Source organism: Streptococcus sp. KHUD_017, from assembly GCF_054861245.1.
Window position 1 is genome coordinate 79,672 of record NZ_CM142175.1, and the last position, 115,343, is coordinate 195,014.

The following is a 115,343-nucleotide window of genomic DNA, read 5'->3' on the forward strand; positions in this document are numbered from 1 at the left end:
AGCCAGTGATTTTGCTGGGGGCTTGCGAATGCCTCTCGTTAAAGAAAAAGTAGCAGAGTCAGATCTGATGGAGGCCTATTCCTTTTCTCAGTTTATTACCTATATTTCTGCTATTGGTGGCCAAGCTTTCGGTGTTTGGCTATTAGGGGTATCGACGCAGAACTTTTCGCTCGTAGCAGGAATCAATGCCATATTTTTCCTAGTGTCAGCTCTCATTCTCTTTTTAGGAAGGGCTGAATTAAGCTTATCAACTCCACTTGTTGACAGTAAATCACTGAAAAATGAGAAGCTTTCTATCAAAGAGCAGTTCCTAACAATTTACCGAAATTTACGTCTTGTTTTTCTTCAAAGTGGACAGAAAAACTTTGGTTTTATGCTCTTTGCTATCTTGCTTATCAATGCTTTGGGTGGTGCCTTAGGTGGTATCTATAACATCTTCCTTTTAAATCATTCCTTACTGAATTTTTCCTACAAGGATGCATTGTTTATCTTACAATTGATTACCTTATTAGCAGTTATCATCAGTAGTCTTACGGGAAATGACTATTTTGGGAAGCAATCTTTGCCTAGATTGATGATGTGGGTTACATTAGGAGCTAGTCTAGTTGGTCTATCTAATTTGTTAAACCAAGTCTTGTTTGGGATGCTTTTCGTCTTTTTTACCATGTATATCTCTGGTAAAATTTCCCCTAAAATTAGTGCTTTGCTCATGAAAAATCTTGCTCCAGAGGTTCTCTCTCGTACCAGTAATTTTTTAGGTTTGTTGTTTACTCTATCTATACCAGTGGGGACGGCCTGTTTTTCACTGGTGGCGGTATGGGATATACAGTTGACTTGGATACTTTTCGTAGGTCTTTCTCTGATAGCTATTCTTCTGACAAGTCTCAATCTCAAAAATGAAATTTAGGTGTTCGTCTTCTTTTCAGACTGTCCCAATCCTTTCATTTATGGTAAAATAGGACTATTAAGTTAGAAAGAGGATTCCCTATGAAATTACAAAAACCAAAAGGAACGCAGGATATCTTACCTGCTGAGTCTGCCAAGTGGCAGTACGTTGAAGGCTTTGCGCGTGAAATCTTCAAACGCTACAACTACGCAGAAGTACGTACCCCTATTTTTGAGCACTACGAAGTCATCAGTCGTTCTGTTGGAGACACAACTGATATCGTAACCAAGGAAATGTACGATTTTTACGACAAGGGAGACCGTCATATTACCCTCCGTCCAGAAGGAACTGCTCCAGTCGTTCGTTCTTATGTGGAAAATAAACTCTTCGCACCAGAAGTGCAAAAGCCAAGTAAGTTCTACTACATGGGTCCAATGTTCCGCTATGAGCGTCCACAAGCAGGTCGCTTGCGTCAATTCCACCAGATTGGTGTGGAGTGTTTTGGCTCTAGCAATCCAGCTACTGATGTGGAAACGATCGCTATGGCAGCCCACTTCTTGAAAGCAATCGGTGTTCAGGGTGTCAAACTGCATCTAAATACTCTTGGAAATCCTGAAAGTCGTGCAGCCTACCGTCAAGCCTTGATTGACTACTTGACACCTATGAAAGATAGCTTGTCTAAGGATAGTCAACGTCGTTTGGAAGAAAATCCTCTTCGTGTCTTGGACTCTAAGGAAAAAGAAGACAAGGCAGCTGTGGAGAATGCACCATCTATCTTGGATTACCTTGACGAAGAAAGCCAAGCCCACTTTGATGCTGTGCGTCAGATGCTGGAAAATCTTGGAGTAGACTATATCATCGATACCAACATGGTGCGTGGTTTGGACTACTACAACCACACGATTTTTGAGTTTATCACTGAAATCGAGGGTAATGAATTAACAGTCTGCGCAGGTGGTCGCTATGATGGCTTGATTGCTTACTTTGGTGGTCCTGAGACTGCTGGTTTTGGGTTTGGACTTGGTGTAGAACGTCTCCTTTTAGTTCTTGAAAAGCAAGGTGTGGCCCTACCTATCGAAAACGCCCTAGATGTTTATATTGCTGTCCTTGGTGAAGGAGCAAATATCAAGGCTTTAGAGTTGGTACAAGCTCTTCGTCAACAAGGTTTCAAGGCAGAACGAGATTACCTTAACCGCAAACTCAAAGCTCAGTTTAAGTCGGCTGATATCTTTAGAGCTAAGACACTTATCACTCTAGGAGAGAGTGAAGTCGAAAGCGGTCAAGTGCAGGTCAAGAACAACCAAACTCGAGAAGAAGTAGAAGTTTCTCTTGAAGCTATTAGTAAAAATTTCTCAGAAGTATTTGAAAAATTAGGCTCTTAATAGTAAAGTAATGAACCAGGGTTTTATTCCTGGTTTTTATTTAATAAAAAATCCGACCATTGAAGACTATTTTTATATAAAAAGTTGGGAAAACTGAACATTTTTGGAAGGAAAAGTGGAATATTATAATAAATAGCTTGTAAACGAATTCAAAAAATGCTATGATATATTTGATTAATCAAAAGGAGTCAACCATGAATTATTTTAAAAAGAACACGATGCGCGTGTTTGCATTTTTGGGTATAATCGTGTTATCTTTGACGGTACTGACAACAGTATTTGCAGCTGATGTTACAGACTATACCAATAAAACATCAATCACTGTTGATGGTCAACCATTGACATCGGACACTCAAATCGGAACAGGTAAAGTTTTGGAAGCAACCAATACCATTTCTTTCCCGGATACTCAACAAATTAACGAAGGCGATGTACTGGTACTTGACCTTCCGAAAGAGTTGGGCTTGATTACTAAACTAGAATTTCCAATTACCCATAGTAGTGGTGAAGTGATTGGGAATGCAGTAACAGACCCAAGTACTCAAAAAGTAACGATTACCTTTACCGATTATTTCTCTAAGAATTACAAAGATAAAGTAATGTCTTTGAAATATTCAGTGCGTCCAAACGTAACCAACTTACCAGAATCAGGTAACTATACTTTCCAATTCGGGACAGAAAAATATACCCTCAATTACAATAAAACAGACGGTGAAGCTGGTGACTATGAAATGAAATATGGTTACCAAGATTCAGAAAATCCTAACCGCATCAAGTGGCGTGTTGTTTTGAACGCTGTTCAGGATAAATTGAACAACATGGTCATCAAGGATGACTTTAGCGATAGTGGACAAGTATTGGTAGAAAGCTCTTTCCGTGCAGTTCGTTATGCGACTCAACCAGAAAAAATTCCAAATGAAGCAGCACTTCTTAAATTGGAACCAATCGATAACTTTAGCAAAAAAGCTGAATTCACTCGAAATGCGGATGGTAAAATCACAGGATTCACCATTAACTTTGGTGACAACTGGAATTGGGCGATGTACATTGAGTACACAACAGAGTTGACTTCGGAACTTCCAAAAGATACTCAAGTTGCCAATGTTTTGGAATGGACAGCAAGCAACTTCGAAAAGCGTACTCCAATTAAGGCCTTGACCCGTTTAGAAACAGGTTCAGGTGAGGGTAGTGGAGATAAGACTACTACAACTACAACTACGACCACAACAACCACAACGACAACTTCTACAACTACAACGACAGAAGAACCAACGACAACTTCTACAACTACAACGACAGAAGAACCAACGACAACTTCTACAACTACAACGACAGAAGGTCCAACGACAACTTCTACAACTACAACGACAGAAGAACCAACGACAACTTCTACAACTACAACGACAGAAGGTCCAACGACAACTTCTACAACTACAACGACAGAAGAACCAACGACAACTTCTACAACTACAACGACAGAAGAACCAACGACAACTTCTACAACTACAACGACAGAAGGTCCAGCGACAACTTCTACAACTACAACGACAGAAGGTCCAGCGACAACTTCTACAACTACAACAACAGAAGAACCGGCGACAACTTCTACAACTACAACGACAGAAGGTCCAGCGACAACTTCTACAACTACAACGACAGAAGGTCCAGCGACAACTTCTACAACTACAACAACAGAAGAACCAGCGACAACTTCTACAACTACAACAACAGAAGAGCCAAAAACTACTTCAACAACAGAAGGATCAACGACAACTTCAACGACCGCATCAACAGAAGGGCCAACAACCACTTCAACAACAGAAGGATCAACGACTACAACAGATGAGAAACCAAAACTTCCTAAAACTGGAGAAGCCGTAGGAACTGGCTTGGTATTTGCAGGAATCGTCATCTTATCAGGCACAGTTGTATTGAAACGTAAATATTCTAATAAGTAATAGTTGAGTTTCTTTAGATAGGGGAGAGCATGGCTCTCTCCCTTTTTTAAAAAAGTAGATATTATGGAGTATTTAGATGAAACTATCAATTCTTATCACTCTTTTAAATGAAGAATTAGTTCTCGCTCAAACGCATAAAGCCATCTCTGAGCAGTTAGAGAGTATGATTTTATCGGAAGAACTGTCTGACTACGAAATTCTCTATGTGGATGACGGCAGTAGCGATAGCACACTAGAATTAATCGATGCTATTGCCAATGAAAACCCACGGGTCAAGTATATCAGCTTTAGTAGAAACTTTGGACGCGAGAGTGGAATTCTTGCTGGTTTTAAGTATGCGACTGGTGATGCAGTTATGGTGATGGATGGTGATTTGCAACATCCGCCCTACCTTATCCCTCTCTTTGTAGAAGCTTATAAAGAAGGATATGACATTGTCAGCGGTCAGAGAACTCGAGAAGGGGAGTCATTTGTAGGAAGCTTCTTTGCTCGTAGTTTTTATAAATTCTCGAATCACTCCATGGACGTTAAATTGACAGATGGAAAATCCGAGTTACGTCTCCTCAGTAAGAGAGCTGTGGATGTATTTGTTTCACTGCCGGAGTACAATCGATTTAACAAAGGGCTTTATGAGTGGATCGGTTTTAAAGAGAAGGTTATTCCTTATCAAAATGAAGTTCGTAAGGCAGGAAAAAGTAAATTTGGCTTTAAGAAGTCTATGAACTATGCTTTCCAGGGGATTATCTCATTTAATGACCGACCGCTTAGAATTTGTATCCAATTTGGATTTGTCAGTATGGCTCTGTCTCTTCTCTATATTGTTTATGAATTTTGTAAATTTATCTTTTCTTCCGACTATACAAGTGGCTATTTCACGACAATAGCAGCTATCATCTTGTTTAGTAGTGTGCAACTCATTTTCATAGGAGTACTTGGAGAGTATATTGGAAAGATTTATTACGAGGTGAAGCAGCGTCCTCACTTTATCGTCGCGAAAAGCAATATTGACCAAGCTGAAAAAGATAAGATTGGTTAAGAAGACATAGGAGAAAACAAACATGGATAAGTGGTTAACGCGTTGGCAAGAGTTAAAAGGGAAACACCCTAAAGCCTTGCTTTATACGATAAGTGCCTTACTACCGATGACCATCATGCTGGTTGTTTGGTTCTTCATGGGTAGCTATCCCTTTGGGAATAAAAGTCTGATGGCAGTTGACTTTGGTCAGCAGTATATCAGCTTTTTTGGCTTACTTAAACATGCGGTACTTACTGGTGATTTGAGTAGCCTGACTTACTCTTTTACTAAATCTCTCGGTGGAGACATGATAGGGGTTTTGGGCTATTACTTGATGAGTCCCTTTAATATTTTTTATATTATTATACCCTTCAAACACTATGGTTTAGCAGTTTTCCTGACTATTTGGCTTAGATATGGAGCAATCGGATTATCTTTCTCTCATTTCCTGATTAAGCGCTATAAGGGAGCAGAATCTCGTGTGTGGTTGGTGCCTTTGTTTGCAACAGCCTATGCTCTTTCAGGGATGCTCGTTTCCTATCAGATGAACGTCATTTTCTATGATGCCATGATTATGCTACCGCTCGTTATCGTTTATCTGGAAGAGCTCTTGGATGGAGGAAGACCCTATCGTTATGCCTTTATTTTAGGGCTAACAGTCTTTCTGCAGTTCTATATGGGCTATATGATTTCGATTTTTATCGTCCTATACTCTTGCTATTATGTTTCACCACGCCTCTCTATCCAGGGAACTCTGAAACAGAAGCTGAAACACTTCTTGAGTCCTTTGGTAAAAACATTTGCCTTCTCTGTCATTGGGGTTGCTACGGCATCGGTTTTGATTGTGCCAGTTTTCTATAATCTCCTTGAGAGTAAGGGGCAGGTTGGAGATGCTATGAAGTTCTCCTTCGCCTTTCAGATCAATCCTGTGGATATCCTGTCGAAGTTAGCTATCGGTGGTTTTGATACTGCCTCAGGCTGGTCGGCTGGACCTAACCTTCCAAATATCTACATTGGTGCTTTAGGATTTCTAGGTTTTATCCTCTACTTTACATCGAAGCAGGTAGCCAAGGAAAAACGTTGGGCTGCAGGTGCGGTCACCCTTGTCTTCTTCATTTCCTTTGTCAATGAATTTGTAAGTAAAATCTGGCATATGGGACAAAACCCAGCTGGATTCTTCTTCCGTTTCTCATGGTTATTCTCGTTCTTTATGCTCGTTTTAGCCTATCAGGTAGTTAAGGGACAAGTAGAAATTTCTCGCAGAGGGAAGTTGCTTTCAGTGGTGTTGCTCGTTTTATCAGCAATTTATCTCTATACAAAGAAATTCACCTATCTTCCAAAAACCCAGCCAGAAGCTTTGACTCAATTTCTATCAAAGAATGTTCTTGTGTTTTGGGTTTTACTAATAGCTATCACTGCAGCTTGCTCTTATCTCTATTGGAGTCGTTCTCGTAAAGCTCCTCAAGTGAAAAAAATGGTGCTATTGATAGCTGGTGCTGTCGTCCTTCTTTTAGGAATTCTTCTCCAAACAGGTTATTTCTTATCTCAGGTTGTATTAACCTTGTTGGTCTATTTGGCAGTTATCTTCTTATTGCGCACAAGAATGACCAGACTAGCCATTCTTGCCGTGTCTGCCCTAACAATCTTTGAGTTAGGCTATAATGCCTATCTTTCTCAAGTGACCTTTGGGTATGCAGATGTAGACAAGTTTGTAGATGCAACGGTATCTGTAAAACAAGTGACAGATGATGTTCAAAAACAAGCAGACCAACCATTCTATCGAATCGCCTCAACCTTTGCCTATTCAAAAACAGTGCCATCGCTTGTTTCCTACCCAGGTTTAAGTACCTTTAGTTCTAGCTTAGAGCGTACGACCATGGATCAATTCGCCTACATGGGTGATCAAGGGATTAATGCGGCGACAGAGTATGAAAATGGGACCCTCTTAACAGATGCCCTATACGGTGTTCGTTACTATATGGATGTCAAGGATCTGGATCCTACAGAGAAAGAAGCTCATCCTGAGAGAATGTATTTCACTCGTTTTGCAAGTCGTTTTGATATGCAACGTTATTTCACGCGTAAGGTATATGAAGATGAGCGTTATATTGTGTACGAAAACCCAAATTCTTTCCCATTAGCCTATGGAACAAATGATTTAGTAAGAAACATCAACTTTGGTAGAAATAACGCTATCCAAAATCAAAATATCATCCTTAACTCTATGGAAGGTGTGAAAAAAGGCGAAGAGAATTATCTCGACTACTTCAAGCCCCTAGCCTACGGAGATGTCGAAACAGAAAATCTTACTGAGGAAAATGTCGACAAAGAAAAAGGAACCGCAATTTACAAGCGGGTGGACTCTTCTAAGGATGCAGTGGTTCGCTACCGAATTACTCCGCGAACAGACTTGACTTATTACTTCTTCGTACCTGCAGGTCTAAATACAGAGAAAGATTACTCCGTTCTTTTGAATGGCAAGTGGTTTACTCATTCTAAGAGAAATACGCAACGTCAACTCTGGCAAATTGCAGATAATGCAGAGAATCAAGAATCTGTACTGGAATTCCGCTTTAAAACAGATAAGGTTGACCTTTCAAACGCAGGGGTTTATCGAGCAGAAATCAGTCAAATTCAAAGTGCTTTAGAAAAAAGGAAGGCACAAGGTCTACAAGTTGAGAAATTCTCGAATACTCATATCGTCGGTTCAGTGAATATTACTGACGACAGTAAATATATGATGACTTCTATCCCTTATAGCGAGGGGTGGAAGGTGAAAGTAGATGGTAAGGATGTACCTGTGACAAAAGCATGGAACAGCTTTATTTCATTCCCGATTACTTCTGGACAACACAAAGTAGAATTTGTCTTCTCACAAAAAGGAAGGGTTACAGGTGCTGTATTGACTCTCATCAGTCTAACAACACTTTATATTGTCAGAAGAGATTACAAAAAGGATGATAAAAACCAGCTGAAAGAAAGTCAAGACGCTCCATCAGCTGACTAAGCAATCTTTTATCAACTATAAAAAATACGGTCAGGATACCATTCCTGACCGTTTTCTTTTACAAAATGACAAAAATCTTAAACTTTTTGACAAATATGCTTGTCAAAAATAAAAAGATGTGTTACAATAAAATCAAGTTAAGAACAAAGGAGAAAAAAGACATGCTAAAAAATCGTCTAAAAGAGCTTCGGGCTCGCGATGGCCTGAATCAAACCGAGCTGGCCAAACTAGCTGGCGTGTCCAGGCAAACCATCAGTTTGCTAGAGCGGGATGAGTATACCCCATCCATCGTCATCGCCCTGAAGATTGCTCAAATTTTCCATGAACCAGTCGAGTCGGTCTTTCGCTTAGAGGAGGATGAGTGATGAACAGGTATAAAGTGATTTATTATCTATCTATAGTCGTGTTTATCGTAAATCTTTTGGCTATGATTGGAAGCCTATTTGGTTGGTTTACGATCGTCGAAAGTAAGTACCTCTTCTGGATTAATATAGTGCTACTATTAGTCTTTAGATGGGTAGAGAAAAAAATAAAGTTTAAAGAGATCCTAAAAGGGGAAAAGTTATGAAAGAATTTTTAGCAGGTTTTCAAGTTGATACTGAGAACAAAGCACTTGCAGGTGTTTGTGCAGGTTTAGGAAACTATTTTAACATTCAAGCCAACATTGTTCGTTTGGTGACAGTCTTGTTGTTTCTCTCTTCTACGGAGATTGGGATTATAACAGTTACAGCCTATGCTTATCTAGCAGGTTGGCTTGGCAATGAACCTTTGGGAGATGGAGCGAAGAAAGCAAGAAACCAAGCTATTCTCTTACTTGTTGTTTGTTTGCTTTTGGTATCACTTGGAGCAGAAGGCTTGACCGCTATTTTTGAATCAGGAAAAGCTTTTGGTCAATGGTTGTCTGGCTTGTTTTAGAAAGAGGTTAAAAGATGGAAAAGAAACATATCATTTTTGCACTGAAGATTTTTCTTGCAAGTGTTTTATTAGGAATATTTGCTGGTTTCCTTGGTCTTAATCCTTTAGGTATCAGCCAAGAGCAAGTAATTATTGCCTCGTACTCAATTTTTCTTGGTCTGGGGCTGATTACGGCAATCCTAACATTTTATTTCACTAGAAAAAGTCATCAGGCTTATCAGAAGTATCAAAGAGAGGAAGAGGATGAAGGAAATGAGCAAGACTACCTTGCTACGTATCGCTTCTTAGATTATGCTACAGTAGCTTGGAATGTTTGCCAAATTAGTATGCTATCCTGCCTACTTTTAGATTTAGGAGGTTTAGGCAAATCAGTAGCACCCATACTTTTGATGGTTGTAGGTATCTGGTCGGGTGTATACTGTCTCAAAATCACTAGCAAGGTTCGTAACTATAAACTTTCAATTATGGCGACTCCAAAGGAAGTTTTGGAATACCTGGATACTTATGATGAGGGAGAAAAACAGGCTGAGATGGAAGAAGCTTACTTGATCTTATTCAAGGTCAATCAGCTCCTCATTCCTGCTATCTATGTTGTCTTAGTCGTGTTATCTCTAGTATTGGGACAAGTACAGTTGGTTGCTCTGCTGGTGGCAGTGGTCATCCATTTGTACACGAATGTTGCACAGTTGCGCAAAACAAAACGTTATTTCAAATAGGAGAATATTATGAAAACACTTAAAAATATTGGCTGGTTTGCCCTTGCTTTCTTATCATTTATTATGATTTATACTTTCATTCAGGGTGTAGGTGTGGCAGCGATGAAGTTGGGAGCACCTGACTACGTTTTTGTCCCTGTTTATGTCTTATTAGCAGGAATCTTCACCTTCGTTACCTACAAGTGGTATAAGACAGGAACTGTTACGATTGAAAAAACAGCCCTTAACAAATACATCTGGTTACCTGCCTTAGTATTGGCCCTTGTCATTGTTGCTCAATTCTTTTTGCCAAATGATCAGTCAGTCAATCAACAGACGGCAGAACAATTGACTCATAATCAACCTCTCTTTTCTTTCTTTATGGTAGTTGTATTTGCGCCACTTACAGAAGAGTTAACCTTTAGAGGGATGCTAGCTCGCTATGTCTTCCCTCAACAGGATAATGTCAAGCAAACAGTTCTCTTTCTTCTTGTAAGTAGTATCATCTTTGCCCTCGTTCATTTCCCTGGCACTCCACAACAATTCCTAGTTTATGCTTCACTTGGATTTAGCTTGGGCTTGGCTTATATCAGTAAAGGTGGTCTAGCTTATAGTATTGCCCTACATGCTTTGAATAATTTAATCGCATTTTTAATGATAGTCATGCTATAATAGACTCAGGAGGAAGTCATGAAACGAGTAATATTATTAGCAGTAGTTCAGGCAGTTGTTCTTTTCTTTATCATTGGAGCGCTTGCCTATGCTTTAAAAGGGGATTTCTTTTATAACTATTTAGCAGTGATCTTTGCACCAATCGCAGGAATTATGCGATTTGCGACGGCTTATGCAACGGAGATTGTTCTCCCTAAGAAGGCAGCAGAGATTGCAGAAAAGCGTAAAAAATAAAGAAATACTAAATCCAGCGAATGACTTTGCTGGATTTTTTCATTTATGAGAGGAATCTCTCAACTTTTCTGATGATTTTCATGAAGAGCCTGCGCTTTTATGGTAAAATAGTAACAGAATAAAAGAGGAGAGAAAACATGAAACGTAGTATGTATGCTGGTCGTGTTCGTGAGGAGCACATCGGACAAGAAATTACCTTGAAAGGATGGGTTGCTCGCCGTCGTGACCTAGGAGGTCTGATCTTTATCGACCTTCGTGACCGTGAAGGAATCATGCAGTTGGTTATCAATCCTGAGAAAGTTTCTGCGGAAGTGATGGCAACGGCTGAAAGCCTTCGTAGTGAGTTTGTCATTGAGGTTACTGGGCATGTTGTAGCACGTGAGCAGGCAAATGATAAACTGGCGACTGGAGCGGTTGAACTGAATGTAACAGCTCTTACTGTACTCAATACAGCTAAAACAACACCATTCGAAATCAAGGATGGCATTGAGGCGAACGATGATACACGTCTACGTTATCGTTACCTTGACCTTCGTCGCCCAGAAATGTTGGAAAATCTTAAACTTCGCGCCAAGGTAACGCATTCGATCCGTAACTACTTGGATGAGTTGGAATTTACCGATGTGGAAACACCATTCCTTTCTAAGTCAACACCAGAAGGAGCGCGTGACTATTTGGTGCCATCTCGTGTCAATAAAGGGCATTTTTACGCTCTTCCTCAAAGTCCGCAGATCACAAAACAGTTGTTGATGAATGCGGGATTTGACCGTTACTACCAAATCGTCAAATGTTTCCGTGACGAAGACTTGCGCGGTGACCGCCAACCTGAATTTACCCAGGTCGACTTGGAAACTTCTTTCCTAACTGAGCAAGAAATCCAGGATATCACAGAAGGCTTGATTGCGCGCGTGATGAAGGAGACAAAAGGGATCGAAGTAACGCTTCCATTCCCTCGTATGAAGTACGATGATGCTATGGCCCTTTATGGCTCTGACAAGCCTGATACTCGTTTTGAGATGTTGCTTCAGGACTTGACAGCAGTAGTCAAAGGTGTTGATTTCAAAGTCTTCTCAGAAGCTCCTGCAGTTAAAGCCATTGTGGTCAAAGGTGCTGCAGATAACTACTCACGTAAAGACATCGACAAAATGACAGAAGTAGCCAAACAGTATGGTGCCAAAGGTCTTGCTTGGGTTAAGGTTGTTGATGGGGAATTAAACGGACCAGTTGCGAAGTTCTTGACTGCCATTCAAGGAGATTTAACAAGTGCGCTTGGTCTTGAAGACAAAGACTTGGTTCTCTTTGTGGCTGATACGCTTGAAGTAGCTAATGCAACACTGGGTGCCCTTCGTGGACGTATTGCCAAAGAGCTTGGCTTGATTGATAACGATAAGTTTAACTTCCTTTGGGTTGTTGACTGGCCAATGTTTGAATGGTCTGAAGAAGAAGGCCGTTATATGAGCGCTCACCATCCATTTACGCTTCCTCAGGCAGAGACTGCTCATGAACTCGAAGGGAATTTGGCTAAGGTTCGTGCTATTGCCTATGACATCGTCTTGAACGGTTATGAACTTGGTGGTGGTAGCCTTCGTATCAATCAAAAAGACCTTCAAGAACGTATGTTCAAGGCTCTTGGCTTCTCGGCTGAAGAAGCCAATGACCAATTTGGTTTCCTTTTGGAAGCTATGGACTATGGATTCCCACCACACGGGGGCTTGGCTATCGGACTTGACCGTTTTGTAATGCTCTTAGCAGGAGAAGAAAATATTCGTGAAGTCATTGCCTTTCCGAAGAACAACAAAGCGACTGATCCGATGACGCAGGCGCCATCAACAGTAGCTCTTAAACAACTAGAAGAACTCAATCTACAAGTAGAACAAGATGAAACAAACGGAACAAACTAAGAAGTGGCACTATTATTTGCGTCGCTTTGCTCATCGCGTAAAAATCTTACGTGTCTTACAAGGAATTTCTAAAGAAAAATACGATGAAAAAATCTCAGCTTCTCTGGTATATGGTTTTTTATCAGCTGTAGCCGTCAATTTCTTTTTCCAACCAGGACACGTTTATTCAAGTGGTGCAACAGGTTTAGCACAGATTATCTCAAGCCTTAGTAACTACTGGTTTCATTTCCACATCCCGATCTCTGTCGCATTCTATTGTATCAATATTCCACTCATGATATTAGCTTGGCGCCAGATAGGGCATAAGTTCACGATTTTTACTTTTATCACGGTATCCATGAGCTCGCTCTTTATCCAGTTTATACCAGTGGTAGTCTTGACAGAAGATCCTATCATCAATGCCCTGTTTGGGGGAGTCGTCATGGGGCTAGGAATCGGATTTGCTTTACGCCATAACATTTCCAGCGGTGGAACGGATATTGTCAGTCTTACTATTCGTAAGAAAACAGGTCGTAATGTCGGAAGCATCTCTTTCTTGGTAAATGGTACAATCATGCTGATTGCAGGATTGACCTTTGGATGGAAATATGCTCTCTATTCTATGATTACGATTTTTGTTTCAAGCCGTGTAACAGATGCAGTTTTCACCAAACAAAAACGCATGCAGGCTATGATAGTCACTAGCAATCCAGATGCAGTCATTGAGAAAATCCATAACAAATTGCACCGTGGTGCGACTATGATTCATGATGCTGAAGGGACTTATAACCACGAGCGTAAGGCGATTTTGATTACCGTTATCACTCGTGCGGAGTTCAATGATTTTAAACAGATTATGAAGCAAGTTGATCCAACAGCCTTTGTGTCTGTCTCGGAGAATGTCCATATTCTAGGACGATTTGTCGAGGTTGAAAACTAGCTGTTCAGATAAATAGAATACAAAAAAACCAACTCGAAAAAGAGAGTTGGTTTTTTATTTTTCAACGATTTTGTGCGCAATCACTTGTCTATAGCAGATTTGACGATTTTCTTTGACATCATTGATGATTTGAAGAATGGTTTCAAATGAAGTTCGGCCAAGAGCAAGGCTATTGATATCAACATAGGCAGCTAGATTCAATCTTGGATTCACCGAATCAAAGCTTAGAACAGGAACATCAAGCTGGTGTTCGTTGAGGTAGTTACAGACACCTTCAGCTAAGAGACTATCTGTTGTAATAATAGCATCGGTCTGAGGGTCGTGTTTAAAGAGTTGTTTACTAAAGTTATAGCCCTTTTCTTCTAGAAACTCGTCTGCAAAGAAGGTACGTTGACTATCAAGAGGTAGATCGTGTTCTTGAAGTGCTTGCTCGTAACCTGTCAGACGGTCCTGGGTAACGAAGAGCTTCTTGGGACCACCGATAAAGGCAATTCGACTGCATCCTTTTTTGATGAAATATTCGGTCGCATCAAATCCGGCTTGGATGTTATCATTATCAACAAGCGGAATGAAAGGAGAAAGTGATTTTCCAAGAATGAGGAAGGGAAATTGCTCATCGACAACTAATTGCACCAAGGGATCATTTTCTTGAGCATACAAGAAGATAAGCCCATCTACACGTTTTCCATAGACCATTTGTGAAATGGCGTTTAAACGCTCTTTCTCATCCTTACCAGTCGCAATCTGAATGGCATAGTGATTTTCCGAGGCAACCTGTGCAATCCCTCTAAGAACAGAAGGGAAGAAAGGGTTTTGGTAGAAAACGTCTGAGTCATCCGGAAGAACCAAGCCAATGACTTGCGTATAACTGCTAACGAGACTTCGAGCATTTAGATTAGGATGATAATTGAGTTCTTTCATTGCTTTTCGAACTCGTTTTTTGGTTTCGTCACTAATCGTTGATTTGTTTTGAATAACACGGGTTACGGTTGAAGGTGAAACTCCTGCAGCCTTGGCCACGTCTTTAATCGTAACAGGCATAATAATCTCCTACTTTTGGTAGTCTGGATCACGATAATGAGTCTTATAAAAGATAGTGACCAGGTATAGAACAAATAAAATGTTTTGAACAGTAATCAAAGTTGCCATATTCTGTCCCAAAAGACCTAGAATCAGGGTAATTAAAGTTGGTAATCCTAAACAGTTCAAAATAAAATGATAGCACTCTTTATAGGTCTTAAATGAGAAGAGACGAGATTTTTTCGTGAAGTAGAGCAAAAGGCTCGCACCTAAAGCTACAATGAAAAAATTAAGTCCAAAGAGGAAACTAGCACCTAAGACCAGGAAGAGGCTGATATAGACACGGTTCTGTTGATACCAGTCTTTAGAAATGGCCTGAGTCAAGCTCTCCTTGTTTTGAAAACTTTCAGTCGTGATAGCGTGATAGCGAATGCTGGTTAGTTCTTTTCCTTGCTTACTGATGACGAGATTCTCGGGTTCAAAGCTAAGGAGCAATTCCTCAGGGAAACTTGAACTAGAAGTATCTCCAATTTGAACAGAAGCTTGATGAGGAGTTGAACCCGTATAGCTTAGTTTACCATCTACAATCTGAGCATTCTTAGCTAGATCCTGAACGACTTCGTCCGTCAATGGAGCATAGACATCATCGATGAACGTCTCTAAAGGATAGGTTTCCTGAGAACTGTTCTGGATAGCAATAGGCACCATGGATAAGCTAATCAAGAAAATACTGGTAAAAATCAGTTGAAACCAGTTTAGACCAAAACGATGAGAGAGGGGCTTACGAAATCCCCAAATACTATTAAAATAAGAAAACGGATATGGTAACATAAATCTCTTTCTATAGGCATTTTCTATACGAGTATTATATAGAGAAATGTTTTTTATTTCAAGCGGGGATAGTAGAATCCTTGGTAAAAGTGAATGTTTGTTATGATTCATCCATTAACTAACAAGGAAATCTCAGCAAGCTCATGTTTCTCACCAGACAATCGATGTACAAGTTCAAAAATGAAAAAGGGTGGCGAGGGTATATTACCCCTTGTCGCCACCGCTTGTAAGTCCTGAAACGAAGTTCTTTTGCAAGAAGAAGAAAAGTGTACAGATTGGAAGAGCGATGAGGATGGCACCTGCTGAGAAGTAGGCAATCTTCAAGTTCTTCGCATTATTGACGAAGGTTTGTAGACCAACGGCAACTGTAAAGTATTCTTTTTCACGAAGCAAGAAACTAGAGAGGATATAGTCTCCAAAAGGTCCCATGAAAGCCCAGAGTGCTTGTACAGCCACCATTGGGCGAACAAGAGGGAGAACGATTTGCCAGAAGCGGCGGAAGTGTCCTGCACCATCTAGTTTTGCAGACTCATCAAGAGACATTGGCACGGTGTCAAAGTAACCTTTCATCAACCAAGCATTCATAGGGATACCACCACCGACGTAGAGGAAGATGAGGAACCAGCTATGGTTAAGGGCATTCAACATGAGGGCCATAACGAAGAAGGCAGTCAAAGCGGCCATGGTTGGCACCATTTGGATAATCAAGAAGAAGACCAAACTTTGCTTACGAGCCAAGAAGTTGTAACGGCTATAGGCATAACCAGCAAGTACGATAATACTTGTCTGAACGACCATAGTGACCAAAGCGATGATCAAGGTATTAAGGTACCATGTGCCGTACAAGGTTTCTGTAAAGAGCCCTTTGAAGTTATCAAGACTAAAGTTGACATTGCCGTCGAGTTTAAAGGCCACAACGTTACCAGCCTTGAAGGCTGACATAATCGTGATTAAAAGTGGATAGATAATGACGATTGAAAGTCCAATCAAGTAGAGGTAAGTGAGGGTTTGAGTCAGTCTACGTTTGAGTTTGATTGAGTTATTCATCTTAGACGTCCTCCATATCAAATGCGTGTAGTTTCTTGAATGCAATCATAGAAATAGAGATGACAATGATTGAAATAATCAAGGTAACGGCAGCTGCCATAGAGTATTGAGGAGCTGTACCAGTTGTCAAACGGTAGATCCATGAGATCAAGATATCGGTTGAACCAGCTCCACCACCGACACTACCAGGACCACCACCATTGAAGAGGTACATGATAGAGAAGTTGTTAAAGTTGAAGGTGTATTGGCTGATCAAAGTAGGTGCCGCAACAGCCAAAATCATTGGGAAAGTAATGTTGCGGAATTTTTGCCAAGCGTTTGCACCATCGATATAAGCTGCTTCGTACAAGTCGTTTGGAATAGACTGTAGGATACCGAGAGTCAAGACATAGATATAAGGGAATCCAAGCCAACCTTGCATCATAATCAAGGCAACCTTAGTCCAAGTTGGGTTTGTCTTCCAAGGGATAAGTGCTCCATCTAGGAAAGGAAGAACCTTAGCAAAGAGAGGGATAACTTGAGTATTGATAGCTCCGACACTATCGTTGAACATGTTTGAGAATGTCAAGATAGTGATGAAGGCTGGAACAGCCCAAGGGAGAAGGAAGATAACACCAAAGATACGTTTTCCTTTGATGAATGGTTGGTTAGCAATAATAGCTGTAAAGATACCGAGTACGATTTGCAAAGTAGATGCAGATAAAGCCCAGATAATAGTCCAAGAAAGAACAGAACCGAAGGCTGAACGGAAGGTACTCAAGCTCCAGATGTTTGTGAAATTAGTCAATCCAACCCAGTCCAAGAGTTTGTTTGGTGGTAAGTGTTGGAAATCATAGTTGGTAAAGGCAATCATCAAGGTTACAATAACTGGGAAGATGATCGCAAATGTCATGGCAACGTAAGATGGAATGATAAGCAAGTAAGGAAACCCATTTTCATAGATTCCTTTAATCATATCCTTCAATGTCAATGGGACAGGAATGCCATTATTAATACGTTTTGCAATAGTGTGAGCGTCTTTAATATTGAGAATATAAAAGGCTAGGTAAACAATTACAAAAATAGAGTGGAATGCACCACGAATCAACATGAAAAGAGAGTTGTCACGGCCAGGTTTTTCACCGAGCGTGATTAAGTTGCTCAATTCTGGTGCTGCAAGTACTATAAAATAGAGGACAAAAGCCAATGTTACAGCAAGGAAGATAAAACCTTTAGCTTTTTGTTTGTTGTAGATTTGTCCCAACCCAGGAATCAATGAAAGCAAGGCTGCTTTTTTTGGTTGTTGTTCCATGAGTGCTCCTTTCATAAGATACGAGCTCTGGGCTCGATGCTAATCAGCAAGTTTGTTGAAAACATTGTCAGTGTATCTAAAAATCAAGGGAGATGTTTAAATTATCTCCCTTGAATCAATCAATTAGTTACCAAATTTTTGTTGGATTGTTTCTTTGATCAATGTTACAGCATCATTAGCAGCTGTTTTAGCATCTTTCTTACCGCTTACAGCGTCAAAGAGCATTGTTTTAGCTGGGTCCCAAACTGTTGACATTTGAGAGATGTTTGGCATTGGTTGAGCGTTTTGGAACTGTTTGATAACAGCTGTAGTCAACTCATCGTTTTTACCTTCAGCGTAAGCACGAGCTTCAGTGTTAGCTGGGATTTCGTTAGTAGCATCGTAGAATGCTTTTTGTTGGTCAGTTGAAACAAGGAAGTCTACAAATTTTTGAGCGCCTTCAAGGTTCTTAGTGCTTGATGGGATAATCCAAGCTTTACCACCACCAAAGGCTGCATAGTTTTTGCCGTTTGGAAGAGTTGGGATAGTTGCAACACCGTAGTTTACTTTAGCGTCTTTGAATGCTTGAGCTTTCCAAGGACCGTCGATGATTGCAGCTGTTTTACCTTCTTGGAATTGAGTTTGGATCAAGTTTCCAGCACCTTCAGTATCTTGCATACCTTTAGGCCATTTGTCGTACCAAGTCTTAGCGTATTCGATACCTGCGATAGCACCATCGTTAGCAAGACCGATATCTTTAGGATTTTTACCGTTGTCGCCAAATACGTAAGCACCGTTACCTGCAAGAAGTCCGTATGCATAGTAGAAGTTAGTCCAGTCAGCTAGGAAAGCAGTAGTTTTTCCGTCTTCACCAGCGAAAGCGTATTTGCTATCTTTAGCAAGGTTTTCTAAGTCAGCAAATGTTTTTGGAGCTTCTTTAATCAAATCTTTGTTGTAGTACATAACAAGTGATTCGATAACGGCTGGAGCACCGTAAACTTTACCACCCACAGTTACAAGAGATTTAGTAGTGTCGTCAGTTTTAGCACCATCGCTCAAAGTAACTTCTGAAAGTTGTCCGTCAGTACCAAGGCTACCTACACGGTCGTATGGCGCCATCATGACATCAGCAGCTTTACCTGATTGGTTATCAAGTGAAAGATTGTCAAGTCCACCTAATTGGTCACCAGTTTTAATAGTAACTTTTACACCAGATTCTTTTTCGTAAGCTTTTGCAGCTGATTCAGCGAAGGCTTTATATTGATCTTCAACGTAGAAAGTGATTTCTTGACTTCCTGATGCAGATGAATCAGCAGCTTTATCTGCAGTTTTACTTCCGCAAGCTACCAAAAGCAAGCTAGCAAGAGTAGCAGTACCAAGTACAGCTGCGCTCTTCATGAATTTAGTTGACATAGTGTATTCCTCCTAAAGAATAACAAATTTTAATTTCGAGGAAACGCAAACGTTTTCCCTTATGACCCTAGTATAGCACAAACAGAAAACGGTTGCAAGCGTTTTTTTGAAAAAATTTTAAAAAGCTTAAAATTAAGAGAAACCGAAAACTGTCGATATAATAGGAAGAAAAAGTAAATAATTAAGAAAAAATTGTTCGGAAATGGACAAATGGAAACGATTGCGCAATTTTTTTGAAAAAATTATCAAGTTAAGAAAATAGGATATAGTAAATTTTATTTTTAATAATATAAATAAATCAAAAAAAGTTTTCTAAAAACGCTTGCATTTCTTTTTGAAATGGGTTATACTTTAATTAGCGCAAACGTTTGCGCAAAAATTGAAGTAATTAACAAAATAAACACTTGAGGTGCTAATATGAAAAAACGTCAAAGCGGTGTGTTGATGCACATCTCATCACTTCCAGGAGCATACGGAATCGGATCATTTGGTCAAAGCGCCTATGATTTCGTTGACTTCTTGGTTCGTACTAAGCAACGCTACTGGCAAATCCTTCCTTTGGGAACAACTAGCTATGGAGATTCTCCTTACCAATCATTCTCAGCCTTTGCTGGAAACACTCATTTTATCGACCTTGATATTTTAGTGGAGCAAGGTTTGTTGGAAGCAAGTGATCTTGAAGGTGTGGACTTTGGTAGCAACCCAACTGAAGTTGACTACGCTAAAATCTACTATGCACGTCGTCCGCTTTTAGAGAAAGCTGTCAAACGTTTCCTTGAAGTTGGAGCTGTCAAAGACTTCGAAAAATTTGCTCAAGAAAATCAATCATGGCTTGAACTCTTTGCTGAGTATATGGCTATCAAAGAGCATTTTGACAATCTTGCTTGGACTGAATGGCCAGATGCTGATGCTCGTGCTCGCAAAGCTTCAACTCTTGAAAGTTACCGTGAGAAATTAGCTGACAAGCTTGTTTACCACCGTGTAACCCAATACCTTTTCTTCCAACAATGGTTGAAATTGAAAGCATACGCCAACGATAACCACATTGAAATTGTTGGAGACATGCCTATCTATGTGGCTGAGGACTCAAGCGATATGTGGGCAAATCCACATCTCTTCAAAACAGATGAAAACGGAAAAGCAACACACATTGCAGGATGCCCTCCTGATGAGTTCTCTGCAGACGGTCAGCTTTGGGGCAACCCAATCTATGACTGGGAAGCAATGGACAAAGATGGCTACAAATGGTGGATTGAACGCTTGCGTGAAAGCTTTAAAATCTACGATATCGTTCGTATCGACCACTTCCGTGGATTTGAGTCTTACTGGGAAATCCCTGCTGGTTCTAAAACAGCGGCACCTGGTAAATGGGTGAAAGGACCTGACTACAAACTCTTTGCAGCTGTTAAAGAAGAGCTTGGTGACTTGAACATCATCGCAGAAGACCTTGGATTCATGACTGATGAAGTTATCGAGCTTCGTGAGCGTACTGGATTCCCAGGAATGAAAGTCCTTCAATTTGCCTTCAACCCAGAGCATGAAAGCATCGACAGCCCACACTTGGCACCAGCCAACTCAGTTATGTACACAGGAACACACGATAACAACACTGTTCTTGGTTGGTACCGTGATGAGATTGATGATCCAACACGTGAGTACATGGCACGCTATACAAATCGCAAGGAATACGAAACAGTAGTACATGCTATGCTTCGTACAGCCTTTTCATCAGTAAGCTTTATGGCTATTGCTACTATGCAAGACTTGCTAGAGTTGGATGGTTCAGCTCGTATGAATTTCCCATCTACTCTTGGTGGAAACTGGTCATGGCGTATGACAGAGGATCAATTGACTCCTGCTGTCGAAGAAACTTTGCTTGACTTGACTACAATTTATCGCCGAATTAATGAAAATTTGGTAGAATTAAAGAAATAAGACAATATCAGGAGACACAAAAATGTTACCATTAAAAGAATTTGTACAAAATCGTTACAATAAATCTATCGCAGAATGTAGTAACGAAGAGCTTTACCTTGCTCTTCTTAACTACAGCAAACTTGCTAGCAGCCAAAAACCAGTCAACACTGGTAAGAAAAAAGTTTACTACATCTCAGCTGAGTTCTTGATTGGTAAACTCTTGTCAAACAACTTGATTAACCTTGGTCTTTATGACGAAGTTAAAAAAGAACTTGCTGATGCAGGTAAAGAGTTAATCGAAATCGAAGAAGTAGAATTGGAACCATCACTTGGTAATGGTGGTTTGGGACGTTTGGCAGCTTGCTTTATCGACTCAATCGCTACACTTGGTTTGAACGGTGACGGTGTTGGTTTGAACTACCACTTCGGTTTGTTCCAACAAGTTCTTAAAAACAACCAACAAGAAACGATTCCTAACGCTTGGTTGACTGACCAAAACTGGTTGGTTCGTTCAAGCCGTAGCTACCAAGTGCCATTTGCACACTTTACATTGACATCTACTCTTTACGATATCGATGTTCCTGGTTACAAAACAGCTACGAAAAACCGTTTGCGTTTGTTTGACTTGGATTCAGTTGATTCTTCAATTATCAAAGATGGTATCAACTTTGACAAGACAGACATCGCTCGTAACTTGACTCTTTTCCTTTACCCAGACGATAGTGATAAACAAGGTGAATTGCTCCGTATCTTCCAACAATACTTCATGGTTTCAAACGGTGCACAATTGATCATTGATGAAGCAATCGAAAAAGGAAGCAACTTGCACGACCTTGCTGACTACGCAGTTGTACAAATCAACGATACTCACCCATCAATGGTAATCCCTGAATTGATTCGTCTTTTGACTGAACGTGGTATCGAACTTGATGAAGCCATCTCTATCGTTCGTAGCATGACTGCCTACACAAACCACACAATCCTTGCTGAAGCCCTTGAAAAATGGCCTCTTGAATTCTTGGAAGAAGTGGTTCCTCACTTGGTACCAATCATCAAAGAATTGGATCGCCGTGTTAAAGCAGAATACAAAGACCCAGCTGTTCAAATCATCGATGAGAGCGGACGTGTTCATATGGCTCACATGGATATCCACTACGGATACAGCGTAAACGGGGTTGCAGCTCTTCACACTGAAATCTTGAAGAACTCAGAGTTGAAAGCTTTCTACGACATCTACCCAGAAAAATTCAACAACAAAACAAACGGTATCACATTCCGTCGTTGGCTCATGCATGCTAACCCAAGCTTGTCTCACTACTTGGATGAGATTCTTGGACGCGAATGGCACCATGAAGCTTCTAAATTGGAAGACCTTCTTTCATACGAAGACAAGGCTGCTGTCAAAGAAAAATTGGAAAGCATCAAAGCTCACAACAAACGTAAATTGGCTCGTCACTTGAAAGAGCACCAAGGTGTGGAAATCAATACAAACTCTATCTTTGATATCCAAATCAAACGTCTTCACGAGTACAAACGTCAACAAATGAACGCTTTGTATGTCATCCACAAATATTTGGACATCAAGGCTGGTAACATCCCTGCTCGTCCAATCACAGTATTCTTTGGTGGTAAAGCAGCTCCTGCCTACACAATCGCTCAAGATATCATCCACTTGATCCTTTGCTTGTCAGAAGTAATTGCAAACGACCCAGCAGTAGCTCCACACTTGCAAGTTGTCATGGTTGAAAACTACAACGTGACTGCAGCAAGCTTCTTGATCCCAGCATGTGACATCTCAGAACAAATCTCACTTGCTTCTAAAGAGGCTTCAGGTACTGGTAACATGAAATTCATGTTGAACGGAGCTTTGACTCTTGGTACTATGGACGGAGCTAACGTTGAAATCGCTGAATTGGTTGGAGATGAAAACATCTACATCTTCGGTGAAGATTCAGAAACTGTTATCGACCTTTATGCGAAATCAGCCTACAAATCAAGCGAATTCTACGCTCGTAAAGCGATCAAACCATTGGTTGACTTCATCGTAAGCGATGCTGTTCTTGCAGTCGGTAAGAAAGAGCGCTTGGAACGTCTTTACAACGAATTGATCAACAAAGACTGGTTCATGACTCTTCTTGACTTGGAAGACTACATCAAGGTTAAAGAGCAAATGCTTGCTGACTACGAAGACCGTGACGCATGGTTGGATAAAGTCATCGTCAACATTGCGAAAGCAGGATTCTTCTCATCTGACCGTACAATCGCTCAGTACAACGAAGATATCTGGCACTTGAACTAAGATTAAACAAAAACGCATCTTTAATAGATGCGTTTTTTGATTTTAGATTCATTCACAGTACTTTCCCAATAAGAATCTCTGCTTCGATGGTAATCTCTGTCAGTTGGCTCCAGTCAATCTTGCTTTGATCGACGTGAAAGAGTAGGGGCGTCATGCTAAGCAGGGCTTGGCGTTGCTCTGCGGTGATGGGTTTGGTCAGAGAAGCTATCTGACTCGATTGGATGCTGAAGTGTTCTTGAAAATGTTCCTTGATATCTTGGTTGGAATAGTCCTTCTTTGTCAGCTGGTCTTGTACCATTTGGCGGATTTCCTTGAGGTGATTTTTAGTTGGGATGACCTTGATTAAGATACCATTTTGAGATAAAACGCGGCGAAATTCACCGTAGTTGGCAGGCGAAAAGATATCAAGCAGGATATCCATGCTGGCGTCTTTTATAGGAAGGCGAGCCAGGTCACCGACAAACCAGTTGACTACCCAGTTGGGTTCACTCTTGGCAGCGATTTGGACTGAGTCTTTCGAGATATCAAAAGAATAGAAGGTCTTGTCAGGATGTGCTTCTTGGAGTTTACGAGAGTAGAAGCCTTCGCCACAGCCAATGTCCAAGATGGTTTTTGCGGATGGGTTAGTGGTTAGTATGCCCGAGATACCTTCTAAGATAGCCTGATAAAAGCCAGCTTCTAGGATTTGCTGGCGATTTTGAAAGTTTTCCTTGTCGTAGTTGGCGGATTGCTTGATTTGAGGAGCCAGATTGACATAGCCAAATTTTGCCAGGTCAAAAGAATGACGATTGCTACACTTGAGACTGCCCTCTACCAAGGTCAGATTTTCTTGGCAGATGGGGCAGGCAAAGGCACTAGCAGAAGCAAAACGCTGGAGTTTAGGTTTGAGGTTTGTATTCATAGTTTTAGTCTAGCAAAAAAAGAACTGGATGGCAAATGCCTCCAGTTTGTTTTTTAGTATGTTAGAACGAAGTATTTTTTCTTACCACGGCGGATAACAGTGAGTTCGTTCTCTAACTTATCAGCATCACTCAAGACATAGTCAAGGTCTTGGATACGTTCGCCGTTGACGTAGATAGCTCCGTTTTGAACATCTTCGCGGGCTTGGCGTTTTGAGTTGACTACGCCAGAAGATACGAGCAATTCTACGATATTGTGGTTTTCGTCTGCTTGTACTTGGTAGTTTGGTACACCACGAAGTCCTTGTTTGAGTTCTTTGACAGAAAGGTTTTTGATATTTCCTGCAAAGAGTTGTTCAGTGATGTTAAGGGCTTCTTCGTAGGCTTCTTCACCGTGGACAAGTGTTACGACTTCACGAGCCAGGACTTTTTGAGCCAAGCGTTCGTGTGGAGCAGCTTCAAACTGTTTACGGATGTCTTCGATCTCGTCAAGTGACAAGAAAGTAAAGATTTTCAAGAAGCGAACAGCGTCAGCGTCCATGACATTCATCCAGAATTGGTACATTTCGTATGGAGAAGTCTTTTCAGGGTTGAGCCAAACGGCGTTCCCTTCAGATTTACCAAATTTCTTACCAGTTGCGTCTGTAATGAGTGGAACAGTGATAACGTGACCAGTCTTGTCAGCCTTACGGCGAAGCAATTCGGTACCAGCAGTCATATTTCCCCACTGGTCAGAACCACCGATTTGAAGGGTTACATTGTGCTCTTGATTAAGAACGAAGAAGTCATAACCTTGCATGATTTGGTAGGCAAACTCAGTGTAAGAAATCCCTGTTTCAATACGTTTCTTCACAGACTCCTTGCTCATCATGTAGTTGACAGTGAAGTATTTTCCGATATCTCGGAGGAAGTCAATGAAGCTGATGCTGCCAAACCAGTCGTAGTTGTTGACCATGACAGCTTTATTTTCACCATTTTCAAAGTCAAGAAAGCGAGAAAGTTGTCCTTGGATAGACTTGACCCAGCCACCCACTGTGTCTTTTGTTTGGAGACTACGCTCAGCATCTTTGAAGGACGGATCTCCGATGAGACCTGTAGCACCGCCAACGAGCGCATAAGGTTTGTGACCTGCTAACTGCAAACGACGACTTGTCAAGATTGCGACAAGGTGACCTAGGTGAAGGCTGTCAGCAGTTGGATCGTAGCCAGTATAATAAGAAACTTGACCTTCTTCTAGGGCTTTGCGCAAAGCTTCTTCATCAGTCGTTTGAAAAATCAAACCACGCTCTTTTAGCTCATCAAAAATGTGCATGTGTCTTTTCTCCTTTTTAAAATATTGTTTCTACCTATTTTACCACAAACTTGGCAAATAACCTAGTAAAATCGGGAAGAAAGTTGCTGCTTGGACTTTTTTGGAAACGAGTGAAATATGGTATAATAGCACTAGCATATTTTCAGAGAAATAGATAAAAATAGTTAAGAAAGGGGCTGAAAGATGTCTCATATTATTGAATTGCCAGAAGTCTTGGCCAATCAAATCGCAGCAGGAGAAGTGATCGAACGTCCTGCCAGTGTAGTTAAAGAGTTGGTTGAAAATGCTATCGACGCTGGCTCAAGCCAGATTATCGTTGAGATTGAGGAAGCTGGTCTTAAGAAAATCCAAATCACCGATAATGGTCACGGGATTGCCCACGATGAGGTGGAGTTGGCTCTCCGCCGTCATGCAACCAGTAAGATTAAGAATCAAGCGGATCTTTTTCGGATTCGAACCCTCGGTTTTCGTGGTGAAGCTCTGCCTTCTATCGCATCTGTTAGTGTACTGACTCTTTTGACAGCAGTGGATGGAGCAAGTCACGGGACCAAGCTAGTGGCTCGTGGGGGAGAAGTAGAAGAAGTTGTGCCTGCGACCAGTCCTGTTGGGACCAAGGTTTGTGTGGAGGATCTCTTTTTCAACACACCAGCCCGTCTCAAGTATATGAAGAGTCAGCAGGCAGAGTTATCTCATATCATCGATATCGTCAATCGTCTAGGTTTAGCCCATCCTGAGATTTCCTTTAGCCTGATTAGCGATGGCAAGGAAATGACACGGACAGCTGGTACGGGTCAACTGCGTCAAGCCATTGCTGGAATTTATGGTTTAGCCAGTGCCAAAAAGATGGTTGAGATTGAGAATTCGGACCTAGATTTTGAAATTTCAGGCTTTGTCTCATTGCCTGAATTGACGCGGGCTAATCGCAATTATATCAGTCTTTTTATCAATGGTCGTTATATCAAAAACTTCTTGCTCAATCGTGCTATTTTAGATGGTTACGGGAGCAAGCTCATGGTGGGGCGTTTTCCGCTGGCCGTTATTCACATTCATATCGATCCTTATCTAGCAGATGTCAATGTGCATCCAACCAAGCAAGAGGTACGAATTTCCAAAGAAAGAGAATTGATGGCGCTAGTTTCAGAAGCTATCGCAAAGAGTCTCAAGGAACAGACCTTGATTCCAGACGCCTTGGAAAATCTTGCCAAATCTACCATTCGCAATCGTGAAAAAGTAGAGCAAACCATTCTCCCACTTAAAGAAAGCAATTTCTACTACGAGCAAACGGAAGCAACAATCTCAATTCCAGCTGAGGTTTCAGACAGTCAAGTAGACTTGACTGAAGAGAAACAGGATTTAAATCTGTTTGCTAAGGAAACCTTAGACCAGATAACCAAACCAGCCAAACTGCATTTTGCAGAGAGAAAACTTATCAGCTACGACCAACTGGATCATCCAGAGTTAGATATGGCTAGTTTGGATAAGGCTTATGATAAGCTAGAGCGAGAAGAGTCTTCGAGCTTCCCAGAGTTGGAATTTTTCGGTCAGATGCACGGCACCTATCTCTTTGCCCAAGGTCGAGATGGGCTTTACATCATAGACCAACACGCAGCCCAGGAGCGGGTTAAGTATGAGGAGTATCGCGAAAGTATTGGCAATGTTGACCAGAGCCAACAGCAACTCCTAGTACCTTATATCTTCGAATTTCCAGCGGATGATGCCCTTCGTCTCAAGGAAAGAATGCCTCTCTTAGAGGAAGTCGGCGTCTTTCTAGCAGAGTACGGGGAGAACCAATTTATCCTAAGGGAACATCCTATTTGGATGGCAGAAGAGGAAATCGAGTCAGGTATCTATGAGATGTGTGATATGCTCCTCTTGACCAAGGAAGTTTCTATCAAGAAATACCGAGCAGAGCTGGCCATTATGATGTCCTGCAAGCGGTCTATCAAGGCCAACCATCGTATCGATGACCACTCAGCCAGACAGCTCCTTTATCAACTCTCTCAATGCGACAATCCTTATAACTGTCCTCATGGACGTCCTGTTTTGGTGCATTTTACCAAGTCAGATATGGAAAAGATGTTCCGTCGCATTCAAGAAAATCACACGAGCTTACGAGAACTAGGCAAATACTAATACTCTTCGAAAATCTCTTTAAACTGCGTCAGCCTTACCTTGCCTAACTCAAGTTATGCCTACGGTTAGCTTCCTAGTTTACTCTTTGATTTTCATTGAGTATAAATTGAAGGGAAAATTATGTACGAATATCTAAAGGGTATTATTACCAAAATTACTGCTAAATACATTGTTCTAGAAGCAAACGGAATCGGCTATATCCTACACGTAGCAAATCCCTATGCTTACTCGGGACAAGTCAATCAAGAAGCGCAAATCTATGTGCATCAAGTTGTTCGCGAAGACGCTCATCTCCTTTACGGTTTCCGTTCAGAAGACGAGAAAAAACTCTTTCTCAGCTTGATTTCGGTGTCGGGCATTGGCCCTGTTTCTGCTCTTGCCATCATCGCAGCGGATGACAATGCTGGCTTGGTTCAAGCCATCGAGACTAAGAACATCACCTACTTGACCAAGTTTCCGAAGATTGGTAAGAAAACAGCCCAACAGATGGTGTTGGACTTGGAAGGTAAGGTGGTTGTGGCCAGTGACGATCTCCCTGCTAAGGCTACAGTTCCATCTAGCAGTGACAACCAAGAATTGGAAGAAGCTATGGAAGCCATGTTGGCTTTGGGCTACAAGGCAACTGAGCTCAAGAAAATTAAGAAATTCTTTGAAGGAACTTCGGATACAGCAGAGAATTACATTAAATCTGCTCTCAAGATGTTGGTGAAATAGGAGAAGTCTATGCCAAAACGTTGTGGTTGGGTTAAAATGGCCAACCCTCTTTATATAGCCTACCATGATGAAGAGTGGGGCCAACCCCTACATGACGACCGAGCGCTTTTTGAGTTGCTCTGCATGGAGACTTATCAGGCGGGCCTATCCTGGGAAACGGTGCTCAATAAACGCCAGGCCTTCCGTCAAGTTTTTAATGGTTACCAAATTCAAGCTGTTGCAGACATGACGGATGAAGAGCTAGAAGTTTTGATGAATAATCCAGTAATTATCCGCAATCGTGCCAAGATATTTGCGACGCGAGCTAATGCCCAGGCCTTTCTACAAGTTCAGAAAGAGTATGGCTCTTTTGATGCTTATCTCTGGTCTTTTGTAGATGGGAAGACCATTGTTAATGATATCCCGGACTACAGTCAAGCACCAGCCAAAACGCCTTTGTCTGAAAAAATATCCAAGGATCTCAAAAAACGTGGTTTTAAGTTCACTGGACCAGTCGCTGTCTTGTCCTATCTGCAGGCTGCAGGTCTGGTTGATGACCATGAGAATGCTTGTGAATGGAAAAGCGGTAAGTAGTGAGTACAGATAGCGAAAGTATTTGAGAATATAGAAAAAGCTGAGAAATTCATCTCAGCTTTCTTTGTTATAGTCAAAGCGAATGACTTGCTCCGTTGCATCTACATACGCGTGGACTCCAAAGGGCACAATTGCTCTTGGTGTGGCATGGCCAACGTTTAGATTATAGATAATCGGGATATTGTTGTCAATGATATCCAATAGTGCTTCCTTATAGTCGTCATAGAAGATTTCATCCATAGGTTTTCCGACCAAGAGTCCACTGATGACTTCAAATATCCCAGTGTTCTTTAAAGTCCGCAACATCTTTTTGAATTCTTCAGGTTCAGGCTTTTCTTCGCTTGTTTCTAGCAAGAGGATTTTTCCTTCCCAGTCTGACAAGTCAGGGAAAAGCTTGTATTTTTGGCAGAGGTCTGTGCTATCTGCATATCGAGAGTTGTCAAAGATATCGTAGAGGGATTCGAGGCAACCGCCGAGGATTTCCCCCTCGAACTGTGCAGTTCCTTGTAACAAGTCAAAACCTGTATTTGTATGGCTGACACGAGGTGTTCCCAGAGCCTTGGGACTAAAATCAGTCCGTTCCTCATACCAAAGGTCGCTAGGGCGGATTTCTGAGATTTTTCCAGTCTCAATCAATTCTTTAAAGTAGTGGAGGCTATATGGCAACATTTCTTTGTCTAACTCACAAATGTCTGCTAAAAAGGATTGACCATAAAAAGTCTTGACCCCTAGCTTATGCAACATGAGGTGGTTCATGGTTGTATCCGAGAAACCGAGAAAAATCTTTGGTTTGATAACCTTCTGTAGTTGGTCATTTTCAAAGAGGTAGGGTAGCAAGCGATAGGTATCGTCTCCACCAATGGCGCATAGGATCATGTCGATGCTATCATAAGAAAAGGCCTGAATCAAATCCTCTGCACGAGCTTCAGGATGTTCTTTGATAAAATCTAAGCCTTTTAGCGAATGAGGTAAAAAGATAGGATTGAGTCCTAGGTCCTTGAGACGTTGAACGCCCAAGTCCACTTCGTGTTTGACAATATCTTCACCGATAATTCCACTAGATAAGCTCACAATACCAATAGTAGAAGTCATATATTATCCTCCTAAAAATAAATTGATGCTATTGTATCACAAAAGATGAAGGGAAACAACAAGAATTAGAGTCAGAAGAAGACTTTTAGATCGAGAAAATAGTAAAAAAGCAACCAATCGTGTGGTTGCTTTTTATAGTAGTTGCATTCTTATAGAGCAGTAAGGAAGGTCAGTCCGCCAAGGATAACCCCAGCCGAGTTTGGAATGATTAGAATCCAGTCTTTCTTAGGCTCTTTTGTCCATCCATAAATGACCCAGATTAAGCAAGAGACTGCTGCTGATAAAGGTTGGAATGGTTGAGCTTTATTTCCTTGTAAATTGGCAAAAATTTGGGGGATGTAGGCTATAAATACAATAATCCCGATAAAGGCACCAATTGAACCGACAATTTGATTAATTCTCTGTTTAGTCATATATATTTCTCCTTATTACTTTATTATCATAACAGAAAAACAACTTGAATTCAAGGATAAAACCTAGGGATTTTAAGGGGAGCCGTTACATTAGAACGTTTTTAGAAAATGTAGCTACTTTTCTTTGGAGAATCAAAAAATGCTTTGGAGCCATAATAAAAGTAGTCTGTCTGTAAAACACACTACTTTTTTTGTTTATCTTAATATCTAGCTGGTCCAGCACTTGCGCTCTTGATGTTGAAACGTTTTTTGAGGTAGAAACGTAGGGCAAGGAGAGCTCCTCCAATGACCAACAAAACAAGAGGTGGTAAGCTGATGTTGATGGCTTGTGGAAGGAAGTTACTCAAGAAGAGGATGAAGACCCAGGCAAACATGGTTGCTAACATAACCAAAAGTGATTTCCAGAATGGAGGGCGTTGGCTGCGGTCAGTATCTGGTCCGTAGTAGCGGTAGATGAAGTGGTAGAGCAGGTAAAAGGCAACTCCACCAAAGGCTCCTACACTGATAAGTGTTACCAATCCGTAGGCCACAGGTTGGTTTGAGAAGAAGCTCATCAAGGCGCTAACTACTGCAAATAATCCTGTGATGAAAAGGGCTGAATCCAACATCATCAATTTTGGATCGTCGTTTTCTTTTGGATGTTCTTTTTCGTATTGCTCTTTTTCGCTGAAACTATGAGCCCAGTGAGTTGGTGCTCCGTAGATAGAACGAGCTGTCACTCCTTTTGGTTGCTCCTCAAGGATATGAGGAATGACTTCTTCAAGGATAGCCTTGATTTCGGCATCGGTTTTCCCGTCCTTGAGAAATTGCTGGGTTGCAATATGGATAAATTCCTGGTTTTTCTTTGTTAATTCTTTTAAATCAATCTGTGACATAATAACTCCTGTTTAGAACCATTTTTTATGGATGAGGTAAAGAGTGAGAGAAACACTCATAGCAAAGGCGATAAAGACGATGAGCCAGAAAGCATGCGGTTCTCCGTTTAAAGGGATTTCATTGTCCTTAAAGTTCATTCCGTAAGCTGAGAAAATCATAGTCGGGATAGACATAACGATGGTCACGAGGGCCAAGGTTTTCATGATATTGTTCTGGTTGTTTGAAATGATAGAGGCAAAGGTCTCTGTCATAGAGTGAAGGACGTTTCCATAGATATCCGCCATCTCGATGGCCTGTTGCGTTTCAATCAATGTGTCTTCAAGTAGATCTTCGTCTTCAAGGTATTTCTTAATATTGCTAGTTGCGCTGGTCAATTTTTTAATCACGCGCTCGTTTGTCTTAAGAGAGGCCTTGAAGTAGACGATGGTCTTTTCCAACTCCATGAGTTCAATCAATTCTTCGTTTCGAGTAGACTTGTGAAGTTGACTCTCAATCTGCTCACTCTTACGTTCAATCGAACGGAGGGCAGTTAGGTAAATCTCCGCATTGCGGTAGAGGATTTGGAAGATGAAGCGCGACCGCATGAAGGTATAGAAATTCCGAAGTCTACGATTGATAAAGACATCAAGAAGTGGTAGAGGCTCCAAGCAGGTAGTGATGATAGCCTCTTCTGTGATGATAATCCCCAAGGGAATAGTCACGTAGTAGGTCTGGTTATTTCTTTCCTCTGTGATTGGGACGTCTACGATGATCAAAGTGTACTCATCTTCGATGGTGATACGAGACATTTCTTCCGCATCGAGCGGTGCACGGAGGTCAGCAATATCAATATCAAAGGCCGAGGCGATTTCCATCGATTCGCTTTGAGTAGGATTGACGAGATTGATCCAAGTGCCCGGCTGGAGCGTATCAATCTCTTTAAATTCAGTTGTAGTTGAGAGAAAGACTTGCTTCATATCTCCTATCCTTTCCTAATCTAATCCGTGTTACAGTGATTTTTGACACCGTACTATTATACTACAAAATCGGCTTTTTTGGTAATAGAATTTCACTTTTTTTGGTATAATGGAAAGCAACAATGGACTAGAAAGAAGTAACATGCAAGATAAGATTGTCATCCATGGGGCACGCGCCCATAATTTAAAAAATATAGATGTGGAAATTCCACGTGATAAGCTAGTTGTGGTGACGGGGCTGTCGGGTTCGGGCAAGTCGAGTCTTGCCTTTGATACCCTGTATGCAGAAGGGCAACGTCGCTACGTTGAAAGTCTGTCAGCCTATGCTCGTCAGTTTTTGGGCAATGTGGAAAAACCAGATGTGGACTCTATCGATGGTCTCAGCCCTGCTATTTCCATTGACCAGAAAACGACTAGTAAAAACCCTCGCTCAACGGTTGGAACTACGACGGAAATCAACGACTACCTACGTCTCCTCTATGCTCGTGTAGGAACACCCTACTGTATAAATGGACATGGGGCTATCAAGGCTTCGTCTGTCGAACAGATCGTAGACAAGGTCTTGGAATTGCCAGAGCGCCAGCGTCTGCAGATTTTGGCTCCTGTTATTCGTAAGAAAAAAGGGCAACACAAGACTCTGATTGAAAAAATTCAAAAGGATGGCTATGTTCGTGTCCGTGTCGATGGGGTTGTCTATGATGTGACCGAAGTTCCTGAACTTGAAAAGAATAAACAACATACCATCGATGTGGTGGTAGACCGTATTATCATTAAAGAAGGCATCCGTAGTCGTCTCTTTGATTCCATCGAAGCAGCCCTTCGTATCGCAGAAGGTTATGTGGTTATCGATACTATGGATGATTCGGAGTTACTCTTTTCAGAACATTATGCTTGTCCAGTTTGCGGCTTTACAGTTCCGGAACTAGAACCTCGTCTCTTCTCCTTCAATGCTCCGTTTGGTTCTTGTAGTGAGTGTGATGGTTTGGGGATCAAGCTAGAGGTTGATACGGACTTAGTCGTACCAGATGCTAGCAAGACACTTCGTGAGGGAGCCTTAGCACCTTGGAATCCCATCTCTTCTAACTATTATCCAAATATGCTAGAACAAGCCATGACAGCCTTTGGAGTGGATATGGATACTCCTTTTGAGGACTTGTCTGAGGAGGAGAAACATCTCATTTTCTATGGTTCAGATGGTAAGGAATTCCATTTCCACTATGAAAATGAATTCGGTGGAGTTCGCGACATCAACATTCCTTTTGAAGGTGTTATAGGGAATATCAAGCGTCGCTATCATGAAACCAATAGCGACTATACCCGCACACAAATGCGTCTTTATATGAATGAGCTAACTTGTGGCACGTGTCATGGTTATCGCCTCAACGATCAGGCCTTATCCGTTCGTGTAGGAGGAGAGGAAGGACCTCATATCGGAGAAATTTCTGACCTCTCCATCGCAGACCACTTAGAAGCTATTGAACAGTTGACCCTATCAAATAACGAAGCCACCATCGCTCGTCCGATTCTTAAGGAAATAAAGGACCGCTTGACCTTCCTCAATAATGTTGGTCTCAACTATCTGACCCTTTCTCGTTCTGCAGGAACATTATCAGGTGGGGAGAGCCAACGTATTCGCTTAGCGACCCAGATTGGTTCCAATCTCTCAGGAGTCCTCTATATCTTAGATGAGCCGTCAATCGGTCTCCACCAGAGGGACAATGACCGTCTGATTGCCAGTCTGAAAAAGATGCGGGATTTGGGTAATACTCTTATCGTGGTAGAACACGATGAAGACACCATGCGAGAAGCCGATTATCTGATAGACGTCGGCCCTGGTGCAGGGGTCTTTGGTGGAGAGATTGTAGCAGCAGGAACGCCTAAGCAGGTAGCTCGAAACAGTAAGTCAATTACAGGACAGTATCTGTCAGGGAAACGTGCGATTCCAGTACCGACGGAACGCCGTATAGGCAATGGTCGCTTTATCGAGGTGACTGGGGCGCGTGAGAACAACCTACAAAATATCACCGCTCGCTTCCCACTCGGGAAATTCATTGCGGTGACAGGGGTCTCTGGCTCAGGGAAGTCGACACTTATTAACAGCATCCTCAAAAAAGCCATTGCTCAAAAACTCAATCGAAATTCAGACAAGCCTGGAAAGTTTAAGACTATCTCAGGGATTGAGCATATCGATCGTCTGATTGATATTGACCAGAGTCCTATTGGAAGAACACCAAGGTCCAATCCTGCGACCTATACAGGTGTCTTTGATGACATTCGAGACCTCTTTGCTCAGACAAATGAAGCCAAGATTCGAGGTTACAAAAAGGGTCGTTTCAGTTTCAATGTTAAGGGTGGTCGCTGTGAAGCCTGCTCAGGTGACGGGATTATCAAGATCGAGATGCACTTCTTGCCAGATGTTTATGTGGCTTGTGAGGTCTGCCACGGAACCCGCTACAATAGTGAAACCCTAGAAGTTCACTACAAGGAAAAGAATATCTCGCAAGTTTTAGATATGACCGTCAACGATGCGGTGGAATTTTTCAAACACATTCCAAAAATTCAACGCAAACTCCAGACTATCAAAGATGTTGGTCTAGGCTATGTGACCTTAGGGCAACCAGCCACGACACTTTCTGGTGGAGAAGCGCAACGTATGAAGCTGGCTAGCGAGCTCCATAAACGCTCGACCGGTAAATCCTTCTACATTCTAGATGAACCGACAACTGGTCTTCATACCGAGGATATCGCGCGTCTACTAAAGGTCTTGTCTCGCTTTGTAGATGATGGCAATACAGTTCTCGTGATTGAGCACAATCTAGATGTCATCAAAACAGCAGACCATATTATCGACCTAGGCCCAGAAGGCGGTGTCGGTGGTGGTACCATCATTGCAACAGGAACTCCAGAGGAAGTAGCTGCCAATGAAGCAAGCTATACAGGACAGTATTTGAAAGGAAAGTTACATCATGAATAAACGTGTACAAGCATTTCTCAATAAAATGCAAGAAAAAGAACTAGATGGAATCATTATCAATAACCTTAAAAATGTCTACTATTTGACAGGATTTTGGGGTTCAAATGGTACGGTCTTTATCAGTCGTGACCGTCAAATTTTGGTGACGGATGCCCGCTATATCATCGCTGCTAAGCAGGAAGTTACTGGTTTTGAGATTTTTGCAGAACGTGACGAGTTGGCTACTATCGCAAAAATTGCGAAAGACATGGGTCTTTCTCGTATTGGGTTTGAAGATGAAATCTCGGTTTCTTATTATCATCGCATGAAAGCCGCTTTTGAAGGTTTGGAATTAATTCCTCAGACACAGTTTGTTAAAGCGCTTCGCATGATTAAGGATGAAACAGAGATTGCGACTATTCGCAAGGCTTGTTCAATATCAGACCAAGCTTTCCACGATGCCCTTGAATTTATCAAGCCAGGTAAGACTGAAATTGAAATTGCCAACTTCCTTGATTTCCGCATGCGTGAGCTGGGAGCGGCAGGTTTGTCTTTTGACACAATCTTAGCGAGTGGCATCAACTCTTCTAAACCCCATGCTCACCCAATGCACAAGCCAGTAGAACTAGGCGAAGCTATCACTATGGACTTTGGGTGCCTTTACGAGCATTATGTCAGTGATATGACACGTACCGTCTACCTAGGCCATGTCAGCGACGAACAAGCAGAAATCTACAACACTGTTTTAAAGGCTAACCAAGCATTGATTGACCAAGCTAAGGCTGGCTTAGGTTTCCGTGACTTTGATAAAATCCCTCGTGATATCATTGTGGAAGCAGGCTATGGGCAATACTTTACACACGGTATCGGACACGGTATCGGACTTGATATCCACGAAGAGCCATACTTTAGCCAAACTTCCAAAGAAGTTATCAAAACTGGTATGGTCTTGACTGATGAACCGGGTATTTATATCGAAGGTAAATATGGAGTTCGTATCGAAGATGATATCCTGATCACAGATACCGGTTGCGAGTTATTAACCCTTGCTCCAAAAGAATTAATCGTAATCTAAGAAAAATGAGATAAATCGTTGACTTTTACTAGTTAAAGGTTTATACTGAAAGGCGAAAACGGTAGGTGAGGCTACCATAGGGATACGGATGACTACCGCAAAGCAGTGGAGACACTACTCGTTGGTCAACAGTCCTGGTCGCGAAGGTCAAGACTAAGCTCATTACATCGCCCTATGGAGTTAAAGCTTGAACGAAAACAGATCATAAGTTTTTTAGTCCTGCCATTTTATGGCAGGATTTTCTGCTGTTTTAAAACAAAGAAAGGAGACAAACGATGCAAATTGACGATCATCCAGAACCGCACATACACAGCCAATCGCTGATTTGTGTCGTTCTGTCCCTATAAAGTGATTGGTCTCTGTGTATGATACTCTTCGAAAATCAAATTCAAACCACGTCAACGTCGCCTTGCCGTACTCAAGTACAGCCTGTGGCTAGTTTCCTAGTTTGCTCTTTGATTTTCATTGAGTATGAAATCACCATTCATACAGATAGGAGAAACCAATGAAAACTACCAAAGAAAGACTAGCAGCAGCTATTCAAACTCCATTTAAAGATAGTCTAGCTTTTTACCATACAAGTCTAAAAGGCTTAGACCAAGAACAAGTCGAAGAAAACCGTGACTTATATGGTGAAAACACCATTACCAAGGGTCAAGAGGATTCCATTTTTAAAAAGATTTATGAGTCCATTATCAATCCTTTCACAATCATTTTGCTTGTGATTGCCTTTATTTCTCTCGTTACAAACGTTTGGCTTGCCAAACCTGGCCAAGAGGACCCTACGACCTCTATTATTATCGTTGTCTTGATTTTGATTTCAGGAGGCATCCGTTTTGTCCAAGAGTTGCGGAGCGACAAGGCGACAACCAATCTTTCAAAAATGATTGTCAACACTGCAACTGTTATTCGCGATGGTCTTGAACAAGAGTTGCCAATCGATGAGTTGGTTGTGGGAGACCTCGTGAAATTGAGCGCTGGAGACATGATTCCGGCAGATGTTATCTTATTCGAATCCCGCGACTTTTTCGTTCAACAGTCAGGTTTGACTGGAGAAAGTGATGCAGTTGAAAAGCTAGCTTTAAATAAAGCCACTGGTCAAAATGTAGATAGCCTCTTAGAAGCAGAATCTTTGGCCTTCATGGGGACAAACGTTATCTCAGGAAGTGCTACGGCTATGGTTCTAGCGGTTGGTGATGACACCATGATGGGAGCCATCGAACAAACTCTCAACACCTATGATGAGCCAACTTCTTTTGAACGTGAAATGAACAGCATTTCCTGGCTCTTGATCCGCTTGATGCTTGTCATGGTTCCAATTGTGTTTTTCGCAAATGGATTGACCGACGGAGACTGGTTAGAGGCTGGAGTATTTGCCTTGAGCGTGGGTGTCGGACTGACACCAGAAATGCTGCCAATGATTATTACAGCCAGCTTAGCAAAAGGTTCCATTATCATGGCCAAGGAAAAGGTAGTCATCAAAAAACTCAATGCTATTCAGGACTTAGGAGCAATCGATATCCTATGTACGGATAAAACTGGAACTCTAACGCAAGATGAGATTGTCTTAGAATACCCTTTGGATATCCATGGTGATTTGGATATGGCGGTTTTAAGAAGGGCTTATCTAAACTCACATTTTCAAACAGGTTTGAAAAACTTGATGGACCGTGCCATCATCAGTAGAACTGAAAAAGAATCCAAGGAACATGTTATCCTACAAAATCTAGACACCAGCTTCCAAAAAATCGACGAACTACCATTTGATTTTGAACGTAGACGCATGAGTGTTATCGTCAAAGATGATAGCAATGTTGTTAGTATGGTGACCAAAGGCGCTTTAGAAGAAATGTTGACCATTTCGACACATGTGGAATATCGTGGAGAAATAATCCCTATTACGGAAGGTATTCGCCAAGAAGTACTGGCAGAAGTTGGTCAATTAAACCGTCAAGGGTTGCGTGTCTTAGGTGTTGGTTACAAGTCGGATCTACGTGAAGACTATGCCTATGCTGTGACTGATGAAAGTGACATGATCCTTACAGGTTACCTTGCCTTCTTGGATCCACCAAAACCATCTGCAGCACCCGCTATCCAAGCTTTGCTTGAGCATGGTGTTAGAACAAAGATTTTAACTGGGGATAATGAAAAAGTAACCCAAGCCATCTGTGAAAAGGTTGGTTTGGATGTTGAGCGGATGCTTTTGGGAGCGGATATCGACCAAATGACAGACCAAGAATTGGAAGAAGCGGTTGAAAGTGTAACAGTCTTTGCCAAATTGTCTCCTGACCAAAAAGCTCGAATTATTCTACAATTGAAGAAAAATGGTCATGTCGTTGGTTATATGGGTGACGGTATTAATGATGCCCCGTCTATGAAGGTGGCTGATGTTGGAATTTCTGTAGATACAGCAGTTGATATCGCCAAGGAAACTGCGGATGTTATTTTGCTAGACAAGGATCTCATGGTCCTTGAAACTGGTATCGTTGAGGGCCGCAAGGTCTACGCCAACATGACCAAGTACATCAATATGACCGTTAGTTCAAACTTTGGGAATATCTTCTCACTCCTTGTTGCGAGTATCTTCTTACCATTTTTACCAATGGCTCCTGTTCATCTTATTGTCCTAAACCTTGTCTATGATTTGTCTTGTGTGGCATTGCCATTTGATAATGTGGATCAAGACTTCCTTAAACAACCCCATACATGGGAAGCAAAATCTATTACTAGATTTATGGTTTGGATGGGCCCAATCTCATCTGTCTTTGATATTTTGACCTTTATTTTCCTCTACTTTATTATTGTTCCTTTGGTGACAGGCCACCATTATGTTCATGGGTCAGAATCTGCCCTTCAGTTTATTATCTTATTCCAAACAGGATGGTTCATTGAATCTATGTGGTCTCAAACCATGGTTATCCATATGCTTCGTACGGCAAAAGTTCCTTTTGTACAAAGCAGACCAGCTTGGCTTGTAATCTTGACAACCTTGGTTGCCGCAATTTTCGTAACTAGTCTGCCTTATGGACCGCTAGTAAATATTCTTCGTTTAGCTCCATTAGGACTTCCTTATTTCTTGTTCCTAACCTGTATTATTTTCTTGTACATGTTTAGCGTCACAGTTATTAAGAAATTTTACATTAGGAAGTACAAAGAATGGTTATAGTTCGGTTTTTGTCAAGAAAAAAGATAGAAAACTGGAGAAAAAGTTAAATTTTTTTAAAAATAGGTCGCAAGTCGGATGTTTTTTATGGTATAATAGAATAAACTGATAGTAACATGTAGCGAAAGGGGTAGGTACATGATCAAAATTTATACAGTCTCAAGTTGTACTAGCTGTAAAAAAGCTAAGACCTGGCTCAATGCCCACCAGTTAAGTTATAAAGAACAAAACCTCGGTAAAGAGGGGATTTCTAGAGAAGAATTATTAGATATTCTAACAAAAACAGACAATGGAATTGCGAGCATTGTATCATCAAAGAATCGCTACGCTAAAGCTCTCGGAGTTGATATCGAAGATTTGAGTGTCAATGAAGTGCTTAATTTAATCATGGAAACACCACGCATCCTAAAAAGTCCAATTCTTGTTGACGAGAAACGTTTACAAGTTGGCTATAAAGAAGATGACATTCGTGCCTTCTTGCCACGCTCTGTCCGCAATGTAGAAAATGCAGAAGCACGTTTACGTGCAGCACTATAAAACATAAAGGCTGGGAGTGACTCCTAGCCTTATTTGATAGATAAATAAGGAAAAATAAATATGAAGAAGATAGTTATCGGTACAGTTGCGCTCCTATTTTTACTAGCTGGCTGTGGACAGAAAAAAGAGTCTGCGGAACCTTCTAAAGATACAACGACAGAAGCTCTTCAATCAACTTTGCCTGTTCTAGAAAATGCCAATAACAATACAGTTGTAACCAAGACACTTGTTCTACCTGCTGACGAAAATGGGGTTCAACAAACCCAGACCATTACCTATAAGGGCAAACAGTTCTTGACCTTAACGATTCAGCAAAAACGACAAGTTTCAGAAGACCTCAAAAGCTTTATTGCAGAACATGGATTAGAGGAAGCAAAAAAGGCCTTGAAAGAAGGAGAAGACAAGGATGAATCGGTCCAAGAAGCACGGAAAATTCCTGGATTTAACCTTGAAACCAATCTTTTAAGTGAAACCGAGATTGAAACAAAAACAAGTTATGATTTTCAAGTTCTAGACGTTAAAAAGGCAAGTGAAAGCGAATATTTAAAAAATGTGGGATTGGAAAATCTACTAAAAAACGAACCAGAAGAATATATTGAAAATCGAGTTGCAAGTGGCGCGACTGTCCAGTAAGGAAGTCACAGAAAATCAGCAAAATCAGGCTGTGTCATTTGTAGAATGGCTGTGAATGTGCTATAATAGTACTATTCTAAGGAAAGAGGGTGTTAGAATGGGATTTACTGAAGAAACCGTACGTTTTAAATTGGATGATTCCAATAAAAAAGAAATTAGTGAAACATTGACAGAAGTCTATGCTTCATTGAATGAGAAGGGGTATAACCCTATTAATCAGATTGTGGGCTATGTTCTCAGTGGAGACCCAGCTTACGTTCCTCGTTACAATAACGCAAGAAATCAAATCCGTAAATACGAACGCGATGAGATTGTTGAAGAATTGGTCCGCTACTACCTTAAGGGACAAGGAGTCGATCTATAACCAATGAGAATTATGGGGTTGGACGTTGGTTCCAAAACAGTAGGAGTAGCGATTAGCGATCCGTTAGGGTTTACAGCACAAGGGCTTGAAATCATCCAAATCAATGAAGATCAAGGAGAGTTCGGCTTTGAACGACTCAAGGAATTGGTTGACACCTATAAGGTGGAGCGCTTTGTTGTTGGTTTACCTAAAAATATGAACAATACCAGTGGACCTCGGGTGGAAGCGAGTCAAGCCTATGGAGCAAAACTGGAAGAACTCTTTAGTTTGCCAGTGGAGTACCAGGATGAGCGCCTAACCACGGTTGCTGCTGAGCGCATGTTGATTGAGCAAGCAGACATTAGTCGCAATAAGCGTAAAAAAGTTATTGATAAATTGGCAGCTCAGTTGATTTTGCAAAATTATTTAGATAGAAAATTTTAAGACAGAGGAGAAACTATGTCACACGATCACAACCACGATCACGAAGAACGTGAACTTATTACACTTGTAGATGAGCAAGGAAACGAAACTTTATTTGAAATCCTTTTGACTATCGACGGAAAAGAAGAATTTGGTAAAAACTATGTTCTTCTTGTACCAGTTAATGCAGAAGAAGATGAAAACGGTGAAGTTGAAATCCAAGCATACTCATTCATCGAAAATGAAGATGGAACTGAAGGTGAATTGCAACCAATCCCTGAAGATTCAGAAGATGAATGGAACATGATTGAAGAAGTCTTCAACAGCTTTATGGAGGAGTAAAAACGTTCGGGGAACGTTTTTAGCCCTGCGCTAGAAAATAGAAACGCAGGTAGTCTGGTAGACTGTATCAGCCCAGTTCCTCGAAATAAGAGAGAACTGGTAAGTTCGGGGAACGTTTTTAGCCCTGCGCCAGAAATTAGAAACGCAGGAACGTCCGGGGGATGTTTTTAGCCCTGCGCTAGAAAATAGAAACGCAGGTAGTCTGGGGGACTGTATCAGCCCAACTCCCAGAAACTGGAGAGAGTTGGAACGTCCAGTGGACGTTTTTAGCCTGACGCTAAAAATAAAATTTAGCTAGTATCTAGCAAAATGAGTAAAAAGCGAAGAGAATCTTCGCTTTTTTGTTAAGGAGATAAGCATGATTGAAGTAGAAAAATGGCTTAATAGTCGGATTGGCTTGAATTTTAGATCAGGATTGGGACGGATGCAAAGGGCGGTAGATTTGCTGGGGAATCCTGAGCAAACCTATCCAATTATCCATGTGACAGGGACAAATGGCAAGGGTTCAACGATTGCCTTTATGAGGGAACTTTTTATTTCCCATGGCAAGAAGGTTGGAACCTTTACTTCGCCCCACATTGTCAGCATCCATGATCGTATCTGTATTAATGGTGAGCCTATATCGGACACAGATTTTATTCGTTTAGCAGATCAAATCAAAGTAATGGAGCAAAGACTTTTAGAAACCCACGATCAGCTATCTTTTTTTGAGTTGCTGACCTTGATTGCTTTGCTTTATTTTAAAGAGCAAAAAGTAGATTTGGTCCTACTGGAAGTTGGGATAGGTGGACTTCTTGATACCACTAATGTGGTGACAGGAGAAATTGCAATCATCACATCAATCGGCCTCGATCACCAGGAGACCTTGGGCGATAGTTTAACAGCAATTGCAGAGCAGAAAGCAGGAATTTTTAAGCCTGGGAAATCAGCTGTGATTGCAAATTTAGCACCGGAAGCCCAACTCGTTTGTCAAAAAACTGCTACTAATTTGGGTGTAAGTCTCTACCAAGCTAATAAAGATTTTTCTTTCCTAAATGGAAACTTTTCTTCTTCTCTAGCTGACTTTAACCACCTAATATTGGGACTGGAGGGAGTCTATCAGGAGGAAAATGCAGCTCTTGCCTTGCAGGCTTTTCTACTATTTATGGCACAAAGAGACGAGAAAGTAGACCAAGAAGCAGTACGTACTGCCTTGCGAGCTACCAGATGGGCAGGAAGACTAGAAGCTATCACTGAGCACATTTATCTAGATGGGGCTCACAATTTACCAGCTCTAGAGCGTTTGGTTGAGTTTATCCAAGAAAAAATCCAGCAAGGGTATCAGCCTCAAATTCTATTTGGTGCCCTAAAGAGGAAAGATTATAGTGGAATGCTTACTTATTTAACAGAGCATTTACCGGATGTAGCTCTCTATGTTACGAGTTTTGACTATCAGGGTTCCTTGGAAGAGCAAGATTTTGGAGATTATACAAGCATTGCTTCTTATCGAGATTTTATAGATAATTTTGAGAGTTCTGCAGGGGAGCAAGACTTGCTATTTGTGACAGGTTCTCTCTATTTTATATCAGAGGTTCGCGCTTGTTTCACGGGCTCAGAATCATTTGATTGACCCTCCTGTCTTTATTTGTTATAGTAAAGGTGTGGTGGCTCAGCAGGGTTATTCTGATTTTAAGCCACTAAAAGAAAGGAGACATGATGTCACTCAAAAAATTCACACTTTCTCTTGCTTCTTTGGCAAGTCTTAGTCTCTTAGTTGCATGTTCGCCAAAAGAGCAGGCAACTCCTTCAACTCAAGCTAGCACTAACACTAGCACTAGTACTAGTACTAGTACGGAAGTAAGGACTAGCCAGCAAGCAGAAACGACTGTTTCTAGTTCGACTGCTAGCTCAGTAACGAACATTGATGGGACCTATAAAGGGCAAGATGAGGGAGATAGCATTACTCTCGTTGTTACTGATAATACTGGAACATGGACAGAAGTAGAACCTGATGGCGATCAGGAAATAAAAAAGGTCACCTTCGAACCAGAGAGTCAGAGGGTCTTTATTGGAGATGATATCAAAGTTTATGTAGCTGATGGCAATCAAATGATCATTGATGATATGGATCGCGAAATTTCTGATCGTATCGTTCTAAAAAAATAGACATCTTTTGTAAGGATTTGAATCTCGTTAACACGGATTCGGGTCCTTTTTTCTTTAATCGATTTTTGGCATAAAAAATCCATACGATTAAGGTAGCTATTTTCTACCAAAAAAGTATGGAGGGATAGTTTTTATTAAAGGAACTGCTCTTGTAAAAAGTGAGCGACTCCGTCTTCTTCGTTGGTTAGTGATAATTGCTCGTCTGCGAAAGAAAGTAGAGCGGGATTAGCATTTTTCATGGCATATCCTCTACCTGCAAAGGAGAGCATTTCTTGGTCATTGTGTTCGTCACCAAAGGCAATCAGGTTTTGTCTGTCTATATTCATGACATTGAGGAGGTATTCAAGAGCAAAGGCTTTGTGAACACCTTTGGGTGCGCATTCGAGGATGTTTAAAGGACCACCCCAAGTATTAATGTTGAGTTGATGCTTGTAAAAACTGTTCATTTCTTCTGCGAGAGCATATTTGTCACTTGCGCGAGTCTGAAATAAAATGCAGTTAGGGTCCTTGGTGACAAGCTCAGGATTAAATTGATTTTCAGGTCTGAAGTTTTCAACACCAAATAACCTAGGGTCGGCAATCTCCTTGTCTGGAGCCGTAATGTAAAAATTTTTACGGTATTCACCTGCGATAAAGTCTGCCTCGATATCCTCTTTTCGTTTTACGATATCCAAGAGATATTTTTTGTCCACAGTAAGGCATTTTTCATATTTCCAAGCCCTACCAGGTAGGTGAGTGAGCGAACCGTTGAAGTTAATCATAGGAGTCTCAAGTTCAAGTTGGTCATAAAAATCTTTGGCCATACGATATGGGCGACCGGTTGCGATAACCACATGGTGGCCTTTCTTAGAAATTTTTTTAATGGTTTCTTTTGTAAAGTCAGAGAGTTTGCTTTCTCCATTAAGTAAGGTACCGTCTAAGTCCACGGCAATCATTTTTTTAGTCATAAAATCCTCCCGAATTTAGTTTCAGATAAGACGTTTCCTATTATATCAAAAAGCTGAAAGAAAAGCTGACTATAAGCAAAAATAAGAAGAATTATATCCTCTAAGAATTTTTAAAAATAGGAAAAATAGCTTGAAAATGTGAATGATTGATGATATAATAGTCATATTGTTCGTAAAATGACAAAGGAGATTAAAAATGGACAAATTATTTAAACTAAAAGAGCACGGGACAGATGTCCGTACAGAGGTGCTTGCTGGTTTAACAACTTTCTTTGCAATGAGTTATATTCTCTTTGTAAACCCTCAAATGCTTTCGCAAACAGGAATGCCTGTTCAGGGTGTATTCTTGGCAACAATCATCGGTTCTGTAGTAGGAACTTTGATGATGGCTTTCTATGCTAACTTGCCGTACGCACAAGCTCCAGGTATGGGACTTAATGCTTTCTTTACATTTACGGTTGTATTCGGAATGGGCTATACTTGGAAAGAAGCTCTTGGTATGGTCTTCATCTGTGGGATCATTTCTCTGATTATCACATTAACCAATGTTCGTAAAATGATCATTGAGTCTATTCCTGCAACTCTTCGTTCAGCAATTTCAGCTGGTATTGGTGTTTTCCTTGCCTATGTTGGTATTAAGAATGCTGGCCTCTTGAAATTCTCAATTGACCCAGGTACTTATACAGTAGCAGGTGAAGGAGCAGATAAGGCTCAAGCAGCGATTACTGCAAATGCAGCAGCTGTTCCAGGATTGGTAGATTTCAATACTCCAGCAGTATTGGTAGCTATTGCAGGTCTTGCAATTACAATCTTCTTCGTTGTCAAAGGTATTAAAGGTGGGATCATTCTTTCTATTTTGACAACTACAGTTCTTGCGATTGCGGTTGGTCTTGTTAATTTGTCAGGAATCGATTTTGCTAGCAACAATCTTTCAGCAGCAGTTAACGACTTAGGTACTTTGTTTGGTGCTGCTCTTGGTTCAGAAGGTTTAGGATCTTTGATTTCAAATACTTCTCGTTTGCCAGAAACTTTGATGGCTATTCTTGCCTTCTCATTGACAGATATTTTTGATACTATCGGTACTCTTATTGGTACTGGTGAAAAAGTTGGTATCGTTGCGACAAGTGGTGAAAACCATGAGTCAGCTAAATTGGATAAAGCTCTTTACTCTGACTTGGTGGCGACATCAGTTGGTGCCATTGCAGGTACTTCAAACGTTACAACTTATATCGAGTCAGCAGCAGGGATCGGTGCTGGTGGACGTACTGGATTGACAGCCTTAGTTGTTGCTATCTGTTTTGCTCTATCAAGCTTCTTTAGCCCACTTCTTGCCATTGTGCCTTCAGCTGCGACAGCACCAATTTTGATTATCGTCGGAATTATGATGCTCTCTAACTTGAAAAACATTCCTTGGGATGATATGTCAGAAGCTATTCCAGCCTTCTTCACATCTATCTTTATGGGATTCAGTTACTCCATTACACAAGGGATTGCTGTTGGTTTCCTAACTTACACATTAGCGAAGATTGTTAAAGGTCAAGTCAAGGAAGTACATGTCATGATTTGGATTTTAGACGCTCTGTTCATCTTGAACTACATTAGCATGGCTCTAAACTAAGGATAAAAACTTTAAAAAAGAAGGAGGAAACTCCTCTTTTTTTATTAGTGGAGATATCACAAAAGAAAACTTTTTGGTATAATAGTAGCATGCACACAAAAAATGAAGATGAACTCATTGCTCTTGGACAAGAGCTCGGCTCTCTGCTAGAGAAAAATGATGTATTGATTTTGACTGGTGAATTAGGTGCTGGAAAAACCACATTAACAAAAGGTCTAGCTAAAGGACTAGGGATTCATCAAATGATCAAAAGTCCTACTTATACCATTGTTCGAGAATATGAAGGACGCCTACCCTTATATCACTTGGATGTTTACCGCATCGAAGGAGATGCAGATTCAATCGACCTTGATGAATTTCTTTTTGGTTCAGGTGTGACGGTTATTGAGTGGGGACACCTATTAGGTGAGGCTCTTCCAGCCGACTATCTGGAATTAGAAATTCTTAAAGATGGTGAGGGCCGTGAAGTTGTCTTTCATGCCCACGGTCAACGAGCGGCAGAACTCTTGCAGAGGTTGACGGATGGAGTATGATCTTTTAATCCGTGAAGCGGAAGCCCAGGATGCTTCAGCGGTCATTGCTCTCTTAGATCAAATTGGTCAAGAGTCCAGTTTTACCAGTCTGGATGAAAATGGAATTGCAATGAGTGAATCCGAAATGCAGCGTTTTATTGATAAGCAGGCCCAGTCGGATAATCAGATTACTTTACTAGCTTATTTGAATGAAGAATTGGCAGGAGTGATCAATATAACGGCTGATCAACGTCCGCGAGTTCGGCATATTGGGGATATCTTTTTGGGTATCAAAAAAGCCTATTGGGGAAATGGTCTCGGTAGTATCTTGATGGAAGAAGCTATTGAGTGGGCCCAATCTAGCGGAAGTATTCGACGTTTACAATTGACAGTTCAAAAACGAAATCTGGCAGCTGTTCATCTATATAAAAAGCTGGGCTTCATCATTGAAGGCCAGCAGGAACGAGGCGCTTGTATAGAAGGAGGAGAGTTTCTTGATGTTTACCTGATGGGTCGACTGATAGACAAATAAATATATGGTAAAAAAAATAATCGGAATGTTTTTAGGCTTTGTTCTTGTGACAGTGCTTGGTGTGGGAGCTTATGCCTATACTATCTACCAACAAAGTACACAGACTTTAGCCAAAACTTATAAACAAATCGGAGAAGAAACCAAGGTTATCGAGGCAACTGAACCATTGACAATCCTATTGATGGGGGTAGATACGGGGAATGTCGAACGTACAGACCCATGGGCAGGAAATAGTGATTCAATGATCTTGGTAACAGTGAATCCTAAAACCAAGAAAGTCGTTATGATGAGTTTGGAACGTGATATTCTGACACAAATCCAACAACCAGATGGTAGTGTTAGAGAAGCTAAACTCAACGCTGCCTATGCTGATGGTGGGGCAGAGCTTGCCATTTCGACCATTCAAAAAATGATGAATATCCATATCGACCGCTATGTGATGGTCAATATGCACGGTCTTCAAAGAATGGTTGATGCTGTCGGAGGTATCACAGTAAACAACACTCTAGGTTTCCCAATCTCTATCCAAGACCAGGAACCATTTAACACGATTTCTATCGGTGTTGGGGAACAAACCCTAAATGGTGACGAGGCGCTAGTGTATTCACGCATGCGCTATCAGGATCCAGAGGGAGACTACGGTCGTCAGAAACGTCAGCGCGAAGTCATCCAAAAGATTGTTGAAAAAATTCTTAGCTTGAATAGTGTCAGCCACTATCAAGAAATTTTGAAGGCTCTTAGTGATAACATGCAGACAAATATCGAGATTACGACAACAACGATTCCTCAGTTGATGGGCTACCAAGATTCCTTTAAGAATATTGAGTCTCAGCAATTGCGCGGAGAGGATGCAATGATTGATGGGACATCTTACCAAATCGTGACATCTGAGCATATGTTAGAGATGCAAAATCTCTTACGCCGTTCATTGGATAAGCCAGAAGTGACCGAATTGGAGACAAATGTAGTCTTGTATGAAAATATTTATGGGCGTTTACCACAAACAACTGGTTCTGTTGCAGATCAAGAACAACAAGGCCAACAAGAACAATAAGAAATGCATACTAAAATCGTAGGAATTTTCCTGCGATTTTTTCAAAGAAATCCGAATAGATAGGTAGGAGGAAAAAATGAAAGCGGAAATAATAGCTGTTGGAACAGAGATTCTAACAGGTCAAATCGTCAATACCAATGCTCAGTTTTTGTCTGAAAAGTTGGCTGAAATCGGTGTTGATGTTTACTTCCAAACGGCTGTAGGAGATAATGAGTCTCGTCTCTTATCCTTGTTGGAGATTGCTAAGAATCGTAGCACTCTGGTTATCCTAACAGGAGGACTGGGACCGACAGAGGATGACTTGACCAAACAAACCTTGGCACAATTTCTAGGGCGTGATTTAACTTTTGATGCTCAAGCGCAGGCTAAACTAGATGACTTTTTTGCTCATCGACCGGACTATGCCCGAACTCCAAATAATGAACGCCAAGCTCAAATCGTTGAGGGTTCAATCCCGCTACCTAATGAAACAGGACTAGCAGTCGGAGGCATGATTGAGGTGGCTGGCGTGACCTATGTCGTCCTACCAGGTCCGCCAAGTGAACTGAAACCCATGGTTTTAAATGAACTGTTGCCAAGATTGACAACTGGAGCTAAGTTGTACTCACGTGTGCTTCGTTTCTTTGGCATTGGCGAGAGCCAGCTAGTAACGATTCTGTCGGATTTGATTGAAGAACAAACAGATCCAACCTTGGCCCCTTATGCAAAAACGGGAGAAGTGACTCTGCGTTTGTCTACCAAGGCTAATAGTCAAGAAGAAGCAAGAAAATCTTTGGATCGTCTTGAGGTTCAAATTCTTGCCCGCCAGACATTTGAAGGGGTTGCTTTAAAGGATATTTGCTATGGTTATGGTGAGGAAGCGAGTCTAGCTAGTGTAGTTGTTGAGGAGTTGAAAAAGCAGCATAAAACCATAACGGCTGCGGAAAGTTTGACAGCAGGGCTTTTTCAAGCAACTTTGGCAGACTTTTCGGGAGTGTCAGCTATCTTTAAAGGTGGTTTTGTCACTTATAGTCTGGAAGAAAAGGCTAAGATGTTAGATATTCCACAAGTAGAGTTGGAAAAACATGGAGTTGTTTCAGCCTTTACGGCGGAAAAAATGGCAGAGCAATCACGGCTTAAAACTCAATCAGACTTTGGAGTTAGCTTGACAGGAGTGGCTGGTCCGGATAGTCTAGAAGGGCATCCTGCTGGTACAGTTTTTATCGGTTTGTCTCAAGCCTCAGGCACAGAAGTTGTTCAGGTCAATATAGCTGGAAGAAGTCGAGCAGATGTTCGTAAAATTGCAGTCATGCATGCTTTTAACTTGGTTCGCAAAGCTTTATTAAGTGACTGACTTTTGATATAATAGAAGAAGGTTCTTAGAATCATTAAAATATAGGAGAACAAAATGGCGAAAAAACCAACAAAAAAATTAGATGAAATTGGGAAAAAATTTGGAGCTGATCGTGAAAAAGCTTTGAATGATGCTCTTAAATTGATTGAAAAAGACTTCGGTAAGGGTTCAATCATGCGCTTGGGTGAGCGTGCAGAGCAAAAAGTGCAAGTGATGAGTTCAGGCTCTTTGGCACTTGATATTGCACTCGGTTCAGGTGGTTATCCAAAGGGGCGTATCATCGAAATCTATGGTCCAGAGTCATCAGGTAAGACAACAGTTGCCCTTCATGCTGTAGCGCAAGCACAAAAAGAAGGTGGAATTGCAGCCTTTATCGATGCGGAACACGCTCTTGACCCAGCCTATGCAGCAGCTCTTGGAGTGAATATTGACGAATTGCTCTTGTCACAACCAGACTCAGGTGAGCAAGGTCTTGAAATTGCAGGAAAATTGATCGATTCAGGTGCAGTTGACCTTGTGGTTATTGACTCAGTTGCAGCTCTTGTACCTCGTGCGGAAATCGATGGAGATATCGGAGATAGCCACGTTGGTCTTCAAGCTCGTATGATGAGCCAAGCTATGCGTAAACTCGGTGCTTCTATCAACAAGACAAAGACAATTGCTATCTTCATCAACCAGTTGCGTGAAAAAGTAGGGGTTATGTTTGGAAATCCAGAAACAACTCCTGGTGGACGCGCCCTTAAATTCTATGCTTCAGTCCGTTTGGATGTGCGTGGAAGTACACAAATCAAGGGAACTGGTGATCAAAAAGATACGAACGTTGGTAAAGAAACGAAGATTAAAGTTGTGAAAAACAAGGTGGCTCCACCGTTCAAAGAAGCTCTTGTTGAAATCATGTATGGTGAAGGGATTTCTAGAACTGGTGAACTCTTGAAGATTGCTAGTGATTTGGATATTATCCAAAAAGCAGGTGCTTGGTACTCATACAAGGGTGAAAAAATCGGACAAGGTTCTGAGAATGCGAAGAAATACTTGGCAGATCACCCAGAAATCTTTGATGAAATTGACCACCAAGTTCGTGTTCAATATGGTTTAATTGAAGAGGAAGAAGGCTCTAAAGCAAGTGCAGCAGCTGATGCAGATTCTAACCAAGAAGTAACACTTGATTTGGGCGACGCTCTTGAAATCGAAATTGAAGAATAAAAAGAAAAGTAGCAGTAAAACTGCTACTTTTTGTTTCATGATGACTAGTGGTCACTAAAGCGTCGGTATTCGATACGAAAGTCGAAGTAGTTCTCTTCTTGCAATTTTTGAAAGATGTTCCGATAGGCCTCTTCATCAAAGTGGTCGCCACGATAGAGAATTTCGAAACTCATTCCCTCGTATTCCAAGAAGGCGTTGGCAGTTTTAAAGCCATTTTGTAAGTAAAAGTCCATGCGGGATTTTCTTTGTTCGAGATTGTCACAGTCTTCGTCTAATCGCTCCACTTCAAGAATCATGGTACGCTGGTAAAAATCAATGAGTTTTTCAATGATTTCTCTCCCGTAGCCATGACTGCGAAGATGGGGCATAATGGCAAAGAAGCTAATGTAGAAAGCTTTTTGATTAGAAATGGCAAAAGCGAAGCCGACAAATTCTTCTTCGTTATAAAAGGCGAAAAAGTGGGCGTCATCTCTATCCTGGTAACTTAAAAATTCCTCCAAAGAGACGCGTTCTTCTTCAGGGAAGGCCTCCTTGTTTAATTGTTCCACTTTCTCAAGATCTGGAAATACATCTGTAATTAACTGACTTGTTAAGCTCATACATACCCTCCTTTTCTGTCACGATTATACCAGATTGTTTACATATAGGCAACGCTTTCTTAAGGGAACTCCCTTGTTCCTCAACTTGAAAGCTGATATAATAGCCTTATGAATAAAAAATCAACGGTGGACTTGATTCATGGTCCCATTCTTCCTTCACTGATTAGTTTTGCATTACCGATTCTATTGTCCAACATCTTTCAGCAACTCTACAATACAGCTGATATTTTGATTGTTGGGCGTTTTTTAGGGCAAAATTCCTTGGCAGCAGTCGGAGCTACGACAGCCATTTTTGATTTGATTATTGGATTTGCTCTCGGAGTCGGAAATGGGATGGGAGTTGTTATTGCTCGGCTTTATGGCGCTCGTAATTTTACAAAGATTAAAGAGGCTGTCGCAGCGACTTGGATTTTAGGTGCAATCCTGAGTGGTCTTGTGATGCTGATGGGATTCTTCGGTCTTTATCCGCTCTTACAATATCTCGAAACACCTGCAGAAATCCTCCCCCAATCCTATGAATACATCTCAATGATTGTTAGCTGCGTGGGAGTTAGCTTTGCCTATAATCTCTTTGCAGGATTACTACGATCGATTGGAGATAGCCTTGCGGCGCTTGCCTTTCTTATCTTTTCAGCCATTGTTAATGTCATTCTAGATTTGTATTTTATTACACAACTGCAGTTGGGGGTTCAGTCTGCAGGTCTTGCAACAATCATCTCGCAAGGTTTGTCAGCTATTCTCTGTTATTTCTATATCCGAAAGAGTGTTCCGGAGCTTCTTCCAAGCTTGAAGCACTTCAAATGGAATAAGGCTCTCTATGTCGATCTCTTGGAGCAGGGGCTAGCCATGGGGCTGATGGGTTCAATCGTCTCTGTCGGAAGTGTGATCTTGCAATCCTCTGTTAATGGCTTTGGAGCAGTTATTATCAGTGCCCAAACGGCAGCACGTAGAATCATGGCTTTTGCCCTATTGCCAATGACGGCAATTTCGGCTTCTATGACGACTTTTATCTCTCAAAACTTTGGGGCAAAACGTCCAGATCGTATCGTCCAAGGTCTTCGTGTAGGGAGCTATTTGAGTATGGCTTGGGCAACCTTTGCTTGTGTGTTCCTATTTTTTGCAAGTCCTAGCCTAGTTTCTTTCTTAGCGAGTTCAACAGATGGTTACTTGATTGAGAATGGGACCTTGTACCTACGTATTAGTTCTGTTTTCTATCCCTTTTTGAGTCTTTTATTGATTTATAGAAATAGTTTGCAGGGACTCGGTCAAAAACTCTTGCCCCTCCTATCTAGTTTTATCGAGTTTATCGGGAAAATTGTTTTTGTAGCTTGGATTATTCCTTGGGCGGGTTATACAGGCGTTATCCTATGTGAACCACTACTTTGGCTTGTGATGACTGGACAGCTTTATATCTCACTTTCTCAGAATCCTTGGATAAAGGAAGGCAAGAAAATCTTGGCTGTTAGCGGGCAATCCTAGCTTCATTTATAAAAGAAAAATCCATTTCCTCTAGTGAAAATCGACTAGACTTGTGTTATAATAAGAAAGATTAAAATGTGAAAAAAGGAGATTCCTAATGGGACGTAAATGGGCCAATATCGTAGCCAAGAAAACGGCTAAAGATGGAGCTAACTCTAAAGTATATGCAAAATTTGGTGTAGAAATCTATGTAGCAGCTAAAAAAGGTGATCCAGATCCAGAATCAAACTCAGCTTTGAAATTCGTTATCGACCGTGCTAAACAAGCGCAAGTGCCAAAACACGTTATTGATAAGGCTTTGGATAAGGCTAAAGGAAATACAGACGAAACCTTTACAGAAGGACGTTACGAAGGCTTTGGGCCAAATGGTTCAATGCTCATCGTGGATACCTTGACTTCAAACGTTAACCGTACAGCTGCCAATGTCCGTGCTGCTTTTGGTAAAAACGGTGGAAACATGGGAGCTTCAGGTTCTGTATCTTACCTCTTTGACAACAAAGGTGTTATCGTCTTTGCTGGTGATGATGCTGATGCTATCTTTGAGCTTTTGCTTGAAGCAGATGTTGATGTAGACGATGTAGAAGCAGAAGAAGGAACAATCACTGTATACACAGCTCCAACTGACCTACACAAGGCTATCGTTGCTTTGCGTGAATCTGGTATTGAAGAATTCCAAGTAACTGAATTGGAAATGATTCCTCAATCAGAAGTTGAGTTGTCAGGTGAAGATTTGGAAACATTTGAAAAACTATACAGCGTACTTGAAGACGACGAAGACGTACAAAAAATCTACACAAACGTAGATGGATTCTAAGAATAAAAATAACCCCTTTGAAAATTCAATATTTTCAAGGGGGTTGTTTATCTTGTGATGACAAAAGGGGCAAGAAAGAGACAAAAATCTCTTTTGCCCAAAACGTTATTAGTTATCTATAATCGTCCATAATCCAATGGATTGTGGAAAAATCGTGGTGTTGGGATTTAGAAATCGAGACTTGGTCTACCGATTGCTATTCCCAGCACCTTTTTTGTTATGTTAAACTTTCACTCCATCATCAGTTTGCTCTTTTCTATCCAAGCCTAGGGCAAATTTACGGATGAGAAGAAACTGACCATTTTCCTGTTTTACGAAAGTCAGTACAACTGTCTTAGTATTAGAACCGAGTGAGACATAGGAGATTTTTTTAATCTCATAGTCGCCTGAAGTTGACTCAATTTCAGAATCTGGTAGTCCATGTTTGCTGATGATATCTTTGTAGTTGGAACCGCCTTTTCCTCTGTTTGCAGTGTCTCCCTCTATCAAAGCATCGAACTGCTCCTTAGTCCAAGTGAAGGAATCGGTATCTTCGTCGTCCTTATCCTCATCGGTGCTATTATCTGGTAGCGTTCCAAAATCGTCATCTTCTGTTAAAGAGGTTAGACTTCTGTAGGGGTGACGAAAGTTTTTAGCCAGGTCGGTAAAAAGCCCAGAAGGTAATACTTGCGTCATTAAGACAAGGAAAATAGATAGAATACCTAGGCTCGTTCCGATAATAGCCAATATTTTACGATTTTTGAGATTAAGGCCGATACCAAAAACTCCTAGAGCTATAGCGATAATGGCAAAGAAAAATGCTAGAATGCTAATGATTGGTAACCAGGAACCAAGAAGGGCCAGGGTTCCAAAGATGATGGCAAAGATTCCTAAAATTTTCTCTTCTTTATGTTTCATTTGTGATTTTCTCATTTCTAATCAAGGTGTATTCTTATAGGTGTGAGATAGTGTTTATTATAGATAAAATGAGAACTAATGTCAATTTTAAATAAAATAGTTCTCATGAAAACTTTTTTCTTGACATCTTTTCTGAAAATGATAAAATAGTTCTCATGGAAACTTAAATGTTCTCATGAGAACTATTTTTACTTAGAAGGGAGAAAGCATGGATAAACCGATGTTGGTCTTTAAACGTTTTGGTCACCAGTTACATCTGCTGGTACAAAAGGAAGCCAAGCGTTGTGGTATTGAATTTATGGGGGGACCGCAAGGGCAGGTCATTCGTTTTTTAGAACGTCGTGAGCATGAACAAGAATTAACACTCATCAAGGATATTGAACAAGAACTCAATATTACCAAGTCAGTTGCTAGTAATTTGGTCAAGCGTATGGTGCAAAATGGTTTGGTAGAGTTGGAGGTGAGTCCAAGTGATAAACGGGCGAAATTTGTTCATTTGACCGAAAAATCACGCTCTCAAATGAAGCAAGTTAAGTCTTTTTTTGATCGAATTGACCGTAGTTTGCTTGATGGTATTTCTGAAGAGAATCTCCTTATCTTTGAAGAAGTCCTTGGGAAACTACAAGCAAATGTTGAAAAAATAGGAGATAAGAATGAAGAAACTCGCTAAGCGTATCACAGGAAAAGAGTGGGGCATGATTCTAATAACTGTTCTCTTTACCTGTTGCTCGGTCTATCTAGAGTTAGAAGTACCGACTTACGTTTCAAAAATAACAGAATTACTCGGAACGCCAGGTACGGAGTTGGGAGACCTTTGGTCGCCAGCAACTAAGATGATGGGTTTGTCATTCTTAGCCTTCCTATCATCTGTAACAGTTGGATTTTTTGCCGCTCGAGTTGCAGCATCCTATACGGCTCAACTACGAAGCGATATTTTTAATCGTGTTTTGGATTACTCCCAGACAGAAATTAAACGTTTCTCAATCCCCAGTCTATTGACTAGGACAACCAATGATATCACGCAGATTCAGATGCTCTTTACCATGGGACTCCAAGTGGTCACTCGTGGTCCTATCATGGCTATTTGGGCCATTGGTAAAATCCTTGGCAAGTCTGAATACTGGATTTGGGCAGTAGTGGTGGCAGTCATTGTCAATGTTCTGATGACAACTGTCTTGATGACTTTGGCCTTTCCGAAACAATCTGTCATTCAAAAATTGACAGATAAACTGAACAGTATTACTCGTGAAAGCTTGACAGGGATTCGGGTTGTTCGTGCATACAATGCTGAGGAATATCAAGATAAGAAATTCGAAGAAGCCAATGATGAAGTCACACGACTCAATCTCTTAGTCAGTCGCTTAATGGCCATTATGAATCCTATTATGATGGCGATTTCTAGCGGCTTGGTCCTTGCCATTTACTGGATTGGTGCTTATCTTATCAACGACGCTAGCTTGACAGAGCGTCTACCCCTCTTTAGCGATATGGTGGTCTTCATGTCCTATGCTATGCAAGTGGTAATGGGCTTCTTACTCATGGGTGCTCTCTTTATCGTCTTGCCTCGTACCTTGGTTTCTGCAGGTCGTATCAATCAAGTCTTGGACCTTCATTCTACTATTGAAAATCCTAGTCACCCACAGACAGCAAACTCTTCTGTAAAAGGTCAAGTGGAATACCGCGACGTAACCTTCCGCTACTCTAAAAACTCAGAAGCAGTTGTGGAACATGTCAGCTTCAAGGCAGAAGCAGGGCAAACCATTGCCTTTATCGGCTCAACCGGTTCTGGTAAATCTACTCTAGTTAACCTCTTGCCCCGTTTTTATGATGTATCAGAGGGAGAAATTCTAGTAGACGGCGTCAATGTTCAGAATTATGACTTAGAAGATTTGCGTAATAGAGTTGGCTATATCCCTCAAAAAGCTGTGCTCTTTTCTGGAGATGTTAAGGGCAACCTCGACTTTGGTAAGAGTCAAGAAACGCCACTAAGTGAGACGGCCATGTGGCAAGCTCTGGAATTGGCTCAATCTAAAAACTTTATAGAGGATAAGGAAGCTGGTCTTGACTCAGAAGTGGCTCAAGGTGGGACCAATTTCTCAGGTGGACAAAGACAGCGTCTGGCCATTGCACGCGCCTTGGCTCGTAAACCAGAGATTCTCATTTTTGATGATTCATTCTCAGCCTTGGACTACAAGACAGATCGTATCTTGCGTCAAGTATTAGCTGAAAAAACACAATCCATGACCAAGTTAATCGTTGCCCAACGCATTTCAACCATTATGGATGCAGACCTGATCTTAGTCTTGGATCAAGGTAAAGTCGTGGGACAAGGCACCCATAAGGAACTTCTTGCAAGCAATGAAGTTTACCAAGAAATTGCCTATTCACAACTATCGAAGGAGGAATTGGAACATGGAAAATAAGAAAATGTCCTTATGGAAACAGTGTAGACCTTTTCTAGCAGGTCTCCAACTTCTCCTACTAATCGCAGTTGTGGCGGCTATATGTTCAAGTATTATCACGGTTTATGGACCAACTAAGATCAAAGAAATTACCAATTTGATTTCAGATGGGTTAATGACAGAGATTGACCTAGAGGCTGTCTCAAGTATTGCTAGCTTTTTGGTTATCCTCTATGTGTTTGGGATTATCCTGAACTATACGCAAGCCTACATTTTTTCAACTAGTATCCAACATTTCTCAAAACGTTTGCGGACAGCTATTGCTGAGAAAATCAATCGCTTGCCACTTGCTTATTTTGACCGTCATTCTCAAGGGGACACCCTTTCACGTGTAACTAATGATGTTGATACAGCAGCTCAGTCTCTTAACCAAAGTCTTGGGACAGTTCTCTCAGCTAGCTTCTTGCTGATTGCAGTTTTGATTACCATGTTTGGTATGAACTGGATTTTGGCACTAGTAACCGTTGTTTCAACACTTGTTGGATTTACGGCGGTTTCCGTAATTATGGCCAAGTCGCAGGGCTACTTTAAAGCTCAACAAAATAACCTAGCAGCTGTAAATGGCTATGTGGAAGAAATGTACTCTGGCCACAATGTGGTGACCAGCTATAATGCTGTGGAACCAACAAAAGATACATTTGCAGGCTTGAATCAGATTCTACATGATAGCATCTGGAAATCTCAGTTTATTTCTGGTATCATGATGCCTGCCATGGTCTTTGTCGGAAACTTTAGTTATGTTTTGGTTGTTATCGTCGGTGCTGCCTTGGCTCTTGAAGGCCATATCAGTATTGGGATTATCGTAGCTTTTATGGTTTATGTTCGTACCTTCTCACAACCCTTATCACAAATTGCTCAAGGGATTACCAGCTTGCAACAGGCTAGTGCAGCTATGACACGTGTTTTTGAGTTTCTAGGAGAAGCTGAGATGGAAGATGAATCTCATAAGGAAACACAATTGTCTGGTATGAAGGGTGAAGTAGTTTTTGATCAAGTTTCCTTTGGTTACACACCTGAGCGAACCATCATTCATGACTTTTCTGCGACAGCTCATGCAGGGCAAAAAGTTGCTATTGTCGGGCCGACTGGAGCTGGGAAGACGACTATTGTTAATCTCTTGATGAAATTTTATGAGATTGATAAGGGAAGTATTCGCATTGATGGTGTGGATACCAAGAAGATGAAACGCTCAGAAGTGCATGATGCCTTTTCAATGGTCTTGCAGGATACTTGGCTCTTTGAAGGAACCATTCGAGACAATCTCATCTACAACCAAACAGGGATTAGTGATGAACGAATGATCGAAGCAGCAAAAGCAGTAGGAATTCACCACTTTATCATGACTCTACCAGATAGCTACGATACTGTTTTGGATGATACAGTGACCTTGTCAGTCGGGCAGAAACAGCTCTTAACCATTGCTCGTGCCCTTCTCAAGGATGCACCGCTCTTGATTCTTGATGAAGCGACATCTTCAGTCGACACACGTACAGAGGAGTTGATTCAGAAAGCCATGGACCGTTTGATGGAGGGACGTACGTCCTTTGTCATTGCCCATCGCTTGTCAACTATTCGTAATGCTGATTTGATTCTTGTCATGAAAGATGGAAATATCATTGAGCAAGGCAATCACGATGAGCTCATGGCTCAGGGTGGTTTCTATGCTGACCTCTACAATAGTCAATTTACAGAAGACCAAGTAGAAGAATAAACTAAAAGAAGGCTTGACGGCCTTCTTTTTCTACACTATACTAGAGTAGGAGAAGCTAACAGGCTTCTTGTGTAAAGAATAGGAATATCGAGAAATAATGAAAAACTATCAAGAGTGGTATGATAAAAGGAAATCAAATCTCCTTAGACATCCACAGCTTTTGCAACTGATGCGTGTTTTTAATCGCATGATGACAGTCCTGATGCCCTTGGCATACTTGACCTTACTGGGAGCAAGCTTTATCAGCAAAGGTTTGGGGAAAGACCTTGCCACCTATATCATGGTGCCGGCTTCTGGCTTTGTCCTATTAACGCTAGTTCGTAAGTGGATCAATCAACCGCGTCCTTATGAGGCTTGGGGAATTATCCCGCTACTAGACAAGGATAGTGCAGGCAATTCAATGCCCAGCCGCCATGTCTTTTCAGCAACCATCATTTCCATGGCTTGTCTGCACGCAAATCTGCCTGCAGGGTTGATTTTATTAGTCTTATCAGCTCTTCTAGGTCTGGTGCGAGTCTTGGGTGGCGTTCATTATCCCAAGGATGTTCTAGTAGGCTATGCCTGTGGACTCCTCTGGGGAATTCTTTTCTTTATGTTGTAAAAATCAAAGCAAGTGGGTTTGGCCTCGTAACCACTTACGGGTCAAAAGTGACCACTTGCTTTTTTGCCCTTGTAAAGTCTGATGGGCTTTGGTATAGTAGATGCAGAAAGGAGATAGGATGAAGTTACGAATCGAGATTGATAGTGAATTAACTGAGACAGAGATTGTCATCAAGGCTGCAGCCCTGACAGATGAAATAGCTGATTTGCAACGACTCTTGCAAGAAACCAAGGCTCCTAGGTTGATTTTTTATAAGGGGACGGGGGAGTATTACTTAGACTTGTCAGAAATTCTCTTTTTTGAGACGGAAGGCAACAAGATCTACGCCCATACCCAGAAAGAAGCCTACGAGGTTCGACTCAAACTTTATGAGTTAGAGGCTATCCTGCCTCGCTATTTCAGTCGGGTATCCAAGTCGACCATTGCCAATCTTCGGCAGGTCTACTCGGTGGACAAGTCCTTCTCAGGGACAGGAACTATTTCCTTTTATCAGACCCACAAGGAGGTGCACGTGTCACGACACTACCAATCCCTCCTAAAAGAAAATCTAAGAAACATGAGGTAAGAAGATGAAAAAGAAAGCATTTGGTATTGTATTGCTAGTATTGGCAGCCTTAGTATTGTTGCAGGGGAATTTTGGAATTCCTTCATTTGGAGGGCAGATTTGGCCCTTGATTGGTATTGGATTTTTTGCCTACCAATCAATTGAAGCTTTGCTTCGTCGCCACTTTACTTCAGCCTCAGTTACAGCCCTAGTGGCCCTCATGATTGCTAATCACTTTTATGATATTTTACCGATCCCCAATCAATCACTGTTCTGGGCGGGAGTTCTAATCGTGCTTGGAGTAAGTATGCTGACTCATACTAATAGAACTTGGAATGGGAAAAAATGGTGGTATGACGGTGAAAAGACTATCCTTACAGAAAAGGAAGTAGCCTTTGGTAGCGGAACTTTTTACAAGCAGAACCAAGATTTGGTAGAAGACGAGTTTGAAGTCGGTTTTGGGAATGCCAAGATTTATTATGACAATGCAGAGATGTTAGGCGATAGCGCAACCTTGAAAATAGAAGTCGGATTTGGGAATGCAGTTGTCTATGTTCCCCAACACTGGAGAGTAGATCTTAAGGTGGAAACTTTCTGTGGTGCAGCCAAGGCAGATGCTCCTGTAGCCCCAACCAGCAAAACCTTGATTATCCGTGGAGACGTAGCTTTCGGGAAACTTGGTGTCGTCTACGTCAAATAAAAAAAGTCTTCCCTAAGTGTCTAGAGTTTTGGGAAAGTGAAAAATTAAATATCATATAACTTGAGAGAGTGAGAAAATCGCTCTCTTTTTTCGTTGCAAAAATTAAAGAAAGGAGAAAAAATGTCAGATAATATTGAAATTGTTATGGATATTGATTCGTTAGAAATTTTCGATGTAATAGATCTTGATAAGAATGAAAATATGGTTGATTGTATCCCTGAAGGAAATTCTGATGAAAAAGTATCTGTATACGATGATCTCAATAGAGTTTGGCTTGGAGATGGCTATTACTATAGACCTTCTAGTCTTCTCTGGAGAGTTATGAAAGATGATGTTATTCATGAATTAAAGTCCAGAAATAAACATGGCAGTTATCCTTACTCCAGAAGAGCGAGAGATGGAACTTGGGGACAAACTAGCCAATTGACTCAGGATGAAGCCTTGTGGTTGACTCTAGAGTTTAATCCAGAATTGATGGGATATGTGTAGGGGAAAATAAAAGGGCTTAGAGAGTGAGGAAATTTAGGGTGCTCCAAAATCGTTTAAAACTTTTAATGGTTAAAAAACATAAAACAATAAAACAAGTCAGTCAAGAAACAGGAATTAAAAAAGGTTCTCTAGAAATGTACGTTTTAGGTAGAGATATTATGGGTGATGATCTTACTATTCTCGCTCGCTATTTTGAAACCAACACCTCCTATCTATGTGGAATTTGGGATCTTATGGCCGATGAAAAACATTTTAGTCATTTCAGGAAGTTATTTAGAGATAAGAGTTACTACTATATACCAGATATTAGTGATATTTTCGAGGATTTGGATAACTGTTTCTATAATTTTTGGATACAGGCTATAGAATTTACGGTTTTAGAAAATAATTTCAAAGCTGAAAAATTTTTCAAAGCATTAATATTTAAGGAAAAGGATGATTGTGTTTTTATTACCATTTCAGATAAAGATGTTATCAAGTCTTTAGAATGTTACAACAGTATTATTCGATATCATTATCCTGAAGGCGGGGAATACACTCCGATATTATCTTTTAAAGGTAATACCATAGAATAAACCAGTATGTAGAAAGGACACACATATGACAAGACAGGAGTTAATTCAAGAAATAATGTCTTTGAGACAGTTGACAAGCCATGAAGCAGATGTAGTTATTTCACTGTTAGAAAGACAAAAGATGATTACTTTCACACCACAAAATCAGCTTGCGTGTAATCTGAACTCATTCCAGGTGGGGTATTGATTTATGGCATATGGAAGAAAAAGTTTAATTCAAATTCAAGCTACAGAGATTCATTATCAGCTTCCTAAAGTCTTGGTTGGAACAACTTATTATCAAAAATTATGTGCTGAAGCAAAATTTGTCTACATGTTAATCAATGATCGCTTGAAATTATCACTTCAAACCGCTAAAGATACTGGAAATTTTGTGGATAAAAATGGTGATGTATATGTCATCTATCCGAATAATGAACTATGTCAAGATACTGGTTACGGGAAGGATAAAATTATCAAGTTGAAGAAAGAATTGATTAAATATCACTTGCTTGATGAGGAACGTCAAGGCATGAAACAGCCTAATAGATTGTATCCGAAAAATGTAGTTTCAGATCCAGAATTATTGAAGATGTCTTTTGAAATAGCTCCAAGTCCTTGGGAAATCTATGAACTCGGAAATACCGAAATCAAGAACTCGGAAATACCGAAATCAAGAACTCGCCAAAGCCGAAATCAGGAACTCGGAAATACCGAACCAAGTAATAATAATCTAATTAAGAATGATAAAAGAGATTACGATACTAATCGATACGAGGGCGAGTCATCTTTATCTGAATTATCAATTTCTGAAGCATTCAAAATGGGACAACATGGTTTTCTTTCTCCTCAACTAGTTCAGAAACTCAGTTTGTTTGGAAAAGATGCAAAAATTCTTGAAAATAAAATCTATCAATCAAAACGTCAAGTTGAGAAGAATTACAACAACCTCTTAGCTGATCAGGAAATTTATGGAGAGGTTTGGCTGCAAGATCTTGAACGTGAGCTTGATAAATTGATTTTCAAAATTAAAACAGGAGAGGCTGAAGGAAAACCAATCCAGAATGTCCCAGCCTACTTCTACAAAATGATGATTCGCTTCTGGAAAATGGCTCTGCTTATCGAAAAAGAACAGGGTTTTATGGAGCTATCAGGACAAAGTGAGCACGCTAGAAAATTCCCTGATGAGTGCCCTAGTCTGATTGCATACTATTATCCAGATAAACTGTCGGAGACGAAACTCAATAGCTATTTATCAGAATTGTCTAAGGGAGTTGAAACATGTTAAAAGATGAATTTAGACCAATTGATGGTAAAGTGCTAACGATAGGTCGTAGCCCGAAGGAGAAAATCTACATGGTTCCTAAAGCTGTTTTTGATTTACCGAAAAAAGAAAGAGCTGAGAAACTCAGCCAAATTTTCTTATCATAGCAACAGAAAGAGGATAGTAATGTTTAAACTAGTTACAATAGCTTTCTTATTGGTCTTAGCTTATGGAATAGGGCTGGTCATGCTGGAAATGAAGAATGCTCCTCTAATGGATGATGAAAAACTATCAAGTCCAAATAATGAAGGAGACAAGTAGATGTGAGTAAACAAACACAAAATCGTATTAAAAAATTACGAAAACAGGCTAAGTTATCACAACAGACTTTGGCTGATCAGATAGGAGTGTTTCGCAACACAATATCTAACTGGGAGACAGGATACAGTCAGATAAGTCTTGAAAATGCTAAAAAAGTAGCCGAATACTTCGGGGTAACTATCGAATACCTGTTAGAATCAGATAAAACTTAGTACAGAAAAACCATATTGACCGAGAAGTCGTTAAACTATAGACCTTTGAAAACTGAATACAAGGCTTGCCCTGATGCAGCGTGGCTATGGATAAAAAAGAAACGGGGGCGAGTAGCAAACTAGAAAAGGATATCTAGTCCAGCCACTGAACGAAAAAGCATGACAATGGTCATAAGCTGAAGGAGTATGGGTTACTAGACTATAAACCCAGCGTATAAAATACCGATGTAAAAATACGTTTTTACACAGCACAGCGTAATTTTCGCTTTTCAACTTCAAGGAGAAATCTATGACAGATGAAATAACCGTCCGCCTAAAGGACTTAAAAAACTTAGGAAAACAAGGAGGTGCGACAGCTCGCTTAGAGGACGGCACAGACCTTATCCTGAAGCCAGACTATGCAGTCAAACAGGCTAGAGGATATGTAGATGGGCTTTTAAGGGATGTTGAATTTCATTTGCCTTATAAAAAGGTTTATGATCAAATTCGCACTATTAAGAGAGATGCTCAAGTTATAGCTCGAAAAGTTAAGACACCATCAGGAATGGAACTTCGTTTAACTGGAAAAGGCTATAATCCCCAAAATAAAGAAAAGGAAAAATTAAAATGAACAAGAAACAAGTTTTAGCAACACTAGCACTATCAACAATCGCACTTGCACAAGCTGGATTTGTATCAGCAGACGAGCTTGCACCAATTGATTCTTCTGCTCCAGCGACAGAAGTTGTTACGCCAACAACACCTAGCGCTTCAACAGAAACAGAGGCACCAGCAACTCAGCCAACAGAGCCTTCAGTTACTCCAGTTGACCCAACAACGCCAAGTGTACAAGACAAAGACAATGCAGGAAGTCTTGACGGGGTACCAACAGACAAACCAGCACCTTCTGATAAGCCACAGGATAAAGACAACGCAGGTAGCCTCGATGGTGTACCAACACCATCAGATAAACCACAAGACAAAGACAACGCAGGAAGTCTTGACGGAGTGACAACTGATAAACCAGCACCTTCAGACAAGCCACAGGACAAGGATAATGCAGGTAGCCTTGATGGAGTCCCAGCTGAAAAGCCAAAAACAACTGATCAAGCGAACCAGCAAGGTAAGTCACAAATTGGAACTACTTCAAGCTCAACAGGACAGGTGGTTCACGATGTGATAAAAGATCCTGTTGAAACAAATACAGGAGTTGCAATTGTCAGCACTCAAAATGGTAACGTAGTCCTTTCGGATGGTTCTGTAGTGGCTCCAGAAGAAGTTGGCGGAACAGTTAACGAAGATAAGACTATCTCTGTTACTGACAAAGATGGCAAACTCAAAACACTCCCAAATACAGGGACAGCAGAAAGCATTCTGGGTGCAATCGGTGGCTTATTGCTTACAGCAGTAAGTTATTTTTACAAGAAACAATTATTTTAATTAAAGGAGAAAAGAAAAAATGTTTAAATCTAATGAATATAAGGCTTTTGGTTCAATCCGTAAAACAAAATTTGGAGCGTGTGGGGTTATCCTTGCACTTGCTATGTTGGGTGTTGCTTTTGGAAGCAACAACGTATCGGCTGATGAAGTAAAACCTACTACACCTGTTGCTGTAGAAAAGAAAACAGAAGTAGAAGTTCCGATCTCACATGAAAATCTTGACAAAGCTGTAGCAGAAGCTAAAGACGCAGGTGTAAAGGTTGAAGTTGGAGCTGTTCAGGACAAAGGTGTTGCAACCTCTGAAACAGTCGCAGAAAAGCAAAAAGAAATTCAAGCTGATTATGCGAAACAGGAAAAAGAAGTCAAAGCCGTGACTGATAATTATTCTTCTAAGGTAGATAAAACTACTAAAGAACGTGAAGTAATTGAAAAAGAAAACAAGGATAAACAAGAAGCGTATGACAAAGCTGTAACGGATCATAAAGCAGAAGTCAAACGTATTGAAGCTGAAAATAAAGCTATTCTTGCTGACAATTCTAAAAAAGAAGCTGCTACCAAAGCTGAAAATGAACGTATCGCAAAGGACAACGCTGAAAAAGAAGCTACCTACAAGAAAAATGTAGCAGACCAAAAAGCCTACAATGAAAAGGTTGAAAAGGACAATGCTGATTTAAAAGCCGATTATGACAAAAAACAAGCAAAATATGAAAGCGATCTTGCTAAGTACAACAAAGAAAAAGAAGAACTAGCTAAGAAGGGCGTAAAAGCTGAAAAACCTCATATCACGCTTTATGGCGATTATGACAATAGCAAACGTGGTAGTGTCAATTATTACAAAAAGCTGACTGCTTCCTTTGAAGGTGTTGACGGTCTAACTGCGGTTAAAGACTACATTGGATTGCACTCTGATTCAACTATTAGTGGAAGTCGTGCGAACTTGCTTGCGAAAAATCCTGACTATTTTGCTGAAATCGTAAATCCAAAAGCAGGAGATTCTTTCACAATTCATAACATTGCTGAAAGTAAAGATGGTAAGAAAATCTCTGCTAAGTTTACTTTCAACAGCGCAGAAGCTGAGTGGGTTAAAGATGGGAAGCCATTAAGTGATACAAGAATCTATATCCGAAAAGACAACGGAAGTGGTTCTTTCAACTTTCTTTTTGGTAATTTAGTCCAATTTGATACAAAAATTGATTTGTTTTATGAAAAAACAAATAAGAACGCTGTGACTGCGATTGCAAGTGCTTTTAATGACATTGATTATGGTCAAGAGTTGCGTTTCACTTATCAAGACGGTTCAGAAGGCATTGTCCTTAACCCTAGCGGTTCAGAAGTTAAGAAAATCACTCGTGATGGTAAAGAATACTACAAGGGCGAACATAAATTGGCTTATGAAAGTGATCATCCTTCAATGGGGGTTAAAAAAGGTGATTTGTATTATGCTAATGTAGGTGATGAAAGTGATATTCCACTTGGTTCGCTTCTTTCTGTAGGATACGGTTCTACTTTAAACTTTGCTTACCATAATGGGCAAGGGGTTCATAGTGAAGAAGAAATTGACGGAAAACGAGCAGAAGTAATCAGACAAAATGGTGGTAAGAGCCTAGCAGACAAGGACATTTTCTATAAAGACGGTTGGGCTGTCGGTATCTTTGGTAAAGCGAGTGCAACTGTTCCTGTTACTATTTTAACTAATCCTCCTGTTAAGCCTGAATTGAAGCAAAAGGATACTAAAGAAATTCCTAAGCCTAAATTGGAAAAACCAAAAGAGTTTGTGCCTCGTACAACACTTCCAACTCCCCCAGCACCAACTCCTCCAGAGAAGAAGAAAATCCCTGAAATGCCTGTTGTTCCAACTGTAAAAGTGAACTATTCACGCTTGCGTGTTACTCCTTCAACTCCAAAACCTAAGAAGGCTATTACAGATAACTATGCAAACAACATTGATGGCGCAAATACATTTGATAAAAATGTGAAATTCAGTTTGACAACTGACTACAAGCCATATTCAACATTTACTGCTGATTCTAAGACTTATGGTAAAACATGGGCTATGGCAGATGATGTTCAAGATGGAGCATATAAAGTAGATGACAGCAAAATCACTATGAAGGATTCTACTGGTAAAGACGTTAAAGCGCTCTTTAATATGTATCATGTTTTGTCTGAAAAAGAACGTACAAAAGAAATCCAAAACATTTTGAAAGAAGCTGGATTGAACCCTAAAGGTGAGTTTTACCTTTGGGTAGCGAAAGATTCTGCTTCATTCTATAAAAACTATGTGAAACCAATTAAGAATATCACGATTGAGCTTCCTGCTCGTTTATTGGTAGAAAAAGGACAGATTGTTAAAAATGATTTCCATCAAATTGATTTTGGAAATAGTTTTGTATCTAATCTAGTAACTGTTCAAGTTCCTGATTTGAAGCCTGAAAAACACGCTTTGGATCACAAAGATAACTCTAAGGTTCGTGATGGTCAAGAAATTCAAATTGGCGAGTTCTTACGCTATCTTCTTGACGGAGTAACCGTGCCTTCTAAACACGATACACTTTACCAATATGACGGTATTGATATGCTTGACTTGAAGCATGACAGATACACAGGTAATTGGTCTGGTATCATTCGTGGTACAGAATATGTTGCCCAAAAAGAGCTTACATTGCCTTATGATGTAGTCTTGTCTAATGGAAAAGTGGTTAAGGCAGGAGACAAGATTGCTAAAGGTAGCTCTTATGCGTTCCAATTTGAGTTCAACCAAAGCACAAACTCAGACTTTATCAAGAAAATTGTTAAAGTAACATGGAACGAAAAAGACGGTAAGTGGGCTTACACTATTGACAAAGATTTCTTGAACTCTCTAGGTGTTAAAGGTACGTTTGACGCTGATTTCTATATCGAAGTTGAACGTATCGCAAGTGGAGAAATTGAAAACAAATTCGTGAACATTGTGAACGGTCAAGAAATGGTAGCGAAGGTAACAACTCATACTCCTGAACAACCTAAACCACAAGAACCGAAAAAACCAGCTTTACCGAATACTGGAACAGCTTCTAGTATGCTTGGATTCGTTGGTACTGGTATCTTGTCTATGCTAGCACTAGTTGGTTTGAAGCGTAAGAAAGAAGTGGAATAAAATAGATTAGTGCGCTGCAAAGGTGGTAGAGTAACAGGAACTGCCACCTTTTTTTAAAAGTAGATAGGAAAATAAAATGAAAAAAACTGTACAACTAACAGTTGGAGTAGCATCAGCCCTTGCTCTAGGTTTAGGAGTTACGAACGTACACGCAGAAGAAGTAACAACAGTAGCGCCAACAACTACCGACCAGACTGTTTCTAAGGAAGAAACAAAACCAGAAGTCAAAAAGGAAGTCACAAAAGGTCAAGTTGACGAAGCAAAGGACAAACTTGATAAATCTACTAAGAAAGTAGAAGAAGCACAAGCTAAGAAAAACCAAGCGCAGAATGAAAAAGACCAAGCACAGACCGAAAAGGATAATGCTCAGTCTGAAGTAGATAAGGCGCAAAAAATCAAGGACGAAGCTACACCAGAAAACATTGAAAAGCAAAAGCAAGCTGTTGCCAATGCTGAAACTGGTAAGGGTAATGCTGAAAAGCAAGAAAAAAATGCTAAGAATGACCTTGACAAAGCTAAACAAGTAGCAGCAGACCAAGAAAAAGTGGTTAAGAAGTCTGAGGACAAGGTAGAAAGTGCTGAAACTGAGGTCAAAGACGCTCAGACTAACGTAAATAACGCACAAGCAATCCTTGACGGTACAGGACAAGCACAAGTTATCGCTGAAAAGGATAACGCTGAAAAAGCGCAAGCACAAGCGCAAACTAGTGTATCAAACGCTGAAAATTCTTTGACGCAAGCCAAGGCTGATGATAAGAAACTTGCTGATGATATTTCAAGCACTCAGAAAGAGTTGACACAAGCTACTAACACCGTAGCAAGCACTCAAACAGTCTTGACGAATGCAACCAGTAAAGCGGAACAGACCAAGGCCAATCTTGAAAAAGCGCAAGATACGTTTGTTAAGTCAGAGAGTGACTACAAATCAATTAACACTTTCCAAGTTACTGATGAATATGTTAATGCCTTGAAATCCTATGTAAATAATCCTTATAGCATTTTGGATGAACCTACTAAGTGGGACGAGCATGATGAAAAAGCTAGAGAAAATTTGAAAAAAGTAAATCAATCTAATGTTGATTTAAACAATTTCAAATCTAATTCTAGTGATAAAACGATTGCTGTAAATGTTAATCATTTGACAGATGAGCAAAAGATAGAACTTTCAAATTTTGCAAGTGGTCTAATAAACCAAGTTCGTGAACGTTTTGGAACTCCAAAAACAGTAGTAACTAAGGGAATGATTGATGTTTCAGACAAAATTACTGCTGGATATGTGGCAGATAATTGGGAATTTGGAGCAGGGCATCATAACAAACTTATCAATCGGATTGCACGTGAATATGGCTTACCTGCTATTGATGATGAATCTGGACAAACTTTAGAAAATTTGAATAGTATCAATAGTGGTACTGAAGTTGAGAATATGGATGATGCAAAAAGATGGATTTATCAAAGTCTTAATTCTCTTCTATTTAATGGTTGGGAGTGGTTACATGCTCAAAGTATTACAGGATTGACTAGCCAAGGGGCAAACAAAGAGTATTTTGCATTAGGACTGTCTAGTGGAACTGGACGAACTAGCGCTCATTTCTTGTCTGTATCAGATAAAGATGTATCTGGCAACAAGCTAGATAAGACTGAAATACCTAACGCTAAATCAGCAGAAAACATTGTAAAAGCCTACAATACTGCTAAAGCTACTCTATTAAATGCTCAGACTGAAAACTCTAAGGCGCAACGTGAGAAAACAAGTGCCACAACAGAGAATGTCAAAGCTAAAGCGAAACAAGCGACTATTGAGAAACGCTTGAATACTCTTAAAGCGACACCGCTTAAAACACCGACTGCTGACCGCAATCTTGCAAATGCAAAAGACACGCTCGCTAGTGCGAACAAGCGCTTAGAAAATGCTAAAAAAGCACTAGAGGCCTTGACTGCTGATGTTAAAATCAAGCAACAAAACCTTGCTAAAGCGAAACAAGAACTCGCTAATAAGCAAACTGCCCTTACTAACTCTAAAAACAACCTAGCAAATGAAAAAGCTAAGTTGGAAGAGTTGAAAACTCTAATCAAGATCGCCGAGAAAAATCTGGCGCTATCTAAAGAGAAAGTAGCACAAGCAACTAAAACTCTTGAACAAGCCAAGGCTGATCTTGAAAACTTGCTCAATGCAGAGCCTAACTTAGTTAAAGCTAAGAAAGTCCTTGCTCAAAAAGAAGCTACTCTTAAAGAGAAAGCAACTGCCTTGAAAGAAGCACAAGCTATCCTTGATAAGTTGTTGCAAGAGCAAAAAATCGACCAAGAGGCCTATGACAAACTCTTTGCCTTGTATAGCGCACAAGTAGAAGCTAAACGTTTAGCTGACCTTGAAGCACAGAAACAAGCAATTCTGAATGCTGGAGAGACACCTTTAGAAGTTTATGATGAAACAGGTAAACTTGTGTCTTATGTAGCACAAACTAAAACTGTAAATACTCAATTACCTGTTTCTTATAACTATTCTTGGAACAAAAAACAAGAAACGAGTTTGCCAAATACAGGATCAGCAGCAAGCATGCTTCCAGTTGTGGGAATGATTTTGGGATTATTGAGTCTTGCAGGTCTTCGTAAGTATAAAAAATAGAACATCTAGAAATTCCCCCTCATCTATGGTATAATGAAGCCATAAAAAAGAGGGGGAAGAGAGATGAGAAAGGACACGAAAATGGATGCACATGTGACTAGAAGTGGATACAGATACTATACCCCAACTAAAACAAAATCAGAAGTAACCAAACCTGAAGAAGAGAAGAAGTGGAAAAAAGGCCTGCGTTGGCTAGGAAAAGCCCTCTGGTCAGGAGTAAAGAACCTACCGAGTGTGATTGCGAGAGCTGCCGTTTTGATGGTTGCGACTCCACTCATGTTTCTCCTCTTTATCTTTAATCTGATTAAGAGCTTGATTGCGACAGCAATTGGTTGGTTTGTGTTTAAGATTGTAGTTTCATTTTTAGTAGTATGCTATTGGGCATTTCTGACAAAAGAAGGTACTATTCCATCCGAAATAGAAACCTGGTATACTAACTGGGTATTGCCTGAAGGTGTTCCAATCTATCACTGGTGGGAAACGACCATCATCGTTGTCTTAGCTGTAATTACAGCCCTCTCTCTAACCTTTCGTCCAGAGGATGAAATATAGTATTAAATAAACAAAGTAGGTACTAGGAATCTTTCTTAGTACCTTTTTTATAAAAGAAAGTGAGAAAAAAATAATGGATGCAGTTGTAGATTTTATTAACAAAATTGGGAATATCGGTGGGATTATCGGTATTGGTTGGGCCGCTTGGGGTGCCTGGGACTTAGCAGTAGGAATCAAACGTGAATTGGATGACAAGAAGGATAAAGGGATTCAAAGTTTGATTTTAGGCGCTCTTCTTGGTGCCGTCCTAAAAGCCCTCTTTACAGCTTTGGCAACAGGTCTTCAATCTCTTGGTTAGGATGATGAAGAAAGAGGAGGTGGTTTCATGAACCAATCCACACTTGATCAACTAACCATGAGTCTGAAGGACTATAATGTGACAGCTTATGAATTGATGGAAACTATTTCGGGTTCGATGGAGAAGGTAGCCATTTTGCTTCTTCTCCTTTTTATGGGGATCAACCTCATGAACTGGCACCAGCATCTTAAAAGCAATGGTGGAGAGCTGTCTTTTCAGCTTTGGATTGAAGAAATCCTCAAGTATGCTATTGCACTCTTTTTTATCCTCTATGTGGATGCAATTTTTGATGCCTTGTCATGGTTGTTCAATGTTATCATTAAGTTAGTAGCTAAAAATGCTACAGATCCTTTCAGTTCTGAGGCACCAGATTTTAAAGGCTTAGGTGCTATGGAAAAATGGTTCTTTAAGATTATTTATGGGGTTGTTGATTTTGTCGGTCAGATATCGACTAAGTTGTTGATCTTGTTGCGCTCTTTTACACTTTACACGTATAAGGGAATCGCTAAAATTATTGTCGCTTGTTACATGGTGGATAGCTTACGTCCGATCTGCCTCGGTTTCTTTAAGCTCTATGCTGCTGCTGTCCTTCAGGGCTTGATTTTAGTGGTTGTGATCATGCTTTACCCAGCTATTGTCACGAATGATCTCTTGACAGTTGAGAAAACTGGAGCTTTTATAACTGCGTTAGTTGCGATAGCTAAAGGAATTATTTACATTGTCATACTCTTTGGCAGCCAACGTATGGCCAAGAATATCATGCAGGTGAACTAGGATATGGTATAATAAAAGGAGAATGAGTGATGATTGAAAGGAGTATAATAATCCTATGAGATCTACTATAAAAAATTATTATGAAAGGTGGACGAAACGGCATGAACGCCGATACAAGGAAGCCTTGAATTACTATAAAAAGCAGTCAAAAGAGTCATTGTTAGCAGAATTGACAGAGCTGGAAATAAAAAAAGAGAGAGCTTCTCGTAGCTGGAAATTGTTGGTAGGTCTCGTATTAACGATTATTTTTTCGGATGATTTGAAACGCCTTCTTGCGATTTTATTCTCACCTCTAACAGGCGTACCTACCAAGGAATTGAACGAAAGTGTATTACTGAGTATCATTATAACACTGTTTATAGTTTTGCTATTTTTGACTATTTTAGTTTATAATTTTAGTTACTCGTTGGTATTAAGACGGTATCTCATTTTAAAACGTTACATAGAAGAACATCATACCTGAATATAGGAGACGAACTTGTATAGAAATCGATTTTTTGAAGTATTAGAAAGCCCTTATACACCTTATATTGCAGTAGAGTTAATCTACGCAATAGTTACCATTTGGTTTAATATCAGTCTTGGTAATTTGAATAAGCAACTAACACATCATTTTGATATTGATAAAATGATAACTCGGAAAGATGTGACGATTGCTTCACATGTTATGTCATATAAGGATAATTCCTCTTGGAACTATTTACTATTTGGTATTGTGTTGATTATTATCGGTTTTATGATACCTATAGTTTATTCAGTGATAAATAAGTCTAGTTATAAAATAGAAACAATCAAAAATTTTATTTGGTTTATTATCGTCATAGTTTCAGTGGTTAATTTCTTTTTAATTACTTCAATTTCGAAAGCTCTATTAAGTCCGATAATTATAGCAACTTTAATAGTGTGCGCAGTAGGAGCAATATTTGGAACTTTTGCAATTTCTAACACTTAAAAGTATAAGGCAGCCATTATGGCTGTTTTTTTAATGAAAGGAATAGAATGACACGTTTAGGCAGTGAATTTTTAAAGGCTTTAGATAGCTACGAAAGGCCAGTTTTAGGGTATATGACACTGAGACAGTTAGTGCTACTATTTGGTATCGCATTGACAGTAGTTGTCACTACTATCCTCTATTGGCTGAAGGCACCTGATATAATCCTTTATGGCGTTGATATTTTATTATTAGCGCCTTTTGTTATTTTCGGGTGTTATATTGATGAAAAAATTAAAGATGAGATCCGTTTCCTTTTGACTAAACAGGAACGCTCTTATCAGACAGATTATGACAGAAAGGAATATACAAGAAATGAATTTATTCGGCCGAAAGAAAACCCCGAAACTCTCTAAGGAAGAACGGGAACGGGCCAAACGTCTAAGACGTACCATGACGGCATCTACACAGAATAGTCTTAATTATCAATGGTTGATGCCTGATGGGCTCATGAAAATTACAAATGATCAATTTTCAAAGACCTATCGCCTAGGTGATACCAGCTATATTACTGCAACAGATGATGAGCGAATTGATATCATTGAAACAAACGCTGATATTTTTAATTCGCTGGATATTGACAATGATATGCAGCTATTGATTCTGAATCGTCGAGTAGAAAGTAATAGCTTATCTTCTATCCGCTATGATTTGGTTGGAGATGGATATGACGATTATCGTAAAGAATACAATGCGATGATCAATGATCGTTTCTCTCAGGAACAAAATACCTTCAAGGTAGAAAAATATCTGACGATTACAACCCAAACAGACCAGGATCATCAAGCTAGAAGAATCCTCGATGATACAGCCAGCGTTATTGAAAGTCAATACAGTGGCTTAGGAATCTCCTTTAAGGAGTTAGAGGGATTAGATCGTCTTCTTATCTTCCGAAAACTCTTGAGGCGAGAAGGTTTTATTGATTTTAACTATGAAGACATCGCTATTTCTGGATTATCTACCAGGGACTTTGTAGCTCCAAACTATCTGAAGTTTGAAAAAGATCATATGAAAATTGATGATTGTTTCGCAAGGGTGATGTATGTTAGACAATATCCTACCTTCTTGAATGACAAACTGATCAAGAATATCCTGGATACAGGAATTGAATTGGCTATCAGCCTACATGCTAAGCCCTATGATACTGCAGATGCCCTGAAGAAAATCAAGACAGTTAAGTCAAGTGTACGCAGGGAAATGATCAAAAGTCAGAAGGCTGCCGCAAAAGAAGGCTATGGAAGTGACCTGGCCGTTGGTGGGAAGGCTGTGGAGACATCTCGTGAAACAGAGAAATGGACTGAAGAACTCCAGGACAATGACCAAAAAATGTTTTCAGGTGTGATGACGATTTTCTTCATGGCTGACACTCTGGAAGAGTTGAATATCTACACAGAGCAGGTTCAACGATCTGTCCGTAAGAATACGGTAGAACTGGATAAGTGTTACTTGTACCAGGAAGAATCCTTGAATACGATTCTACCGATTGGGATTCCATTTATCAACGTAAAACGCCGTTTTATGAGAGATATGACTACTAGTAACTTGGCCACACAAGTCCCATTTACTAACGTAGATCTTCGATCTAGCAGTCCACGTGCAATTTATTATGGCCAGAATCAGCTATCTAAGAACGCTATCACAGTTGACCGTAAGAAAGACTTGAATACAGGTTCAGGTTGTATCTTTGGGACTTCAGGATCAGGAAAGTCTGTTCTTGCTAAAGGAGGAGAGATTATTCCTACAACTCTACGTTACCCTGAAGATAATATTATTATCGTCGATCCTGAAGATGAGTACACTGGTATTGGTCGAGAATTGGGTGCAGAAATTATCACAATCGCTCCTGGGTCGCAACATCACTTTAACTTGTTGGATCTTCCTGATAAGGATAAACTGCAGGCAGAAGATAGTGACCCGATTGGCCAAAAATCAAACCTCTTATCAACATTGTTTGAGAATATATTCTCTGAAGTATCAGACGATGAATTTGCGATGATTGACCGTGTAACGAGAAAGACTTATGAGGAATTTGAAAAACCAACATTTAAGGATTGGCAATCAGTTTTAGAACGTCAACCTGAAGATGTAGCCAAGGAGCTGGCGCTGAAGGCAGAACCTTATACTGTCGGCTCAAACGATATCTTTGCTCACCCTACAAATGTCAATATGAATAGTCGCTTTATTATCTTCAATCTCAAGCAGTTGAGTGGTAAATTGAAGCCATTCGCCCTCCTGGTGATTCAGGACTTCATCTGGAACCAGGTAGTCAATAATCAAGGGAAAGCTATTACATGGTTGTACTTTGATGAGTTGCAGCTATACTTTAAAAATAAGCTGCAAGCAACCTTCTTTACAGAACTATACTCACGTATTCGTAAGTACGGGGCTATTCCAACAGGGATTACACAAAACCCAGAGACTGTTTTATCTACAGAGGAAGGTAGAAAGCTAGTTGCAAACTGTGAATTTCTAGCCCTCCTGAAGCTGAAGCGGACAGACCTAGAAGCCCTGGAGCAGGTAATTCCTCTTACACCTTCACTGGAGCGATTTGTTTTGCGACCAAAAGCAAAAGGTACAGGTTTGATTGTGGCTGGAGATACGATTGTTCCATTTGAAAATCCTATCCCTAAAGATACCAAACTGTATCAATTGGTTGCGACGGATAGTTAAAAATTAGAAAGAGAGGTGATTTCTTTTGTTTGAAAGTGATCCCAATCAATTAAAACAGGAGCGTAAGCGGAGAATCAAAGAAGGATCCTCCCAGAATGCAGAAAAAAATCCTAAAGAAGCACGTTTAGACTCGAAATTTGCATTTAAAGAAGCTAAGAAGAATTATCGCTTAGCTAACAAAGATTATAAACTACACAAAGGACCTCAAGCAACAGCTAGAGGTCTTTTCTTTAAGCAACAACGTGATCGTGCAAAGTTGGAAAAGCAAATTGCCACAACGCTCTATAAACGAGCTAAAAAGGCTGATGACAGTTATATCCCTAACCGCCTGAAGAAACGTGCAAAACAAAGTGCCCGAATGAAAGTGAGACACGACGTTGAGAAGACAGTCAGAGATAATGAGATTCTTGGAGACTGGGTTCAGGCGAGGCAAAATATTCGTCAATTTAAGTACCAGGTAAACGCCTCTAAAAGAGCGTTAAATGCTGTAGGTAAATTATCCAAGTATTCAATCAAGCATAGCTATGGACAGGTCAATAGGAGCTATAATTTCATCAGAGGGCGAGGATATACTCGAACACCAAAAGAGTTCTCCTGGGAAGGAAAACTCGGAAAAAAAATGAAACATGCCAAAAAGCGACTTGCACGTTCAAAGTTTGGGAAGGTGTCAAGAGGGACAGGAAAGGTTTTGAAGGTTGCGACAAAGCCCCTGCGTTCCATCTTATCCAATCCTTTAGCTGTCAAGTCCTATTTCTTAATGTTCCTCATCTTTGCAGTATTTGGGATATTTATGTCTGTTTTTGGAGGAAGTGGTCCAGTCCAACAAAATGAATTTGACTTGAACAAATCCTGGCTTCAAATCAGTAAACGAGATCGAGAGAAGTCCAATGATAAGGTAGACTATTGGACAAACATCGATGACATGATTTTTTTCATGAACTTTCGCTACGGTAGCGATTGGAAACCAGAAAGTAACTGGAATGAGGGGACTGGTGGTGAATGGGCTGGGGCGTTAGGTTTTAATCACTATTCCGATGCCTTGAATAATCTTTGGAATCATTTGAATGATGACCCTCACAACTTGAAAAAGATGGTTGACTTATATGGTCCCTCGTCAGATTTAAAGTGGACTAAGTTGAGTGATAGCGAGCTAGAAGAGTATAAAGAGCTAGAGGAGTTGACTAAAGAGGTTGGTCGATACCCCTCTTATCAAGAACTAGCTAACCCTTTTTACCAGGAGGACGATCCTTCTTATCAAGCCCCTTTAGTTATCCTGAAGCGGTTTGGTTATACCTCTAAGAGTGAAATTTATGAAAAAACACAACTGAAAGCTTCCACAGGGCAAGCTATAAGAGCTCCTATTGATGGTAAAGTCAGTGTGACAGATGATACTACTGTATCAATAAAAACTGATAAAGCTATCTTTACTTATGAAGAGGTAGGAAATGTCCGTGTTTCTGATGGTGACCAGGTCAAAGCTGGAGACGAGGTTGGAAAGGTAACGACAAATGGTTACCAAGTCATTCAGTATCAAAAACTGGAGGAAAAAGAGACAAAGGATAAGAAAGAAAAGTGGACATCAGTCAATCCAGGCTTTTACTTTCAATCTGTCACGTACAATCAGACAACCTCAGTCATTACTACACTTGATGGCGATTTGGGGCAAAAATCACGAGCGATAAAAGACTACTTGAAGCAAAAGCTCCCAGCGCTAACAGATAATGGTTTGGCAGCCATGCTTGGGAACTTTGCAACAGAAAGTAATATCAATCCTAAACGTGCCGAAGGAGATTATCTTAGCCCACCAGTAGGGGCTGATTCTTCTTCCTGGGATGATGAGTCCTGGTTAGCTATAGCAGGACCTGCTATTTATAACGGGAGATACCCAAACATTCTTCATCGAGGTTTAGGATTGGGACAGTGGACAGATACAGCGGATGGCTCTACGAGACATACTCTATTATTAAACTATGCAAAATCTAAGAATAAAAAGTGGTATGATTTAGAACTGCAGTTAGATTTTATGTTAGAGGGAGATAGTCCCTATTATGTCACTGAATTAACATCAATTCTGACTAGCACAGAAGACGTAGCAACACTTACAGAGCGTTTTTTGGTCAACTGGGAAGGAAATTCTGGAGACAAGGTCATAGAGCGCCAAAATAATGCTAAACAGATCCATGCCTTTCTTACACAACAAGTTAGAGGAGGCGGTGCCTTAGCATCCTCCTGGGATTTCCCTGCAGAGTATCAGTCGAAAGTTGAGCACCCTCCTACACAGGCTTCTATGACCACACAACAAGGAAGTGGCTACCCAGTTGGTCAATGTACTTGGTATGCGTATAACCGTTTAGTCGAACTAGGAACGATTACGGACTTATCAGGAGCTTATGGTTACCTTGGCAATGGTCAGGATTGGGTAACAAGCCTGGTCGCAAAGGGATGGAAGTATAGCACGTCGCCAACGAAAGGAGCTGTTGTGTCAGTTCTAGGTGGATTTGGTGGGACACCAGGTGGATATGGGCATGTTGCGATAGTGGAAGCTGTAAACTCCGACGGGTCATTCCTTGTTTCGGAATGTAATGTCCGAGGAGTACAGGATAAGGTCCATTTTTCTGTCCTCTATCCAGCTTACTACTATACATTTGCGACACCGAATTAAAAAGAAAGAAGGTAAATCATGAAAATGATAGATATGGAGAAATTAAAACTCCTTAAAATAGGGGGAATTTTTATAGGAGCTGTATTAGTTCTGGGACTCGTATTCTGGATTGGTGCAGCAACTTCAGCGCAAAATAAAGCTAAGCAGGAAGCTGCAACCACGCAACAAGAAACCAAAGCAGAGGGAAGCGAACTAACGCAAGAATATGTGAAGGAATTTTTGACGGCTTACTTCAATAAGCAAGATCTTGGAGAAAATAGAAATCGCTATTTGCCCTATATGACAGAAGCTGCTTACAATCAGGAAGTGAACTCTGAAGAAGAACCATCGGTACAAACCTACAAGGGCTATGTAGTGGATACACAGATGAAGTCTTCAACCATCTACATCGATAAAGAAAACAATGTTGCCTTAGCTCAAGTGAGATACACTCAGACACAGTTACAGAAGAAGTATGATTATACAAACGCCCAAACAAACGTAGGCTCTTCAAGAACCATACGGATTCGCTTCAGCAAGCAAGATGGGAAATACCTGGTAAATCATATTGACCCCATTTTGATTGTGGATAGCTTGAACGCCAGCGAAAAGGCGAGTATTCCATCATTAAACAAACCAAGCACTAACCAAACACAAAGTACAGAAGGGAAAAAGGAAGAATGACAAAATTAGAAACTTTGGAAAAACAAAAACAGAAAGCAGAGGCCCGCTTAGCTGATTATATGACCAAGGCCAAGAAGGAAGAAGAGAAATTAAAGGATCTAGAAACTCAAATCATTCTGGCCAAACATGAGGAACGGTCAAACTACTTGGCTAAACATAATTTAACCTGGGCTGATATTGAAACAGCTCTTGCTGAAGGAAAATTGAAAGGAGCTGAAAAAGATGTACCGTTTAACCAATCTGACACAAAACACGACCACAACGTATAAGAATCGAGACCTTGTGTATCAAGCCCTGGAGCGAGAAAATGCCAAGGTTAAGCATGAGGAGGCAGAGGCCGTTTTATTGGTAGAGGAGCTGGATAAAAAGAATGTAGTGATCTACCAAGAAGATATCTATTTGCCGTTTGAGGGAATCGCAGACAGCCTCTTCCTGAAGCCTGGTACGTTGAATAACCAGGAGGCTGCAGCAAAAGAAGCAAAAACCTCTTTCTTTAAGCGCCAGACTAAAACAAAACATCTAGAGAAGACTCCCGAAGAGAAAGTTGAAGCCTCTTCCTTGAAACATGAAACTCCCAAACCTCAAACCTCTTCTAAACGCTCTTTTTGGGTGTATTTAGGAAGAGTTTTGGTGCTATTGGGTCTGGTAGGAAGTCTGACATTTGCTGGCTTATCACTTACGCTAGTTTACCATCAAGAAAAGCAACTCACGGACGTATCCAAGGAACTTTCAAATCTAAAAACCATTCAGTTAAAAACAGGGGAACTAGATGCCTTTTCACGTTACTTTTTGCCAGCCTTTTACTCTGATAAAGGGAAAATGGCTGATTTCGTAGCTCCTCAATTAACGATAGATAGACAAGCAGGTCAACTGCAGTCTGTGATTTTGGAATCTAACTTGATTGTCGATGATGCAACTTATCAGCTAACTTATGTAGTAGCCGTGAAAGATGGTGAGAACAGAAGTCAGAAACGCTTGGTAATTACTGTAAAGGAAGAACCTTCAGCACCTTACGGATTCCAGATTATTGCTAAGCCAGAACTATCCAATTATCCTAAATAAAGGAGGTCTTACATGGATCAAGAAAAAGTCAGTCATTCTCTGGCGTTAAAAGGGAAAATTACCCTGGAGATGACGATACAAGCTCTGTATGCCCTCGCAAAAGCCCATTATGACAAGAAACAACATAAGGTGGCAAATCAAACTTTTGAAGGGGAGACACGTTTTAATGACTTTATGACCACAAAATCAAAAAAAGATGTAGAGAAGTTATTAAATAGTGAAGTTCACTTGGCTAAGTTGAAGTATTACCTGGAGGAGTATAAGGTAGGTTTTACTTATCATCAAAAAGATGGTGCAACCTATCTCTTCTTTGAAACAAAAAATCGTACCTTGGTAGAAAAGGCTCTCAAAGAGATGTTAGCAGACATCACGAAAAGTCCAGAAAAATTGGAAGAGTTTGCGAAAAAGGTGCTGAAGAAACCACATGAAATGACTCCTGAAGATAAAATCAATTACTATAAGACAAATAAGGTCTATAAGGGAATGATGCCAGTAGTTACGAAGGAGATTGGAAAGGAGAAAGCACGATGATTAGAAAACCTATATGGCCCTACTTGGTGGTGGGGCTATTTTCATTTGTTATTTTCCAGTCCTTTTACCATTACTACCAACTTTCGACTGCAGCAGTACCTTTTATGGGAATGTTGCGACTTCGTTGGTTGCTAGAACACTGGGAACGCTTCTCTTTTGGGGTTTTCTTTGATTCAGGAGCCTTATATGCAGGGTTAATTGGATTCGGTCTTCCAATGCTTGTCTATGCTTCTATTGATAAGAATTTATATCGTCAGGGAGAAGAACAAGGTAGTGCTCGTTTTGCGACTTTGAAGGAAATGAGACGGTTTGAAGACGTTGATTTTGAGAAGAATATGATTTTTTCAAAACAAGTCAAAATGGGCCTATTTAACTTTCGCTTAGCCTACAATGTCCAGCTCAATAAAAATGTGATTGTCATTGGTCTTCCAGGAGACGGTAAAACCTTTACTTTTGTATTGCCAAATTTAATGCAGATGAACTCAAACTTTGTTGTGACAGATCCTAAAGGAAACCTGGTACACGAAGTTGGGAAGATGCTTGAGAAAGCTGGCTATGCTGTTAAAATCTTTGACTTGATTCGACTCAAGAATTCAGATCGGTTTAATCCTTTTCATTACATGAAGTCTGAGCTAGATATTGATCGTATCTCTGAAGCAATTACTGAGGGAACGAAGAAGAGTGAGCATACAGGAGAAGACTTCTGGGTTCAAGCAGAGTTGATGCTGCAACGTGCATTGATTGGTTACCTCTATTTTGACTCTAAGGATCCTGAAACTGGAGTCCAGTTATATATGCCAAATCTGGGCCACGTTGCGGATCTATTAAGAAATATGTATCGAGAGGACCCAGATGTACCAAGCCCTGTTGAGCAAATGTTTGAAGAACTGAACGAACATCAACCTAACAACTATGCTTATAAGCAGTGGAAATTATTCCAAAACTTTAGAGGTGAGACAAGAAACAGTGTGGTAGCTATTTTGTCTTCTCGCTATTCTATCTTTGATCATGAAGATGTACGAAACTTGATCAGTGAGGATACCATGGAAATGGATACCTGGAATACGAAAAAGACAGCCGTTTTTATTGCTATTCCTGAAACCAATAACGCCTTTAATTTTCTTTCCTCAATCTTATTTGCGATTGGTTTTGAGGTTCTCACACATAAGGCTGATGATATCTTACAAGGTAAAGTACCTGGCTACAGTAGAAAAAATCTTCGCCACATTCAGTTTATCTTCGACGAGTTTGCGCAAATTGGCCGTATTCCAAACTTCGCCCAGGTTCTCTCTTCGATTCGTAGTCGTGAGATGTCTATTAAGATTATTATTCAAGCTGTCAATCAGCTAGAATCACTATATAAAAGCGATTGGAAGACAATTTTTAATAACTGTGCTACTCACCTATTTTTAGGGACAAATGACAAGGATACGATGGAATACTATTCCACAAGGTCAGGTAAGCAGACTATACGCACTCGATCCACTTCAAAATCGCATAGTTATCGGAACGGATCCTCAAGTGAAAATAAACAAATTCAAGGTCGTCCCCTTCTAACTCCAGATGAAGTCGCAAGAATTGGGGTAGAAGAAGGATTGGTCTTTATTTCTAAACAGAATGTCTTCAGAGATAAAAAAGCAAGTGTCTATGATCATCCTAGAAAGGCTGAGATTGCAAGTTCTCCTGAAGACAAAGAAAACTGGTACGAATACACTCGAAAAGGAACAGACATCGATGGCTTGCTTTTATATGCCAACGATTTGACACCGCAGCTAAAAGAATTATTCGTGGCCTAACATACAGAAAGGACAGTAGGATGGAAACACCTAAAACACAAATAGGATACCTGGAGAGTATCTCGCAGGTTCTAGCATTAAAGCTAGAAAATTTAGCCACAGAACGTTATGCTATTTGGCAACTACTTAAACAGGCAGATGAGGAGACTTTTTATCAATTAGCTCCTCATCTTTTTGTGACAACAAGTCAGGAAGATCCATTAGTTGTTAATGAACTAGAAGCAACTTCTGAAGGTTATCTTTTATTCAAGGAATTGGTCGAGGAGGAAATAGGATGGTTTTAACAAAAGCACTGGCAAAATCGCTGGATATTTTAGAAGTAGCTCGTAGCCTTGGAATGGAGATGAAGCGAAAGTCGCATCGAGAGTATTATTGGGCCGAGCATGACTCATTTAAGATTGATACTGTGAAAAATACCTGGCATTGGTATTCTCAAAACCTCTTTGGCGATACTATCAATCTCGTACAGCAAATGCAAAATGTCAGCTATAAGGAAGCCATGGTATTCTTAGAGACAGGTTCCTTCCCTGAAGCAAAACCAGTAGAGGAAGAACGTAAACCTTTCAACTATACACTAGCACCTTATGAGCAACCATTTGTGGAGGCGAGAACCTATCTCAAGGAGATTAGAGGTCTCTCTGATGATACAATCGACTTCTTCCTAGAAAAGGGAGTATTAGCCCAAGCTAAACGTAAGGATAAAGATGGTGTTATAGAAGATGTCTTGGTTTTTAAATACTTGGACAGAAATCAGCAACTGGTAGGGGCGAGCCTTCAGGGACTTGTTCCTGATCAAGAACGTCATCCTGGCAAAGGATACTTGAAACAAATCATGTATCAATCAGAAGCTATCAGCGGATTAAACGTTTCTATAGGGTCTCCTAAACGTTTAATTGTAACGGAGGCACCCATTGACCTTATGAGCTATTATGAGCTTCATAAGGGCGAATTAAACGATGTTCGACTGGTTGCGATGGAAGGATTGAAAGAGGGAGTATTATCCCACTATGTTCTTGAAATTTTACAGGAGCGAGGGGATATTTCTATGGATGAAAGGGATTATACCAAGTCTAGTGAGCTAGCACGTACCTCAAGATTCTTATCTGTTGCAGCGGAAACTTCCACACTTTTCCAAGATCACAAATATGATGATCTTATCACGCTGGCAGTTGATCGTGATAAAGCAGGTACAGACTTTATGACGAAACTACGGGAGAAAAAAATCCCAGTTGTCGATGCAAGACCACCAAAACGTGAAGGCCAGGAGAAGACAGACTGGAATGAAATCCTGAAGCAGGAAAAACAGCTGGAGCAAACGGAGGAAATTCAAGCATCAAGTAACTTTCCTGATACCAGCCACCTCTCTCCTGAAGATGCAACATGGTTGAAGGAAAACTGGAATAATATAGGTTTTTCAGTAGAGCCTAGAAAACAAATGATCATTGATTCGGACAAAACAGTGACCTTTGAAAAACCTTCCAATCCTTTTGGAAGTGATAGGGAGCCAAAAAAACAAATTCAGAGCACAGAAAAAGCTCCTGAGAACTCCCAGGAGCAAATGAATGATAGGACCAGTGGTGGCACGGGTTCTTTACAGCCTAAAGCTGAAGGCAGTACCTCACCTGTACTTGAAACAAGTACCTTTGAGCAAACTGTTACCAGTCACCCGACATCATCCTATCCTTACTTACAGTTTAGCACAAATTATGATAAAGTGCAACGGAGAATAGCGAATTATCATCCGATTACACCAGCAGATTTAAGACGATTAAATCAATATGCGCCGTCTATCCAAAGTACAGCGTTCTGGTATTTAAATGAACTGGCTGACAGTAAGATCAGCTTTGTTTATGCGGATCATGGAGAGGAGAATGTGCTTCAGGTGACTTTTCAAAAGGATAACTTTATCCATCTTTCAGGGATCAGACCTTTTGAAGAGGGAAAGGGAGCAGCAAATTTCCTAGATGATATTGCAAATGGTCGGGGGCATTATGACGGTATGTTGATTAGTAATGCAATTAAGGATAAATTGCAGGTTCTTCCTATGTTGCGTGATATTTTAGATCCACATTCTTTTGTTTTAGATGATTTGAGCAGTGTTGAAAAGCTTCACAATATCAATATGAGTGAAGCTATTAAAGCAAAAGATGAAGATTTCTTACTACTGTTTAAAGATATTGGAGATGAAAAAATTCCAGCCTCTCTTATGAAACTCAAGGGAGAGCTTGAAACTAACGTTAAATTGTTGGATGAAAAAATCATTCTCGGTGTTTATAGAGAAAGAGATGGACACATTGAGCAACTTTCAATCAATGAGAAATATGTTAAAGACAAAGGTGCGAAAATGCTATCAGTTTTGAAGAATAAACAGTATGAAGAAGTTTCTAAAGAAATTGAACAAACTCCAGAGAACACACTGAATAAACCCCTACTTGATTCGGCTACGTTTACTCAAGTCTTAGATACTGTCTATAATTTAGGTGTGCCAGGTGATATCTCAAAAACTCCAGAAGAATTTCATCAAGCCTGGAATCAGTATCTTGACTATGCAAAACAGCACAATGATAATTTTGATCAGATTGTTGCTGCAGCTGGTGCAGATCATCTCCTAGATACAAATTCAGATTTTTATAAAGAATGGCAACAAGATCACATCTATAAGGATAACTACCATGTACGTCTTCAATGGGCTGAGGAGCGACCAGATGGGCCTAAATTGCCATTTAAAGAAACCGAGCTGATATCTTATCAAGATTTCGCTAGGGAGCTATATAAGGCCAACCAGAGCTTTTATCCGTTACATCAGGAAGGGCTAAAACAAGTGACTGGTGGTCATCCAGAAGGCTACATCGCTCCAACTAAGATTCAGTTTAGTATCTATGCTCCTGATGGTGAACTGATCCAGGATGGCATCCGTTACTATATTGGGGATGAGATTAACCCAATCGCTCATAAAGAAAGACTTGGTACACGAGAAATGAGAGAGTACCCAGAATTGATGAAGATAGATGGAGCCATATTCACTCCGTATCATCTGGAGAGATTGGCGAGTGAGTTAGATATTTCTCAGTTTAGTTACGCTTTGGAAGATACTCCTTACGCAGAACAACTTTTATCTCAAGTACCTTACGGAGTGTTAGAAAATAGTCCGATTGGTTTTTCGGATAGTAGTCATGATAGTCGTCTAGGATTTATTTCTTTTGATGGAATGGATAGTGTTGAGACCGAAAATCTATCTGCTTGGTTTGAGAAGTTGGGTGTCAAGGACTCACCTATGGAACAAGTAGCTCTTGTAGAAAAATGGCAAAAAGAGATTAAAGATTTATCAGAAAAAGTTGAACAAACTATCGAAAACATTCGAGATGAATTTGAAAAAACACAAGAGGAAGAAATCAAACTAGAAGAACAAGACCACAACAAACAGGAGTTGAAACGTGATGCGGATGCTGACGGAGTTTCTGATGATGAGGAGTTGCTGCAGGGAACAAATCCGTATGATTTTAGATCGAAACCAGGTTCTAAACCAGATGTCGAGGAGGGGCTACAAGCGGAAGAAGTTGTTTTAGCAGCTGGTAGTCTTGCAGTCGCAGATTTAACTCAAAATACAGATATAGGACTATACATTCGATTTAATTGGAGTGAAAACAAGGCTATTCGAGATAGGTTTGAAGAAGATGAACTAGTACCATACGAAGAATTTATAGAAATTCTATATTTTGAAAATGAGCGTTTAAGACCTGAAGGAAATGGATATTATAAAACCAGTTTTGATATTGAAAATGAAAAAGGAGAAAGTTATACATTCGGTATAAGATACGATATAGGATCTGAACTATACCCACTTTCTGAGATGATGGATGAAAGATTTTCAGAGGAATATATAGAATATGCTAGTAAATTAGATAAAAAAGCTATAGAAAAGGTTCAATCTGAATTAGATGAAACTAAAAATAATCGGAAAGAAATAATAGATGCCGACGAGGAGCTAAAAGCTGAAGAAGTTGTTTTAGCAACTAGCAGTCTTGCAGTCGCAGATTTTATTCAAAATAAAGATATGGCAGGATTAAGCCGTCATCTTAAAGAAGGAATTAAGGAGTTCCTGGACTCAGATAAGTACAAAGACTATCTAACGAAAATGAGTCAACTAAATAATTATTCTAATCGCAACTTACGCTTAATTCTTGCACAAAATCCTGAAGCAAGGCAAGTAGCTTCTTTCAAACAGTGGAAAGAAAACTTTGGCCGTCATGTAAAAAAGGGCGAGAAGGCTTTACGTATTTTTAAACCTATGACGAAGATCAAAAAGGATGAGAATAACCAACCAATATTGGATAAAAACGGGAAACCAGAAACAGTTACATTCTTTGGTTTAGTACCAGTTTTTGATGTTAGTCAGACAGAAGGAAAGGAGATGCCAAAAGCTGCAGAAGTTAAAGAACAGCTGACTGATTTGGACTATGCGAATCTTTACCGTGCCCTGATGACTATTGCGAAAGAAAATGATGTATCAGTTCGATTTGAAGAGATGGAAAATAATAAGCACGGATATTATTCTGTCCCAGAAAATCAAATTGTTTTGCGTAGTAATGAGATGAACAAGGCCCAAATTATTAAAACTTTCTTACATGAAATGGCTCATGCAGAGTTGCATCATGCAGATAATCCTCAGAAGGAAAATCTAACTAGAAGCACAGCTGAACTTCAGGCTGAAAGTGTCGCTTATGTTGTTTCTTCATACTATGGTATTGATACGTCAGAGTACTCTTTTAACTATCTATCTGGGTGGTCTGCTGATAAGGAGACACTTGCTGATTTAGAAGCACAGTTGGATATTGTCCAACAAGAAGCTAAAAGTTTAATGGTTCGGATGGATCAAGCATTGGAACAATTAAGATTGAGTCAGGAGAAACAAACGAAGCGTAGTTTTGAACAAAAACTGGAGAAGTTTAAAGATCAGAGCAAGCAGGCTGTCGAAGATCACAAGCAGGAGTTGAAAGAAGATGCACAATCAAAAAAAGAGAAGGGTTTCTCGAAATGACCGAACGGGACACCCCAAATAAACCCAAGGTCAAATTAAAAACAAATCATCATCAAGGAGGACAACACTCATGACTAATGAACAAGAAGAACAACTGATCATCATCCTTTCAGACTTTATTCCAATCATGGATGGAGACAGAGTTCAAGGAGTATCGCCAAACGCTAAAGACTTGACTCGCCAAAAAGTTCTGGAGCAACTAGAGGAAGAACAGTCTCAACTACCTGAAGGAGATCCTGCTCTTTTGGAGTGGGAAGAAGAAAATATTGAGCTACTCAAGATGATTACAGATGAAGAATTTCAAGCTGTACTCACAGAAAAAATCTTACTGACAGAAATACAAATTGGGCAGTCGATTTTCCAGCCTCTAACTGCTCAACAACTTTCTGTCCTAGCTGAAAAGTTACAAGGTCAGAAAGAAAAAAGTGTAGAAAATAGTGATAAGCAATCATCTATTTTCAAAAACATCTTCAGTTGGTTGCGATAAATTGTTAGAGGTTGTACTCCAAAAGATATAGGAAAGGGGCTTGGGGATTTCCCCAAAACTGAGAAAATCAAGAAGGAAAACTACAAGGTTCTCCTTCTCTGATTTTTTTAAATTTCGCAAATGGATATCCATTTGCTACGCTTGCCACAAGGAAGTCAGGTGCTGATGCCTGGTCAGAAAATGCCAGAGACTTTGAGAGAAAGAGGATAAAAAAAGTAATGCAGAAACGAGAAAATAGAAAACGCTATATACAAAAATTGATACGACTAACACCAGAGGAAGATCGTCAAATTAAAACTGCGATGGCTCAAATGGGAGTTCCATCTTTTCAATACTATGCGAAGAATCAATTGGTGCAAGGGAAGGTGGTTCAAATTGATTTTTCCGAATTGAAAGACCTTCGAGTTGCTATCAATCGAGTGGGTACGAACATCAACCAAATTGCCAAACATGCCAATGAAAATCAAGGAGTTACGCCAGAGGAAGTGGCACAAGTCATTGACTATCTATCTGAGTTGAAAGAGATGGTGGCTGTCAAACTTTCTAGTGCGGAGAAGAAAAGTTTACAGGAACGAAAAGCGAAAACAATAAGGACGTATGACGAATGGTAGTAATCAAAACACCCAAACAAATTAAAACTCCTTCCAATTTAAAAATAGCTGTACGCTATATTCTGAATGAAGCGAAAACTCTTGTATCAGAAACTGCAGAAAGTGATCTTGATTTTCCTCTTGTCTATCATAATGGTGAGCTTCAAATGAAGCTAGTATCTGGAAATGGGATCTCTGATTTTAGTGTAGCAGATGAAGAAATGGTCATGACAAAATTAGCTGCAGCCTTTAAAAAAGGAGATGATGACTTGAAAGAATTATCTTCAGGAAAACAAGTATTAGCTCATCACATTATCCAGTCTTTTTCTCCAGATGATAACTTGACTCCTGAGCAGGTTCATGAAATTGGCCGTCAAACGATGTTAGAATTGACAGGTGGAAATTATGAGTTTGTGATCGCAACCCACACGGATAAAGATCATCTTCATAACCATATCATACTTAATACCACCAATACCTCAACGCTCAAGAAATTTCGCTGGGAAAAGAAAACCTTGAAAAATTTGAGAGCCATTTCGGACAAACATGCGGCACGATATGGCGCTAAAATTATTGAGCCTACTATGAAAAATTCTTATACAAAGTATTCTGCTTGGCGGAGACAAAATAATTATCGGTTTGAAATCAAGGAACGTCTTGATTTTCTTCTGAAGCACTCTTTGTCGTTAGAAGATTTCAAACAAAAGGCAGCTGCGCTTAATCTTCAGATTGATTTCTCTGGAAAATTTGTGAAGTATAAATTGCTCGATCAGCCCCAACAAAGAAATGTCCGAGATGATACATTATCGAAGAAAGGACTCTATTCTCTTGAAAAAATAAAAGAGAGAATTTCTAAGAATCAGTTAGTTTTTGATGTGGAGGAATTGAAAGAACAATATCAAGAATCAAAAGAAAAAACGGCAAATGATTTTGAATTGAAATTGGAAGTGGAATCCTGGCAGGTCGAGCAAGAAAGCAAGCAAGGCATTTACGTGCAGATGGATGTGGGAGCTTTAAATAGTGGTACAATTTTAATACCTTCTCATAAAGTTGATAAAAATGAGGATGGAAATTATACCATCTATATCAAAGAGAAAGACTATTTTTATTTTCTCAATCCTGATCAATCTCAAAAAAATAGGTACATGATGGGCTTGACTGTCGCAAGGCAATTGGCCAAACAAAATGGAGAAACACTTGTAACTAAAAACGCTCAAATTTCCTCTATGCGTGAACTGATTAAGGAATATAATTTCTTAGTCGAGCACGGCGTGACAGATGGAACACAATTTCAACATCTGGAGGAGCGCTTTAATGAAAAGATAGAGGCTACCCAGGAAGAATTAAGACAGCTAGATGAGCGACTGGGACGTTATCATAAAATTGAAGGAGCACTTTTAGCCATCCAGCAATCTCCAGAAAATAGTCTTGCGGCGGTACAACTATTGGATGATTTAGGAGTTCCAAAAGATATGGGACTGGAAGATGTCAGTCAACTGATCAAACAATTCCAAATTGAAAAAGGAGCCTTACAAGAGTTCTTTGACGATACTCTAAAACATTACACAGATTATAGAGATATTAAGGAGCACGTGCGTAGTCGTGAAGAGAAAGTTGACCGACGATTTGAGGATGAAAAAGTCTTGTAGAAGTTTCTGATGTTTTTAATCTAGTCATGATTTCAGTACAGAGAGAACAGTTCTCTTTACATTTGGAGAGATAACCTTTTCTAGGAATTGCTGGCGAAAGGGAAGGAGAAACTTCATTATAAAAATAATTATAAATATAATTATAAACATATTGACAAATATAATTATAGTGATATAATAGAAATATAGAAAAACAGGAGGATATCAAATGAAGATTATCACATTTGCTGCTATTAAAGGCGGTGTTGGAAAAACAACTTTAACTTTTAATTATGGAGAATGGCTGGCTAAGAAAGGTCATAAGATTCTCTTTATAGATTTAGACCATCAGTGTAATTTGACTCAGTGCTACAATATTTACGAAAGTAAGAATACGATTGCGAATGCCTTCAAAGGAGGCGACGTGGATATTAAGCAAGTCAAGGAAAATATCAGTCTAATTCCAGGTTCGGTGCAACTTGACACGGTGGAACGAGATCTGGAGAACAGCGATAAGAAAAATATGCTACTTTATCTTTGGTTAGAGGATAACTACGAAAAGAAGAAGTTGGATCAGTTTGACTATATCTTGATTGATTGTAGACCAGACTTTGCGACAGCTACTAAAAATGCTGTTGCGGTCAGTCACGCAATCATTAGTCCTTTGACTCCTTCAGAGTTTGGTTATAATGCCAAATTCAATCTATCAACTCGGTTAGAAGCATTCAGAAAGGATGTAATTGACTATCGTACAAGGGAATCATACATTACTGCTGAGTTATATTTCTTAGCAAATATGATTCGACCAAACTATGGATCATCAAGAGAATTACTGGAAGCCCTGGGACTTGAAGCTAAAGAAAAAGGAACAGATAACCTTCTAGGAATTGTACCAGCAAAAGAGTTATTCAATCATTCCACGATTGATAAGATCTCTATTGCAGATATGGAGGAGAATCCTGAACTTTATCAAAAACACAAAAAGTTTTTCACTGAGCTGGAGCAGACTTTTTTAAAAATTTATGATACAATATAATTATATTTATAAACACAAATACATTTATAAATATAATTAGAAGGAGATTGTCATGGCATTCACACCAAAAGAAAAAGAGATTTCGCAGATTATCGAAGCAACCCATCAACCTGAGCAGATTTCTGATTTAGCTAGCTTTGAAAGTTTTGAACGTAAGAAACAATTTCAGTTTACTTTAAAACCAAGCAATCGGAGAAAATTGGATAAAATTGCCAAAGCAGCTGGCGCAAAGTCTGCATCAGATTACCTTGATAAACTAATCGAAAGTTTATCATTATAAATATAATTATACTTATAATCAAACAACCTTCCCAATAAGGGAAGGCTTTTATTTTTGCTGACAAAAAACATTTGAACCTCTGAACTAAAATCTTTATACTTTTTATTATGATTTCAGTACAATAGAGAGTATGTTTAGATTTGATGAAAAAGAATTTGTCGCAGAACTAGATCGCAAACGTGAGCAGCAATTCCTGAAGCGAGTAAGAGATTATGACGAGAAGATAGCTCCCTCCATGAGACAGAAGGGGTATAAAAGGATAGATAGTATAGAGAGGACGGTTGTCTTTACATTTGGAGAAATAACCTTTTCTAGAAATCGCTGGCGCAAGGGAAAGAGAACCTGTTATCCCGTAGATGAGTGGCTAGGATTAGAAAAGTATATACGTTATTCTCCTGAGTTGATTTTTCACATTGCAAAACACGCTTCTGTTTTATCCTACCGTGAAGTTTGTCGAACAGTTAAGATGGCTTATCGTCTAGAGATAACAAAGGATGCTGTGTTGAAGTCTGTAAAAATGGCAGGTAGACTCTTTTCAGAGAGGGAACGCTATCGACTTTTTAGATGCGATGAGCAACCGAAAAAAATCCAGGCAGAAAAAATCTACCTGGAGGGGGATGGTGTGCTAGTTAAGACAACATCAAGTAATGATGAACGGCGTAATACAGACTTAGCACATTTTCTGATTCATACAGGAGCAAAGAAGATTGGAAAGAATCGGTATGTACTGGAGAATAAGCATGAAATTATCCATACAAGCCATGAACAAGCAAAGGAAGAATTGATAGACTATCTCTACAATCATTTTGAGATTACTGACCAAACTATACTTATCACAAATTCGGATAATGGTAAAGGATATACTCGAAGAATATTTCAAGAAATTAAGAAGGTCTTACGAATTAAACGTCACGAGCATTTTTGGGATGCTTATCATGTCAATGAAGAACTAAAAAGATTCCTGAAGCCATACCCATCTACGCTACTTAATCTGGCTTTTAAGGCTATCCAAAATCACAATAGGGGCCAGCTTCAGACCGTACTAGATACAGTCGAATCTCTCATAGATAGTCAGGAGTCTCTTGATAATTTTTACAATTTTCGCAAGAAATTGTTAAGAAATTTCTGTGATACTAGATCGCCTAAACTAAGAGGGTTGTCCTCTCGTGGTATTGGTGTAATGGAGAGCCAGCACAGAAAGGTCACTTATCGCATGAAACATCGAGGAATGTATTGGTCCATCGAAGGAGCTTGTACTATGTCCAGGATGATTCTTATTGAACGAATTGATAAGCTATATGAGCTATTTTTTGGAGCTTGGAGACAAGAGTACGAAGAATTTAGGGTAACGGGACTAGGTGCAGGATTTCGTATTAACCATAGGCCACACGGAGCCGTTATCAGAAAAAGAGGACATAAATGATGTAAAAAGGCAGACAAAAGCCTCTAAAAAAAGAGAATTTTTAGAGGTGTTTTTGTCATGTTTTTATGCAAAACAGTTGCTTTTTTGTCTAATGTGTGTTACAATAATAAAGTAAATAAAAACGAAAAAGGTGTAGAAGCAGCAACTCCTACACCACCGATTAAGACAAACACACACTTTGCTTAATCAGTCAAACAATATTGTAGCATAAATAGTGCAATATAGTCAAGGGCTGGGGTAAAGTGAGGAACTTTTTCCAGTTTTTTTTGTCTGAAAAATCTCGCTTTATTATTGAGTTATAAGGATATTTGATTGTTCCCAAAAATTTAGACACAAACAAGTCTTCCAATTCCCTTGCCAAAATGGAGAAAGTGTGATAACATAGTACGGTATGTGGTGCTAGCACATCCGCTATATTAGATCTAATAGGAGGAAAACACAATGGCTAAAGTATGTTACTTTACAGGTCGTAAGACTGTATCAGGAAACAACCGTTCACACGCGATGAACCAAACTAAACGTGCCGTAAAACCAAACCTTCAAAAAGTTACTGTTCTTATCGATGGTAAACCTAAAAAAGTTTGGGCTTCAGCTCGTGCTTTGAAATCAGGAAAAGTAGAACGCGTTTAATAAACATGAAAAGACCTAATAGGTCTTTTTCTTTTGCTCGAAAGCTGAAATCATTTGAAAAATCAAGCAAATATCCGATGATACATCATTCTGCTTTTACAGTTGGGCTGAAATATGATAAAATAGAGTATCAACTATTTGAGGTAAAAAAAATGACTGTAAAAATTAATACAAAAGATGGTCAAGTCGAACTGACAGATGATGTGATCGCTACTGTCGTAGGTGGTGCAGCAACTGAAATTTTTGGTGTAGTCGGTATGGCTAGTAAAAATGCCCTCAAAGATAATTTCCAAGCCCTTCTTGGTAAGGAAAATTATTCAAAAGGTGTAGTCGTTAAAGCAGCTGAAGACGGTAGTATTGCAGTTGATGTATATACTGTATTGAGCTACGGTACAAAAATCAGTGAAGTTTCAAAAAACATCCAAGAGCGTGTTCGCTTTAGTTTAGAGAACCAACTTGGAATCACTGCGCAAACTGTGAATGTCTACATTCAAAATATCAAAGTTGTAGGAGAATAATCGTGTCAAATATTACTACAAGCTTATTTCAAGAAATGGTACAGGCTGCTTCAACTCGTTTGAACAAGCAAGCCGAATATGTCAATTCATTGAACGTCTTCCCAGTTCCAGATGGAGATACAGGAACAAACATGGGGATGACTATCGAAAATGGTGCTAAGGAAGTCGCAGACAAACCAGCTTCAACAGTTGGTGAGGCTGCAAGTATCTTGGCTAAAGGTCTTTTGATGGGTGCGCGTGGAAACTCAGGAGTTATCACTTCTCAACTTTTCCGTGGATTCTCACAAGCTATCAAGGAAAAAGATGAACTTACAGGTCAAGATTTGGCCCTTGCCTTCCAATCTGGTGTAGAAGTAGCCTACAAGGCTGTTATGAAGCCAGTTGAAGGAACTATCTTGACTGTATCACGTGGAGCTGCCATCGGGGCTAAGAAAAAAGCAGAGCAAACAGATGACGCAGTTGAAGTTATGCGTGCGGCCTTAGAAGGAGCTAAAGCAGCTCTTGCTAAAACTCCTGAAATGCTTCCAGTCTTGAAGGAAGTTGGAGTTGTGGACTCAGGTGGTCAAGGTTTGGTCTTCATCTATGAAGGTTTCCTTTCAGCTCTTACTGGTGAATACAGCGCTTCTGAGGACTTTGTTGCTACTCCCGCAAACATGAGTGAAATGATCAATGCTGAACACCACAAGTCTGTAGCTGGACATGTGGCAACAGAAGACATTACTTTTGGTTACTGTACTGAAATCATGGTTGCCCTCAAACAAGGCCCAACTTATGCTAAAGACTTTGACTACGAAGAATTCCGTAACTACTTGAACAATCTTGGGGATTCTCTACTTGTTGTTAATGACGATGAAATCGTTAAAGTTCACGTCCATACAGAAGATCCAGGACTTGTCTTGCAAGAAGGTCTTAAATACGGTAGCTTGGTCAAGGTTAAAGTCGATAACATGCGTAACCAACACGAAGCGCAAGTAGAAAAAGAAGCGCAAGTCAGCAAGCCAGCTGAAGAAAAAGAATATGCTCTTATCGCAGTAGTAGCTGGACAAGGCTTGGCAGACATCTTCCGTGCACAAGGTGTGGACTATGTCATCGAAGGTGGACAAACCATGAACCCTTCGACAGAAGACTTTGTCAAGGCTGTTGAGAAAGTCAATGCTCGCAACATCATCTTCTTGCCAAACAACAAAAATATCTTCATGGCAGCTCAATCTGCAGCTGAAGTATTGGAACAACCAGCTGTTGTAGTAGAAGCTCGTACAATTCCTCAAGGATTGACTAGCCTTCTAGCATTTGACCCAAGCAAGTCTATCGAAGAAAACCAAGAACGCATGACTGCGGCTCTTGGGGACGTTGTCAGCGGTAGTGTAACAACAGCCGTTCGTGACACGACTATCGATGGTCTAGAAATTCATGAAAATGACAATCTTGGTATGGTGGATGGTAAAATCCTCGTATCAAACCCTGACATGCACCAAACCTTGACTGAAACATTGAAACATATGTTGGACGAAGACAGTGAAATCGTAACTTTCTATGTTGGAGAAGACGGAAGTGAAGAATTGGCTAACCAAATTGCTCAAGAAGTCGCAGAAGAATTCGAAGATGTCGAAGTAGAAATCCACCAAGGTCAACAACCGGTTTACCCATATCTTTTCAGTGTGGAATAAAGATTAAATAATAGAAAAAAGAAAGTTGAGAAATCAACTTTCTTTTTTTGTGACATTTGTCATATTTCCTCATGACAGAAGCTTCTAGTGGCTCATGCTTCAAAGAATTATAATAGATGTATCAAATGGAGGAAGAAAAAAATGAAACATAAAGTAATTATCGCAATGAGTTTAGTAGCAGCAGGAGTCATGACTTATCTCATGTTCTCAGGATTGGACGAAGGCTTCTATCATTTTCCTTGGGAGTTATTTGCAGGATTTGGCATGATGTCTTGGTTAATCCGAGAAGGTTTGAAATTGGTCTCAGATGTGAAAAAGGAGCTTGAAAAATGAAACATAAAGTAATTATCGCAATGAGTTTAGTAGCAGCAGGAGTCATGACTTATCTCATGTTCTCAGGATTGGACGAAGGCTTCTATCATTTTCCTTGGGAGTTATTTGCAGGATTTGGCATGATGTCTTGGTTAATCCGAGAAGGTTTGAAATTGGTCTCAGATGTGAAAAAGGAGCTTGAAAAATGAAACATAAAGTAATTATCGCAATGAGTTTAGTAGCAGCAGGAGTCATGACTTATCTCATGTTTTCAGGATTGGACGAAGGCTTCTATCATTTTCCTTGGGAGTTATTTGCAGGATTTGGTATGATGTCTTGGTTGATCCGAGAAGGTTTAAAATTGGTCTCAGATGTGAAAAAGGAGTTTGAAAAATGAAAAAAGCGATTCTCTATCTTTTTATTGCACTATCACTAGTGGTATGGTTGGTCGAAATGTTTACAGGGTGGTTTGACCAAGCCTTCCTTCACCAAGTCATTCGTGGTGCCTGGAGTCTAGGATTTATGATTTTTATCGCCTTTCCGATGGGGAAGGAGTGGTTGAAAGGAGAATATCATGAACATGATTAAGGTAGAAAGCCTAAATAAAAGCATCAAGGGCAAGGCTATTTTGAAGGATATTTCCTTTGAGGTGGCTGAAGGCGAATGCGTCGCCTTGATTGGTCCAAATGGTGCTGGAAAGACAACACTCTTAGATTGTTTACTTGGAGATAAGCTAGTTACCAGCGGTCAAGTATCCATTCAAGGCTTGCCAGTGACGAGCTCTCAGTTAGACTACACAAGATCCTACCTCCCTCAAGAAAATGTAATCGTTCAGAAATTAAAGGTTAAAGAGTTGATTGCTTTCTTTCAAAGTATTTACCCAAATCCCTTAAACACTCAGGAGATCGATCAACTATTGCAGTTTGACAAGCAACAAAAAGAACAATTGGCAGAAAAATTGTCAGGTGGGCAAAAGCGTCTCTTTTCATTTGTCTTGACCTTGATCGGCCGACCAAAGCTTGTCTTTTTAGATGAGCCAACTGCGGCCATGGATACTTCAACCCGTCAACTTTTTTGGGAAATTGTTCAGGACCTAAAAGCGCAGGGAGTCACCATTCTCTATTCGTCTCATTATATTGAGGAAGTAGAGCATACAGCGGACCGGATTTTGGTCTTAAATAAGGGAGAGTTGATTCGTGATACGACACCTCTAGCCATGCGCAGTGAGGAGATTGAAAAGCACTTCATCCTACCTCTAGCTTACAAGGAAGTCGTCGAACAGTCTAACTTGGTTGAAAACTGGTCACAAAAACAAGATGCCCTGCAAGTAGTTACACGCGAAGCAGATGCTTTCTGGGAACTGTTAGTCCAGGCAGGCTGTAGGATACAAGAAATTGAAGTCAATAACCGTAGCTTGCTAGATACAATCTTTGAAGAAACACAAAAGGGAGATGACTAAGATGAAACGATGGATCGCACTAAACAAGATTGAATTTCTATTGACCAAACGACAACTAGTCTATTATCTATTATCCGTAGGGATGCCGACGGCCTTCTATTTATTCTTTTCAGGCATGTACCAGGATACACCAGGTGGGCCGGCTAATTTTATGCGCGACTACCTTATCTCCATGACGGCCTTTTCCATGATGTCGACAGCTATCTTTTCATTCCCAGTTGTTTTACATACCGATAAAATAAACAACTGGCAGAAAACATTACGCCATACTCCAGTAAATATGGTAGAATATTATCTATCAAAGATAACAAGTATGATAGTTGATTATTTGGTTTCAATCCTGGTTGTTTTCTCAGTTGGGCACTTGGTCAGAGGTGTGGATATGCCTTTAGGAAGCTGGATTGGGGCTGCGCTCTTGCTGATTGCGGGAAGTATAGCCTTTGTAGCGCTTGGCTTGATCCTGACACTCTTACCGTCTAGTCAGCTGATGTCTGTCGTGGGCAATCTCCTCTATCTAGGATTGGCTGTTTTAGGCGGACTCTGGATGCCCATCTCTTTATTTCCAGACTGGATGCAAGCAATCGGTAAGTGCCTGCCAACTTATCAGTTGATGGAGTTGCTCAAAACCTTCTTAAACGAGGGTGGCATCAATTTATCAGCCACAGTTTATCTACTTGTTTTTTCAGCAGTTTTATTTGGTTTGACTATTTACCTTCAAGGTCATAAGGAGAATTCTTAATGCTTGAAAGACTGAAAAGCATAGACTATATGTACTGGGCCAGTTTGATTTTTATGGTTTTTCCCATCGTTCCTGTAATGACTGGGGAAATTCCTAACTGGCATTTATTGATTGATATTCTATTTGTAGTGGCTTACTTAGGCGTTTTAACCACCAAGAGCCAGCGCTTATCCTGGCTCTGTTGGATTATCATGCTAGCCTATGTAGCTGGGTATACCGCCTTTGTTGGTGTAAATTATATCTGGTTCTTCTTTTTCCTTGCTAATCTCTTAATTTATCATTTTGGCGTACGTAGTTTTAATTCTTTACATGTCCGGACTTTTCTCCTTGCTCAATTCCTTGTTGTAGGGCAACTTTTGATTTTTCAGGAAGTTGAAGTTGAGTTTCTAGTTTATCTGCTTGGAATTCTTACTTTTGTCGATCTTATGACATTTGGATTGGTTCGGATTCGCATTGTCGAGGATTTGAAAAAAGCACAGGCCAAGCAAAATGCCCAGATAAATCTATTGCTTGCTGAAAATGAACGCAGTCGTATCGGTCAGGATTTGCATGATAGTCTGGGACATACCTTTGCTATGCTGAGTGTCAAGACAGATCTAGCCTTGCAGTTATTTCAGATGCAGGCTTATCCACAGGTGGAAAAGGAATTAAAAGAAATTCACCAGATCAGCAAGGATTCTATGAATGAAGTGCGAACCATTGTGGAAAATCTGAAATCACGGACCCTAGCTTCAGAACTTGAAACTGTCAAGAAGATGCTGGAGATTGCTGGGATTGAGGTTGAGGTTGACAATCAATTGGACAAGGCTAGTTTGACCCAGGATGTGGAGTCGACGGCTGCTATGATTTTGTTAGAACTGGCGACCAATATCATCAAGCATGCCAGCGCTAATAAAGCCTATCTAAAACTGGAACGTACAGATCAGGAATTACTCCTGACAGTCAGAGATGACGGGAAAGGTTTTGCAACTGTAAAAGGAAATGAACTCCATACAGTCCGTGACCGTGCTGCAGCCTTCTCAGGTAAAGTAGAACTGGTCAGTTTGAAAGATCCCACAGAGGTGCGCGTGCATCTGCCTTATAAGGAGAGAAAGTAGATGAAAGTATTAGTCGCAGAAGATCAAAGTATGCTTAGAGATGCCATGTGCCAGCTCTTAAGCTTTCAACCAGATGTGGAGGCCGTCTTGCAGGCGAAAAATGGAGCCGAGGCTATTGAGGTTTTGGGGAAAGAAGCAGTAGATATTGCTATCCTTGACGTCGAAATGCCAGTCAAGACAGGACTCGAAGCACTTGAGTGGATCAAACAAGAAGTGCCTGAAACCAAGGTGGTTATCGTTACGACCTTTAAACGGCCAGGTTATTTTGAACGAGCGGTCAAAGCAGGAGTTGATGCCTATGTCTTGAAAGAACGGAGCATCGCTGAGCTCATGCAAACCCTACATACGGTGTTAGAGGGACGTAAGGAATATTCCCCAGAGCTCATGGAAGTCATGATGACCCATCCCAATCCCTTGACCGAGCAAGAAGTCGCTGTTCTACATGGAGTTGCCCAGGGCCTGTCCAACCAAGAAATTGCAGATAAGCTCTACCTCTCAAACGGGACTGTCCGTAATTACATGACCAATATCCTCTCCAAACTAGGCGCCAGCAACCGAACCGAAGCAGCCAAAACTGCCGAAGAAGAAGGCTGGTTGTGAGGAAATAAAGAAAAACCTCCTGAATAAATCAGGAGGTTTTTCAAGAGTAGGAAAATTGTAAAATTCTAATATAAATCTTCAAGACTTCTGTATTCTATGACTTCGTTTTTTATGATACTCTTTTTGAATTCAAAATGATTCAAAGGATTATCGATTAACACTAGCTTTGGAATGTCATCTAGGTTAGTGACCAAGGATAAAATAAAATCTGATTGAAACTCTTTTGCTTTCTCAAATTCTCTGGCAGTCAAACGAATCCGTCCTTTAGGTTTTCGAATACCTTTAACTTCAGCAAGGTAAGAATGTTCTTGAACATCTACTTGGAAATCATATCCATCGCCATAAAGGCGGGCATCGGTTAATTGTCCACCTTGAAATTTTTCTTCTTTATCAAAATGGAGTATAAAGTAATTTTCTGCTTCCATTCCAGTTTCTTGTAGATGTTTGAATTTAGTTCGGACTATTGGCTTTTCAATGACTGCTATGCCTGTTTTCTTCCCTTCGCTTGCAAGTAGCATTTTAACGATTTCTGAAAAACTGTGAACATCTTCATTACCAAACATCATGTCAATTAAATCTTTTCTAAAACGGTAGACTTCAGCTTTTTGCCACCAGCCTTTTCTATTGTTATCAAAATAAGGGTCGAATAAATCCATTCTATTTTTAACTACCCCAGTTGTTTCTGCGATACCCAAAGAAACTATATAACGATAAAACTCAGATTTACTAGAGCATTGAAACTCTTTTATAAATAACTTATCAAATTTGGCAAGACCATAGCCAATTAAATTTAACAATTCATAATGAGGGTGTTTAGACATAACTTTCTCCATCAATAGATATTGATTTCATTATACCAAAAAAACACGGCATTCCGCCGTGTTTCTGTGTTTATTTCACCAACTTCTTCATCTCATCAATACGTGCGACGGTCGCGTCGTATTTGGCTTGGTAGTCGGCTTGTTTGTCGCGTTCTTTTTGGACGACTTCTGGTTTGGCATTGGCTACGAAGCGTTCGTTAGAGAGCTTCTTACCGACCATGTCCAGTTCTTTTTGCCATTTAGCGAGTTCCTTGTCGAGACGAGCGAGTTCTTCTTCGACATTGAGGAGGTCTGCGAGAGGCAAGTAGATTTCTGCTCCTGTGATGACGCTTGACATCGCGAGTTCAGGTGCAGGGATGTTTGATGCAATTTCCAAGTGCTCTGGATTTGTGAAGCGTTTGATGTAGTTGACATTGCTGTTAAAGAAGGCTTCCAAGTCACCATCGCTTGTCTTCACAAGGATGGTGATTGGCTTGCTTGGTGCAACGTTTACTTCTGCACGCGCATTACGAACAGCACGGATCAAGTCTTTGAGGCTTTCGACACCAGTGTGGGCAGCAAGGTCTTCAAAGGCTGGGTTAACAGTTGGGTATTCCGCTGTAACGATAGAGCCTTCTGAGATTTGCCCAAAGATTTCCTCTGTCACGAATGGCATGATTGGGTGAAGAAGACGAAGGATCTTGTCCAAAGTATAAAGGAGAACAGAACGTGTGATGACTTTCTCTTCTTCGTTATCGCTATAAAGGACTTCCTTGGTCAACTCAACGTACCAGTCCGCGAACTCGTCCCAGATGAAGTTGTAGAGGATGTGTCCAGCAACACCAAATTCAAACTTGTCAAAGTTTTCAGTGACTTTTCCGATGGTTTCATTGAGGTTGTGGAGAATCCAGCGGTCTGTGACATTTCCAGCTTCCTTGTTAACAACTTTTTCGACATTAGCCGTTGCTTGCTCAAGAGTCAAGCCTTCATTGTTCATGAGGATGTAGCGAGAGATGTTCCAGATCTTGTTGATGAAGTTCCAAGATGCATCCATTTTTTCGTAAGAGAAGCGCACGTCTTGCCCTGGTGCAGATCCGTTTGAAAGGAACCAACGAAGGGCATCGGCACCGTATTTCTCGATAACATCCATTGGGTCAATCCCGTTACCGAGAGATTTCGACATCTTGCGTCCTTGCTCGTCACGGATGAGACCGTGGATAAGGACATTTTGGAATGGTTGACGACCAGTGAATTCCAAAGATTGGAAGATCATACGAGACACCCAGAAGAAGATGATATCGTAACCTGTTACCAAGGTTGACGTTGGGAAGTAACGTTTGAAGTCTTCTGAGTCGACATCAGGCCAACCCATGGTTGAGAATGGCCAAAGGGCAGAACTGAACCAAGTATCCAAAACGTCTTCGTCTTGAGTCCATCCGTCCCCTTCTGGAGCTTCTTCGCCGACATACATTTCACCCTCAGCATTGTACCAAGCAGGGATTTGGTGACCCCACCAGAGCTGACGAGAGATTACCCAATCGTGGACATTTTCCATCCATTGGAGGAAGGTATCGTTGAAACGAGGTGGGTAGAATTCTACCTTGTCCTCTGTGTCTTGGTTGGCAATAGCATTTTTAGCCAATTGGTCCATCTTCACGAACCATTGCGTAGACAAGCGTGGCTCAACCACGACACCTGTACGCTCTGAGTGACCAACACTGTGGACACGTTTTTCGATTTTAACGAGGGCACCGATTTCTTCTAACTTAGCAACGACTGCCTTACGAGCTTCAAAACGATCCATACCTGCAAATTCGAAGGCCAAGTCATTCATGGTTCCGTCGTCGTTCATGACGTTGACTTGTGGCAAGTTGTGGCGTTGACCAACCAAGAAGTCATTTGGATCGTGGGCAGGTGTGATTTTCACGACACCAGTACCAAACTCAGGATCTGCGTGTTCGTCTCCAACGATTGGAATCAATTTATTAGCGATAGGAAGGACGACGTTTTTACCGATCAAATCCTTGTAGCGTGGGTCTTCTGGATTGACCGCAACGGCAACGTCCCCAAACATAGTCTCAGGACGAGTTGTCGCAACTTCAAGGGCGCGTGAGCCGTCTTCCAGCATGTAGTTCATGTGGTAGAAGGCACCTTCGACGTCCTTATGGATCACCTCGATATCAGAAAGGGCTGTGCGAGCTGCTGGGTCCCAGTTGATGATAAATTCACCACGGTAGATCCAACCTTTCTTGTAAAGGTCCACAAAGACCTTGCGCACGGCTTTTGACAAACCTTCGTCAAGAGTGAAACGCTCACGAGAGTAGTCTACAGAGAGCCCCATCTTGCCCCATTGTTCCTTGATAGTGGTGGCATATTCGTCTTTCCATTCCCAGACTTTCTCAAGGAATTTCTCGCGACCGAGGTCATAGCGGCTGATGCCCTCACCACGCAAGCGCTCCTCAACCTTAGCTTGGGTGGCAATCCCAGCATGGTCCATACCAGGAAGCCAAAGCGTGTCGAAACCTTGCATGCGTTTTTGACGGATGATGATATCCTGTAAAGTCGTATCCCAAGCGTGACCAAGGTGAAGTTTCCCAGTTACGTTTGGTGGTGGAATCACGATTGAATAAGGCTTAGCCTTTTTATCGCCTGAAGGCTTGAAAACATCTTCGTCAAGCCATTTTTGGTAACGACCAGCCTCAACCTCGGCTGGATTGTATTTAGGTGAAAGTTCTTTAGACATGTGTGTTCTCCTTAATTTAAATTGTTTTTAATATAATCAATTAGGTTCATATAATTTTCTTCCTCACTATTAGTATTTATAAAAATTTTGAATTCTATACTCATTATTAATACTGATATCAAAAGTGTGACAAGAGAACTATTTAAATCCATTTTTACATGAGGGATTACCCAATATAATAGCCCTTTTATACTATAATACATAGATAGAGAAAGTAGCATAATATAAATATTATTACGTATAAGCTTTTTTTTAAAGTTCCTAGTAACTTTTTCAAGATAGAATATACCAGCCACCATAACATAAGAGGATATTGCAAGAACTATACTTTGACTTAAATCGTTTATTTTAAAGAGTAGTAAGAGAGAATTGGATAAAGAGCCGATAATAAGAATAAAGTATATAAAACTACTAAAAACATCGACTTTTATTTCACGTTTTGATCTTTCCCAATCATATTTTAAAAGTATTTCTAGATATTTAGTTAATAATTTTACACTTTGATTTGAATAATCAAAATTATCAACCAACTCCCAAATGTGGCCATCATTCATGTAAAAGTTATATCTATCTTCTTTAGAGATATATCTCCCATACGGATTTAACTGTGTTTCAAGCCTTTTTATTGCAGAAAATCGATTATTTCCACCTAATAAATCAACTATAATTGACTTAATTTCTCTCCTCCACTCTGAACGCTCTTTAGTTATAAAATCAAGTTTATTCTTTTTGCTACTATTTATGAAGGTTAAAAATGCACTTAGGACAGCTCCTATACCAGCTCCACTGATCAGAGTAATAATCTGGCTTGTTTCCAATTTTTCACCTCGCTTTCGAAATTATTTAATAAGTCCCAACTGTTCGAAATTATCGAACAGTTTAACTAACAGTTATTACTGTCCTCCCACTCACTCTTCAGCAAGCCGTATCTCAAATCATCACAACGATTGCCCTGAGCATCTTTCCGGTCTCTTATCCGAGCTTCGAGGGTAAAGCCTAATTTTTCCGCGACTCGTTGACTTTGAAGGTTGTAACCAAAGCAAGACAATTCTATCTTGTGAAGTCCCAATTCTTTAAAAGCTAAATCAATCAAGGCACGCGCCGCTTCAGGAACATAACCTCGACCCCAATAGTCTGGGTGCAAGGTATAGCCAATCTCCAAAACATCGTCTTCGTGGCGATGATTGAAATCAACAGAGCCGATGATTGTATCAGTCCCTTTGACCACAATTCCATAGCCTGCTGGGAGATTGTCCTTTTGATTACGCTCGGGAAGGATATGATCTAGATAGTAAATCTCATCTTCCAAGGTCTTGACGGGTGGGAAGCCTGCTGGGTAAGAAACCTCTGGGAGACTAGCGTAGGTGTAAATATCCTCAGCATCCGCCACTGTACGGACTCGTAAGACTAGACGCTCTGTTTCGATTCGTTCAGGTAATGTTGCTCTTGTCATTCTTCTGCCTCGCTTTCTTGATAAAGCTCCCCATAGGGTCCACTCGGTCATCTAGATAACGATAAACACGCTGGTGGCCGTCCCCCATAAAGTAAGTCGGTGCAAAGCGGTCATTTATAAAATGCCCCTTGTCATCTAAGAGCTCTGGATCAGCCAGTCGTTCGAGAATCTTGGCAAAGATATGGCAGATGCCATCTTCCTCGATAATTCGATCTACCTGACAATCCAAAACGACTGGACAAGCCTCCAAAATCGGAGCCTGAGTCCGTTCAGAAATCTCATAGTCAAGCCCCAGGTGTTTCAATTTTTCCCGATGACTGATAAAGCCAGCCTGCTCCATCTCAAGCATGAGGTTTTCGTCAGGGATGTTCACTGTGAACTTCTGGTAATGCTTAATCTGGTTAGCTGCATTTTCCTCAGCACCAACACCGATGACCAGCCAATCGCCCAGACTATATGAGGAACTGCAGGTTGTGATATTGTACCCAAAGTTCTGGTCCTGATACCCTAAGATGAAGATAGGAAAACCATAGTAGAGTTTACTTGTTTTGAAAGATTGTTTCATGACAACCTCCTTTTGCTAGGCCGCAACAAAAAAATCGTCCCTGCCATCTACATGACAGGGACGAATGTGTTTATCCGCGGTACCACCCAATTTCGGGCAGAGCCCGCAACTTTAATCTTCTTGTTTCTCTTTTGTTATGACAGCTTAGTTCGCTTTGGCCTACTTTAGTACAGCCTGCAATTCGCTGCCTAGTCTTAAAAGGAAACAAAAAGATTTATATTTCAATTTTTAATTTCAACTCACTAGCAACCAGTTTTGACACATTTGTGGACTTCTCAGCTCCGCCACTTTCTGTAAAATGTGGGACTCAAAACACCTCTAATGGCTTTATTTTAACAAGTTTTTCACGGAAATGCAAGGGACAAGAAAGATTACTTGAACTTGATGCCGTTTTCTTTTAATTTCTTGATAGTAGCTGGACCGATTCCTTTCAAAGCAAGGAGTTCATTTTCTGTCCAGTTTTTGAAGTCAGCAGCAGACTTGATCCCTTCATCGTAGAAAGTTTTAGCACGGTCAAGTGGAAGTCCGCCTAGGTCAGCTGCGAAATCTTCAACAGAAGTTGTAAGCTTGTGGGCTTGCTCTTTAGTTGCTTCTACAGCTTTTTCTACTTGCTTAGAGACTGCTTTTCCTGCCTCACTTGCTGCTTTTTCAGCATGCTTCACAACTTTTTTTGTTTCTTCGACAACCTTGTTTACAGCATTTGAAAGTGCACCTGAGCGACGAAGGTTGTTTCTTAATTGTTTTTTACGTTGTAGTTTTTTTGACATGATAAGATCCTTTCAATAAAAAACCCCTGTGAATGAACAAGGATAAATCTTTATGTTTTATTGTATCAACTTTCTTTGGGAAATGCAAGGCTTGTTAGTTTAGAAAGATAGGAGTCCTATAGGGAATTCCGCCTTAGAATAAGAGAATATGATAGAAGAAAAGCGAAAAATATGGTATAATGAAACGATAGATTTTTGAATAGGAATACAATCATGTTTGGATTTTTAAAAAAAGATAAAGTAACAGAAACACCAGCAGTGGTGCCAGCACATATCGGAGTTATCATGGATGGCAATGGTCGTTGGGCTAAAAAACGGATGCAACCGCGTGTTTTTGGTCATAAGGCTGGGATGGATGCTTTGAGAACGGTAGCCATTGCTGCTAGTGATATGGGTGTCAAGGCTATGACTGTTTATGCCTTCTCTACTGAAAATTGGACACGTCCAGACCAGGAAGTCAAGTTTATCATGAACTTGCCTGTTGAATTTTATGATAAGTATGTCCCCGAATTGCACCAAAAGAACATGAAGATCCAAATGATTGGGGAAACCGATCGCTTGCCAAAACAAACTTTTGAAGCTTTGAAAAAGGCGGAAGAGTTGACCAAGTTGAACACAGGTTTGATTCTTAACTTTGCCCTTAATTACGGTGGACGAGCTGAGATTACACAAGCGGTCAAGTTGATTGCACAGGATGTTTTGGATGCTAAGGTGAATCCAGGCGATATTACGGAAGAGTTGATTGGGGAATATCTCTTTACAGGGCATTTGCCTAAGGTCTTGCGTGATCCGGACTTAATCATTCGAACGAGTGGGGAGCTTCGCTTGAGCAATTTCTTGCCTTGGCAAGCAGCTTATAGTGAACTTTATTTCACAGATGTTTTGTGGCCTGACTTTGATGAGGAAGCTTTGAAAGAGGCTGTTGCAGAGTATAATCGCCGCAATCGTCGATTTGGAGGAGTTTAGGAAAAGTTATGAAAAAGGATTTATTAAAGAGAACCATATTTGCCGCTCTGGCCTTAGCAATCTTTATCCCTCTCTTGGTGATTGGTGGGCTTTGGTTACAGATTGCTATGGGACTTCTAGCTATGCTAGGGGTGCACGAGTTGCTTCAGATGAAAGGGTTAAACACCATGACTCCTGAGGGTTTGCTGACCTTATTAGCGACTTTCGCACTGACAATCCCCCTAGAAAACTACTTGACATTTTTACCTGTAGATGGGAATGTTGTCGCATATGGTGTTGTGATTTTTATCATGTTAGGCTGCACTGTTTTTAGCAAGAATTACACCATTGAAGATGCTGTATACCCGATTGCCATGAGTTTCTATGTTGGTTTTGGATTCAATGCTTTAGTGGATGCTCGAATCGCAGGTTTGGATAAAGCCCTCTTGGCCCTCTGTATCGTATGGGCCACTGATAGTGGTGCTTACTTGGTAGGGATGAATTTCGGTAAGAGAAGACTGGCTCCGAGAGTCTCTCCGAACAAATCAATCGAGGGAGCCTTTGGTGGAATTTTAGTTGCCATGCTTGTCACTCTTATCTTTATGTTAGTGGATAGTACGGTTGCCCTTCCTTACGGAATTTACAAAATGACGCTCTTTGCTATTTTCTTTAGTATTGCTGGTCAATTGGGTGACTTGATCGAGAGTGCCATAAAACGCCATTTTGGAGTCAAGGACTCAGGGTTCTTTATCCCAGGACATGGTGGAGTAATGGATCGCTTTGACTCTATGTTGGCTGTTTTCCCTATTATGCACCTCTTTGGCTTATTTTAAGGAAAGGTGAACAGATATTAAATGTTAGGATTATTAACCTTTATCCTTGTCTTTGGAATTATCGTGGTGGTCCACGAGTTCGGCCATTTCTACTTTGCTAAGAAGTCTGGAATTCTGGTTCGTGAATTTGCCATTGGTATGGGGCCAAAGATTTTTGCCCATATTGGAAAAGACGGGACTGCTTACACGATTCGTCTCTTGCCGCTTGGTGGTTATGTCCGTATGGCAGGTTGGGGCGAGGATGCTACAGAGATTAAGACAGGAACTCCTGTGAGTTTGACTTTGGCTGAAGATGGCAAGGTTAAGCGCATCAATCTTTCTGGTAAGAAGGTCGACCAAACGGCTCTTCCTATGCAGGTAACCCAGTTTGACTTTGAGGATAAACTCTTTATCACAGGTCTGGTTTTGGAAGAGGAAAAAACTTTCTCAGTAGACCATGATGCGACTATTGTAGAAGCTGATGGGACGGAAGTTCGTATCGCTCCGCTAGATGTTCAGTATCAAAATGCGACTGTCTGGGGCAAGTTGATTACCAACTTTGCAGGTCCTATGAATAACTTTATTCTAGGAGTTATCGTCTTTTGGATTTTGATTTTCATGCAAGGTGGCGTTCGTGATACGCAAACGAATAACTTCAGTATTCTTCCCGACAGTGCATTAACCAAGGTCGGTATTGAAAATACGGCACAAATCACTAAAGTCGGTTCACACGAAATCAGTAACTGGCAAGATTTGATTCAGGCGGTTGAAGCAGAGACCAAAGATAAAACAGCACCTGTATTGGATGTCACAGTCTCTGAAAATGGAACTGAAAAACAGGTCAGTGTGTCACCTGTTGAGAACCAAGGACGTTATATTCTAGGGGTTCAACCGAGACTTAAATCAGATATCTGGTCTATGTTTGTAGGTGGATTTACCAGTGCGGCTGACTCAGCCTTGCGCATTCTCAATGCCTTGAAAAGCTTGATCTTCCAACCGGATTTGAATAAATTGGGTGGACCTGTTGCTATCTTTAAGGCAAGTAGTGATGCTGCTAAAAATGGTCTTGAGAATGTTTTGTTCTTCTTGGCTATGATTTCCATCAATATCGGGATTTTCAACTTGATTCCTATCCCGGCACTTGATGGTGGAAAAATCGTGCTCAATATCATCGAGGCTATTCGCCGCAAACCGCTGAAACAAGAAATTGAAACCTATGTTACTCTAGTTGGAGTTGTGATTATGGTTGTCTTGATGATTGCCGTGACTTGGAACGACATCATGCGTACCTTCTTTTAAGAATTAGAGGAAAAATATGAAACAAAGTAAAATGCTTATTCCAACGCTTCGCGAAATGCCAAGCGATGCTCAAGTTATTAGCCACGCCCTTATGTTGCGTGCTGGTTATGTTCGCCAAGTATCAGCAGGTGTTTATTCATATCTGCCACTTGCCAACCGTGTAATCGAAAAAGCCAAGAACATCATGCGTCAAGAGTTTGACAAGATGGGCGCTGTTGAAATGTTGGCTCCTGCCCTTCTCAGTGCTGACCTTTGGCGTGAATCTGGCCGTTATGAAACCTACGGTGAAGACTTGTACAAATTGAAAAATCGTGAGAAGTCAGACTTTATCTTGGGTCCAACTCACGAAGAAACGTTCACAGCGATTGTCCGTGATTCTGTCAAGTCTTACAAGCAATTGCCTTTGAACTTGTACCAAATTCAGCCTAAGTATCGTGATGAAAAACGTCCACGTAATGGACTTCTTCGGACCCGTGAGTTCATCATGAAAGACGGCTATAGCTTCCACGCTAACTACGATAGCTTGGATGTAACCTATGATGAGTACAAGGCAGCTTACGAGCGTATCTTTACTCGTAGTGGCTTGGACTTCAAAGCCATCATCGGTGACGGTGGAGCTATGGGTGGTAAGGATAGCCAAGAATTCATGGCCATCACACCTGCTCGTACAGACCTTGACCGTTGGGTTGTTTTAGACAAGTCTGTCGCATCATTTGATGAGATTCCTGTAGATGTACAGAAAGAAATCAAGGCAGAATTGCTCAAATGGATGGTTTCTGGTGAAGATACCATTGCCTACTCAAGTGAGTCAAGCTATGCAGCTAATTTGGAAATGGCAACTAACGCCTACAAACCAAGCAACCGCGTTGTGACTGAAGATCAAGTAGCTCGTGTGGAAACACCAGGTGTCAAATCAATTGATGAAGTTGCTGCTTTCTTGAATGTCTCAGAAGAGCAAACAATCAAGACCTTGGTTTATATCGCAGACGAGGAGCCAATTGTAGCTTTACTGGTTGGCAACGACCAACTCAATGAAGTCAAATTGAAAAACTACCTTGGTGCAGACTTCTTAGAACCTGCAACCGAGGCGGAAGTGAAAGAATTATTGGGAGCGGACTTTGGTTCACTTGGCCCAGTCAATCTTCCAGAAAATGTCAAGATTATCGCAGACCGCAAGGTGCAAGATAGTCGCAATGCTGTTGTAGGTGCTAACGAAGATGGTTACCACTTGACTGGTGTCAACCCAGGTCGTGACTTCACTGCTGAGTATATCGATATCCGTGAAGTTCGTGAGGGTGAAATCTCTCCAGATGGACAAGGTGTTCTCAATTTTGCCCGTGGTATCGAAATTGGTCATATTTTCAAACTGGGAACTCGCTACTCAGCAAGTATGGGAGCAGATGTCTTGGACGAAAACGGTCGTGCAGTTCCAATCATCATGGGCTGCTACGGTATCGGTGTCAGCCGTCTCCTTTCAGCAGTCATGGAACAACACGCTCGCCTCTTTGTTAACAAGACTCCAAAAGGTGAATATCGTTACGCTTGGGGAATCAACTTCCCTAAAGAATTGGCGCCATTTGATGTGCACTTGATTCCAGTTAATGTCAAGGATGAAGCAAGTCTTGCATTGACAGATCGTATCGAAGAAGCCTTGGTCAACAAAGGTTACGAAGTTTTGACAGATGACCGTAACGAACGTGTCGGTGTTAAATTTAGCGATAGCGACTTGATTGGTCTTCCAATCCGTATCACTGTTGGTAAGAAAGCAGCTGACGGTATCGTAGAAGTGAAGATCAAGGCGACAGGAGATACAATCGAAGTTCACGCAGATAACTTGCTTGAAACTCTTGAAATCCTAACAAACAAATAAAATCTATAATCAGAAGAAAAACAAGACAAAAATGTAACTAGTTTTTGCCTTGTTTTTTCTCTATAATGAGATAAAATAAAGATAAAAAGAGTAAATAAAGAGGTAGAGCTATGCTAAAATTTCCAAAGGATTTTGTCTGGGGTTCCTCAACTTCTGGGCCACAGACAGAAGGGCGAGTGCCTGGTGACGGCAAGGGAGATAATCTCTGGGATTATTGGTACCAAGTAGAACCAAACCGATACTATAATGGCATTGGACCAGATAAGACATCGACCTTTTATGAAAATTGGGAAAAAGACATCGAACTATTGTTAGAAACAGGGCATACAGCCTTTCGGACCTCTATCCAATGGTCTCGTATTTTCCCACAGGGTCGTGGAGAAGTCAATCCTCAAGGTGTGGCTTTTTACCGTCAGGTCTTTGAAGCCATTAAGGCTAAGGGCATTCGTTTGTTAGTCAATCTTTATCACTTTGATCTGCCTTTTGCCCTTCAAGAGGATGGCGATGGTTGGGAAAATAAGGCAACCATTAAAGCTTATGAAGACTATGCGCGTTTCTGTTTTGAAACTTACGGAGACTTGGTTGACCAATGGATTACATTCAATGAGCCTATCGTTCCTGTAGAGTTTGGCTATTTCTATGATGCCCATTATCCTCATAAGGTGGATGCCAAAGCAGCAGTTAGGGTTGCCTATAACACTCAACTGGCCAGCACTCTTGCGGTGAAGGCCTGTCATGAAGTCTTACCAGGCTCTAAGATTGGAATTGTCCTCAACTTGACTCCGGCTTATCCACGTAGTCAACATCCTGCGGATGTCAAAGCTGCACGCATTGCTGATCTATTCCAAGCTCAATCTTTCCTAGATCCATCTGTCTTGGGAACTTATCCAGAAGAATTGGTGGAAATTTTAGCTGAGCATGATTTGCTGCCAGATTCTACGGCTGAGGAGTTGGAACTTATTCGTGAGCACACAGTAGATTTCCTTGGAGTCAACTACTACCAGCCTTTGCGTGTCATGGCGCCACGTTTTGCTAAGCATCCTGACAGTCCGCTTTTGCCAGAGCATTTCTATGAACCTTACATCATGCCTGGTCGTAAAATCAATCCCCACCGTGGCTGGGAAATCTACGAGCAAGGGATTTACCATATCGCTCAAAACATCAAGGAAAACTATGGCAATATCGAGTGGATGTTGACCGAAAATGGGATGGGCGTTGAAGGTGAAGATAAATTCCGCGAAAATGGAATGATTCAGGATGATTATCGTATTGACTTTGTCAAAGGTCACCTTCGTGAACTTCATCGCGCCATTGAAGACGGTGCTAACTGTAAAGGCTACTTGATTTGGACCTTTATCGACTGCTGGTCATGGCTCAACAGCTATAAAAACCGCTACGGTTTGGTCGAGCTTGACTTAGAAACACAAGAACGTCGCTTGAAAAAATCAGGCCACTGGTTCAAAGAACTCAGTGACAATAATGGATTTTAAGCTACTTTTTATAAAGATCCAAAAAACCATTGAAACTTCTCAATTTGAGAACTTCCAATGGTTTTTCTTGTTCTTATAATAGTCCGATAAAAAGTAGTAGAGCTGATAAAGCAATAAAGGCTAGGGTTGCTAGACCACGTTGGCCTGGGCTGTAAATCTTTCGTTCTCCTCGAACTGGGAAGACGATAGCCAGTAATGCACCCCCGACAGCACCCCCGACATGTCCAGCAAGGCTGATTCCAGGGATTAAGACACTACCTACTAGGTTAATCACTAAGAGGGAGAGGTAGGATTGACCAAGTTGTTGGAGATAGGGATTGCGTGAAGCATATCGGAGAACAACAATTGAGGCAAACATACCGTAGAGGGCAGTTGAAGCACCTGCAGTAATAGCATTGGGACTAAAAACTAGGACAAAGAGATTTCCCATCATTCCTGATAGAAGGTAGATAAAGAAAAACTGTTTGGAGCCAAAGATTTGCTCCATCTGGCGTCCCAAAAAGTAGAGGGATAGCATATTGACTAAAAAGTGCTGCAAGCCAATGTGGACAAAGGTTGCGGAGAATAAGCGCCAGATTTGTTCAGGCATGGCCTTGATAGCAGGGGGATACACAGCTCCGAATTTATACAAGGTGGCTGCGCTGGTATAGTTGAAACCACTGGTTAGAAACATGAGTACAAAAACCAGGGTTGTCACGAGTAGAAAGAAGCTCGTGACAGGATAACGACGATCAAAAATTTCTTTCATAGATGAGTACCTCCTCAATAGGAATATCGTAGTGCTCAGGTTGAAAATTCTGAATCTGACATGGATAAATCGTACTAATAGTAGGACCTGGGAAATGCTCCAAGTAGCGGTCGTAATAGCCACCACCGTAGCCAATTCGATAACTAGAAGGATTGAAAGCTAAACCAGGAACATGGATCAAGTCAATCTGAGACGGCTCAAAGACAATAGTTTTCCCCTGTGGTTCAAGAAGTCCAAAAGAATTTCTTTCGAGTTTCTCTGGTTCATATAGAACAAAGTCCATTTTCCCATGTGGATAGGTTTTGGGAATGAGGATAGTTTTCCCATCTTTTTGAGCTTCTTCAATGAGTCTAGCTGTCTGAAATTCATGAGGAAAAGACAGGTAAGTGGCGATGTTTTTTGCTTCCTTGTAGAAGGGATGTAGAAGTAGTTGCTCAGTCAACCAAGCGTCCATGACTTCCTTTTTTTCTTTAGAAAGAGCTTTGAGTTCTTGCAAGACCTGCTTGCGTAAGCTTTTTTTCATAGTTTACTCCGCAGCTTTCTTTGCTAAAAAGCTTGATACAGCTTCGACACCGATAGCTAGAGCTTCTTCTTTAGGGCTCATCTTTGGATGGTGAAGGGCGTAGGGACTATCAATACCTAGCCAGAACATGACCCCAGGAACCTTGGAGAGAAGGTAACCGAAGTCTTCCCCTGTCATGGCAGGTTCGATATCGATTAGTTCAATGCCCTCTCTTTCATCAAAGAAAGTCATCAATTCCTGGGCTAATTTAGGGTTGTTTTCGACAGGTAGGTAACCTCCCTGCTTGAGTTCAACTTCCACATCCATATCAAAAGCAGCTGCGACACCTTCAGCGATGGCTTTGACACGTTTTTGAACTAAGAGGCTCATGCTATGTGTGAGAGCTCGAATGGTTCCATGCAAGAAAGCTGTATCAGCGATGACATTATTGGTTGTACCAGCTTGAAAAACACCGAAAGTGACGACAGCTCCCTCGATAGGATCGACATTACGGCTAACGACTGATTGGACTTGGGTCACAAAATAGCTAGCTGCAACCAGAGCATCGTTTGCTTCATGTGGAAAGGCAGCGTGTCCGCCTTTACCCTTAAAGCGAATCTTAACTTCACATGTTCCAGCAAAGAGTGTATGGGTATTGGTCGCAATCTGTCCGACTTTTAGGTCTGGACGAACATGAAGCCCATAAAATTGATCAGGCAACCAGTCACCAAATGCTCCATCTTCATACATGAGCATACCACCTGCTTCGTTTTCCTCGGCAGGCTGGAAGAGAAAGAGGAGATTGTTTTTAGGTTGGTTTTCTAGAGCACGTTCGAGACTTCCTAGGGCAATGGTC

General features: G+C 40.5%; 112 protein-coding genes and 1 riboswitch (2 of these 113 only partly in view). Of the genes, 89 read left to right on the top strand and 23 right to left on the bottom strand.

Features of this window, described 5'->3' with window-relative positions; all coding sequences use genetic code 11:
• The 13 genes from ACVAMZ_RS00405 to ACVAMZ_RS00465 all read left to right on the top strand — a co-directional run.
• Window positions 1–907, top strand: partial view of an MFS transporter gene (locus ACVAMZ_RS00405; protein WP_461684706.1) — the 3' portion only. 341 nt of this gene lie to the left of the window's left edge; the window shows 907 of its 1,248 coding nt (coding positions 342–1,248); the start codon falls outside the window, past its left edge; it ends in the stop codon at window positions 905–907.
• Between the two features lie 80 nt (window positions 908–987).
• The gene (hisS, locus tag ACVAMZ_RS00410; RefSeq protein WP_414272784.1) at window positions 988–2,268 is read left to right on the top strand and encodes a histidine--tRNA ligase; all 1,281 of its coding nucleotides are present in this window, start codon (window positions 988–990) and stop codon (window positions 2,266–2,268) included.
• A 194-nt stretch (window positions 2,269–2,462) separates the two neighbouring features.
• Window positions 2,463–4,226, top strand: a complete 1,764-nt coding sequence (locus ACVAMZ_RS00415) for an Ig-like domain-containing protein (RefSeq protein WP_461684707.1) — start codon at window positions 2,463–2,465, stop codon at window positions 4,224–4,226.
• A gap of 76 nt (window positions 4,227–4,302) precedes the next feature.
• Window positions 4,303–5,262, top strand: a complete 960-nt coding sequence (pgfS, locus tag ACVAMZ_RS00420; RefSeq protein WP_414272786.1) for a glycosyltransferase PgfS — start codon at window positions 4,303–4,305, stop codon at window positions 5,260–5,262.
• Window positions 5,263–5,284: 22 nt separating this feature from the next.
• Window positions 5,285–8,248: a glycosyltransferase PgfM1 gene (pgfM1, locus tag ACVAMZ_RS00425; protein WP_461684708.1), complete on the top strand. Its 2,964-nt coding sequence runs from the start codon at window positions 5,285–5,287 to the stop codon at window positions 8,246–8,248.
• Window positions 8,249–8,409: 161 nt separating this feature from the next.
• Window positions 8,410–8,613 (top strand): helix-turn-helix transcriptional regulator, encoded by a 204-nt coding sequence (locus tag ACVAMZ_RS00430; RefSeq protein ID WP_000916944.1) that lies wholly within the window; start codon window positions 8,410–8,412, stop codon window positions 8,611–8,613.
• Window positions 8,613–8,816, top strand: a complete 204-nt coding sequence (locus tag ACVAMZ_RS00435) for a hypothetical protein (protein ID WP_461684709.1) — start codon at window positions 8,613–8,615, stop codon at window positions 8,814–8,816. The genes ACVAMZ_RS00430 and ACVAMZ_RS00435 overlap by 1 nt, the downstream gene beginning before the upstream one ends.
• Window positions 8,813–9,163 carry a PspC domain-containing protein gene (locus ACVAMZ_RS00440; RefSeq protein WP_461684710.1) on the top strand — a complete coding sequence of 117 codons (351 nt, stop codon included), beginning with the start codon at window positions 8,813–8,815 and terminating at the stop codon, window positions 9,161–9,163. The genes ACVAMZ_RS00435 and ACVAMZ_RS00440 overlap by 4 nt, the downstream gene beginning before the upstream one ends.
• Window positions 9,164–9,177: 14 nt before the next feature.
• On the top strand, window positions 9,178–9,879 hold the full coding sequence (locus tag ACVAMZ_RS00445) for a DUF3169 family protein (RefSeq protein WP_461684711.1): 702 nt from the start codon (window positions 9,178–9,180) through the stop codon (window positions 9,877–9,879).
• Window positions 9,880–9,888: 9 nt separating this feature from the next.
• On the top strand, window positions 9,889–10,530 hold the full coding sequence (locus ACVAMZ_RS00450; RefSeq protein ID WP_461684712.1) for a lysostaphin resistance A-like protein: 642 nt from the start codon (window positions 9,889–9,891) through the stop codon (window positions 10,528–10,530).
• A gap of 18 nt (window positions 10,531–10,548) precedes the next feature.
• Window positions 10,549–10,764 (top strand): hypothetical protein, encoded by a 216-nt coding sequence (locus ACVAMZ_RS00455; RefSeq protein WP_461684713.1) that lies wholly within the window; start codon window positions 10,549–10,551, stop codon window positions 10,762–10,764.
• Between the two features lie 137 nt (window positions 10,765–10,901).
• Window positions 10,902–12,665, top strand: coding sequence for an aspartate--tRNA ligase (aspS, locus tag ACVAMZ_RS00460; protein ID WP_461684714.1), 1,764 nt, complete (start codon window positions 10,902–10,904; stop codon window positions 12,663–12,665).
• Complete coding sequence (locus tag ACVAMZ_RS00465; RefSeq protein ID WP_461684715.1) at window positions 12,643–13,584, top strand: YitT family protein; 942 nt, start codon at window positions 12,643–12,645, stop codon at window positions 13,582–13,584. The genes aspS and ACVAMZ_RS00465 overlap by 23 nt, the downstream gene beginning before the upstream one ends.
• A gap of 54 nt (window positions 13,585–13,638) precedes the next feature.
• Here the strand turns inward: ACVAMZ_RS00465 and ACVAMZ_RS00470 are convergent, their stop codons facing one another.
• The 5 genes from ACVAMZ_RS00470 to ACVAMZ_RS00490 all read right to left on the bottom strand — a co-directional run bounded on the left by ACVAMZ_RS00470 (window position 13,639) and on the right by ACVAMZ_RS00490 (window position 19,165).
• Complete coding sequence (locus ACVAMZ_RS00470) at window positions 13,639–14,625, bottom strand: LacI family DNA-binding transcriptional regulator (protein ID WP_461684716.1); 987 nt, start codon at window positions 14,623–14,625, stop codon at window positions 13,639–13,641.
• A gap of 9 nt (window positions 14,626–14,634) precedes the next feature.
• Window positions 14,635–15,435, bottom strand: a complete 801-nt coding sequence (locus ACVAMZ_RS00475; RefSeq protein WP_414254146.1) for a DUF1189 domain-containing protein — start codon at window positions 15,433–15,435, stop codon at window positions 14,635–14,637.
• A 204-nt stretch (window positions 15,436–15,639) separates the two neighbouring features.
• Window positions 15,640–16,482, bottom strand: coding sequence for a sugar ABC transporter permease (locus tag ACVAMZ_RS00480; protein WP_178894442.1), 843 nt, complete (start codon window positions 16,480–16,482; stop codon window positions 15,640–15,642).
• Window position 16,483: 1 nt separating this feature from the next.
• Complete coding sequence (locus ACVAMZ_RS00485; RefSeq protein ID WP_461684717.1) at window positions 16,484–17,773, bottom strand: carbohydrate ABC transporter permease; 1,290 nt, start codon at window positions 17,771–17,773, stop codon at window positions 16,484–16,486.
• 123 nt (window positions 17,774–17,896) lie between these two features.
• The gene (locus ACVAMZ_RS00490) at window positions 17,897–19,165 is read right to left on the bottom strand and encodes an extracellular solute-binding protein (protein ID WP_458636561.1); all 1,269 of its coding nucleotides are present in this window, start codon (window positions 19,163–19,165) and stop codon (window positions 17,897–17,899) included.
• A 417-nt stretch (window positions 19,166–19,582) separates the two neighbouring features.
• Between ACVAMZ_RS00490 and malQ the strand changes: the two genes are divergently transcribed.
• The gene (gene malQ / locus ACVAMZ_RS00495; RefSeq protein ID WP_414254143.1) at window positions 19,583–21,100 is read left to right on the top strand and encodes a 4-alpha-glucanotransferase; all 1,518 of its coding nucleotides are present in this window, start codon (window positions 19,583–19,585) and stop codon (window positions 21,098–21,100) included.
• Between the two features lie 22 nt (window positions 21,101–21,122).
• A complete protein-coding gene (glgP, locus tag ACVAMZ_RS00500; RefSeq protein ID WP_461684718.1) occupies window positions 21,123–23,381 on the top strand; it encodes a glycogen/starch/alpha-glucan family phosphorylase in 2,259 nt (752 codons plus the stop codon).
• Between the two features lie 52 nt (window positions 23,382–23,433).
• Here glgP and ACVAMZ_RS00505 read toward each other — a convergent pair whose 3' ends face one another.
• Together ACVAMZ_RS00505 and tyrS are read right to left on the bottom strand one after the other, a co-directional pair.
• Window positions 23,434–24,282 (bottom strand): putative RNA methyltransferase, encoded by an 849-nt coding sequence (locus ACVAMZ_RS00505; RefSeq protein WP_461684719.1) that lies wholly within the window; start codon window positions 24,280–24,282, stop codon window positions 23,434–23,436.
• 53 nt (window positions 24,283–24,335) lie between these two features.
• On the bottom strand, window positions 24,336–25,592 hold the full coding sequence (gene tyrS, locus ACVAMZ_RS00510) for a tyrosine--tRNA ligase (RefSeq protein WP_461684720.1): 1,257 nt from the start codon (window positions 25,590–25,592) through the stop codon (window positions 24,336–24,338).
• Between the two features lie 183 nt (window positions 25,593–25,775).
• Here tyrS and mutL point away from each other — a divergent pair, with 183 nt between their 5' ends.
• From mutL to ACVAMZ_RS00525, 3 genes are all read left to right on the top strand, one after another.
• Window positions 25,776–27,725, top strand: a complete 1,950-nt coding sequence (mutL, locus tag ACVAMZ_RS00515) for a DNA mismatch repair endonuclease MutL (protein WP_461684721.1) — start codon at window positions 25,776–25,778, stop codon at window positions 27,723–27,725.
• Between the two features lie 120 nt (window positions 27,726–27,845).
• On the top strand, window positions 27,846–28,439 hold the full coding sequence (gene ruvA / locus ACVAMZ_RS00520; RefSeq protein WP_461684722.1) for a Holliday junction branch migration protein RuvA: 594 nt from the start codon (window positions 27,846–27,848) through the stop codon (window positions 28,437–28,439).
• A 9-nt stretch (window positions 28,440–28,448) separates the two neighbouring features.
• Window positions 28,449–29,012 carry a DNA-3-methyladenine glycosylase I gene (locus tag ACVAMZ_RS00525; protein WP_461684723.1) on the top strand — a complete coding sequence of 188 codons (564 nt, stop codon included), beginning with the start codon at window positions 28,449–28,451 and terminating at the stop codon, window positions 29,010–29,012.
• 54 nt (window positions 29,013–29,066) lie between these two features.
• On the opposite strand, the gene ACVAMZ_RS00530 is transcribed toward ACVAMZ_RS00525, so the two are convergent.
• From ACVAMZ_RS00530 to ACVAMZ_RS00545, 4 genes are all read right to left on the bottom strand, one after another.
• Window positions 29,067–30,104 carry a S66 family peptidase gene (locus tag ACVAMZ_RS00530; protein ID WP_461684724.1) on the bottom strand — a complete coding sequence of 346 codons (1,038 nt, stop codon included), beginning with the start codon at window positions 30,102–30,104 and terminating at the stop codon, window positions 29,067–29,069.
• A 149-nt stretch (window positions 30,105–30,253) separates the two neighbouring features.
• Entirely contained in the window at window positions 30,254–30,517 is a 264-nt protein-coding gene (locus tag ACVAMZ_RS00535; RefSeq protein WP_004250486.1) for a SemiSWEET family transporter, read from the bottom strand.
• A 200-nt stretch (window positions 30,518–30,717) separates the two neighbouring features.
• Entirely contained in the window at window positions 30,718–31,392 is a 675-nt protein-coding gene (locus ACVAMZ_RS00540) for a DUF1129 domain-containing protein (protein WP_006146142.1), read from the bottom strand.
• A 12-nt stretch (window positions 31,393–31,404) separates the two neighbouring features.
• Window positions 31,405–32,349: a magnesium transporter CorA family protein gene (locus tag ACVAMZ_RS00545; RefSeq protein ID WP_000815631.1), complete on the bottom strand. Its 945-nt coding sequence runs from the start codon at window positions 32,347–32,349 to the stop codon at window positions 31,405–31,407.
• Between the two features lie 142 nt (window positions 32,350–32,491).
• On the opposite strand from ACVAMZ_RS00545, the gene uvrA reads away from it, so the two are divergent.
• From uvrA to ACVAMZ_RS00595, 10 genes are all read left to right on the top strand, one after another.
• The gene (gene uvrA / locus ACVAMZ_RS00550; RefSeq protein ID WP_320693719.1) at window positions 32,492–35,323 is read left to right on the top strand and encodes an excinuclease ABC subunit UvrA; all 2,832 of its coding nucleotides are present in this window, start codon (window positions 32,492–32,494) and stop codon (window positions 35,321–35,323) included.
• Window positions 35,316–36,377: a M24 family metallopeptidase gene (locus tag ACVAMZ_RS00555; protein ID WP_461684725.1), complete on the top strand. Its 1,062-nt coding sequence runs from the start codon at window positions 35,316–35,318 to the stop codon at window positions 36,375–36,377. The genes uvrA and ACVAMZ_RS00555 overlap by 8 nt, the downstream gene beginning before the upstream one ends.
• Before the next feature lie 53 nt (window positions 36,378–36,430).
• Window positions 36,431–36,584: riboswitch (M-box (ykoK) riboswitch) on the top strand.
• A gap of 298 nt (window positions 36,585–36,882) precedes the next feature.
• On the top strand, window positions 36,883–39,543 hold the full coding sequence (gene mgtA, locus ACVAMZ_RS00560) for a magnesium-translocating P-type ATPase (RefSeq protein ID WP_461684726.1): 2,661 nt from the start codon (window positions 36,883–36,885) through the stop codon (window positions 39,541–39,543).
• Between the two features lie 135 nt (window positions 39,544–39,678).
• Window positions 39,679–40,077, top strand: a complete 399-nt coding sequence (gene spx / locus ACVAMZ_RS00565; protein ID WP_000591164.1) for a transcriptional regulator Spx — start codon at window positions 39,679–39,681, stop codon at window positions 40,075–40,077.
• A gap of 60 nt (window positions 40,078–40,137) precedes the next feature.
• A complete protein-coding gene (locus ACVAMZ_RS00570; protein WP_414265536.1) occupies window positions 40,138–40,710 on the top strand; it encodes an SP0191 family lipoprotein in 573 nt (190 codons plus the stop codon).
• Window positions 40,711–40,807: 97 nt separating this feature from the next.
• Window positions 40,808–41,074, top strand: a complete 267-nt coding sequence (locus tag ACVAMZ_RS00575) for an IreB family regulatory phosphoprotein (RefSeq protein WP_004250500.1) — start codon at window positions 40,808–40,810, stop codon at window positions 41,072–41,074.
• A 3-nt stretch (window positions 41,075–41,077) separates the two neighbouring features.
• Window positions 41,078–41,497 (top strand): Holliday junction resolvase RuvX, encoded by a 420-nt coding sequence (ruvX, locus tag ACVAMZ_RS00580; RefSeq protein WP_414265535.1) that lies wholly within the window; start codon window positions 41,078–41,080, stop codon window positions 41,495–41,497.
• Window positions 41,498–41,512: 15 nt separating this feature from the next.
• Window positions 41,513–41,818 carry a DUF1292 domain-containing protein gene (locus tag ACVAMZ_RS00585; protein WP_000017624.1) on the top strand — a complete coding sequence of 102 codons (306 nt, stop codon included), beginning with the start codon at window positions 41,513–41,515 and terminating at the stop codon, window positions 41,816–41,818.
• Window positions 41,819–42,176: 358 nt separating this feature from the next.
• Entirely contained in the window at window positions 42,177–43,427 is a 1,251-nt protein-coding gene (locus tag ACVAMZ_RS00590; protein WP_461684727.1) for a bifunctional folylpolyglutamate synthase/dihydrofolate synthase, read from the top strand.
• An 86-nt stretch (window positions 43,428–43,513) separates the two neighbouring features.
• Complete coding sequence (locus ACVAMZ_RS00595; RefSeq protein WP_461684728.1) at window positions 43,514–43,963, top strand: SP_0198 family lipoprotein; 450 nt, start codon at window positions 43,514–43,516, stop codon at window positions 43,961–43,963.
• 134 nt (window positions 43,964–44,097) lie between these two features.
• Here the strand turns inward: ACVAMZ_RS00595 and ACVAMZ_RS00600 are convergent, their stop codons facing one another.
• Entirely contained in the window at window positions 44,098–44,910 is an 813-nt protein-coding gene (locus tag ACVAMZ_RS00600; protein ID WP_461684729.1) for a Cof-type HAD-IIB family hydrolase, read from the bottom strand.
• A gap of 196 nt (window positions 44,911–45,106) precedes the next feature.
• Here ACVAMZ_RS00600 and ACVAMZ_RS00605 point away from each other — a divergent pair, with 196 nt between their 5' ends.
• From ACVAMZ_RS00605 to recA, 6 genes are all read left to right on the top strand, one after another.
• Window positions 45,107–46,528 (top strand): NCS2 family permease, encoded by a 1,422-nt coding sequence (locus tag ACVAMZ_RS00605; protein ID WP_461684730.1) that lies wholly within the window; start codon window positions 45,107–45,109, stop codon window positions 46,526–46,528.
• 89 nt (window positions 46,529–46,617) lie between these two features.
• A complete protein-coding gene (gene tsaE, locus ACVAMZ_RS00610) occupies window positions 46,618–47,061 on the top strand; it encodes a tRNA (adenosine(37)-N6)-threonylcarbamoyltransferase complex ATPase subunit type 1 TsaE (protein ID WP_006152806.1) in 444 nt (147 codons plus the stop codon).
• On the top strand, window positions 47,051–47,572 hold the full coding sequence (locus tag ACVAMZ_RS00615; RefSeq protein ID WP_263394285.1) for a GNAT family N-acetyltransferase: 522 nt from the start codon (window positions 47,051–47,053) through the stop codon (window positions 47,570–47,572). The genes tsaE and ACVAMZ_RS00615 overlap by 11 nt, the downstream gene beginning before the upstream one ends.
• Before the next feature lie 4 nt (window positions 47,573–47,576).
• Window positions 47,577–48,626, top strand: a complete 1,050-nt coding sequence (gene lytR / locus ACVAMZ_RS00620) for a glycopolymer--peptidoglycan transferase LytR (protein ID WP_458634776.1) — start codon at window positions 47,577–47,579, stop codon at window positions 48,624–48,626.
• Window positions 48,627–48,702: 76 nt separating this feature from the next.
• Window positions 48,703–49,959: a competence/damage-inducible protein A gene (locus ACVAMZ_RS00625; RefSeq protein ID WP_461684731.1), complete on the top strand. Its 1,257-nt coding sequence runs from the start codon at window positions 48,703–48,705 to the stop codon at window positions 49,957–49,959.
• Window positions 49,960–50,013: 54 nt separating this feature from the next.
• Complete coding sequence (gene recA / locus ACVAMZ_RS00630) at window positions 50,014–51,162, top strand: recombinase RecA (RefSeq protein WP_006149228.1); 1,149 nt, start codon at window positions 50,014–50,016, stop codon at window positions 51,160–51,162.
• Window positions 51,163–51,206: 44 nt separating this feature from the next.
• Here recA and ACVAMZ_RS00635 read toward each other — a convergent pair whose 3' ends face one another.
• Complete coding sequence (locus tag ACVAMZ_RS00635; protein ID WP_006149229.1) at window positions 51,207–51,761, bottom strand: GNAT family N-acetyltransferase; 555 nt, start codon at window positions 51,759–51,761, stop codon at window positions 51,207–51,209.
• 108 nt (window positions 51,762–51,869) lie between these two features.
• Between ACVAMZ_RS00635 and ACVAMZ_RS00640 the strand changes: the two genes are divergently transcribed.
• Both ACVAMZ_RS00640 and ACVAMZ_RS00645 read left to right on the top strand, forming a co-directional pair.
• A complete protein-coding gene (locus ACVAMZ_RS00640; RefSeq protein WP_461684732.1) occupies window positions 51,870–53,240 on the top strand; it encodes an MATE family efflux transporter in 1,371 nt (456 codons plus the stop codon).
• 97 nt (window positions 53,241–53,337) lie between these two features.
• Window positions 53,338–54,054 (top strand): YebC/PmpR family DNA-binding transcriptional regulator, encoded by a 717-nt coding sequence (locus tag ACVAMZ_RS00645; protein WP_004250532.1) that lies wholly within the window; start codon window positions 53,338–53,340, stop codon window positions 54,052–54,054.
• 222 nt (window positions 54,055–54,276) lie between these two features.
• Here the strand turns inward: ACVAMZ_RS00645 and ACVAMZ_RS00650 are convergent, their stop codons facing one another.
• On the bottom strand, window positions 54,277–54,951 hold the full coding sequence (locus ACVAMZ_RS00650) for a hypothetical protein (protein WP_461684733.1): 675 nt from the start codon (window positions 54,949–54,951) through the stop codon (window positions 54,277–54,279).
• Window positions 54,952–55,159: 208 nt separating this feature from the next.
• On the opposite strand from ACVAMZ_RS00650, the gene ACVAMZ_RS00655 reads away from it, so the two are divergent.
• The 48 genes from ACVAMZ_RS00655 (at window position 55,160) to ACVAMZ_RS00890 (ending at window position 100,493) form a co-directional block, all read left to right on the top strand.
• Window positions 55,160–55,621, top strand: coding sequence for a MarR family winged helix-turn-helix transcriptional regulator (locus ACVAMZ_RS00655; protein ID WP_461684734.1), 462 nt, complete (start codon window positions 55,160–55,162; stop codon window positions 55,619–55,621).
• The gene (locus tag ACVAMZ_RS00660; protein WP_461684735.1) at window positions 55,605–57,374 is read left to right on the top strand and encodes an ABC transporter ATP-binding protein; all 1,770 of its coding nucleotides are present in this window, start codon (window positions 55,605–55,607) and stop codon (window positions 57,372–57,374) included. Before ACVAMZ_RS00655 ends, ACVAMZ_RS00660 begins: the two co-directional genes overlap by 17 nt.
• On the top strand, window positions 57,364–59,124 hold the full coding sequence (locus ACVAMZ_RS00665) for an ABC transporter ATP-binding protein (protein ID WP_461684736.1): 1,761 nt from the start codon (window positions 57,364–57,366) through the stop codon (window positions 59,122–59,124). The genes ACVAMZ_RS00660 and ACVAMZ_RS00665 overlap by 11 nt, the downstream gene beginning before the upstream one ends.
• Before the next feature lie 97 nt (window positions 59,125–59,221).
• Window positions 59,222–59,725, top strand: a complete 504-nt coding sequence (locus ACVAMZ_RS00670) for a phosphatase PAP2 family protein (RefSeq protein WP_414312162.1) — start codon at window positions 59,222–59,224, stop codon at window positions 59,723–59,725.
• Between the two features lie 118 nt (window positions 59,726–59,843).
• Window positions 59,844–60,290 (top strand): LytTR family DNA-binding domain-containing protein, encoded by a 447-nt coding sequence (locus ACVAMZ_RS00675; protein ID WP_006151361.1) that lies wholly within the window; start codon window positions 59,844–59,846, stop codon window positions 60,288–60,290.
• 4 nt (window positions 60,291–60,294) lie between these two features.
• Window positions 60,295–60,969 carry a LiaF transmembrane domain-containing protein gene (locus ACVAMZ_RS00680; protein WP_006151301.1) on the top strand — a complete coding sequence of 225 codons (675 nt, stop codon included), beginning with the start codon at window positions 60,295–60,297 and terminating at the stop codon, window positions 60,967–60,969.
• Between the two features lie 120 nt (window positions 60,970–61,089).
• A complete protein-coding gene (locus ACVAMZ_RS00685) occupies window positions 61,090–61,458 on the top strand; it encodes a hypothetical protein (protein WP_101776602.1) in 369 nt (122 codons plus the stop codon).
• 38 nt (window positions 61,459–61,496) lie between these two features.
• Window positions 61,497–62,033, top strand: coding sequence for a helix-turn-helix domain-containing protein (locus ACVAMZ_RS00690; RefSeq protein WP_101776601.1), 537 nt, complete (start codon window positions 61,497–61,499; stop codon window positions 62,031–62,033).
• 190 nt (window positions 62,034–62,223) lie between these two features.
• Window positions 62,224–63,300: a replication initiator protein A gene (locus ACVAMZ_RS00695; RefSeq protein WP_461684737.1), complete on the top strand. Its 1,077-nt coding sequence runs from the start codon at window positions 62,224–62,226 to the stop codon at window positions 63,298–63,300.
• Window positions 63,294–63,443, top strand: a complete 150-nt coding sequence (locus ACVAMZ_RS00700) for a hypothetical protein (RefSeq protein ID WP_461684738.1) — start codon at window positions 63,294–63,296, stop codon at window positions 63,441–63,443. Before ACVAMZ_RS00695 ends, ACVAMZ_RS00700 begins: the two co-directional genes overlap by 7 nt.
• A gap of 19 nt (window positions 63,444–63,462) precedes the next feature.
• Window positions 63,463–63,597 (top strand): hypothetical protein, encoded by a 135-nt coding sequence (locus tag ACVAMZ_RS00705; protein ID WP_461684739.1) that lies wholly within the window; start codon window positions 63,463–63,465, stop codon window positions 63,595–63,597.
• A gap of 2 nt (window positions 63,598–63,599) precedes the next feature.
• Window positions 63,600–63,809, top strand: a complete 210-nt coding sequence (locus ACVAMZ_RS00710) for a helix-turn-helix transcriptional regulator (RefSeq protein WP_000043822.1) — start codon at window positions 63,600–63,602, stop codon at window positions 63,807–63,809.
• Window positions 63,810–64,098: 289 nt separating this feature from the next.
• Window positions 64,099–64,419: a hypothetical protein gene (locus tag ACVAMZ_RS00715; protein WP_461684740.1), complete on the top strand. Its 321-nt coding sequence runs from the start codon at window positions 64,099–64,101 to the stop codon at window positions 64,417–64,419.
• Window positions 64,416–65,228: an LPXTG cell wall anchor domain-containing protein gene (locus ACVAMZ_RS00720; protein ID WP_461684741.1), complete on the top strand. Its 813-nt coding sequence runs from the start codon at window positions 64,416–64,418 to the stop codon at window positions 65,226–65,228. Before ACVAMZ_RS00715 ends, ACVAMZ_RS00720 begins: the two co-directional genes overlap by 4 nt.
• Window positions 65,229–65,247: 19 nt before the next feature.
• Window positions 65,248–68,364, top strand: coding sequence for an SspB-related isopeptide-forming adhesin (locus tag ACVAMZ_RS00725; protein ID WP_461684742.1), 3,117 nt, complete (start codon window positions 65,248–65,250; stop codon window positions 68,362–68,364).
• A gap of 76 nt (window positions 68,365–68,440) precedes the next feature.
• Entirely contained in the window at window positions 68,441–70,990 is a 2,550-nt protein-coding gene (locus tag ACVAMZ_RS00730; protein ID WP_461684743.1) for an SEC10/PgrA surface exclusion domain-containing protein, read from the top strand.
• A gap of 63 nt (window positions 70,991–71,053) precedes the next feature.
• A complete protein-coding gene (locus tag ACVAMZ_RS00735) occupies window positions 71,054–71,542 on the top strand; it encodes a hypothetical protein (protein ID WP_101776595.1) in 489 nt (162 codons plus the stop codon).
• Window positions 71,543–71,615: 73 nt separating this feature from the next.
• Window positions 71,616–71,840 carry a hypothetical protein gene (locus tag ACVAMZ_RS00740; RefSeq protein ID WP_000340303.1) on the top strand — a complete coding sequence of 75 codons (225 nt, stop codon included), beginning with the start codon at window positions 71,616–71,618 and terminating at the stop codon, window positions 71,838–71,840.
• Between the two features lie 27 nt (window positions 71,841–71,867).
• Window positions 71,868–72,614 carry a hypothetical protein gene (locus tag ACVAMZ_RS00745; RefSeq protein WP_101776594.1) on the top strand — a complete coding sequence of 249 codons (747 nt, stop codon included), beginning with the start codon at window positions 71,868–71,870 and terminating at the stop codon, window positions 72,612–72,614.
• A 124-nt stretch (window positions 72,615–72,738) separates the two neighbouring features.
• A complete protein-coding gene (locus ACVAMZ_RS00750) occupies window positions 72,739–73,077 on the top strand; it encodes a hypothetical protein (RefSeq protein WP_461684744.1) in 339 nt (112 codons plus the stop codon).
• A 15-nt stretch (window positions 73,078–73,092) separates the two neighbouring features.
• The gene (locus tag ACVAMZ_RS00755) at window positions 73,093–73,566 is read left to right on the top strand and encodes a hypothetical protein (protein ID WP_101776592.1); all 474 of its coding nucleotides are present in this window, start codon (window positions 73,093–73,095) and stop codon (window positions 73,564–73,566) included.
• A gap of 47 nt (window positions 73,567–73,613) precedes the next feature.
• Complete coding sequence (locus tag ACVAMZ_RS00760) at window positions 73,614–73,961, top strand: PrgI family protein (RefSeq protein WP_247916593.1); 348 nt, start codon at window positions 73,614–73,616, stop codon at window positions 73,959–73,961.
• On the top strand, window positions 73,921–76,275 hold the full coding sequence (locus ACVAMZ_RS00765) for a VirB4-like conjugal transfer ATPase, CD1110 family (protein WP_461684745.1): 2,355 nt from the start codon (window positions 73,921–73,923) through the stop codon (window positions 76,273–76,275). Before ACVAMZ_RS00760 ends, ACVAMZ_RS00765 begins: the two co-directional genes overlap by 41 nt.
• 25 nt (window positions 76,276–76,300) lie before the next feature.
• On the top strand, window positions 76,301–78,937 hold the full coding sequence (locus tag ACVAMZ_RS00770) for a phage tail tip lysozyme (protein ID WP_461684746.1): 2,637 nt from the start codon (window positions 76,301–76,303) through the stop codon (window positions 78,935–78,937).
• An 18-nt stretch (window positions 78,938–78,955) separates the two neighbouring features.
• Complete coding sequence (locus tag ACVAMZ_RS00775; RefSeq protein ID WP_461684747.1) at window positions 78,956–79,600, top strand: hypothetical protein; 645 nt, start codon at window positions 78,956–78,958, stop codon at window positions 79,598–79,600.
• The gene (locus ACVAMZ_RS00780; protein ID WP_461684748.1) at window positions 79,597–79,869 is read left to right on the top strand and encodes a type III restriction endonuclease; all 273 of its coding nucleotides are present in this window, start codon (window positions 79,597–79,599) and stop codon (window positions 79,867–79,869) included. Before ACVAMZ_RS00775 ends, ACVAMZ_RS00780 begins: the two co-directional genes overlap by 4 nt.
• On the top strand, window positions 79,823–80,662 hold the full coding sequence (locus ACVAMZ_RS00785; RefSeq protein WP_461684749.1) for a hypothetical protein: 840 nt from the start codon (window positions 79,823–79,825) through the stop codon (window positions 80,660–80,662). The genes ACVAMZ_RS00780 and ACVAMZ_RS00785 overlap by 47 nt, the downstream gene beginning before the upstream one ends.
• 12 nt (window positions 80,663–80,674) lie before the next feature.
• Complete coding sequence (locus ACVAMZ_RS00790; RefSeq protein ID WP_461684750.1) at window positions 80,675–81,193, top strand: hypothetical protein; 519 nt, start codon at window positions 80,675–80,677, stop codon at window positions 81,191–81,193.
• Entirely contained in the window at window positions 81,190–82,989 is a 1,800-nt protein-coding gene (locus tag ACVAMZ_RS00795; RefSeq protein WP_461684751.1) for a VirD4-like conjugal transfer protein, CD1115 family, read from the top strand. The genes ACVAMZ_RS00790 and ACVAMZ_RS00795 overlap by 4 nt, the downstream gene beginning before the upstream one ends.
• A gap of 20 nt (window positions 82,990–83,009) precedes the next feature.
• Entirely contained in the window at window positions 83,010–83,273 is a 264-nt protein-coding gene (locus ACVAMZ_RS00800) for a hypothetical protein (protein WP_461684752.1), read from the top strand.
• The gene (locus ACVAMZ_RS00805) at window positions 83,264–88,027 is read left to right on the top strand and encodes a PBECR4 domain-containing protein (protein ID WP_461684753.1); all 4,764 of its coding nucleotides are present in this window, start codon (window positions 83,264–83,266) and stop codon (window positions 88,025–88,027) included. Before ACVAMZ_RS00800 ends, ACVAMZ_RS00805 begins: the two co-directional genes overlap by 10 nt.
• Before the next feature lie 70 nt (window positions 88,028–88,097).
• Complete coding sequence (locus ACVAMZ_RS00810) at window positions 88,098–88,514, top strand: hypothetical protein (RefSeq protein ID WP_042768467.1); 417 nt, start codon at window positions 88,098–88,100, stop codon at window positions 88,512–88,514.
• 218 nt (window positions 88,515–88,732) lie between these two features.
• Window positions 88,733–89,125 carry a plasmid mobilization relaxosome protein MobC gene (gene mobC / locus ACVAMZ_RS00815; protein ID WP_461684754.1) on the top strand — a complete coding sequence of 131 codons (393 nt, stop codon included), beginning with the start codon at window positions 88,733–88,735 and terminating at the stop codon, window positions 89,123–89,125.
• Window positions 89,119–90,753, top strand: coding sequence for a relaxase/mobilization nuclease domain-containing protein (locus ACVAMZ_RS00820; protein ID WP_461684755.1), 1,635 nt, complete (start codon window positions 89,119–89,121; stop codon window positions 90,751–90,753). Before mobC ends, ACVAMZ_RS00820 begins: the two co-directional genes overlap by 7 nt.
• A gap of 208 nt (window positions 90,754–90,961) precedes the next feature.
• On the top strand, window positions 90,962–91,768 hold the full coding sequence (locus ACVAMZ_RS00825) for a ParA family protein (RefSeq protein WP_461684756.1): 807 nt from the start codon (window positions 90,962–90,964) through the stop codon (window positions 91,766–91,768).
• A gap of 52 nt (window positions 91,769–91,820) precedes the next feature.
• Complete coding sequence (locus tag ACVAMZ_RS00830; protein WP_461684757.1) at window positions 91,821–92,048, top strand: hypothetical protein; 228 nt, start codon at window positions 91,821–91,823, stop codon at window positions 92,046–92,048.
• Between the two features lie 130 nt (window positions 92,049–92,178).
• The gene (locus ACVAMZ_RS00835) at window positions 92,179–93,471 is read left to right on the top strand and encodes an ISLre2 family transposase (RefSeq protein WP_461684758.1); all 1,293 of its coding nucleotides are present in this window, start codon (window positions 92,179–92,181) and stop codon (window positions 93,469–93,471) included.
• Between the two features lie 441 nt (window positions 93,472–93,912).
• On the top strand, window positions 93,913–94,101 hold the full coding sequence (gene rpmB / locus ACVAMZ_RS00840) for a 50S ribosomal protein L28 (RefSeq protein WP_001140948.1): 189 nt from the start codon (window positions 93,913–93,915) through the stop codon (window positions 94,099–94,101).
• Between the two features lie 152 nt (window positions 94,102–94,253).
• Window positions 94,254–94,619, top strand: a complete 366-nt coding sequence (locus tag ACVAMZ_RS00845; RefSeq protein WP_000216443.1) for an Asp23/Gls24 family envelope stress response protein — start codon at window positions 94,254–94,256, stop codon at window positions 94,617–94,619.
• Window positions 94,620–94,621: 2 nt separating this feature from the next.
• The gene (locus ACVAMZ_RS00850; protein ID WP_461684759.1) at window positions 94,622–96,286 is read left to right on the top strand and encodes a DAK2 domain-containing protein; all 1,665 of its coding nucleotides are present in this window, start codon (window positions 94,622–94,624) and stop codon (window positions 96,284–96,286) included.
• 141 nt (window positions 96,287–96,427) lie between these two features.
• Window positions 96,428–96,619, top strand: coding sequence for a hypothetical protein (locus ACVAMZ_RS00855; RefSeq protein WP_303943363.1), 192 nt, complete (start codon window positions 96,428–96,430; stop codon window positions 96,617–96,619).
• Window positions 96,616–96,807 (top strand): hypothetical protein, encoded by a 192-nt coding sequence (locus tag ACVAMZ_RS00860; protein WP_303943363.1) that lies wholly within the window; start codon window positions 96,616–96,618, stop codon window positions 96,805–96,807. The genes ACVAMZ_RS00855 and ACVAMZ_RS00860 overlap by 4 nt, the downstream gene beginning before the upstream one ends.
• Entirely contained in the window at window positions 96,804–96,995 is a 192-nt protein-coding gene (locus ACVAMZ_RS00865) for a hypothetical protein (protein ID WP_004250552.1), read from the top strand. Before ACVAMZ_RS00860 ends, ACVAMZ_RS00865 begins: the two co-directional genes overlap by 4 nt.
• Window positions 96,992–97,186, top strand: coding sequence for a hypothetical protein (locus ACVAMZ_RS00870; RefSeq protein ID WP_461684760.1), 195 nt, complete (start codon window positions 96,992–96,994; stop codon window positions 97,184–97,186). Before ACVAMZ_RS00865 ends, ACVAMZ_RS00870 begins: the two co-directional genes overlap by 4 nt.
• Window positions 97,173–98,057 (top strand): ABC transporter ATP-binding protein, encoded by an 885-nt coding sequence (locus tag ACVAMZ_RS00875; protein ID WP_461684761.1) that lies wholly within the window; start codon window positions 97,173–97,175, stop codon window positions 98,055–98,057. Before ACVAMZ_RS00870 ends, ACVAMZ_RS00875 begins: the two co-directional genes overlap by 14 nt.
• Window position 98,058: 1 nt before the next feature.
• Window positions 98,059–98,796, top strand: coding sequence for an ABC transporter permease (locus ACVAMZ_RS00880; protein ID WP_461684762.1), 738 nt, complete (start codon window positions 98,059–98,061; stop codon window positions 98,794–98,796).
• Window positions 98,796–99,893 (top strand): sensor histidine kinase, encoded by a 1,098-nt coding sequence (locus tag ACVAMZ_RS00885; protein WP_461684763.1) that lies wholly within the window; start codon window positions 98,796–98,798, stop codon window positions 99,891–99,893. The genes ACVAMZ_RS00880 and ACVAMZ_RS00885 overlap by 1 nt, the downstream gene beginning before the upstream one ends.
• Window positions 99,894–100,493, top strand: a complete 600-nt coding sequence (locus tag ACVAMZ_RS00890; RefSeq protein WP_301392132.1) for a response regulator transcription factor — start codon at window positions 99,894–99,896, stop codon at window positions 100,491–100,493.
• Between the two features lie 65 nt (window positions 100,494–100,558).
• Here the strand turns inward: ACVAMZ_RS00890 and ACVAMZ_RS00895 are convergent, their stop codons facing one another.
• The 6 genes from ACVAMZ_RS00895 to ACVAMZ_RS00920 all read right to left on the bottom strand — a co-directional run bounded on the left by ACVAMZ_RS00895 (window position 100,559) and on the right by ACVAMZ_RS00920 (window position 106,821).
• On the bottom strand, window positions 100,559–101,314 hold the full coding sequence (locus ACVAMZ_RS00895) for a protein NO VEIN domain-containing protein (RefSeq protein WP_461684764.1): 756 nt from the start codon (window positions 101,312–101,314) through the stop codon (window positions 100,559–100,561).
• 70 nt (window positions 101,315–101,384) lie between these two features.
• Window positions 101,385–104,036, bottom strand: coding sequence for a valine--tRNA ligase (locus ACVAMZ_RS00900; RefSeq protein ID WP_461684765.1), 2,652 nt, complete (start codon window positions 104,034–104,036; stop codon window positions 101,385–101,387).
• An 11-nt stretch (window positions 104,037–104,047) separates the two neighbouring features.
• Entirely contained in the window at window positions 104,048–104,854 is an 807-nt protein-coding gene (locus tag ACVAMZ_RS00905) for a hypothetical protein (RefSeq protein WP_461684766.1), read from the bottom strand.
• Window positions 104,855–104,919: 65 nt separating this feature from the next.
• The gene (locus ACVAMZ_RS00910) at window positions 104,920–105,489 is read right to left on the bottom strand and encodes a GNAT family N-acetyltransferase (protein WP_461684767.1); all 570 of its coding nucleotides are present in this window, start codon (window positions 105,487–105,489) and stop codon (window positions 104,920–104,922) included.
• Window positions 105,467–106,054 carry a flavin reductase family protein gene (locus ACVAMZ_RS00915; protein WP_461684768.1) on the bottom strand — a complete coding sequence of 196 codons (588 nt, stop codon included), beginning with the start codon at window positions 106,052–106,054 and terminating at the stop codon, window positions 105,467–105,469. The genes ACVAMZ_RS00910 and ACVAMZ_RS00915 overlap by 23 nt, the downstream gene beginning before the upstream one ends.
• A 371-nt stretch (window positions 106,055–106,425) precedes the next feature.
• Window positions 106,426–106,821, bottom strand: coding sequence for a helix-hairpin-helix domain-containing protein (locus ACVAMZ_RS00920; RefSeq protein ID WP_461684769.1), 396 nt, complete (start codon window positions 106,819–106,821; stop codon window positions 106,426–106,428).
• Between the two features lie 213 nt (window positions 106,822–107,034).
• Here ACVAMZ_RS00920 and ACVAMZ_RS00925 point away from each other — a divergent pair, with 213 nt between their 5' ends.
• The 5 genes from ACVAMZ_RS00925 (at window position 107,035) to ACVAMZ_RS00945 (ending at window position 113,237) form a co-directional block, all read left to right on the top strand.
• Window positions 107,035–107,787, top strand: coding sequence for an isoprenyl transferase (locus tag ACVAMZ_RS00925; protein ID WP_461684770.1), 753 nt, complete (start codon window positions 107,035–107,037; stop codon window positions 107,785–107,787).
• 8 nt (window positions 107,788–107,795) lie between these two features.
• Window positions 107,796–108,599 (top strand): phosphatidate cytidylyltransferase, encoded by an 804-nt coding sequence (locus ACVAMZ_RS00930; RefSeq protein WP_461684771.1) that lies wholly within the window; start codon window positions 107,796–107,798, stop codon window positions 108,597–108,599.
• Window positions 108,600–108,620: 21 nt separating this feature from the next.
• Window positions 108,621–109,877 carry an RIP metalloprotease RseP gene (gene rseP, locus ACVAMZ_RS00935; protein WP_461684772.1) on the top strand — a complete coding sequence of 419 codons (1,257 nt, stop codon included), beginning with the start codon at window positions 108,621–108,623 and terminating at the stop codon, window positions 109,875–109,877.
• A 16-nt stretch (window positions 109,878–109,893) separates the two neighbouring features.
• Window positions 109,894–111,747 carry a proline--tRNA ligase gene (locus tag ACVAMZ_RS00940; RefSeq protein WP_461684773.1) on the top strand — a complete coding sequence of 618 codons (1,854 nt, stop codon included), beginning with the start codon at window positions 109,894–109,896 and terminating at the stop codon, window positions 111,745–111,747.
• Between the two features lie 110 nt (window positions 111,748–111,857).
• Window positions 111,858–113,237 carry a glycoside hydrolase family 1 protein gene (locus tag ACVAMZ_RS00945; protein WP_461684774.1) on the top strand — a complete coding sequence of 460 codons (1,380 nt, stop codon included), beginning with the start codon at window positions 111,858–111,860 and terminating at the stop codon, window positions 113,235–113,237.
• Window positions 113,238–113,310: 73 nt separating this feature from the next.
• Here the strand turns inward: ACVAMZ_RS00945 and ACVAMZ_RS00950 are convergent, their stop codons facing one another.
• The 3 genes in view from ACVAMZ_RS00950 to ACVAMZ_RS00960 are tightly spaced (at most 3 nt apart) and all read right to left on the bottom strand, a layout consistent with a single transcriptional unit that may run on beyond the window.
• Complete coding sequence (locus ACVAMZ_RS00950) at window positions 113,311–113,985, bottom strand: rhomboid family intramembrane serine protease (RefSeq protein WP_371620884.1); 675 nt, start codon at window positions 113,983–113,985, stop codon at window positions 113,311–113,313.
• Entirely contained in the window at window positions 113,969–114,508 is a 540-nt protein-coding gene (locus tag ACVAMZ_RS00955) for a 5-formyltetrahydrofolate cyclo-ligase (protein WP_461684775.1), read from the bottom strand. The genes ACVAMZ_RS00950 and ACVAMZ_RS00955 overlap by 17 nt, the downstream gene beginning before the upstream one ends.
• A gap of 3 nt (window positions 114,509–114,511) precedes the next feature.
• On the bottom strand, window positions 114,512–115,343 hold the 3' portion of the coding sequence (locus ACVAMZ_RS00960; protein ID WP_461684776.1) for an N-acetyldiaminopimelate deacetylase. The gene runs 299 nt beyond the window's last position; only the last 832 of its 1,131 coding nucleotides appear in the window; the start codon falls outside the window, past its right edge; it ends in the stop codon at window positions 114,512–114,514.

What these genes read in the sequence shown, in the direction of transcription:
- ACVAMZ_RS00635 (WP_006149229.1), bottom strand. Translation starts at nt 51,761, where the DNA reads ATGAGCTTAACAAGTCAGTTAATTACAGATGTATTTCCAGATCTTGAG.
- ACVAMZ_RS00545 (WP_000815631.1), bottom strand. Translation starts at nt 32,349, where the DNA reads ATGAAGCAAGTCTTTCTCTCAACTACAACTGAATTTAAAGAGATTGAT.
- ACVAMZ_RS00720 (WP_461684741.1), top strand. Translation starts at nt 64,416, where the DNA reads ATGAACAAGAAACAAGTTTTAGCAACACTAGCACTATCAACAATCGCA.
- ACVAMZ_RS00505 (WP_461684719.1), bottom strand. Translation starts at nt 24,282, where the DNA reads ATGAATACAAACCTCAAACCTAAACTCCAGCGTTTTGCTTCTGCTAGT.
- ACVAMZ_RS00445 (WP_461684711.1), top strand. Translation starts at nt 9,178, where the DNA reads ATGGAAAAGAAACATATCATTTTTGCACTGAAGATTTTTCTTGCAAGT.
- ACVAMZ_RS00925 (WP_461684770.1), top strand. Translation starts at nt 107,035, where the DNA reads ATGTTTGGATTTTTAAAAAAAGATAAAGTAACAGAAACACCAGCAGTG.
- spx (WP_000591164.1), top strand. Translation starts at nt 39,679, where the DNA reads ATGATCAAAATTTATACAGTCTCAAGTTGTACTAGCTGTAAAAAAGCT.
- ACVAMZ_RS00745 (WP_101776594.1), top strand. Translation starts at nt 71,868, where the DNA reads ATGAACCAATCCACACTTGATCAACTAACCATGAGTCTGAAGGACTAT.
- ACVAMZ_RS00825 (WP_461684756.1), top strand. Translation starts at nt 90,962, where the DNA reads ATGAAGATTATCACATTTGCTGCTATTAAAGGCGGTGTTGGAAAAACA.
- ACVAMZ_RS00415 (WP_461684707.1), top strand. Translation starts at nt 2,463, where the DNA reads ATGAATTATTTTAAAAAGAACACGATGCGCGTGTTTGCATTTTTGGGT.
- ACVAMZ_RS00910 (WP_461684767.1), bottom strand. Translation starts at nt 105,489, where the DNA reads ATGACAAGAGCAACATTACCTGAACGAATCGAAACAGAGCGTCTAGTC.
- mutL (WP_461684721.1), top strand. Translation starts at nt 25,776, where the DNA reads ATGTCTCATATTATTGAATTGCCAGAAGTCTTGGCCAATCAAATCGCA.
- ACVAMZ_RS00715 (WP_461684740.1), top strand. Translation starts at nt 64,099, where the DNA reads ATGACAGATGAAATAACCGTCCGCCTAAAGGACTTAAAAAACTTAGGA.
- ACVAMZ_RS00645 (WP_004250532.1), top strand. Translation starts at nt 53,338, where the DNA reads ATGGGACGTAAATGGGCCAATATCGTAGCCAAGAAAACGGCTAAAGAT.
- ruvX (WP_414265535.1), top strand. Translation starts at nt 41,078, where the DNA reads ATGAGAATTATGGGGTTGGACGTTGGTTCCAAAACAGTAGGAGTAGCG.
- ACVAMZ_RS00585 (WP_000017624.1), top strand. Translation starts at nt 41,513, where the DNA reads ATGTCACACGATCACAACCACGATCACGAAGAACGTGAACTTATTACA.
- ACVAMZ_RS00685 (WP_101776602.1), top strand. Translation starts at nt 61,090, where the DNA reads ATGTCAGATAATATTGAAATTGTTATGGATATTGATTCGTTAGAAATT.
- ACVAMZ_RS00640 (WP_461684732.1), top strand. Translation starts at nt 51,870, where the DNA reads ATGAATAAAAAATCAACGGTGGACTTGATTCATGGTCCCATTCTTCCT.
- ACVAMZ_RS00650 (WP_461684733.1), bottom strand. Translation starts at nt 54,951, where the DNA reads ATGAAACATAAAGAAGAGAAAATTTTAGGAATCTTTGCCATCATCTTT.
- rseP (WP_461684772.1), top strand. Translation starts at nt 108,621, where the DNA reads ATGTTAGGATTATTAACCTTTATCCTTGTCTTTGGAATTATCGTGGTG.
- ACVAMZ_RS00800 (WP_461684752.1), top strand. Translation starts at nt 83,010, where the DNA reads ATGGAAACACCTAAAACACAAATAGGATACCTGGAGAGTATCTCGCAG.
- ACVAMZ_RS00605 (WP_461684730.1), top strand. Translation starts at nt 45,107, where the DNA reads ATGGACAAATTATTTAAACTAAAAGAGCACGGGACAGATGTCCGTACA.
- ACVAMZ_RS00490 (WP_458636561.1), bottom strand. Translation starts at nt 19,165, where the DNA reads ATGTCAACTAAATTCATGAAGAGCGCAGCTGTACTTGGTACTGCTACT.
- ACVAMZ_RS00535 (WP_004250486.1), bottom strand. Translation starts at nt 30,517, where the DNA reads ATGACTAAACAGAGAATTAATCAAATTGTCGGTTCAATTGGTGCCTTT.
- ACVAMZ_RS00540 (WP_006146142.1), bottom strand. Translation starts at nt 31,392, where the DNA reads ATGTCACAGATTGATTTAAAAGAATTAACAAAGAAAAACCAGGAATTT.
- ACVAMZ_RS00660 (WP_461684735.1), top strand. Translation starts at nt 55,605, where the DNA reads ATGAAGAAACTCGCTAAGCGTATCACAGGAAAAGAGTGGGGCATGATT.
- recA (WP_006149228.1), top strand. Translation starts at nt 50,014, where the DNA reads ATGGCGAAAAAACCAACAAAAAAATTAGATGAAATTGGGAAAAAATTT.
- ACVAMZ_RS00595 (WP_461684728.1), top strand. Translation starts at nt 43,514, where the DNA reads ATGTCACTCAAAAAATTCACACTTTCTCTTGCTTCTTTGGCAAGTCTT.
- ACVAMZ_RS00865 (WP_004250552.1), top strand. Translation starts at nt 96,804, where the DNA reads ATGAAACATAAAGTAATTATCGCAATGAGTTTAGTAGCAGCAGGAGTC.
- ACVAMZ_RS00780 (WP_461684748.1), top strand. Translation starts at nt 79,597, where the DNA reads ATGACAAAATTAGAAACTTTGGAAAAACAAAAACAGAAAGCAGAGGCC.
- glgP (WP_461684718.1), top strand. Translation starts at nt 21,123, where the DNA reads ATGTTACCATTAAAAGAATTTGTACAAAATCGTTACAATAAATCTATC.
- tyrS (WP_461684720.1), bottom strand. Translation starts at nt 25,592, where the DNA reads ATGCACATTTTTGATGAGCTAAAAGAGCGTGGTTTGATTTTTCAAACG.
- ACVAMZ_RS00765 (WP_461684745.1), top strand. Translation starts at nt 73,921, where the DNA reads ATGAATTTATTCGGCCGAAAGAAAACCCCGAAACTCTCTAAGGAAGAA.
- ACVAMZ_RS00530 (WP_461684724.1), bottom strand. Translation starts at nt 30,104, where the DNA reads ATGACTTCTACTATTGGTATTGTGAGCTTATCTAGTGGAATTATCGGT.
- ACVAMZ_RS00775 (WP_461684747.1), top strand. Translation starts at nt 78,956, where the DNA reads ATGAAAATGATAGATATGGAGAAATTAAAACTCCTTAAAATAGGGGGA.
- ACVAMZ_RS00705 (WP_461684739.1), top strand. Translation starts at nt 63,463, where the DNA reads ATGTTTAAACTAGTTACAATAGCTTTCTTATTGGTCTTAGCTTATGGA.
- ACVAMZ_RS00895 (WP_461684764.1), bottom strand. Translation starts at nt 101,314, where the DNA reads ATGTCTAAACACCCTCATTATGAATTGTTAAATTTAATTGGCTATGGT.
- malQ (WP_414254143.1), top strand. Translation starts at nt 19,583, where the DNA reads ATGAAAAAACGTCAAAGCGGTGTGTTGATGCACATCTCATCACTTCCA.
- ACVAMZ_RS00700 (WP_461684738.1), top strand. Translation starts at nt 63,294, where the DNA reads ATGTTAAAAGATGAATTTAGACCAATTGATGGTAAAGTGCTAACGATA.
- ACVAMZ_RS00740 (WP_000340303.1), top strand. Translation starts at nt 71,616, where the DNA reads ATGGATGCAGTTGTAGATTTTATTAACAAAATTGGGAATATCGGTGGG.
- ACVAMZ_RS00600 (WP_461684729.1), bottom strand. Translation starts at nt 44,910, where the DNA reads ATGACTAAAAAAATGATTGCCGTGGACTTAGACGGTACCTTACTTAAT.
- rpmB (WP_001140948.1), top strand. Translation starts at nt 93,913, where the DNA reads ATGGCTAAAGTATGTTACTTTACAGGTCGTAAGACTGTATCAGGAAAC.
- ACVAMZ_RS00450 (WP_461684712.1), top strand. Translation starts at nt 9,889, where the DNA reads ATGAAAACACTTAAAAATATTGGCTGGTTTGCCCTTGCTTTCTTATCA.
- ACVAMZ_RS00900 (WP_461684765.1), bottom strand. Translation starts at nt 104,036, where the DNA reads ATGTCTAAAGAACTTTCACCTAAATACAATCCAGCCGAGGTTGAGGCT.
- ACVAMZ_RS00820 (WP_461684755.1), top strand. Translation starts at nt 89,119, where the DNA reads ATGGTAGTAATCAAAACACCCAAACAAATTAAAACTCCTTCCAATTTA.
- ACVAMZ_RS00930 (WP_461684771.1), top strand. Translation starts at nt 107,796, where the DNA reads ATGAAAAAGGATTTATTAAAGAGAACCATATTTGCCGCTCTGGCCTTA.
- pgfM1 (WP_461684708.1), top strand. Translation starts at nt 5,285, where the DNA reads ATGGATAAGTGGTTAACGCGTTGGCAAGAGTTAAAAGGGAAACACCCT.
- ACVAMZ_RS00880 (WP_461684762.1), top strand. Translation starts at nt 98,059, where the DNA reads ATGAAACGATGGATCGCACTAAACAAGATTGAATTTCTATTGACCAAA.
- ACVAMZ_RS00875 (WP_461684761.1), top strand. Translation starts at nt 97,173, where the DNA reads ATGAACATGATTAAGGTAGAAAGCCTAAATAAAAGCATCAAGGGCAAG.
- ACVAMZ_RS00525 (WP_461684723.1), top strand. Translation starts at nt 28,449, where the DNA reads ATGCCAAAACGTTGTGGTTGGGTTAAAATGGCCAACCCTCTTTATATA.
- ACVAMZ_RS00670 (WP_414312162.1), top strand. Translation starts at nt 59,222, where the DNA reads ATGAAAAACTATCAAGAGTGGTATGATAAAAGGAAATCAAATCTCCTT.
- ACVAMZ_RS00615 (WP_263394285.1), top strand. Translation starts at nt 47,051, where the DNA reads ATGGAGTATGATCTTTTAATCCGTGAAGCGGAAGCCCAGGATGCTTCA.
- ACVAMZ_RS00470 (WP_461684716.1), bottom strand. Translation starts at nt 14,625, where the DNA reads ATGCCTGTTACGATTAAAGACGTGGCCAAGGCTGCAGGAGTTTCACCT.
- mobC (WP_461684754.1), top strand. Translation starts at nt 88,733, where the DNA reads ATGCAGAAACGAGAAAATAGAAAACGCTATATACAAAAATTGATACGA.
- tsaE (WP_006152806.1), top strand. Translation starts at nt 46,618, where the DNA reads ATGCACACAAAAAATGAAGATGAACTCATTGCTCTTGGACAAGAGCTC.
- ruvA (WP_461684722.1), top strand. Translation starts at nt 27,846, where the DNA reads ATGTACGAATATCTAAAGGGTATTATTACCAAAATTACTGCTAAATAC.
- ACVAMZ_RS00680 (WP_006151301.1), top strand. Translation starts at nt 60,295, where the DNA reads ATGAAAAAGAAAGCATTTGGTATTGTATTGCTAGTATTGGCAGCCTTA.
- ACVAMZ_RS00485 (WP_461684717.1), bottom strand. Translation starts at nt 17,773, where the DNA reads ATGGAACAACAACCAAAAAAAGCAGCCTTGCTTTCATTGATTCCTGGG.
- ACVAMZ_RS00480 (WP_178894442.1), bottom strand. Translation starts at nt 16,482, where the DNA reads ATGAATAACTCAATCAAACTCAAACGTAGACTGACTCAAACCCTCACT.
- ACVAMZ_RS00915 (WP_461684768.1), bottom strand. Translation starts at nt 106,054, where the DNA reads ATGAAACAATCTTTCAAAACAAGTAAACTCTACTATGGTTTTCCTATC.
- pgfS (WP_414272786.1), top strand. Translation starts at nt 4,303, where the DNA reads ATGAAACTATCAATTCTTATCACTCTTTTAAATGAAGAATTAGTTCTC.
- ACVAMZ_RS00810 (WP_042768467.1), top strand. Translation starts at nt 88,098, where the DNA reads ATGACTAATGAACAAGAAGAACAACTGATCATCATCCTTTCAGACTTT.
- ACVAMZ_RS00790 (WP_461684750.1), top strand. Translation starts at nt 80,675, where the DNA reads ATGGATCAAGAAAAAGTCAGTCATTCTCTGGCGTTAAAAGGGAAAATT.
- ACVAMZ_RS00570 (WP_414265536.1), top strand. Translation starts at nt 40,138, where the DNA reads ATGAAGAAGATAGTTATCGGTACAGTTGCGCTCCTATTTTTACTAGCT.
- hisS (WP_414272784.1), top strand. Translation starts at nt 988, where the DNA reads ATGAAATTACAAAAACCAAAAGGAACGCAGGATATCTTACCTGCTGAG.
- uvrA (WP_320693719.1), top strand. Translation starts at nt 32,492, where the DNA reads ATGCAAGATAAGATTGTCATCCATGGGGCACGCGCCCATAATTTAAAA.
- ACVAMZ_RS00830 (WP_461684757.1), top strand. Translation starts at nt 91,821, where the DNA reads ATGGCATTCACACCAAAAGAAAAAGAGATTTCGCAGATTATCGAAGCA.
- ACVAMZ_RS00855 (WP_303943363.1), top strand. Translation starts at nt 96,428, where the DNA reads ATGAAACATAAAGTAATTATCGCAATGAGTTTAGTAGCAGCAGGAGTC.
- ACVAMZ_RS00945 (WP_461684774.1), top strand. Translation starts at nt 111,858, where the DNA reads ATGCTAAAATTTCCAAAGGATTTTGTCTGGGGTTCCTCAACTTCTGGG.
- mgtA (WP_461684726.1), top strand. Translation starts at nt 36,883, where the DNA reads ATGAAAACTACCAAAGAAAGACTAGCAGCAGCTATTCAAACTCCATTT.
- ACVAMZ_RS00845 (WP_000216443.1), top strand. Translation starts at nt 94,254, where the DNA reads ATGACTGTAAAAATTAATACAAAAGATGGTCAAGTCGAACTGACAGAT.
- ACVAMZ_RS00430 (WP_000916944.1), top strand. Translation starts at nt 8,410, where the DNA reads ATGCTAAAAAATCGTCTAAAAGAGCTTCGGGCTCGCGATGGCCTGAAT.
- ACVAMZ_RS00805 (WP_461684753.1), top strand. Translation starts at nt 83,264, where the DNA reads ATGGTTTTAACAAAAGCACTGGCAAAATCGCTGGATATTTTAGAAGTA.
- ACVAMZ_RS00730 (WP_461684743.1), top strand. Translation starts at nt 68,441, where the DNA reads ATGAAAAAAACTGTACAACTAACAGTTGGAGTAGCATCAGCCCTTGCT.
- ACVAMZ_RS00785 (WP_461684749.1), top strand. Translation starts at nt 79,823, where the DNA reads ATGTACCGTTTAACCAATCTGACACAAAACACGACCACAACGTATAAG.
- ACVAMZ_RS00455 (WP_461684713.1), top strand. Translation starts at nt 10,549, where the DNA reads ATGAAACGAGTAATATTATTAGCAGTAGTTCAGGCAGTTGTTCTTTTC.
- ACVAMZ_RS00735 (WP_101776595.1), top strand. Translation starts at nt 71,054, where the DNA reads ATGAGAAAGGACACGAAAATGGATGCACATGTGACTAGAAGTGGATAC.
- ACVAMZ_RS00625 (WP_461684731.1), top strand. Translation starts at nt 48,703, where the DNA reads ATGAAAGCGGAAATAATAGCTGTTGGAACAGAGATTCTAACAGGTCAA.
- ACVAMZ_RS00465 (WP_461684715.1), top strand. Translation starts at nt 12,643, where the DNA reads ATGAAACAAACGGAACAAACTAAGAAGTGGCACTATTATTTGCGTCGC.
- ACVAMZ_RS00890 (WP_301392132.1), top strand. Translation starts at nt 99,894, where the DNA reads ATGAAAGTATTAGTCGCAGAAGATCAAAGTATGCTTAGAGATGCCATG.
- aspS (WP_461684714.1), top strand. Translation starts at nt 10,902, where the DNA reads ATGAAACGTAGTATGTATGCTGGTCGTGTTCGTGAGGAGCACATCGGA.
- ACVAMZ_RS00575 (WP_004250500.1), top strand. Translation starts at nt 40,808, where the DNA reads ATGGGATTTACTGAAGAAACCGTACGTTTTAAATTGGATGATTCCAAT.
- ACVAMZ_RS00440 (WP_461684710.1), top strand. Translation starts at nt 8,813, where the DNA reads ATGAAAGAATTTTTAGCAGGTTTTCAAGTTGATACTGAGAACAAAGCA.
- ACVAMZ_RS00950 (WP_371620884.1), bottom strand. Translation starts at nt 113,985, where the DNA reads ATGAAAGAAATTTTTGATCGTCGTTATCCTGTCACGAGCTTCTTTCTA.
- ACVAMZ_RS00920 (WP_461684769.1), bottom strand. Translation starts at nt 106,821, where the DNA reads ATGTCAAAAAAACTACAACGTAAAAAACAATTAAGAAACAACCTTCGT.
- ACVAMZ_RS00695 (WP_461684737.1), top strand. Translation starts at nt 62,224, where the DNA reads ATGGCATATGGAAGAAAAAGTTTAATTCAAATTCAAGCTACAGAGATT.
- ACVAMZ_RS00955 (WP_461684775.1), bottom strand. Translation starts at nt 114,508, where the DNA reads ATGAAAAAAAGCTTACGCAAGCAGGTCTTGCAAGAACTCAAAGCTCTT.
- ACVAMZ_RS00760 (WP_247916593.1), top strand. Translation starts at nt 73,614, where the DNA reads ATGACACGTTTAGGCAGTGAATTTTTAAAGGCTTTAGATAGCTACGAA.
- ACVAMZ_RS00835 (WP_461684758.1), top strand. Translation starts at nt 92,179, where the DNA reads ATGTTTAGATTTGATGAAAAAGAATTTGTCGCAGAACTAGATCGCAAA.
- ACVAMZ_RS00555 (WP_461684725.1), top strand. Translation starts at nt 35,316, where the DNA reads ATGAATAAACGTGTACAAGCATTTCTCAATAAAATGCAAGAAAAAGAA.
- lytR (WP_458634776.1), top strand. Translation starts at nt 47,577, where the DNA reads ATGGTAAAAAAAATAATCGGAATGTTTTTAGGCTTTGTTCTTGTGACA.
- ACVAMZ_RS00940 (WP_461684773.1), top strand. Translation starts at nt 109,894, where the DNA reads ATGAAACAAAGTAAAATGCTTATTCCAACGCTTCGCGAAATGCCAAGC.
- ACVAMZ_RS00435 (WP_461684709.1), top strand. Translation starts at nt 8,613, where the DNA reads ATGAACAGGTATAAAGTGATTTATTATCTATCTATAGTCGTGTTTATC.
- ACVAMZ_RS00860 (WP_303943363.1), top strand. Translation starts at nt 96,616, where the DNA reads ATGAAACATAAAGTAATTATCGCAATGAGTTTAGTAGCAGCAGGAGTC.
- ACVAMZ_RS00655 (WP_461684734.1), top strand. Translation starts at nt 55,160, where the DNA reads ATGGATAAACCGATGTTGGTCTTTAAACGTTTTGGTCACCAGTTACAT.
- ACVAMZ_RS00665 (WP_461684736.1), top strand. Translation starts at nt 57,364, where the DNA reads ATGGAAAATAAGAAAATGTCCTTATGGAAACAGTGTAGACCTTTTCTA.
- ACVAMZ_RS00725 (WP_461684742.1), top strand. Translation starts at nt 65,248, where the DNA reads ATGTTTAAATCTAATGAATATAAGGCTTTTGGTTCAATCCGTAAAACA.
- ACVAMZ_RS00885 (WP_461684763.1), top strand. Translation starts at nt 98,796, where the DNA reads ATGCTTGAAAGACTGAAAAGCATAGACTATATGTACTGGGCCAGTTTG.
- ACVAMZ_RS00590 (WP_461684727.1), top strand. Translation starts at nt 42,177, where the DNA reads ATGATTGAAGTAGAAAAATGGCTTAATAGTCGGATTGGCTTGAATTTT.
- ACVAMZ_RS00795 (WP_461684751.1), top strand. Translation starts at nt 81,190, where the DNA reads ATGATTAGAAAACCTATATGGCCCTACTTGGTGGTGGGGCTATTTTCA.
- ACVAMZ_RS00675 (WP_006151361.1), top strand. Translation starts at nt 59,844, where the DNA reads ATGAAGTTACGAATCGAGATTGATAGTGAATTAACTGAGACAGAGATT.
- ACVAMZ_RS00870 (WP_461684760.1), top strand. Translation starts at nt 96,992, where the DNA reads ATGAAAAAAGCGATTCTCTATCTTTTTATTGCACTATCACTAGTGGTA.
- ACVAMZ_RS00475 (WP_414254146.1), bottom strand. Translation starts at nt 15,435, where the DNA reads ATGTTACCATATCCGTTTTCTTATTTTAATAGTATTTGGGGATTTCGT.